An 84,282-nucleotide genomic window follows, 5' to 3' on the forward strand; every position below is an offset into this window, starting at 1 on the left:
ACTCCGGCCGGTACTCCACCCCGATCGCCGCCAGCCGCTGCAGGTGGCCCGCCAGCCGCGCGCGGAAGTCCTCCAGGTCGCGTCCGGGCGGCCCCCAGACGGTCTCGGCGAAGGCCGCCAGCCGGGGGAAGACCATGTAGTCGACCCGCCGGTTGGAGTCGATCAGCTCCGTCCAGACCCCGCACTGCGCGCCGAGCACCCGTTCCGCCGCCGGGTCGTCGCGCAGCTGCGCGGGCACGGGCTCGAAGGCGTAGACGTCCTCCAGCGCCAGCACGGTCCCGAACGGCACCGGCTCGTCCTCCCCCGGCCCCTGGCGGTAGTCGAAGTAGACCTGGGTGTTGGAGCAGTTGATGACGTCGTGCCCGCGCCGGGCGGCGGCCACCGCCCCGAGGTCGCCGCGCCAGGACGCCACCACCGCCCCGGGCGCCAGCCCGCCCTCCAGGATCTCGTCCCAGCCGACCAGGCGGCGTCCCCGGGCGGCCAGGAAGTCGTCGAACTGGTGGATGAACCAGCTCTGCAGCTCCTCCTCGTCCCGCAGGCCCAGCTCCCTGATCCGGCGCTGGGCCGACGGGCTCTCCCGCCACTGCTCCTTGCGGCACTCGTCGCCGCCCACGCACACGTACGGGCTGGGGAACAGCTCCAGCACCTCGTCGAGCACGTTCTTGAAGAAGGCGACGGTGGCGTCCTCGGCGTTGAGCACGTTCCGGCCGATGCCCCAGGTCGTGCGGACCTCCAGCGGCGTGCCGAGGTTGCCCAGCTCGGGGTAGGCGGCGATGGCGGCCTGGGTGTGGCCGGGCAGGTCGATCTCGGGCACGACGGTGATGTGCCGGGCGGCGGCGTAGGCGACGATCTCCCTGAGGTCGTCCTGGGTGTAGTAGCCGCCGTGGGGACGGCCGTCCATGGCGCCGTTCCAGCCGGTCTGGCTCTCCCGCCGCCACGCGCCGACCTCGGTCAGGCGGGGGTAACGCCGGATCTCGACGCGCCAGCCCTGGTCGTCGGTCAGGTGCAGGTGCAGGACGTTCAGCTTGTGCAGGGCCATCAGGTCGATGAACCGCAGCAGGTCGTGCTTGGTCATGAAATGCCGGGCGACGTCGAGGAGGCAGCCGCGCCAGCCGAAGCGCGGCTCGTCCTCGATGTGCACGCCCGGCGCGACCAGGGGTTCGGCGGCCGGCGACCGGCGGTAGGCGGCGGCGGGCAGGAGCTGGCGGAAGGTCTGCGCGCCGTAGAAGGCCCCGGCGGGCCCGCCCGCGTCGATGGCGACGCCGTCGTCGCCCACGCTCAGCCGGTACGCCTCCGGGCCGAGGTCGTCGCCCAGCCCCAGGGTGATCGTCCCCGGGCCCGGCGTGCCGGGCAGCAGCTCACCTCCGGTGACCTGGCCGAGCTCGGCGCGCAGCCAGGCGGCCACCCCGGTGAGCGCCGGGTCGGCGGTGAGCGCCGTGCGCCCGTCGAGGACGAACCTCCCGCGCCTGGTCCCGTGGCTGACGGGCCTGGGAACGATCTTCAAGTGCATCTCCTCACTGACAGGTGACGGTGGCGTCGGCGAAGTCGGCGTGGTCGGAGGTGGCGTTGTCCCCGCCGTTGGTCGCGACCAGCCGGACGAACCGGGCGCCCGCGACGGACGCCGTGACCTTCCTGGCGGGCATGGCGCCGGTCAGCACGCCGGAGTGCGCGACCCGGCCGCCGTCGGCCCACACCTCGAAGTCGGCCGAGCCGGCCTGGCCGACCTCGTCGTCGATGCCGGCCTGGAACTCGACCGTCGTGCACCGGCCGGCGGTGTGGAACTCGATGTCGGCGGGGGCGTGCGTGCCCAGGCCCTTGGCGTACCGGACGCCCTCGACGGTGATCGGACGGCCGTCGCCGGCGGCCCGCTCGCCGTTGCTGGCGTCCTTCTCGACCGGGCCGAAGTAGTTCGTGGCCCTGGTCCAGGCCAGGTCGCTCAGGTAGGTGCGGCCCGTGCCCGGCGCCTTGGCCACGATGACGACGGCGACGGCGCGCCGGTCGCCCTGGGTGAAGGCGACCTCGTAGGTGCCGGGCGCGGCGTCCGCGGGCGGGGTGACCGTCCAGGTCACGGTGAACGTCTCGGCGGCGCCGAGCCGGGCGGTCGTGGCCGGCGTGCGGGCCTCGGCGCGCCAGCCGTCCGGCGCGGACGCCTTGACCTCGACGTCCCGCAGCGGGGCGGTGGCCCCGGTGTTCGTGACGCGGGTGACCAGCTCGCCGGGCACGCCGGGCTCCAGCACCGAGGGCCGGTCCTCGCCGAGGAAGCGCGGCGGGTCGGCCTCGAAGGTCACCAGCGGCGGCGCCTGCTTCCGGCTCTCCGAGACCCGGTAGAGCACCGCCGCGTGCGCCGGGACCTGCGCCGACAGCACGTCCTTCGTCGAGCTGACCGCGCCGGACCACAGCTCCTCGACCCGGTGGCGGGAGCCCGCGCCGAGCCGGGTGGAGATGACAGCCGCCCGGTCGCTCTCGTTGAACAGCGCGATCGCCCGGTCGCCGCCGTCCAGGGGCTTGGCCAGGACGTGGTACCAGCCGTCGGAGGCGACGAGCCGGCCGTGCGCGCCCAGCCGGTCCTGGTCCACCGCGATCACCTTGGGGTTGGCGACGACGGCCGCCGGCGCCTTGGCCGGGTCGGCCTGCAGGACGAGCGGCGCGGCCCCCATGGCCCACAGCGTGAACTGGGCGCGGTACTCGGTCTCGGTCATCCCGCCGCGCCCGGCCTGGATCAGGTCGGGGTCGGCCCAGCTGCCCGGCCCGGCGTACTCGGCTCTGAGCTGGTTGGTCTCCCAGATGTCGACCATGCTGGGGTAGCTGTCGGGGATGGGCTTGTTGTAGACGTTCGTCCGCCAGGTGGTGGCGCCGGCGTCCTTGCCCCACAACCAGGGCACGGTGCTGCCGTCCTCGTTGTTCATGGCGAACACCACGCCGTCGCCGAGGGCCTGGCGCATGCGCGGGTAGAGGGTCTGGGCGATCTGCTGCACGTTCTGGCCGGGGAAGTCGGCCGTGGGGACGTTGCACCAGTCGTACTTGACGTAGTCGGCGCCCCAGGCCCTGAGCTGGGCGGCGTCGGCGGCCTCCTGCTTGTAGGAGCCGGGGCCGCCGCCGGAGCACGCCTTGGTGCCGGCCGACAGGCTCAGGCCGAGTTTGAGGCCCTTGGCGTGCAGCTCGTCGGCCAGCGCCTTGACGCCGCCCGGGAAGCGGGCCGGGTCGGGGGCCAGGGCGCCGCCGCTGCGCTGGGCGGCCAGCCAGCAGTCGTCGAGCACGACGTACCGGTAGCCGAGCGGCGCGAGCGGGGCGAGGGCGCCGGCGGCCTGGCGGACGGCCGCCTCGGAGACCGAGCAGCCCAGGGAGCGGCTGCTCCAGCCCATCGGGGGCGCCGCGACGGCCGCCGCGGTCGCCACGGAACCGGGTAAGGGCGCGAAGGGCAGGGTGAGGAGGGCCGCCGCGACGGCGGCCGTGATCGTGCGCATGGGGATCCCGTCAGGCTGGGTGGAGGCTCGGGTCGCCCGGCTCGACGACGAACGAGCCGGAGGTGTAGGCGGGCGCGTACGGCTCGGTCACCCGGGACAGCGAGCGGAAGTCGACCTTCATCTCCTGCTGGGTGAGCTTGGCGCGGACGTAGCCGCGGCGGCCGTTGAAGAACTTCACGTGCGGGTTCTCGGCGAGCAGCGTCTGGGTGTTGGGGTACTCGTCGAGGCCGTTGCCGGCGCTGGTGACCGACGTGGTGACCAGCTCGACCGCGACGGACTTCGACTCGGGGTCCTGGAAGTCGCGCTTGACCTCCCCGGCCCAGTGGGAGTGCACGTCGCCGGTGAGGACGACCGCGTTGCGCCGGTAGTCGTCGATGGCGGCGGTCAGCCGGTTGCGGGAGGCGACGTAGCCGTCCCAGCCCTCGTTGGAGTAGCCCTTGCCCTCGCCGTTGGTCCAGTCCATCTCCATGAGGAAGACCTGCTGGCCGAGCAGGTCCCAGGTGGCCTGGGAGCCCTTGAGCTGCCCGTCGAGCCAGGACTCCTGCTCGCCGCCGAGCATCGTGCGGTTGGGGGCCAGCCGCTCGGCGCAGTCGGCGCCGACCGTGCCGCTCCTGCCGGTGCAGGCGTACAGGTCGCGGTACTGGCGGGTGTCGAGCATGTGCAGGTTGGCGACCGCGCCCCAGCGGATCGTGCGGTAGAGCCGCAGGGCGGGGCCGTCGGGGCGCTGGGCGCGGCGCAGCGGCATGTTCTCGTAGTACGCCTGGAAGGCCGCGGCCCGGCGGGCGAGGAAGGGCGGGTCGGGCTGTTCGGGCACGTCGCCGGCCCAGGCGTTCTCGATGTCGTGGTCGTCCCACACGACCACCCAGGGGGCGATCGCGTGGGCCAGCCGCGACTCGGGGTCGGCCTTGTGCTGGGCGTGCCGCAGCCGGTATCCGGCCAGGTCGAGGCATTCGCCGCCGGCCTGGTCGCGGACGGGGTACTTGTAGTCGCCGTACTCGTAGATGTAGTCGCCGAGGAAGGCGATGAGGTCGGGGTGGTCCTCGGCCATCCGGCGGTAGGGGGTGAACCAGCCGGTCTGGTAGTCGGCGCAGGAGGTGAACGACAGGTTCAGGGGGCGGGAGCGGGCGCCGGGGGCGGGGGCGGTCAGGGTGCGGCCGACCTCGCTGATCTCGCCCTCGGCGCGGAAGCGGTAGAAGTACTCCGCGCCCGGGCGCAGGCCGTCCAGCTCGACGTGCACGCTGTGGGCCGACTCGTGGCGGGCCTGCTCGACGCCCTGGCGCACGACGTGGCGGAAGTTCTCGTCGGAGGCGAGCTGCCACTGCACCGGCACGACGCGGTCCGGCATGCCGCCGAGCCCGTCGAGCGCGACCGGGTCCATGGCGAGCCGGGTCCAGAGGACGACGCCGTCCGGCGTGGGCTCGCCGGAGGCGACGCCGAGCTGGAACGGGTCGGACAGGGGGGCACGCCGGGCCGCCGCGCGCACGGGTGAGGCACCCAGTGCGGCGGCGAGGCCCAGGCTCGCGCCCCCGGCGAACAACGATCGCCGGGTGATCAATGGAGCTCCTACTTGATGGAGGCGTTGCCGGCGGCCACGGCCTGGTCGGCGGCCTGCTGGGGGGTGAGCTTGCCGAGGTACATCTCGTTGAGGATCTGGTTGAGCTTGTTCTCGAAGCCGGTGAAGCCGGTGGTGACCGGCAGCGGGAAGGTCTGGCCCTCCGACTCCTCCTGGAACGGCGAGACGTCGAGCTTCTTGGACTTCCAGTAGTCGACGTAGCCCTGCGACAGCCCGTTGAGCGCGGGGAAGACGTAGCCGCCGTCGGCCATCATCTTCTGCGGCTCCTCGGTGCCGAGCCAGGTGGCCAGCTTCATCGCCTCGGCCGGGTGGGCGCTCTTGGCGGAGACGGCCTCGGACAGGCCGTTGAGGTTCACCGAACGGCCCTGCGGGCCCTCGGGCATGGCGGCGACGCCGATCTCGAAGTTGGCCTCCGGCGCGACGAACGGCAGCAGCGCGTTGTTCGCCGGGAACATGGCGACCTTCCCGGCCTTGAACATGTCGGTGACCTTGCCGGTGGGCGGGTTGGTCTGGGTGGCCGGCGGCGAGACGTGGTGCTTGTTGACCAGGTCCACGCCGAACTGCAGCCCCTGGACGGAGGCGGCGTCGTTGAAGGTGTAGTTGCCGAAGGGCTTGTCCAGCAGCTTGCCGCCGTTGGAGCTGACCCAGTTCATCCACTGCGTCTGGTAGTGGTTCCAGGAGGCGAAGCCGTACGTGGTGACCTTGGCGGGGTCGAAGCCGGGCTCGCCGGGGTGCTTGCCGGCCTCGTCCACGGTGAGCTTGCGGGCGGTGTCGAGCAGGGTGCCGGAGCCGTCGGCCGCCCAGGTGAGCTTGTCCGGCATGGTCACGCCGGCCTTGGCGAACAGGTCCTTGTTGTAGAGCAGGCCGACGATCCCCCAGTCCTTCGGCACGCCGTACAGCTTGCCCTGGTAGGTGAACGAGCCGACCACGGTCTGGTGGTACTTGGAGCCGTCCACCTGGACGGGCGCCAGCACGCCCTTGGTGACGAACTCGGGGAACTGGGTGGGGCTCATCCAGAAGACGTCCGGCGCGGTCCCGGCGACGGCGTCGGCCGTGAGCTTGGTCCAGTACTGGTCGTAGGGCAGCAGCTCTATCTTGACGTCGATGCCCGGGTTGGCCTTCTCGAAGGCGGCCATCACCTTCTCGTAGCCGACCTTCTGCTGGTCGTCCCAGAGCCGGTAGGTGAGCGTGACCTTGACGGAGTCTCCGGAGCCCGACCCGCAGCCGGACAGGATGAGCGTGGCGGCGCAGAGCAGCGCCCCGGCCCAGCGAATCGGGGGGGATTGCAACATTCGCTGACCTCTTGTTCGTGTGCTACTTGAGGCCGGTGAGGACCACCGACCGGACGATGTGTCTTTGGAAGAAGACGAAGACGGCCACCATCGGCACGAGCGCGATCAGCCCGCCGGCCATCATCAGGTTGTAGTCGACGCCGATGCCGACCTTGAGGGTGGCGAGCGCCACCGTCATCACCCTGGTCTCGTCGCCGCTGGTGATGATCAGCGGCCAGATGAAGCTGTTCCACGACGAGATCACGGTGATGATCGTCAGGGTGCCGAGCGCCGGGCGGCACAGCGGCAGCAGGATGCGCAGCAGGACGGTCATCGCCCCGGCCCCGTCGATCCGGGCGGCCTCCTCCAGCCCGGCGGGCAGGGACTTGAAGAACTGGCGCATCAGGAAGATGCCGTACGGGGTGCCCAGCACGTACGGGATGAGCAGGCCGTACCAGGTGTTGACCAGGCCGAGCTCGCGCATGATGAGGAACAGGGGGATCATCGTGACCGCGCCCGGCACCATCATGGTGGCGACGTACAGCCAGAACAGGGCCTCCCTGCCCCGGAAGCGCAGCCGCGCGAAGGCGTAGGCGGCGAAGGTGGTGAAGACGAGCTGCCCGAGGGTGAGCACGACCGTCATCAGCAGGGTGTTGAGCACGTACCGGGGGAAGTCGCCGCTCAGCAGCCGGGTCAGGTTGGCGGTGGTCGGCGGCAGGCCGGGCAGCCACGGCTCGGTGGAGCTGAGCTGCGACTGCGTCTTGAACGCGGTCAGCACGACCAGCAGGTACGGGAAGACGGAGACGAACGCGCCGGCCGCGAGCACGACGTGGAGCAGGGTGCGCTTGATCATGGGGGGCCTCAGCTCAGGTCGTAGGTGGTGCGCTTGCCGAAGAACCTGACCTGCGCCAGCGTCACCAGCAGGATGACCCCGAACAGCAACATCGACAGGGTCGAGGCGTAGCCGAAGTCGAACTGCTTGAACGCCGTCTCGTAGATGCGGAAGTTGAGCACTTCGGTGCTCTGGCTGGGGCCGCCGTTGGTCATGACGTAGACGGTGTCGAACACCTGGAAGGCGCCGATCAGGTTGGTCACCATGACGAAGAACATCGTGGGGTTGAGCAGCGGCAGCGTGATGCGCCAGAACCGCTGGGCGGGGGTGGCGCCGTCGGTGGCGGCGGCGTCGTACAGCTCCTTGGGGATGCCCTGGAGGCCGGCCAGGAAGAACAGCATGGTGTAGCCGGTGTGCTGCCAGACGTTGACCAGCGCGATCGCGGGCAGCGCCCAGGCGGGGTCGGACAGCCAGTCGGGGCCGGTGACGCCGGCCAGGCCGAGCAGGCTGTTGAGCGCGCCGTCGCGCGGGTCGAAGATCCAGTTCCAGACCAGGCCGAGGACGATCGGGGTGGCCATCCACGGGATCAGGTACAACGAGCGGTACAGCCGCAGGCCCTTGACCTTGCGGTCCAGCAGCAGCGCCAGCACCAGGGCCAGCACGGTCTGCAGCGGGATGCACAGGACGACGTACAGGAGGGTGACGCCCAGCGCGTGCCAGCTCTCGCCGTCGGCGGCCAGCCGGCGGTAGTTGTCCAGCCCGGCGAACGTGGGCTCCGACAGCAGCTCCCAGTCGAAGAAGCTGAGCACCAGGACGATGACGACCGGCAGCAGCAGGAACGCCACCACCCCGAACAGGCTGGGCCCGACGAACAGGTAGGCGTGCCAGTCACGGGTGCGCCTGCGCGGCGGCCGCCGCGGAGCCTCCTTGGTGGCGGCCCGGACCGTCTCGGTGATCACGACGGGTCCGTGGCGGTGGGGACCAGCAGGCGGCGGGTGGTCTCCAGCCCCCACTCGTCGAGGGCGGCGATCGGGTCGCTGGAGCCGCGCAGGCCGCCGGTGCCCTCGATGTGCGCCGCCCACTCCTGCCGGGCCTCCACCTCGGGCCGCACGATGAGGCAGTCGGGGTCGTTGACCCACCAGCGGGCGTGCAGGAACTCGCGGGCCGCGCCGGTCAGCCGGGCGCCGAGCTGGGAGGGCTGGCTGATGTCGCCCGACCGGGGGTGCAGGGTGGGCGCGATGTCGGGGCTGACCCGCATGATGTCGACCAGCCCGATGCTGGGCAGCATGGGCGCGCCGCAGCCGTGCAGGGTGGCCTCGGGGCCCGCGCCGCGCCGCACGAGCTCCAGCCCGCGCCGGTAGGCCGCGATCGGGTCGAGGTCCTCGTGGCGGCGGCCGGCCAGGGCGCCGGCGTAGAGGTAGTCGAGCTTGAAGTGGGTGACGCCCATGGCGGCGAAGGCGGCGAAGACGTGGACCAGGTGCTCGGCCGCGCCGGGGTGGGTGACGTCGAGGACGGCGAGGTCCTGGTTCCACATGCGGCCCGCGTACGCGCCGTCCACCAGCCAGTCGGGGTGCTCGTGGAACAGGCGGCTGTCGTGGCCGACCAGGAAGGGGGCGGTCCAGATGCCGGCGCGGCGGCCGGAGCCGGTGACGGCGTCCAGGGCGCGGGCGAGGGAGCCGAAGCCGGGCCTGGGGTCCAGCCAGTCGCCGATGCCGGCCTCGTAGCCGTCGTCGACGAGGAACATGTCGGCGGTCAGGCCGTGCCGGTCGGCCAGCGCCAGGTTCTCCAGGACGTCGGCGTCGGTGACCTTGTCCCAGTAGCCGTACCAGGTGCACCACATGGGGGGGACGGCGGGGAACGTCCTGGGTTCAGCCATGCCGTCCGCCCAGTCGCGCAGGGCCCGGCCGAGGTCGCCCTCGACGCGGTGGTGGCGTACCGGGCCGTCGGCGGAGACGATCAGGCGGTCGCCCTCCCGGCGGGCCCGGACGGAGGGCACCTGGAGCGGTCCGGGCGCGCTCCACAGCTCGACCGCGCCGTCGCCGGTCTCGACGGCCAGCAGCCCCTCGCCCTGGAAGACGCCGTCGGGGACGGGCGTCTCGGGGCGGTAGCAGAGGATCTGGATCGTCTCGTCGGCGGGTCTGGGCGGAAGGTCCCCGAGGCCGTAGGCGCCGGTGGGGCTCCACGACTGCCAGCCGTGCTCGAACACCCGGGTCCGGGCCTGGTCGCACCTGATCTCGCCGACGTCAACGAATGACATCAGACCTCATCTCTCTCAACTTACGAAGGAGCGCTTCATTAGTAGCACCGTCGGTTTCGGAGGGTCAACGCCCAATTTGAAGGGGTTCGTGGGTGGTGCGCCGTCGAGCTGGCCCCTGGCATAATCTCTGCTTACAGAGGAGACCTACGTTAAGGACGGCGATGGCGGATCTACGCGGCGGCGACCTGTCACGGCTGCGACAGCTCAACTCGCTGACCGCCATCCGGGCGTTGCGCCGGGCCGGCCCGCTCACCCTGTCGGCGCTGGCCGAGCGCACGGGGTTGTCGCGGCCGTCCATGAAGGAGGTCGCCGGCGAGCTGATGGACCTGGGCTGGGTGGAGGAGGTGCCGCCGAGCCCAGGCTCGATGGGCCGCCCGGCCCGCCGCTACCGCTTCCGCGCCGACAGCGGCTACCTGGTCGGCGTCGACGTGGGCGGCCACAACATCCGCGCCGCCCTGTCCGACCTCGACGGCGAGATCCTGGCCGAGACCCGCCAGCCGGTGCTGCCGGACGCGCCGCTGGAGGAGCGCCTGGCCGCGATCGAGCGGGCCGTCTCCGGCTGCCTGTCGCTCGGCCGCGTCGCGGTGTCCGACCTGTGGACGATCGCCGTCGGCACCATCGGCATCATCGACATCGAGGGGCGGGTCATCTACTCGGCCGCCGTCCCGTCCTGGCGCGACCTCGACCTGGCGGGCCGGATGCGGGAGATGTTCCCCTGCCAGGTGCTGATCGAGAACGACAGCCGCCTGGCCGCCATGGCCGAGACCCGGCGCGGCGTCGCCCAAGGCGCCAAGGACGTGGTGTTCCTGCACGTCGGCAGGCGCATGGGCGCCGGGCTGATCATCGGCGGCCGGGTCCACCGGGGGTTCGGGGCGGCGGCCGGGGAGATCTCCATGCTGCCCGAGGCCCGCTGGTTCGACGCGCCCGAGCACCTCAACTCGTGCGCGGCCGTCCCCGAGGGCACGCCGCCGGAGGACGCGGCGGGCTACACGCTGGCCGCCGCCAGGAACGGCGACCCGGTGGCGCTGGAGGCGGTCGGGCGCTATCTCGACGACCTGGCCGTGGGCGCGGCCGCCATGGTGCTCGTCCTCGATCCGCAGGTCGTGGTGCTGGGCGGCGGGTTCTCCAGGTCGGCGGACGTGCTGCTCGGGCCGCTGCGCGAACGGCTGGAGCGGCGGTGCATGCGCATGCCGGAGGTGCGGGCGTCCACGCTGGGCGACGAGTGCGTGGTGGCGGGCGCGATCGACTACGCCGTCGACCACCTCGACGAGCAGCTCTTCACCCCCGAGAGCGGCCCGCTGCCCCTCACCCGCTGACCGTTGTCTGCAGAATTACTGCAATCGGTTGTTGCAGAAATAACCACGCCACCAGGCACAACACTCGAAGCGTTTGCAGTTTTACCTGGACGTCTTGACCTTTCCTCGGCACGAAGCCACTGTTACTGCAACCGGTTGGCAAGGCTCGCGCGGCACCCCCCTTCCACTCCTCCATCGAAACGGAGCTGGACGTGCGTAAGAACCAACCCTTGGCGACGAGACTGGCGGTCGTGCTGACCACCGGCCTGCTCACCGCCGGCGGCCTGGTCGCCGTGCTGAACACGCCCGCCTCGGCGGCCCCGGCCGGCGGGAGCTACACGCTGGTCAACGGCGGCAGCGGCCTATGCGCCACCGTGCCGGGGCAGAGCACCGGCGACGGCGTGCAACTCGCGCAGAACGCCTGCGCCGAGGCCGCCGGGCAGGTCTTCACCCTCACCGCCGCCGGGAGCGGCTTCCAGGTCAAGGCGGCGCACAGCGGGAAGTGCGCCGGCGTCCGCGACGCCTCCACCAGCGCGGGCAAGCCCGTGCAGCAGGAGACCTGTACGGGCGCCGCCTCCCAGACCTGGCAGCTCACCGCCGCCGGCGACGCGTACCGGATCGTCAACGCGGGCGGCGGCAAGTGCCTCAACGTCAAGGACGACTCCACCGCGCCGGGCGCGCTGCTGCAGCAGAACTCCTGCGACTCGGCCGCCACCAAGCAGTGGACCCTGAAGCCGGCCGGCGGCGGACCGACCACCAGCCCCACCCCGACGCCCACTGTCACGCCCACTGTCACGCCGACCGTCCCGCCGCCCACCGGCGCGCTGTACGTCTCCCCGACCGGCAGGGACGGCGCGACCGGCACCCGGTCCGACCCGACGACGCTCACCTCCGCCATCACCCGCGTCGCCGCGGGCGGCACGATCTACCTGCGCGGCGGCACGTACGCCTTCAGCCAGACGGTCACCATCGCCCCTGGCAACGACGGCACCGCCGCGGCCCGCAAGAAGTTGTCGGCCTACCCCGGCGAGACGCCCGTGCTGAACTTCGCGGCCCAGAGCGAGGACCCGGCCAACCGCGGGCTCGCCGTCAACGGCTCGTACTGGCACCTGTACGGCATCACCGTCGAGCGCGCCGGCGACAACGGCATCTTCGTGGGCGGCAGCGGCAACATCATCGAACGGTCGGTGACCCGGTACAACCGCGACACCGGGCTGCAGCTCTCCCGGATCGCCTCCGACACGCCGCAGAGCCGGTGGCCGTCCGGCAACCTCGTCCTGAGCACGGTCTCGCACGACAACGCCGACTCCGACGGCGAGGACGCCGACGGCTTCGCCGCCAAGCTGACCGTCGGCACCGGCAACGTCTTCCGGTACGCGGTGTCCCGCAACAACATCGACGACGGCTGGGACCTGTACACCAAGACCGAGACCGGCCCGATCGGCCCGGTCACCGTCGAGGACTCCCTGGCCTACGGCAACGGCACGCTCAGCGACGGCAGCCAGGCCGGCAACGGCGACCGCAACGGCTACAAGCTGGGCGGCGAGGACATCAAGGTCGACCACGTCGTGCGGCGCAACATCGCCTACCGCAACGGCAAGCACGGCTTCACCTACAACCGCAACCTCGGCACGATGTCGATCACCGGGAACGTCGCCGTCGACAACACCGAGCGCAACTTCTCCTTCGACGGCGGCACCTCGGTGTTCCGCGACAACACCTCGTGCCGCTCCGGCAGCGGCGCCAACGACAAGATCGTCGGCTCGGCCGACGCGTCCAACCAGTTCTGGTCCGGCTCGAACGGCTCCCGCTGCTCGGCCTACGGCGGCGCCCTGAACTGGTCCTTCGCCGCGGACGGCCGCCTGGTGGTGACCTTCGGCGGCGTCCCGGTCGTCCCGGCGGGCTGACCGGCGGCCCCCGAGGCCCGGGACCCGCGTCAGGGTCCCGGGCCTTCGCCGTGCCGGTGGGGTAAACGAGGCGGAAGTGGAAAAGGTGGCCTTGTGAGGGCCTCCCGGTGAGGCCGCCGCGTCCCGTACGAAGAAAGAGCAGACGCCATGCCGTCTTCTGCCCTGCACCGTTCCATCCAGGTCGCCGAGCCCGGCGGCGCCCTGGCCCAGGCCCCGGCGCATACCCGCGAACCGGGCCCCGGCCAGGTGCGGATCACCGTCGAGGCGTGCGGGGTGTGCCACTCCGACGCGCTGATCATCGCCGGCGCGCTCCCGGGCACCGCCTTCCCCGTCACGCCGGGGCACGAGATCGCCGGACGCGTCGACGCGATCGGCGACGGCGTCGCGGGCTGGTCCGTGGGCGACCGGGTGGCGGTCGGCTGGTACGGCGGGAGCTGCGCCCACTGCGACGCCTGCCGGGAGGGCGACGGGGTGCTCTGTCCCGAGCTCCAGGTGCCGGGCGCCGCCTACCCGGGCGGGTTCGCCGACTCGGTCGTGGCGCCGGCCGTCGCGCTGGCCGCGATCCCCGACGAGCTGACCGCGGTGCAGGCGGCGCCCCTGGCCTGCGCGGGCGTGACCGTGTTCAACGCGCTGCGGCGCAGCTCGGCGCGGCCTGGCGACACCGTCGCGATCCTCGGGCTGGGCGGCCTCGGCCACCTGGGCGTGCAGTTCGCCGCGCGGATGGGCTTCGACACGATCGCCATCGCGCGCGGGAGCGACAAGGAGCCGCTGGCCCGCGAGCTCGGCGCCGCCCACTACATCGACGGCGCCGCCGAGCAGGCCGCCGACGCGCTGCTGGCGCTGGGCGGGGCCAAGGTGGTGCTGGCGACGGTGACCAGCTCGGCGGCGATGTCCGGCACGATCGACGGGCTGGGCCGGCGCGGCGAGCTCATCACCGTCGGCATCGACACCGACCCGCTCGCCGTCACTCCGCTGCAGCTCGTCGGCGGCGCCCGCCGGGTCTACGGGCACGCCTCCGGCATCGCCGTGGACACCCAGGACACCATGAGGTTCGCCGCGCGGAGCGGCGTGCGGGCCTGGACGGAGGAAGTGCCGCTGGAGGAGGCCGCGACGGCGTACCAGCGGATGATGTCCGGGCAGGCCCGCTTCCGCATGGTCCTGACCACCGGCAACTGAGGAGGGCGGCCATGACCGAGTCCTACGACCCGCGCCGCACCGCGGTGCTGCTGGTCGATCCGTACAACGACTTCATCTCCGAGGGCGGCAAGGTGTGGCCGCGGCTCGGGCCGGTGGCGCAGGCGATCGGCCTGCTGGACAACCTGCGGGCGGTGATCGCCGCGGCGCGCGCGGCCGGCGTGCGGGTGGTGTTCGTCCCGCACCGCCGCTGGCAGCCGGGCGACTACGAGAGCTGGGCCCATCCGAACCCGACGCAGCACGGCATCCAGGAGCGGCACACCTTCGCCCGCGGCTCGTGGGGCGGGGAGTTCCATCCCGACCTCCAGCCGGAGGAGGGCGACGTCGTCGCCGCCGAGCACTGGGCGCAGAGCGGGTTCGCCAACACCGACCTGGACCTCCAGCTGCGGCAGCGCGGCGTCACGCACGTGGTGGCCGTGGGCGTGCTGGCCAACACGTGCGTCGAGTCCACCGGGCGGTTCGCCATGGAGCTGGGCTACCACGTGACGCTGGTGCGCGACGCGACCGCCGCGTACCTGCCGGAGATGTTGCACGCCGCGCACGAGCTCAACGGCCCCACCTTCGCCCACGCCATCCTGACCACGGAGAACCTGGTCGCGGCCTTCTCACGGGGCTGACCGGGCCGAGCCGGGGCTCGGGCGGGCGGGGCGGGTGGCCGTCCAGTAGGACCGGGCCGTCCCGGCGGCCAGGCCGGCCACGACGAGCCCGATGATCCCGTGGTACCAGCGCCAGCCGACGCCGAGGCCGACGAACCCGTCGAGGATCATGATGCCCGCGCCTCCGCCGAGCGCCGCCAGCATCACCGCCAGCACGGCGAGCATCGCGGCCCGCGGCAGCCGGCGGCCCGCGGCGGTGACGGTGGCCACGGCGACACAGGCCCCCAGCACCCCGGAGGCCGCCGCGACCCCCTGCGCGAGTGACGGGTCCAGGAAGTAGCGCGCGGCCTCGGCCGCCGGGACGGGCGGCCCGCCGGGGAAACCGAGCCTGCCCTGGACGGCGAAGACGGCCTTGCCCGCCGCGTACCCGAGCATCAGCGCCGCAAGCCCGTACGCGGGCCAGCGCCGCGGGTGATGAGAGTCGACCATGCCCGCAACGCTAGGGACCGCCCGGCGCCCGCCCCTCCCCACTGCGCGCGAACCTCCTCCCCCGTCAGAGGGATCCCCCCCGCCTTCCGTGCCGGCGAGGGGCCCGAGATTCGGTGGCCGGAATTCATGCCATTCTTCTTCCGGAAATTCGGGGCTATCGTTTCGCCATCTCATGGATTCAATGTCCGGACATATCCGTTTCCGGCGTTAATTCATTCCTATGGAGGTGGCTTCATGCCCTCACGGCTATGGAGAATCGCGGGCGCGCTCGCGCTCGCCGTCCCGTTCACAGTGGCCGCACCGGCCGTGGCGAGCGCGGCGGACCCGCCGTCGGTGGTGATCGACTCCGCCGAGCCGGCCCCCGGCCTGATCCGGCTGACCGGCCGCTTCACCACCGCCTACGACGTGTCCGTCGTGGTGGACGGCGAGCGCGTGGACCGGGCCGAGGTCACCGACCCGGACGCCGACGACAGCGGAACCTGGTCCTACGACCTCGACACCGCCGCCCTGGACGGCGAGATCGAGGTCTACGCCAAGGCCACGGCCGCCGACACCCGCTACGGCGCCTGGTCGCCGCCGCTGACCCTGCGCGTGGACAATCCGCAGGTCAGGGCCCCGCGCGTGGCGATCGCCGAGCCCGCCGACGGGGCCCGGCTCACTCGTCCCACGCCGGTCCGGGTGGACGTGGCCGGCGCGGACGTGCGCTCGGTCCGGGTCCGCGTCAACGGCGGCCCCTGGCAGCCCGCCGCCGGCGCGCGAGGACGCTACGTCACGCTGCTGAACCCGGCCAGGTACGGCGACGTGATGGCGAGCCTGGAGGCCGAGGCGGTGGACGCGCGCGGCCACGTGTCCAGGTCGTCCACCACGTACGTGGCGCTCGGCGCGGCGCGCGGGCAGGCCCCGGTGCCGCACCGGCAGGACCGGGCGATGTGGATCTGGGAGAAGGCGTCCTACAACCTGGTGCTCAACCCGGGGTCGCGCCGCCTGCTGGAGACCGTCCTGCCCGCCGGATCGACGCTCTACCTGGGCGTGGACACCTACGCCGGACGCGACATGATCGAGGACGCGCGTCCAGAGCTGCGTGACCTGGTGGCCTGGGCGCACGGCCGGGGCATGAAGGTGCACGCCACCGTCGCCGGCGGGACGCGGCCGCCGTACCTGGGGGCGCTGTCCCGCTACCGCGAGCGGGCCGTCGGGGAGATGGAACGGGTGCTCGACTACAACCTGTCCTCCAGGCCGGCGGAGCGGTTCGACGGGATCAACGTGGACATCGAGCCGTACAGCCTGCCCTGGTTCACCAGCGGCAAGCCCGACGTGCAGATCCAGTGGCTGGACACGCTGCGCGCGATGATCGCCCGCCGGGACGCCTCCGGGCAGCCGCTGCTGTTCGGCCCGGCCGTGCCGCGCTGGCTGGACACCTCCGCCTGCTGCACCGGCATCACCTACGGCGGGACCACCCGCACCCTGGCCGAGCACGTCCAGGACCTCAGCGACTACATCGCGATCATGGACTACCGCGACCAGGCGGACGGCGGCGCCGGCATCATCGCGCAGGCGGCCGGCGAGCTGGCCTACGCCGAGCGGATCGGCAAGCCGCTGTCGGTGGTGGTCGGCGTGGAGACGCTGGACATCGCGACCAGCGGCGACCCCTCCACCATCACCTTCCGCGAGGAGGGCAGGGACGTGCTGGAGGCCGAGCTGGCCAAGGTCTCCCAGGCGTTCGCGGGCAGCCCGGCCTTCGCCGGGATCGCGCTGCACCACTACGACTCCTACCGGGAGCTGCCCACGGTCTGGGGGCCCTCGGCCAGGTGGCCCGAGCCGCCCGCCGACTCCGGGCCGCCCACGGGCGTGGCCTCGCCGCCGCGGGCCGTGGCGTTCGACCACGCCACGGTGGACCTGACGTACGGGCGGGCGCGCGACGACACCGAGGTCGCCCACTACGAGGTGCACCGCTCGACCGAGGCGGGCTTCACCCCCGGTCCCGGCACGCTCGCCGGGAAGGCCCGCGGCCTCACCCACACCGACACCGGCCTGCTGCCCGCCACCACCTACCACTACCGGGTCGTGCCGGTGGACGTGGCCGGTCACCGCGGCCCGCCCTCGGCCCCGGTCACCGTGACGACCGGCGCGAGCGGCCTGCGGCCCATGGTCGTGCAGTCGGCGGCGGTGACGGTGGAGGGCGGCGCGGCCCGCGTGCGGCTGCGCGTGGTGGACCTGGAGAGCGGGCAGCCGGTGGCCGCCACGGTCCGCGGGCGGTTCACCTTCTCCGCCGGCCGCTACGTGACGGTGACCGCGGGCGCCGACGGCTGGGCCACCGCGACGTCGGAGGCGCTGAAGCAGCCGACCGGCGAGGTGGGCTTCGCCGGTCACCGCCTGACCGCCGCGGGCCACTACTGGGCCGCCGCCTACGACCGCGACAAGGACGTCACGGCCCGATGGTGACCCCCAGTGGGAGGGAATTCATTCCTAATATGCCGCGAATAACGGAGTGAATTTAGGGTTGACATTGCTTTGGAATGGCGAGAAGAATCCCGTTATGGAGCCACCTGAAGGAATGAATTCCCTCCCCAGGGGAAGGCGATTCCGCACCCTCGCGGCGCGCCTGCGGCAGGAGATCGTGCAGGGCCGCTGGCCGGTCGGCGGCCGGCTGCCGACCGAGTCCGAGCTGGCGCAGACCTACTCGGTCGGGGTCAACACCGTGCGCCGCGCGGTCGACCTCCTGGTCGAGGAGGGGCTCGTCCGGCGGCGGCAGGGGTCGGGCACCTTCGTGACCAGCTCCGTCACCCCGGGGGCCAGGCCGCGTCTCATCGGCGCGCTCGTCCCGTCGAACACCTACTACTTCCCGCAGGTCGTGCAGGGCATCGAGCGGGCGGCCACCGCCGCCGGCGTGCAGCTCGTGCTGGCCTGCTCCAACTACGACCCCGACGTCGAGGCCGGGCAGATCCAGCAGCTCGTCGACGTCGGCGTGGCCGGTCTGCTGCTGGTGCCCAACCTGCACCTCGCCGCCGACCCCGACGCCCACCTGGCCCGCCTGCGCGGGCTGCCCGTGCCGTACGTGCTGGTGGAACGCCGCCCGGCCGACCCCCGCCCGGCCGACCCGACCTCCTACGTCTGCACCGACGTGCACGGCGGCGGCTACGCGGCGGTGCAGCACCTCAGCGGGCTCGGCCGCAGCCGGATCGGCTACCTCGGCCGCATCGGCACCGCCAGCTCCGAGCAGGTCTTCGCGGGATACCGCCAGGCCGTCGCCGACCTCGGGCTTCCGGAGATCCCGGAGGCCGTGGCCAGGCAGCCCGTCTGGACCGGCCCCGACATGCTGGCCTACGCCAACACGCTGGTCGCCGAGAAGGTGCGCGCGGTGGTGTGCCTCGGCGACCGCGAGGCCACCGCGCTGCTGCCCTACCTGCGCCGGGTCGGCCTGACCGTGCCCGACGACATCGCCGTCGTCGCCTACGACGACGAGGTCGCCGACCTGTCGGAGGTGCCGCTGACCGCGGTCTCGCCGCCCAAGGCCGAGGTCGGCCGGATGGCGACCGAGCTGCTGCTGCGCCGGATCGAGCTCGGCCCCGCCGCCCCCGTCTGCCGGGTCGTGCTCCAGCCCCGCCTGGCCGTCCGCGCCTCCTGCGGAGCCGCCTCCGGCAGCCTGGTCGAGGTCCGCGTCCCGACGTGACGGCGGCGTCCCCCTCACCCCCCTTCCCCCCTCTTCGTTCCTGTTGGAGGACCCAATGAGAGTGCGCGTGCTCGCCGCTGCCGCGGCGGCCGTCCTCACCGTGGCCGGCACGGCGTCGTGCGGCGGCCCGGCCGACGACTCCGGGACGGTCACCCTGAAGCTCGGCTTCTACGCCGCCGCGGGCGACCCGGCCGACACGACCATGCGGGAGCTCGTCAAGGAGTTCACGGCCGCCAATCCGTCGATCAAGGTGCAGCTGGAGGTCGCGCCGTACGTCAAGTTCTTCGAGCGGCTCAGGACGCAGATCGCCGGCGGCCAGGCGCCCCAGGTGTGGCTGTCGGACGGCGTGCTCGTGCAGGAGTTCGCCGCCCGCGGCGCGCTCGCCGACCTGAGCGACCGGGTCAAGACGGTCAACGCCGCCGACTTCTCCGGCATCGAGCTGAACCGCGACGCCCAGGGCCGGGTCTTCGGCTTCCCCCAGGGCGCCCAGACCCCGGTGCTCTTCTACAACAAGAAGCTGTTCGCCGAGGCCAAGGTGGCCGAGCCGACGGCCGAGTGGACCTACGACGACCTGGCCGCCGCGGCCAAGAAGCTCACCAAGGACGCCAACGGCGACGGCAAGCCCGACACCTACGGCTTCCGCGCGTACTCCCCGGGGTTCACCGAGAGCTGGTGGCCCATCGTCAAGGCGTTCGGCGGCGACGTCGTCAGCGACGGGGGCCGCAAGGTCGTCGTCGACAGCCCGCAGTCCACGGCCGCGCTCGACTGGATGCTGCGCGCCATGGGCAAGGACGGCTTCGCCCCCGACTACGTGACCACCGAGGCCATGGGCAAGGGCGTCGTGCACACGCTGTTCGCGACCGGCCGGGTCGCCATGTCGTACGGCATCTACGCCCGGACGCTGCCCGCCGTGAGCGCGGGCGTCGACTTCGGCGTGGCGCCGCTGCCGAAGGGCCCGGCCGGGCGCGGCAACGTCGCCATCGTCAACTCCTGGGTGGTCGGCAAGGGCGCCTCCCCCGCGCAGGCCGACGCGGCGTGGAAGTGGATCACCTTCTTCTCCGGCGAGGGCCCGCAGCGCAAGTGGGCCGAGCTGGGCGAGGCGATCCCGATCAACAAGAAGGTCGCCGCCACGGCCCTGCCCGCCGACCGCGGCCCGGTCTTCCTGGAGTCGCTGGACGCGGCCACCGACCTCGGCACCAACGCCGTGTGGTCGGAGTACACCGAGGCGCTGGCCAAGCGCATGAACGAGGCCCTGTCGGGCGCCACGCCGGTCGCCACCGCGCTGCAGACCGGGCAGAAGGAGGCCCAGGAGGTCATCGACCGCTTCTACGCCGGGAAGACGCAGTGACGGTGCTCACCAGGCGCTCCGGGCAGGTGGCCGCCGAGCCGCGGCCGCCCGCCCGGCGGCGGCGGACGGGCGAGCGGGCCTGGGCCTTCGCGTTCGCCTCGCCCTACCTCCTGCACCTGGTCGCGCTGGCCGCCTGGCCGCTGCTGGCCTCGCTGTTCTTCAGCATGACCGAGTACGACCTGATGTCGGCGCCGAGGTTCGTCGGGTTCGGCAACTTCACCCGGCTGTTCGGCGACCCGGTCTTCTGGCGCACGCTGGGCAACACCGCCTACTTCGCAGTGCTGTTCGTGCCGGCGCAGACGGCCCTGGCGCTGGCCCTGGCGGTCGCGCTCAACCAGCGGCTGCGCGGCATGGCGCTGTTCCGCGCGGCCTACTTCGTGCCGGTCGTCTCCTCGTGGGTGGTCGTCGCCTACGTGGCCGACGCCGTCTTCAACCCGCAGACCGGCATCGCCAACCAGGTGCTCGGCTTCCTCGGGCTGCCGGCCGAGAACTGGTTGCAGGATCCGGCGCTGGTGATCCCCACGCTGGCAGCGGTCGCGGTCTGGAAGGGCGTCGGCTACATGACGGTGCTCTTCCTGGCCGGCCTGCAGGCCATCCCCGAGGAGCGCTACGAGGCCGCCAAGATCGACGGCGCGTCGGCCTGGAACCGGTTCCGCTACATCACCCTGCCGGGCATCTCCGGCACCACGTTCCTGGTGCTGGTGCTCACCTCCATCGAGACGCTGCAGTCGTTCGAGCAGGTCTTCGTGATGACCGACGGCGGGCCGCACGGCGCGAGCGAGCTGACCGTGCTCTACCTCTACCGGCAGGGTTTCCAGTTCTTCCAGATGGGCTACGCCTCGGCCGTGGCGTGGGTGCTGTTCGTGCTGGTGCTCGCGCTGACCCTGGTGCAGTTCCGGCTCCAGCGCAGGTGGGTGCACTATGCGTAAGACCGTCTCGTACGTGCTGGTGCTGGCGGGGGCGGCGGTCATGCTGCTGCCGTTCGCCGCGGCGCTGGGCAACTCGCTCAAGAGCTTCGCCCAGTACATCCAGGTGCCGCCCGCGTGGATCCCCGACCCGGTCCAGTGGGACAACTACGCCGAGGTGTGGCGGCGCACGCCGTTCGGGCTCTACCTGGCCAACAGCCTGGTGATCGCGGTGCTCGCGGTGGCCGGGAACGTGCTGACCAGCGCCATGGTCGGGCACTCCCTGGCCAGGATGCGGCTGCCGGGCAAGCAGGCGCTGCTGACGATGGCCCTGGGCACGATGATGTTGCCGACCGTCATCACGATCGTCCCGAACTTCCTGCTGTTCCGCTCGCTGGGCTGGCTGGACTCGATGTTGCCGCTCATCGTGCCGTACTGGCTGGCCACGCCGATCGGCATCTTCCTGATGCGGCAGACGTTCCTCGGCATCCCCAAGGACTTCGAGGAGGCGGCCGGCCTCGACGGCGCCAACCCCTGGCAGGTGTTCTGGCGCATCCACCTGCCGCTGGCCAAGCCCGCCCTGGCCACGCTCGCGGTCTTCACCTTCACCACGTCGTGGAAGGCCGTGCTGGAGCCCACGATCTACCTCACCTCGCCGGAGAACTACACGCTGCCGGTCGGCGTGCTGAGCCTGAAGGGGCAGTTCGTCGGCAACGACCAGCTGGTGACGGCCGCGGCGATGATGAGCCTGCTGCCGATGCTGGTGGTGTTCGTGCTGGCCCAGCGTTACTTCGTCCGCGGAACCATGTCCGCGGGTCTCAAGGGCTGACCAGAGCCCATGTCCGATCCGGAAAGGAAATCGTGACCACAACATCCGGGCTGCGCCTGGGCGTCATCGGCGCGGGCACCATCGCGGAGTTCCACGTGGCCGCCGCCCGCCAGAGCGCCGGGCAGGTGAAGGTCGCCGCGGTGTGCGACGTCCGGGCCGAGGCGGCCGAGAAGCTGGCCGCCGAGGCCGGCGCCCGCGTCTTCACCGACCACCGGACGATGCTCGACGCCGGCGGCCTCGACGCGGTCGTGATCACCGTGCCGCACGCGCTGCACGCCCCGATCACCCTCGACGCCGCCGCGGCCGGGCTGCACGTGCTCGTGGAGAAGCCGATCGCCACCACCCGCGAGGACGCCGTCCGCATGATCGAGGCGTGCCGGGCGGCCGGCGTGGTGTTCGCCGTCGGGCACGTGCTGCGCTTCGTCCCGATGCTGCGCGCGGCGGCCGGGTTCCTAGCCTCGGGCGAGCTCGGCCGGGTCGTGGTGGCCGCCGAGCGGCGCACCGCCGACTACGCCGATCCCACGCGCCCCCGCTGGTTCCTCGACGCCGACATGGCCGGCGGCGGCATCGTGCTCAACGTCGGCACGCACAGCATCGACAAGCTCCAGATGCTGGTCGGCTCGCCGATCGCGGAGGTCACCGCGCACGTCGCCGGGCCCGCCGGCGGGTCGGTGGAGACCGAGGCGGTCGCCCTGGCCCGGCACGCCGACGGCACCCGGTCGACGATCTCGGTCACCGGCACCGGCCTGCCGTTCACCGACGAGGCGGAGATCGTGTGCGGCGAGGGCGCGCTGCGCATCAGCCGCGGCGAGGGCGTCTGGTCCTTCCGGCGCGGCGTCGCCACGCAGGTCGCCGCGCCCGGCATCGGCGAGATGGCCACCGCGTTCGCCGCGCAGCTCGCCGACTTCGCGCGGGCCTGCGCCGGCCGCACCGCCCCCGAGGTCACCGCCGAGTACGCCCTGTCGGTCCTCGACGTCGCCCTGGCCGTCTACGAGTCCGCCCGCCGGGGCTCCACCGTCACAGTGAAGGGACAGTCATGAACCCGCTCGCGTTCAGCACGCTCGGCATGCCGGGCGCACCGGCCGAGGAGGTCGTCGCCACCGCCGCCCGGTACGGCTGCGCCGCCGTCGAGCTGCGCTGCGCCGAAGGTGAGATCGTCGCGCCGGACACCCCCGACGCCGAGCTGCGCTCGATCGCCCGGACGTTCGCCGCTGCCGGGATCGGGATCGTCGCCGTGTGCTCCTACACCCGCGTGGCCCGGCCGGACGGCGACCCGGTGGCCGAGGTGCTGCGCCACGTCGAGATCGCCGAAGCGCTCGGCTCGCCGTACGTGCGGGTCTTCGGCGGGGTCGAAGGGCAGGACGACCCGGCCGCCGCCGCGACTCGGAGGCTCGCGGACGTGGCCGGTCGGCTGCCGGACAACGGCGTGGACGTGCTGCTGGAGACGCACGACGTGTTCCTGACGGGCCAGGCGGTCGCCGATGTGCTGGCCGGGGTCGGCTCGCCGCGCGTCGGCGCGCTGTGGGACGTGGTCAACCCGTGGCGGGCCGGCGAGAGCGCCGCGGCCACCGCGGACGCGCTGGGCCCGTACCTGCGGCACGTGCAGATCAAGGACGCGGCCTCGCCCGCCGACCTCGCGCCGGTGCTGCCGGGCAAGGGCGCGGTGGGCGTGCCGGGCGTGCTGGCCGAGCTGGACCGGATCGGCTACGCGGGCTTCCTGGCGCTGGAGTGGGAGCGCGCCTGGTACCCCGACGCGGCGCCCGTCGGCGAGGCACTGGCCGCCTTCCGAACGGTGCTGGGACGGTGATCCCCCTGGCCGCCTCGGTACACCGGGGCGAGGGAACGTTCCAGCCCGGCGTGCGCGCGCCGGTCCGCGGGCCGCACGCCGCCCTGGCCAGGGAGCTGCTCGGACCGGCCACCGGCGGCGACGCCCCCGGCGAGATCGAGCTGCGGCTGGCGCCGGACCCGTCGCTCGGCGCGGAGGGCTACACCCTCGACGTCACCCCGGAGCGGGCGATGATCGCCGCGGCGGACGTCGCCGGCCTGCGCTGGGGCGTGCAGACGTTGCGCCAGCTCGACGGCCCCGGCGGCGTGCCCTGCGGGACGGTGCGCGACGTGCCCAGGTACGCCTGGCGCGGCGTGATGATCGACGTGGCCCGCTGGTGGCGTCCGATGTCCTTCCTGCGCTCGTACGTCGACCTGCTGGCGTTGCACAAGTTCAACGTGCTCCACCTGCACCTGACCGACGACCAGGGCTGGCGGTTCGAGGTGCGCGCGCACCCGCGGCTGACCGAGGCCGGGGCCCGCCGCGCCGAGTCGCCGGCCGGGCACGCCCGCGAGGGCCGGTTCGACGGCGTCCCGCACGGCGGCTTCTACACCCAGCGGGAGCTGCGCGACCTGGTGGCCTACGCGGCGGCGCGCGGCGTGAGCGTGGTGCCCGAGATCGAGTTCCCCGGCCACTCGCAGGCCGCCATCGCCGCCTGCCCGTGGCTGGGCCACCCCTCCGGGACGCCCGTCCAGGTGCGGACGTCGTGGGGCATCTCCTCCCACGTGCTCAACGTGGGCGAGCGGGCCGCCGGGTTCGCCCGCGACGTGCTCGACGAGCTGTGCGAGGTGTTCCCGTCCCGGTACGTGCACATCGGCGGGGACGAGGTGCGCGCCGGCGAGTGGGCCGCCGACCCCGAGGCGGCCCGGCGGGTCGCCGAGGCCGGGCTCGACGGGCCGCGGGCCCTGCTCGGCTGGTGGGGCCGGCTGCTGGCCGGGCACCTGCGCGGGCTCGGCCGCCGCGCGGTGGCCTGGGACGACATGCTCGACCACGACCCGCCCGAGGACATGGTGATCATGGCCTGGCGGGGCGTGGACCGGATCGAGGCGGCCCTGCGCGCCGGGCACGACGTGGTCGCCGCGCCGCACACGCACACCTACCTCGACTACGCCGAGTCCGACGCCCCGGGCGAGCCGGTCAGCATCTCCGGGCCGCTCCCCCTGGAGACGGTCTACGGGTACGACGCCGGCGACTCCGTGCTCGGCCTGCAGGCCCAGCTGTGGGGTGAGTACCTGCCCACCAGGGAACGCTTCGACCACAACGCCTTCCCGCGCCTGTGCGCCGTGGCCGAGGCCGCCTGGTCGGCGGGCCGCGACCTGGGCGGCTTCACCCGGCGGCTGGCCGATCACCTTCCCCTGCTGGACCGGATGGGCGTGGCCTACCGGCGACCCGAAGGAGCCCCGCGTGTTCACCTCTGAGCAGGAGCTGGAGGACCGGCTGGCCACCCCGTCGGCCGCGCTGGCCGCCGACGTCGCCGGGCTCGACGGCGACCTCGTCGTGCTCGGCGCGGGCGGCAAGATGGGGCCGAGCCTGGTCCGGCTGGCCAGGCGGGCCCTGGAGGCGGCGGGCCGCGGCTCGGCTCGCGTGTACGCCGTGTCCCGCTGGTCGGACGGCCGGGCGGCGCGGGCGCTGGCCGACGAGGGCGTCGAGGTGGTCGCCGCCGACCTGATGTCCGGCGGCGACCTGGCCGGGCTGCCGGACGCGGCCAACGTCGTGTTCATGGCGGGCGCCAAGTTCGGCACGTCGGCGGCGCCGTACCAGGCGTGGGCGGTCAACGCGGCGCTGCCGGCCGCCGTGGCCAGGCGCTACCGCGACTCGGCGATCGCGGTGTTCTCCACCGGCAACGTGTACCCGCTGGTGGACGTGGCCGGCGGCGGCAGCGCCGAGGAGGACCGTCCGGACCCGGTGGGCGAGTACGCGATGAGCTGCCTGGGCCGGGAGCGCGTCTTCGAGCACGCCGCCGCGGCCTACGGCACCAGGGTCGCGATCCTGCGCCTGAACTACGCGGTGGACCTGCGCTACGGCGTGCTGGCCGACCTCGCGGCCACCGTGGCGGCGGGCGAGCCGGTGGACCTCACCACCGGGCACGTCAACGTCGTCTGGCAGGGGTACGCGAACGAGGTCGCGCTGCGGTCGTTGCGCCACGCGCGCGCCCCGGAGGCGTTCACCCTGAACCTGACCGGCCCGGAGACCGCCTCGGTGCGGCGCACGGCGGCCCGGCTGGCCGCCGCGATGGGGACGAGGGCGTCCTTCACCGGCGGCGAGAGCGGCACCGCGCTGCTCAGCGACGCCTCGCGCTGCCACGGCCTGTTCGGCTACCCGGACGTGCCGCTGGACACCCTGATCGGGTGGCAGGCCGGCTGGCTGTCGCGCGGGCTGCCCCTGTCGGGCAAGCCGACCAAGTTCGCGGTACGCGACGGGAGGTTCTGAGATGTCGATCGGCCTGCTGCGGGAGGGGACGGTCATCCCCGCCCACCCGCTGGCGCTGACCGCCGGGCGCACCCTGGACGAGCGCCGCCAGCGCGCGCTCACCCGCTACTACCTGGCCTCGGGGGCGGGCGGGGCGGCCGTGGCGGTGCACACGACGCAGTTCGAGATCCGCCGGGCGGGGCTGCTGCGGCCGGTGCTGGAGCTGGCCGCCGAGGTCGTGGCGAAGGAGGCGGGGCGGCCGTTCGTCATGGTCGCGGGCGCGTGCGGCGACACCGCCCAGGCCGTGGCGGAGGCCGAGCTCGCCGCCTCGCTGGGCTACCACGCCGTGCTGCTGTCACCCCAGGTGCCCGGGGCGGGCGAGCCGGAGCTGCTGGCGCGGGCCAGGGCGGTGGGCGAGGTGCTGCCGGTGATCGGCTTCTACCTCCAGGAGGCGGTGGGCGGACGCCGGCTCGGCCCGTCGTTCTGGCGGTCGCTGAGCGAGCAGGAGTCGGTGGTGGCGATCAAGATGGCGCCCTTCGACCGGTATCGCACGCTCGACGTGGTCAGGGCGGTGGCGGCGTCCGGGCGCGGCGACGACATCGCGCTCTACACCGGCAACGACGACAACATCCTGGCCGACCTGCTCTCCCCCGTCGCGGGCCGCCGGATCGTCGGCGGGCTGCTCGGCCAGTGGGCGGTGTGGACGCGGGCGGCGGTGCTCATGTTCGGCGAGGTGCGCCGGGCGTGGGCGGGGGACGACGAGGTGCTGCGTTCCCTGCTGGCCCGCGCCGGCGACCTCACCGACGCCAACGGCGCGGTGTTCGACGTGGCGGGCGGCTTCCGCGGCTGCATCGCCGGGGTGCACGAGGTGCTGCGCCGCCAGGGCCTGCTGGCCGGGACGTGGTGCCTGGACCCGGACGAGGACCTGTCACCGGGGCAGGCCGAGGAGATCGCGCGGGTGCGCGCGGCCTATCCCTGGCTGGTGGACGACGACTTCGTCGCCGCACACCTGGACGACTGGCTGCGCTGAGCCGGGAACCGGGAGCCGGGGCCGGGGCGCGCGTCCCGGCCCCGGTTTTCGTTGGTCAGACGGTCCAGTGGGCCGTGGACAGGGCGCGGACGGCGTTCTCGTCCACCTCGACGCCGAGGCCGGGGCCGGTGGGCACCAGGGCCGTCCCGTCCGAGACCTCCACCGTCGGGCCGCCGACGTACGCCGAGTGCACGAACTGGCGGCCGTTGAGGTCGACCGGGGTGTCCACGCCGAACGCCGCGAACAGGTGCAGCGAGGCGGCGAACCCCAGGTCGGTGTCCGTCAGCCCCGAGCCCATGATGCGCAGCCCGGCGTCCTCGGCCAGCTGGCACAGCCGGCGCGACAACGTCAGCCCGCCCGACCGCTGCACCTTGGCGATGGCGATGTCGACGGCGTCGAGCTTGACGAACGTGGCCAGGTCGGAGGGGTGGCGCAGGCTCTCGTCGAGCGCGACCGGGAGCGGGCTGTGGTCGCGCAGGCGGCGCAGCCCGGTGACGTCGTTGGCGGGCAGCGGCTGCTCGAACGCCGTGACGTCCAGGTCGGCCAGCCGGCGGGCCATGCGCAGCGCGCCGTCCACGGTGTAGGCCTGGTTGGCGTCCACCCACAGCGGGGCGTCGGGGGCCGCCTCCCTGACGGCGGCGACGACGGACAGGTCCGTCGCCTCGTCGTGCAGGCCCACCTTGACCTTGAACGCGTGGTAGCCCTCCGCCCGCCCCTCCTCGACCGCCTGCCGCACCTCGCCGGGCGTCTGACCGGCCACGATCCAGCCGAGCGTGATCCGGTCGCGGCGGCGCTGGCCCCACAGCACGCCGACGGGCACCCCGAGGGCCCGGCCGAGCAGGTCGTGCAGGGCGATGTCGAGCGCGGACTTGGCGATGGGCGACCCGATCGTCAGCCCGCGGTTGATCACCTTCTCGTAGGCCGCGCAGGCGCCGTCCAGGTCCCAGGCGGGGCGGCCGAGGAGGGCGGGGGCCAGGTAGCCGGCGATCGTCGTCGAGATCGACTCCACGGTCTCGTACGTCCAGGCGGGCGTCGGCGTGGCCTCGCCCCAGCCGGTCACCCCGCCGGCCGTCACCTTGACGAGAACCCGCTCGGCGGGCTTCCCCTCGGTGGTGACGTTTCCCCCTGAAATGCTGAACGAACGGATGGACGGCAATTCCACGACGAATATCTCAATACGCTCGACGACCAGCGATTTCATCATTCTCCAATGAGCAGGAATTCATGCTTACCCGAGCATTTAAGCCTCCCGAATCTAGCACGCCGGATTTGATTCCAGAATCAACGGCAGGAATTCATTCGGCCCTTTCGCCGGGGTCTCCTGGCCGCATCCGGACGTTGACCGGCGGCCCGCCCGGGCGCAGGCTTCGGTGGTCCCCACTTCTCCCGTTCACGACGAGGTGATCGTGATGGCCGGAACCCGTCCCGCTCTTCCGGACGCGACCAGCGACAGCTTCCTGGCCGAAGCACTGAACGAGGCCAACGCCTACCGCGCCAAGCACCACGCGCCCCCCATGGAGATGGACGCCAAGCTCGTCGAGTACGCCAAGGAGCGCGCGTCCTCGCGCTCGGAGTACGCGAAGCTGTCGGCCGGCCACGACGGCCTGCGCGACACCACCGGCGAGAACATCTTCTGGGGCATGTCCTCCGGCTCCACGCCGAAGACCGCCGGCGACGCCGTGACCGCCTGGTACAACGAGATCGCCGACTACAACTGGGCGAACCCGCCGGGCGACCCGGCCAAGACCGGCCACTTCAGCCAGCTCGTCTGGAAGGACAGCAGGAGGGTCGGCGCGGCCCGCGTCGCCGGCCAGGGCCCCGACGGGTTCGAGACCTACATCGTGTTCGTCTTCGAGAACCCGGGCAACTACGAGGGCGAGTACCCCCAGAACGTCCTGCCCGCCTGACGACGGGCCGGTCAGGGGGCGGCGAGGGCCCCCTGACCACCGGCCGCCTGACCACCGGCCGCCTGACCACCGGCCGCCGGCCGGCGCAGGACGGTCACGGGTCGGACGGCCCGGGCCGGGCGGTCACGGGTCGGTGCCCTGGGAGGCGACGTGGTCCTCGTCGAAGATGTCCCCCGCCGAGATCACGATCCGCGGGTCGGGCACGCCGACGACCTCGTCGTCCTTGTCGTCGTAGTCGAAGAGGCTGAGCACGTGGCGCATGGCCTCCAGCCGGGCGCGTTTCTTGTCGTTGCTCTTGATGACGGTCCAGGGCGCCGACTCGGTGTCGGTGTGCAGGAACATGTCCTCCTTGGCCTGGGTGTAGTCGTCCCATCTGCGGAGGGAGGCCAGGTCCATCGGCGACAGCTTCCACTGCCGCACCGGGTCCACCTGGCGGATGATGAACCGGGTGCGCTGCTCGGCCCGCGAGACCGAGAACCAGAGTTTGACCAGGTGCAGCCCCGAGTCCACCAGCAGGTCCTCCAGGCGGGGCACCTGCTCCATGAACTCCAGGTACTCGTGCACGTCGCAGAAGCCCATGACCCGCTCGACGCCCGCCCGGTTGTACCAGGAGCGGTCGAACAGCACGATCTCCCCGTTGGCCGGCAGGTGGGCGATGTAGCGCTGGAAGTACCACTGGCCGCGCTCGCGCTCGCTCGGCTTCTCCAGCGCGACCACCGTGGCGCCGCGCGGGTTGAGGTGCTCCATGAAGCGCTTGATCGTGCCGCCCTTGCCGGCCGCGTCGCGCCCCTCGAACAGCACCACCAGCCGGCGGCCGGTGGCCTTGATCCAGTACTGCAGCTTGAGCAGCTCGATCTGCAGCAGCCGCTTGTCCCGCTCGTAGATCTCCCTGGACAGGCGCTCGTCGTAGGGGTAGTGCTGCCGCCAAGTGTCCACCGGCCGCCCGTCGGCGCGCATCAGCACCGGATCGTCGTCGTCGCCGTCGTCCACCCACAACCCGGGAGTGGTGTCGAGCAGTTCGCTGTGCTCCGCGGCCGCCAGGGGGGCGAGGACCACGGGCTGCTCGTCGCCTGGACCGGTCATGCGGCCCGCGACCGGATGTTCGCGTTCATGGCGTCCTCTCTTCACCGGATGCGGCCGGCTAATCGTGCCGGCGGGCCCTATTCAGGGAAATCCCGCGGGCCGTTCAGCTCGTTGCTCCCAGGCGGGCGCGTACCTGGACGAGCAGGTCGTGCGGCAGGGGGGCGTAGCCGTACAGGGCCAGGTAGGACTGGCCGGCGTCGCCGGCGGCGTAGCCGAGGAAGGCGCGCGCCAGCGGGTCCGCCCGGCCCGCGCAGATGATCTCGTACGTGACCTGCACGATCGGGTAGGCGCCGGGGACCGGCCGCCTGTGGTCGAACGTCAGCACCAGCCCGCGCTCGCCGCTCTCGACCGTGGCGCCCTGCAGGGCCTTGCTGGCGCTCTCCGGCGACAGCGCGACGAACTCCCCGGCGGCGTTGCGCACGTCCGCGGTGCTCAGGCGGGCGCTGCCGGCGAAGCCGTACTCGACGTAGCCGATGGAGTCCCTGGTGTGCTGGAGCACCTGGGTCATGCCGCTGGAGCTGGTGACGCCCTGGCCGGCGCCGGTCCACGTCCTGGACGGCTGGTGCGGCCAGCCGCCGGTCGCCCGCAGGAACTCGGTGAGGTTCTGGGTGGTGCCGGACTGGCCGGAGCGGTGGAAGACGTGGATGCGGGTGCCCGGAAGGGGTTGGCCGGGGTTGTCGGCGGCGATCTCCCGGGCGTTCCACCTGGTGAGGCGCCCGGTGAAGATGCCGGTCAGGGTCGCCGGGGACAGCCGCAGGCCGGGCACGGAGGTCAAGTTGTAGGCCACCGCGACCGGGGCGACGACCATCGGCAGGTGCTCGGCCCGGCCGCCGCAGCGCCGGTCGGCCCGCGCCTGCTCCTCCGGGATCATCGGCACGTCCGAGCCGGCGAACGCGCTGCGGGCCGCGATGAAGTCCTCGATGCCGCGGTCGGAGCCGTTGGCCTCGTAGACGACGCGCAGTTCGGGGTGGACGCGCTGGAACTCGCCGCTCCAGGCGTCCATGGCGCCCTTCTGCGCGGTCGAGCCCGAGCCGTGCAGCCACGCGACCACCGGCTCGGGAGCGGCGCCGTCCTCGCTGCTCATGCTCAGGAACACGGCCCCGGCCGCGGCGGCGGCCCCGCCGGCCAGAACGAGCACGGCGACCAGGACCGACTTGGCCGTCCATGTCAGCCTTGCCATTGCACAAGGCTATGAACCGGACGCGTCCGGACCCGTCATCCCTTGGTCAAGCCCTCGGACACGAAGGGTTACCTTGTCGCCAAGCCGTCCGGTGTCCCGTCGGCCGCGGCGGCCAGGAGGCGGGCCAGCTCGACCGGCTGGGTGAACATGGGCCAGTGCCCGGAGTCGAGGTCGACGAGGTCGAGGTGCTTGACCCGGGCCAGCTCCGCGTCGTCGCCGTCGTCGATCCACTCCCGTGCCTGCGCGGGGCTGAACTCGGGGCACACGACGACGGCCGGCACCCCGAACCGCCGCTCGTCCGTCAGCCGCACCACGCCCTTGGCCACCCCCTCGGGGACGGGGACCGCGGCGGCGGCGAACCTCCGCCTGGCCTCCTCGTCGAGGTCGGCCGCGTCCGGCCCCTCGAAAGGCGCCCATCCCGGGAACGGCACGACGCCGTCCACGGCCTCGAAGAAGTCGGCGTAGGCAGCGCCGTCGGCGGCGGGGAAACCGCCGATGAAGGCGACCTTGCCCACCTTGTCCGGCCGTGCGTCGGCGGCCAGCCAGGCCAGCGTGCAGGCGGCGGAATGGCCGGCCACCAGAGGTGTTCCGTCCGCCGCGGCCACGGCGGCGAGCACGGCGGCCACCTGGTCGGCGAGCGTGGCGGCGGCGTTCCCGTCCCCCTGGCCGGGGAGGACGACCGGCACGGGACGGTGGCCGAGCGCCTCGATCGCGGGCGTCACCTCGTCCCAGGCGGACGCGTCGAGCCAGAGGCCGCCGATGAGCAGGATGTCCATGTCAGTCTTCTTTCTCCAGTGCGTTCAGGTCGCGTTCCGCGTAGAGCCGGTGTTCCCATTCCTCGTGCAGGACGATGTGCAGGCACTCCTTGAGGGGGAATCGGGCCAGCCGCGGCCAGCCGGGCTCGTCGCGGGTGACGTGTGAGGCGAGCAGCTCGGGCGTGAGCGAGGCGACGACCCGGCCGGCCATCGCCCGGCGGTCCCGGCGGACGGCGAGCACCTCCGCCAGCGGCGGCCGGGCCGCCCGGTCCCACGGGACGCCGTCCCAGCCGGGCGCCTCGTCCCACGGCAGGTCGAGCGGGTGCCACGGCGAGGGGTCGCCCAGGATCATCCGGCCGATCCAGGCGGCCGAGGCGAAGTTGAGGTGCCGCAGCGTCTGGACGAAGGACCATTCGCCGTCGACGCTCCGGTGCAGCGCCGCCTCGGGGAACGTCGCCGCGCGGGCGAGGGTGCCCGCCCACAGACGGTCCAGGATCGCCCACGCCTCGCCGAACCCCTCGGGTTCGTCGGGGCGCATCCGGGCGCGTTCGGGCATGCGGCGGTTCAGCTCGGCCTCGACGAGAGGGGCGATGTCCACGCCGTTCACCACGACGTTCCGCAGCTCGCCGCTGATCTCGACGTCGACGAGCTCGGCGCCGCGCACCCGCACGCCGGACAGGTCGGCCGCGCGCACGCGGACGTCGCGCACGCGCAGCCGGGTGAACGTGGCCCGCCGCACGCTCACGTCTTCGACGTGCGGGTCTTCCCGGGAGTCGGTCATGACGCCACACGGTAGGCGGTATTCCGGACGTTCTACTTCCGGTACCTGCCGGAACCGCTCTAATCTGCTCGGGTGCCGACCGAACTCAGCCCCACCGCGCGGGCCCTGCGCGCCATGGAGGTCCTCCGGCAGCGTCCCGGCGTGACGGCCGGGGAGCTGGCCGCGGCCCTGGGCGTGACCGAGCGCGCCGCCCGCCGGTACGTCGGGATCCTGCGGGAGGCGGGCATCCCCGTCGAGTCGGCCAGAGGCCCCTACGGCGGCTACCGGCTCGGCCGCGGCACCAGGCTGCCGCCGGTCGCCTTCACCGAGCCCGAGGCGCTGGCCCTGGTCATGGCGGTGTTCGACGGCCAGCCGGCCGCCACCGACCCCGACGACCTGGTGGGCGCCGCCCTGTCCAAGGTCATCCGGGCCCTGCCGGAAGGCGTCGGACGGCAGGCCGCCGCGCTGCGCGAGCACGCCTCCGCCGCGCCCGACCGGTACGCGGCCCGTCCCGGCGTCGCCGTGACCAGCGCGCTGGTCGCCGCGTCCGCGGCCCGGCGGCGCGTCCGCATCGCCTACCGGAGCGGATCGGGCACGGAGTGGGAGGCCGAGGTCGATCCCTGGGCGGTCGTCGTCCGGTACGGGCGCTGGTACCTGCTGTGCCACTCCCACCGCGCCGGCGCGATCCGCACCTACCGGGTCGACCGCGTCCGGGCCGTCCACGAGACCGTCCACGGCTTCCGGCCGCCCGACGGGCTGGACCCGGTGGCGGCGCTGGAGGAGAACCTGGGCGCCGGATGGGCGTACGCGGCCCGCGTGGTCTTCGGCGCGCCCCTGGCCGAGGTGGCGCCCTGGGTGCACCCGCCCATGGGACGGCTCGAACCGCATGACGAGGGCTGCGTGCTGGTCGGCAGCACGGGCAACCCGGCCATGTACGCCCAGGAGTGGCTGCCGGCCGTGCCGTTCGCCTTCCGCGTCGAGGGCGGGCCGGAACTGCGCGCGGCGGTCGCCCGCCTGGCCGCCCGCCTGGCCGCCGCGCTGCCCGGCTAGGCCGCCGCCCGCCCGGCCGTACGGTGCCGGCGGACGCGCGCGCCGAGGATCAGGGCGGCCAGCACGGACGCCGCCGCCGAAGCCAGCAGGATCGCGCCCTTGGCCTGCGTCAGGTGGGCCGGCCCGGTGTAGGAGAGCTCGGCGATCAGCAGCGAGACGGTGAAGCCGATGCCGCCCAGCACGCCCACCCCCGCGATGTCGCTCCAGCCCAGCCGCGGATTGAGATGGGCGCTGGTGAGGCGCGCGGTGAGCCAGGCGGCGCCGACGATGCCGAGCGGCTTGCCGGCCAGCAGCCCGGCCAGCACGCCCCACGTCACGGTCCCCGTCCAGAAGCCGCCCGCCCCCGACAGGGAGATCCCGGCCGACAGCAGCGCGAACACCGGCAGCACCACCCCGGCGCAGAACGGCCGCAACGCGTGCTCGGCGCGCTGCGAGGGCGGCTCCTGCTCGCCGGGGCGCGGGCTGGTGCGCATCAGCAGGCCCATCGCGACGCCGGCGATGGTGGCGTGCACCCCGCAGGCGTGCACCAGCGCCCAGATCAGCACGGCGAGCGGCCCGTACAGCAGCCACGCGGGCAGTGCGCGGCGCACGGCGGTGACCGCCCGGCCCCGCCCGTGCTGCAGGTACGCCCACACGCCCAGCGCGGCGGCGGCCCCGGCCAGGGCGGCGAGGTTCAGCCCCGAGGTGTGGCCGACGGCGATCACGACGACCGCGCACACGTCGTCCACGGTCGCCAGCGTCAGCAGGAACGTGCGCAGCGGGGCGGGCAGGCCGCGGCCCACGACGGCCAGGACGGCGAGCGCGAAGGCGATGTCGGTGGCCATCGGCACGCCCCAGCCGCGGGCCGCCTCGCCCGGCGCGGCGGCGTTCACCGCCAGGAACAGCAGCGCCGGGACCACCACGCCGCCGAGCGCGGCCACCACGGGCAGCGCGGCGCGGCGCGGGTCGCGCAGCTCGCCGTGCACGAGCTCCTGCTTGAGCTCGTTGCCGACGATGAAGAAGAACACCGCCAGCAGCCCGTCGGCGGCCCACGCCTGCGCGCTCAGGCGCAGGCCCAGCCACTCCGGGCCGAAGGACCACGTGCGCAGGGCCTCGTAGGAGCCGGCGAGGGACGAGTTGGCCCAGGCCAGCGCGGTCAGGGCGGCGACGATGAGCAGGACGCCGCCGACCGCGTCGGAGCGCAGGGCAATGATGATCCGCGAGGAGGCAGACATGAAGGGAGAACTCCAGGACGGTACGGGTAACGATCGGGCCGCCCGATGCGCGGCCCGGGCCTCATGGCGACCCGCGCACCCGGATCACGTACGGGGGCGGGCGCTCAGCGGCCCTGCGGCGGGCGGATGCCCGCGATCACGCCCCACGTGCTGACGTAGCCGTTCGTGCCGACCGGACGGAACTCCAGCGGGCGCAGCGGGCGGCCGTGCCGCTCGCGCGCGAGGTGGAGGCAGGAGCGGAAATGGAAGCAGGAGCGGAATTCGCGCACCTTGCCTCCCCTTTGTCCAATCGTGTCCCCCTCCTACCCTACAAGTTCCCGCCGCCCCTTGAATCCGGTACCCGGGTACGGGGTTACCGTCGGGACATGACCGCAGACCTGCCCCTCTCCCCCGGCTGGACGCCGTCGGCCTGCACGCTGCCCACCGCCGGACGGCCGCTGCGGGTGGCCGAGTTCGACGAGCTGTTCGCGCGCTCGGTGCGCTCGGTGCGCCGCCCCGCGCCCGACCGGCTGGAACTCGACCTCGCCCCCGACGGCCCCGGCGCCGACGCTTCCGGCGTGGCCGCCCGTGCCGCCGGGCTGGCCGTCCGGGAGAACGCCTGCTGCTCGTTCTTCACCTTCACCCTCACCATCGGGGGCGGCGGCCTGACGCTGGCGGCGACCGTGCCCCCGTGGCACACCGGCGTCCTGGACGCCCTCCAGGCCAGGGCCGGGGGACGGCCCGCGTGAGCCCCGAGGAGCCGTACCTGCGCAGCGGGCAGGTGGCCGCGCGGGCCGGGGTCAACCTCCAGACCCTGCGGTACTACGAGCGCCGCGGCCTGATCGCCGAGCCGCGGCGCAGCCCGGGCGGGCACCGCGCGTACCCGCCGGGGACCGTCGCGCTGCTCACCGTGATCAAGGCCGCCCAGCGGCTCGGCTTCACCCTCGACGAGATCGCCGCGCTGATCGGCGCCGGCCGCCGCGGCCACCCCACGGCCGGCCTGCGCGCCCACGCCCAGGCCAAGATCGACGAGATCGACGCGAGGATCGCCGACCTGGCCACCGTACGGGAGTCGCTGACGCGGGTGGTCGCCGCCGGCTGCGACAGCCTGACCGGCTGCACCGGCCCCGGCTGCCCCCTGCCCGCCGCCGCCCTCGCGGATGCGGTGTACTGACCGTCATGACGATGATCCGCTCACTGCTGCTGTTCGCCCTGGCCGCGCTCGCCGAGATCGGCGGCGCCTGGCTGATCTGGCAGGGCGTGCGCGAGCAGCGCGGGCTGCTGTGGATCGGCGGCGGCGTCGTCGCCCTCGGCCTGTACGGCTTCGTCGCCACCCTCCAGCCGGACGCCAACTTCGGCCGCATCCTGGCCGCCTACGGCGGCGTCTTCGTCGCCGGGTCCCTGGTGTGGGGCATGGTCGCCGACGGGTTCCGCCCCGACCGCTGGGACGTCATCGGCGCCCTGATCTGCCTCGTCGGCGTCCTGGTCATCATGTACGCCCCCCGCGCCTGAGCCCGGCCCCGGGGCGCGCGTCCCCCATGACGCGGCGCATGTCGGCGACGGCCCGCAGCGTCCCGCGCAGGGTGCCGGTCACCTTCGAGCGGCCCGCGCGGGGCAGGTAGTCCACGTCCGTCTCGCCGATCCGCCAACCGGCCGCCGCGGCGCGCAGCACCGTCTCCAGCGGGTAGCCGAAGCGGCGGTCGGCCGTCCCGAGCGACAGCAGCGGCACGCGGGCGGCCGCCCGCATCGGCCCGAGGTCGCGCAGCGCCACGCCGGTGCGCCGGCGCAGGCTCCTGGCCAGGACGGCGTTGCCCAGCCGGGCGTGCCCGGGCCAGACGCCGGCGCCGCGCGGCCGCCGGCGTCCGAGCACGAGGTCGAGCTCCCCGCCGAGGACGGGCCCGGCCACCCGGGGCAACTGGGCGGGATCGAGCGAGGCGTCGGCGTCCATGAAGCAGACCAGGTCGGCGGAGGAGGCCAGCAGCCCGGCGTGGCAGGCGGCCCCGAACCCGCGCACGGGCTCGGCGACCACCCGCGCCCCGAGCTCGCGGGCGACCCGCGCCGAGCCGTCGGTGGACCCGTTGTCGACGACGATCGGGCGGTAGCCGGCGGGCATGCGGCCGAGCACCCAGGCGAGCGCGGCCTCCTCGTTCAGGCAGGGCAGGATCACGTCGATCGTCATGACCGGGCGAACTCCGCCATCCCGGACTCGAACCCGATCGCGGCGCGGAAGCCGAGCTCGGCCTCCGCCCGCCGGGGCGAGGCGACGACGTGCCGGACGTCGCCCAGCCGGTAGCCGCCGGTCACCCGCGGGCCGGGGCCGCCGCACCCGGCGGCGAGCACGCGGGCCATCTCCCCCACGGTACGCGGCGCGCCGGAGGCGATGTTCCAGGCCCTCAGCCCGCCGGGCGGCAAGGACGCGGTCAGGGCCGCGAGGTTCGCCGTGGCCACGTCCCGCACGTGGACGAAGTCGCGGAGCTGGCGGCCGTCCTCGAACACCGCCGGTGCCCGGCCGGCCCGCAGCGCCGAGCGGAAGATCGCGGCGACCCCGGCGTACGGGGTGTCGCGCGGCATGCGGGGCCCGTAGACGTTGTGGTACCGCAGGGCCGCGACGGTCCCGCCGGTCTCCCTGGCCCAGTTGGCGGCCAGGTGCTCCTGGGCGAGTTTGCTGGAGGCGTAGGCGTTGCGCGGATCGGGCGGGGCGTCCTCCTCGATGGGCGCCCAGCGCAGGGGCTCGCCGCAGCGCGGGCAGGGCGGCTCGAACCGGCCGCCGTCCAGATCGTCCGCGGTCCGCGGGCCGGGCCGGACGTCGCCGTGCGCGGCGCAGGCGTAACGTCCCTCGCCGTAGACGACCATCGAGGAGGCCAGCACCAGCCGGGTGATCCCGTGCCTGGCCATGGCGGCCAGCAGCACGGCGGTGCCGAAGACGTTGACGCAGGCGTAGGCGGGCAGGTCGGAGACGTCCACGCCCAGGCCCACCTTGGCCGCCTGGTGCACGACGGCCTCGACGCCGGGCAGCAGCGCGTCCAGGGCCTCGGCGTCGCGCACGTCCGCGCCGGTCCGCATGTCGAGGCCGACGACGTCGTGACCCGCCGCCTCCAGTGCCTCGGCGACGTGGCCGCCGATGAAACCGGCCGAGCCGGTGACCATCACTCTCACGCCGCCGACGGTAACCGCCGGGCCGGGCGGACCGAAGCCGCGTTCGCGGTTCGTAAGGGTTCTTACGAACGACGAACGTGAACCGCCGCGGCGGCCCCGGACCGGCCTGCGGATGCGAGGCTGCCGCCGTGAACCGGAACACGACGGCGGCCGCCGGGACGCTCGCCGCCCTGGCGGCCGTGGTGCTGCGGCTGGTGACGGGCCCGCCCCACCTGGGCTGGTACCTGGCGGCCTGGGCGCTGTTCGCGGCCGCGCTGTGGCAGACCGCCCGGCTGCCGGAGCGGCGGACGGCCGTCCTGGTCCTGGCCGGCGGGATCACGCTCGCCGCGACCGGCCTGGCCGCCCCGCCGAGCAGCAGCACCGACTCCTTCCGGTACGCCTGGGACGGCCGGGTGCAGGCCGCCGGCATCTCGCCCTACGACCACCCGCCGGCCGACCCGGCGCTCGTCCGGCTGCGCGACGACTGGCTCTTCCCGGCCGCCTGCGACGCCCCGTCCCTGTGGCCCCTGCCCGGCGGCGGTTGCACCCGGATCAACCGCCCCACCGAGCCGACGATCTATCCGCCGGTCGCGCAGGGCTACTTCCTGCTGGTCCACTGGTTGTCGCCGGACGGGGTGCGGCACAAGGCGCTCCAGCTCGGCGGCTTCGCGGCGGCCGTGGCCGTGCTGGCCATCCTGTGCCGGGCGGCGGGGGCCCGGCGGGCGGCGTACTGGGCGTGGTGCCCGGCCGTGCCGGTGGAGGCGGTGAACAACGCGCACGTGGACATGCTGGGCGTGCTGCTGGTGGTGCTGGCCTTCACCGCCGTGCGGGGGCGCGGCGCGCTGCTCGGCGCGGCCGTGGCGGCCAAGCTGCTGCCCGTGACCGCGCTGCCCGGCGCGCTGTCCGGGGTGCTGTCCGGGGGTCCGGGCGGAGGTGTGGCCTGGCGGCGGGTGCTCGGCGTCGTCGGGCCCGCCGGGCTCGTGATCGCGCTGTCCTATCTGCCGTACGTGCTGGTCTCGGGCGCCTCGGTGGCGGGCTACCTGCCGGGGTACCTCAAGGAGGAGCGCTACGACGGGCCCGGCGGCGGGAACCGTTATGCCGTCCTGCGGCTGTTCGTGCCGGACGGGTGGGCGCCCTGGGCCGCGGTCGCGCTGCTCGGCCTGGTCGTCCTGGCCGTCCTGCGGTACGGCGACGCCGACCGGCCCTGGCGCGGCGCGCTGCTGGTCAGCGGCTCCCTCCTGCTGCTGTTCACCCCCGGCTACTCCTGGTACGCGCTGCTCGTCGTCGCCCTGGCCGCGCTGGACGGCCGGTGGGAGTGGCTGGGCGTCGCCCTGGCCGGCGCGGTCGCCTACACCGCCGGCCCGGCGGCCCCGGGCACCCCCGGCACCCCCGCGTACGCCGTGGCCGCCCTCGTCGTGCTGGCCGGCTGGGCCGTACGGCGGTCCCGCGGCGATCACCTGCTGTCATCGGCACGGAAGGACTGAGGAAGCTGAGTCGTCCCACGTTCGAGCATCTGCCGCAGATCGTGCTCATCGCCAAGGAGCCCGTGGCCGGGCGCGTCAAGACCCGGCTGACGCCCCCGTACAGTCCGGCCGAGGCCGCCGCGCTGGCCGAGGCCGCGCTCCGCGACAGCCTGCGCGCCGTCGCCGCGACCCCGGCCGCCCAGCGGGTCCTCGCTCTGGACGGCCTGCCGGGCCGCTGGCTGCCCCCCGGTTTCGTGGTGATCCCGCAACGCGGCGCCGGCCTGGACGAGCGCCTCGCGGCGGCCTTCGCCGACGCCCACCGGCTGCGGCCCGGGCCCGTCGTGCTCATCGGCATGGACACCCCGCAGGTCACGCCCGAGCTGCTGCGCGAGGCCGGGGAGGCGCTGGCCGACCACGACGCGGTGTACGGCCCGGCGGCCGACGGCGGCTTCTGGCTGCTGGGGCTCCGGCGGCCGGACCCGGCGCTGCTGCTCGGGGTGCCCATGTCGCACCCGGAGACCGGCAAGGTCCAGCTCGACCGGCTGGTCCGCGCCGGGCTGGCCGTCCACCACCTGCCCGAGCTGATCGACGTCGACACCGCCACAGCGGCGACCGAGGTGGCCTGCCAGACCCCCACCTCCTGCTTCGCCACCACCCTCAGAACGCTGCACCGATGATCGGGGAGATCTACGCGGCCGCGCTCGCGGGTGAGCGCGCCGAGATCGAGTACCTGGACGGCACCCGCGCCGACCTGGCGGCGGCGCGCTGGTTCACGCCGATCGACGGCGACGAGGAGATCCTGAGCCGCTGCCGCAGCCCCACGCTGGACATCGGCTCCGGCCCCGGCCGGCTCACGGCGGCGCTGACCCGGCGCGGCGTCGCCTCGCTCGGCATCGACGTCACGCCGCACGCCGTCGCCCTGACCCGCCGGGCGGGCGGGTTCGCCCTCCTGCGGGACGTCTTCGACGACGTTCCGGGCACCGGCCAGTGGGCGACGGCGTTGCTCGCCGACGGCAACATCGGCATCGGCGGCGACCCCGCGGCGCTGCTACGGCGGGTCCGGCAGCTCGTACGGCCGGGCGGCACCGTCCTGGCCGAGCTCGCACCGCCGTGGACGCGCAGCCGGGTCGACCGGGTACGGCTGCGCGTGGGCGTGCGCGCCGGGGACTGGTTCGGCTGGGCGACCGTCTCGGCGGCCGACATCGCGCGCCTGGCCGCGAACGCCGGGTTCACGGCCGCCCACTGCCGGCCGACGCACGGCCGCTGGCTGGCCCACCTGCACTGACCTCCAGCCCTCACCGCCCACGTCCCACCGACACCGGCGTCCAACCAGCCGCCGCCCACGACTCACGGGGTCTGGCATCGGGCCAGGCCCCACCGCCCACCGTCTGCGGCCCGGCCGGCACCGGCGTCCGGCCGAGCCGCGGCCGCCCAGGACGTGCCTGGATCAGCGTCCGCTCGGGACGGCCGGTCGGCGTCGCTCAGTCGTCGTCGCCGCCGGTCTTGCCGTGGTCGTCGGCGTCGTTGTCGCCGCCGGTCTTGCCGTGGTCGTCGGCGTCGTCGTCGCTCTTGGCGGTCTGGTCGTTGGTCTGGTCGGTCTTCTGGGCGTCCGTGCTGTCGTCCGAGCGGTCGTCAGCGTGGTCGTCAGCGTGGTCGTCGGTCTCGTCGTCGGTCTCGTCGGCGAGGACGGTGCCCTTGGCGGCGTCCACGGTGATCTCGCGCTCGGTGCCGTCGGCGGCGTCGATGTCGATCTCCCAGACCTGGCCGGCGTCCTCGTTCTCCAGCTCGGCCGAGGTGACCTTGCCGCCCGGCACCTTCTCCAGCGCCGTCTTCTCGGCCTGCTCCCGGGAGACCGCCGGAGCGGGCGCGGACGTGCCGGCAGGGGTGGGGGTGGAGGCGGTGGCGAAGGCGGTGCCGACGCCGGCGGCGAGCACGCCGGCCGTGGCCAGTCCAGCGATGATCATGGGCTTACGCATGCGGAATCACTCCGTCGTTCGGTCGTCGTCCTGACGCCTCCCAGAGTGGCCGCCGGGACGATAGCGACGAACTGCGGGAACCCTAACGTCCGGTTAAGACGCCGAACGCCCTCCGCAACCCCGACGGACCTACTCGTAACGGGCGCGGCGGGCGATCTTCTCGAACCCGAGACCGCCGAAGAGCGCGGCCGAGGCCGGGTTGTTGACGTTGACGTCCAGGAAGACCTGACCGGCGCCGCCCTCGCGCATCCGTCCGAGCGCCGCGACGGCGAGCGCCCGTGCCAGCCCGCGCCGCCGCCACCCGGGCACGGCCCCGACCTGGATCAGGAACTCCTCCGCGCACGCCACGAAGCCGACGGCGACGTCGCCCTCGAACGCCACCAGCGAGCACCCCGGCAGGAACTCGTCATCGACCAGCCAGTCCACCCACTGCTCCCGCGTCCACCCGGGAAAGCCCGGACGGTCCGCGAAGGACGCGGAGTACGCCTGGTGGAAGGCCCCTTCGGTGAGTGGGGACCACTCCTCGACCGTCACCCGCGCCGGCATCGGGACGTCCGGCAGCGGCCGGGTCAGGTCGCACCGGAAGACGTCCTCGGCGAACGCCTGGCGGAAGCCGCGCGCCAGGAAGAGCTCGTGCGCCTGCGGGGTCAGCGACTCGGTCTCCAGCCGCACCTTCCCGGGCTCGGCGGCCAGCCGGTCGAGCAGGCCGGACCCCAGCCCCCGTCCGCGATGGTCGGGGTCGACCAGGCCGGTCGCCGCCGACGTCTCGCCCACCGGCCGCACGGCCCCGCAGGCGACCAGCCGCCCCTCCATGAACGCGCCCACCGCGGTGTCGGTGACGTACCGGCCTTCCAGGAAGGAGGGCGACGCGGTGGCCGGGAGCCCGCCGTCGCGCGCCGCGCACCTGCCGGCCAGCTCGGCGATCGCCGGCAGGTCCGTGGCGGACAGCGCGGCCCATTCGATGGTCACCGTGGTCTCCTTCGCGTGCGGATGATCAAGTATGTCACCACGCGGGCCGCGCCGGACGAGAGCCGGTCAGCCGCTTCGGGGGACGCAGTCGAGGACGACGTTGCCGAGCGGCGTGTGACGCACCCCGGCCACGTCGAGCCCGGCCGCGTCGGCGAGCGTGGTGTAGTCGGCGACGGTGCGCTCCCGGCCGCCGCTGATCACGAGCATGCGCAGGTTCATCTCGGCGAACATGGCCGGGTCGTCGCCGGCGCCGCCCCGGGACTCGATCACGACGACCCGTCCGTGCGGCCCGGCCGCGTCGGCGCAGCGCCGCAGGACGCGCTCGGCGTCGGCGTCGTCCCAGTCGTGGATCACGCGCCTGAGCACGTAGACGTCGCCGCCCGGGGGCAGCGGCTCGAAGAAGCTCTGGCCGGCGAACGCGCACCGCCCGTCCAGCCCGAGCCCGGTCAGGTACCGCCGGCCCCGCTCCAGCGTGTCCGGCAGGTCGACGAGCGTGGCCCGCAGCCCCGGGTGGGCGCTCAGCATCTCGGCGATCAGCGCGCCGGTGCCGCCGCCGACGTCGACCACGTGCCGTACGCCGGACCAGTCGTACCCCTCGGCCGCGTCGGTGAGGTCGTCGGCGCCGGCGGCCATCAGGGCGTCGAACGACTCGCCGACCTGCTGATGGGCGGCGAGATGGTGCCAGATCGGGGCGCCGTGCACGCTCTCCCACGCGGGCCGTCCGGTGCGGACGGTGTGCAGCAGGCCGGTGAACGCGACGTCCATCTGCCCGCCGAAGCCGTCGAGGTCGAGCCGGTCGCGCATCATGGAGGGGTGGCCGGCGGCCAGCAGCGCGGCGGGCTCGTTGACCGCGAACACGCCGGGCTCCCGTTCGGCGTAGACGCCGTGGCAGGACAGGTGGCGCAGCAGCCGGCCCAGGGCGTCGGCGTCGGCGCCCGACCGGCGGGCCAGCTCCTCGACGGGCAGCTCGTCGCCGCCCATCAGATCGGTCAGGCGCAGGGTGGCCGCGACGCGCACGGCCATCGGGGTGACCATGTCCGTGACGGGGGCCAGCACCTCCCACGCCGCCTGCCACGCCGTCGGGTGGACGGTCTCGTCGCCGGTGCCTGTCACGGCCGCAGCCCCCTTCTCCCAAAGGATCAAGGCTCGCCCGCAACCTACCACGCGATCCCGGCCCCGTCCGGTCCCGCGCGAGAAGCCCAGTAGGTCCCGCGCGCAAACCCCAGCCGGCGCGCAAACCCCAGCCGGTCCCATGCGGAAACCCCGGCCCGTCCCGCGCGTACCCCCGGCGCGGGGCGGCCTCCGGGGGTGCGTCAGCCCAGGAGCCTGGAGAACAGGGCCCCGAGACCGAGGCCGCCCAGGAGCGACCTCGGCCGGTCCTGCTCGGTGGTCGCCGCCGACAGGGGCACGTCGGCAGCGGGGCAGGCCGCCGAGGGCCGGCCGGTCAGGACGTCCAGCGTCCTTCTGACGCCGAGCGCGTCGAGCAGCGACACCCGGGACGACGAGCTCGTGACCGACATGCCGTCGTCGCCGGCGCGGATGGTCGCGGTGCCGTCGGTGACGCACGTCTCGGGCCGGTTGACCAGCGCTTCGAGCACCGCCGTGGCTCCCGCGGCGTCCAGCAGGGACGCCGGCTCCGCCTCGGCCGACGACCCGGCGTCCGGCAGCCCGCTCTCCGCCCAGCCGGTCCCCGACGCCCCGATGTCCGACGTGCCGGTGTCCGACGTGCCGGTGACAGACGTGCCGGTGTCCGGCGTGCCGGTGTCCGGCGTGTCGGCGGCCGGGGAGGTGGTGGCCGGGGTGCAGTCCAGGGCGGCGGCGACGAGCGGTTCCAGGATCCGCCGGGCCAGGGTGTCGCCGTCCGCCGCGGCCGGCCCGGCCTCCTCCGTGCCGCTGTCCGGCCTGCTCACCCCGATCTCCCGCTCGACGTCGAGCAGGAAGGCGTCGAGCACGCCGGGGAACTCGGCGGCCTCGGCGAACGACGCGTCCGCCGACCGCGGGAGCGCCCCGGGCCGGTCCGCCGGGCGGACGAGCCCCTGCAGGAACGTCCGCACGGCCGAGGTGTCGAGCAGCGCGCCCGCCGCGACCGAGGGCCCGCCGGTGACCTCCAGCCGGGCGGCGACGCACGGAGCGGCGGCCCTGCTGCCGTCCTCGGCCGCCGCCGGGCCCGCCGCCGTCAGCAGCCCCGTTGCGGCCAGGCCGAGGACGGCGATCGTTCTCTTGCACATGGGTGTCTCCCTGCGACGTTACGTGATCATCCGCAGCGATCATTACCCATTGCAGTGGATCAACTACTCTATGAATGTTTCCAGCCCTCTTTACCCGCCGAACCGCCGAAACCGGGTCACCGCGCATGCTCTACCGTCTGCTGAGCGAGCGACGTCGAGCGGAAGGACCCCCATGAGCCCCCTGAACGGCACCGGCCCGAGCGCCGAGGAGCTGACCGAGCGGGTGCACGCCCTGCTCGCCTCCCCCAGGCCCTGGTCGGTCACCCAGATCGGCGACCCCGTGCTGCGCCGGACCGCCGAGCCGTACGACGGCCAGCTCTCCGACGCCCTCCTGCGCGACCTGCTCGACGCGATGTTCCGGCACCTGCCGGGCGTGGGGGTGGGCCTGGCCGCGCCGCAGGTCGGCATCCCGCTGGCGCTGGCGGTCATCGAGGACCCGGCCGAGCTGCCGCCCGACCTGGCCGCCGAGCGCGAACGCGTTCCGCAGCCGCCCCTGGAGCTGGTCAACCCCGTCGTGACGCCCCTCGGCCCCGGCTTCCGGGCGTTCTACGAGGGGTGTCTCAGCGTGGAGGGGCTGACCGCCGTCGTGCCCAGGCACGCGCGGGTACGGCTGTCGGCCCTCGACGGGGACGGCCGCCCGTACGAGAAGGAGCTGTCCGGCTGGCCGGCCCGCATCGCGCAGCACGAGACCGACCACCTGAACGGCGCGATCTACCTGGACCGCGCCGACCTCCGCTCGTTGTCGACCACCGCCAACCACGAACGGCTCCTGGCCCCCCGCCCCTGACGCCGCCGGGTCACACGCTCCCGGTCACACGCTGCGGATCACCGAGACCACGATCCCCAGCACCACGGCGCGGTCGCCGTCGATGACGTCGTAGCGGGGGTTGCGCGGTTCGAGCAGGACGTGCCCGTCGCGCCGCCGGTAGACCTTCACGGTGGCCTCGCCGTCGATCATGGCGGCGACGATCTGCCCCGAGTGCGCCTCGGGCTGCTGCCGCACCACCACGATGTCGCCGTCGCAGATGGCCGCCTCGACCATCGAGTCGCCGCGCACCCGCAGGCCGAACACGGTGCCGCGGCCGGTGAGGTCGCGGGGCAGGGTCAGGGTGTCGTCGAGGTGCTCGTCGGCGAGGATGGGCGCGCCCGCGGCGATGTCGCCGACCACGGGGACGCTCACCAGCTCGGCGGGCGGCTCGGCCGACGGCGGCCGCAGGAACAGGCGCACGTCGATCGGGCGGGTCATCGTCGCGCCGCGGCTGAGGAAGCCCTGCTCCTCCAGGCTCCTCAGGTGTTTCGAGACCGACGAGGGCGAGCGCAGCCCGACCGCCTGGGCCAGCTCGCGGGTGCTCGGCGGGTATCCGTGTCTGACCACCCAGTCGCGGATCGTGGCCAGGATCCGCTGCTGTCGTTGCGGCAGGGCCGAGACGTTCAGGTGCTCGAACGTGTCATGGTCGTCGTAGGTGGTCACAGGGGAATGCTAGAGGCCGGCCGGCCGGTGCGGTGGCGGCCTCCGGCGGAACGGGCGATCCCGGCCGCGAGGGCGCAGGCCGCCGTGCCCGCCAGGACGAACAGCCCGGTGTCGCCGGCCAGGTACTCGGCCACCACCACGGGCCGGTCGGTGATGACGGCGTGCTCCAGCAGCAGGGCGAACGTCGCGTTGTGCGCGAAGTGGGCCAGCACGGCCGGCCACACGCTGCCGGACATGACCCGCAGGTACCCGAAGAGGAACGAGAACGCGATCACCGACCCGCCGAACAGCGGCAGCACGACGGCCCGCGCGCCCTCGGCGTGGTAGTACGGCGTGAACAGGATGTACGGCAGATGCCAGGCGATCCACACCACCCCGGCGACGAGCATGGACGTGCGCTCCCCCAGCCAGGCGAGCCGGGGCTGCAGGTAGCCCCGCCAGCCGATCTCCTCGGCGAAGGCCAGGATCGGCCCGGTGACGAGCACGGCCGCCACCGACTGCGCCCAGTCGCCCCGCGGCGCGGTGAACCGTCCGAACCCCAGGACGACCGCGCCCGCCGTGGCCAGCAGGCACACCCCGGCGGTGGCGGCGACGGCGGCCGGCCAGGCGCGCAGCCCGGCCCGGCCGAGGCCGAGGCGGCGCAGCCCGTCCCTGGAGAACCCCTCCCGGGTGACGACGAACAGCAGCACCAGCACGGTGAGCAGCGGCGACAGGGCCAGGACGAGCCCCTCCGCGACGCGCGCGGTGCCGGCCGAGACGGCGAGCACGAGGACGATGTAGACGATCGACGTGACGCGGTCGTCGAGCTGTCGGAACACGGGCGGACCTTCCTCCGGGAGCGGGCCCCGCCAAGTGTTCAGGAGCCTGCTCCCGCCGCCCATCGGCCGAAGATCCGAATCGCCGCCCCGCCTCTGCCACCCGGGGACTACGACCACCGGCTGAGAGCCGGTAATCGCGTTGCGCCCGTGCCGGGGCGCGTGTCAGGGTCGTGGCTTCCTGGCAGGCAGTGATGACGGCGCTGGTGGTGCGGTATGAGGTATGCGGGGCTCGCGCTCGCGTTCGGGTCCTCGTCGTGTTTCGCGTTCTCGGGGCCGATGGCCAAGTACCTCGTCGCGGCCGGGCTGACGCCGATCGAGGCCGTGTGGGCGCGGATGGCGGCGGCCGGGCTCCTGCTGCTGGGCGTGCTGGCCGTGGTCCGGCCCGCGGCGTTGCGCATCCCACGGGCCAGGTGGCCGTTCTTCGCGTTGTACGCGGTCGTGGCGGTGGCCGGGGTGCAGTCGCTGTACTTCGCGGCGATCACCCGTCTGCCCGTGGGGGTCGCCCTGCTGCTGGTCTACATGGCCCCGGTCATGGTGGCGGCCTGGGTGCGGCTGGTCCGGAAGGTCCGGCTGCCCCGGGCGGCCTACGCGGGGGCGCTCGTCGCCCTGGCCGGCCTCGGGATCGTCGCCGAGGTCTGGCACGACCTGCGGCTGGACGCGCTGGGCCTGGCCCTCGGCCTGCTGGCCGCGGCCTGCTCCGCCGGATACTTCCTGATGAACGACAGCTTCGGGGACGACGTCGACCCGCTCGGGCTGGTCGCCTGGGGCATGGCGGGCGCGGCCGTGGCGCTGGTCCCGGTCGCCCGCCCGTGGGCGCTGCGGTGGGAGGCGTTCACGACGTCCGCCACTCCCGCGCCCGGCGCCCTGACGCTGCCCGTGCCGGTGGCCTTCGCGTGGATGGTGGCGGTCGCCAGCGTGGTGGCCTACATCCTCGGGGTGAACGCGGTGCGACGGCTGTCGGCCGCCGTGGGCGCCACGGTGGCGTCGCTGGAGGTCATCGGCGGCGCGCTGGCGGCCTGGGGGGTGCTCGGCGAGGGCCTGGGCGGGCTGCAGATCGCGGGCGGCGTGATCGTGCTGTCCGGCGCGCTCCTCGCCCAGACCGCGACCCGCCGCACACGACCATCCCGGGCGACGGGGCTGGACGGCGACAAAGAGGTGACCTCGGGAGCAATGAAGTGCTGACACTACTGTAAGTAGTTAATTCACTACAGCGGGTATTTACAAGGGGAAGCAACGACTGTCCCATCCCCGTCCCGAGGAAGGAGGTGGAGCTTTGCGTGTCCTGATCCAGCTCCGCCCCGCCCGTGAAACCGTCGAAGCCGTCCTCGACCCCGGCGTGACCGCCACGGTCGCCGACGTGGCAGGAGAGCTGCCGGGAATCGTCCTGGACCAGGCGTTCGCGCCGGTGGCCCTGCCGCGCGCGCTGCCCGCCCCGCACTCGGGCGGCCTGCTGTCGTCGCTCAACCGGCCGCTGGGCTTCTCCCTGTCGGCCGAGCACGCCAGCGTGCTCGTGCGCGGCGAGCTCTCCGACGACGACGTGCCGTCCAGGCTGGCGTTGTTGTCGTCGTCCGTACGCGAGGTCGTCGGCGTGTTCGCCGACCCGTCCATCCATCCGAACCTGACCTGCGCCGACACCGGCCCGGTCGGCGACTGGCACGACGTCGAACGGCTGCTGCACGCCTCCGACCTGCGCGCGGCCGGCTACGACGGCCACGGCGTCAACCTGGCGGTGGTGGACGGCGGCGTCAACGCCGACCACGTGAGCACCAAGCTCGGCCGCCAGGTCACCCTGGACGCCGGGCACAGCTGGGCCCCGCCCGGCGTCACGCCCACGCCGGGGCGCTACCCGGTGGAGCACGGCAGCCTGTGCGCCTTCAACACCCAGCTCGCCGCCCCGCGCTCGACGCTGCTCGACATCGCCGTCCTGCAGAGCAGGAAGGGCGCGGTCGAGGGCATGCTGTCCGACGCCGTGGCCGCCTACACCCACCTGCGCGGGCTCCTGGAGGCCATGCCGGCCGAGTCCCGCTCGCTGGTCGTCAGCAACAGCTGGGGCCTGTACAACCCGGAGCAGGACTTCCCGCCCGGCCACCCCGGCAACTACTCCGACAACCCGATGCACCCGTTCAACGTCATGATCTCCAGCCTGGAGCACGCCGGGGCCGACATCGTGTTCGCGGCGGGCAACTGCGGACGCGACTGCCCGGCGGCGAGCTGCGGGTTCACCGACATCGTGGGCGGCAACGGCCATCCGAAGGTGGTCACGGTGGCCGGGGTCGACACCCACGGCGAGCGCGTCGGCTACTCCTCGCAGGGGCCGGCCCGGCTGGGCGACCACAAGCCCGACCTGGCCGCCTACACCCACTACGCCGGCTCCGAGGCCAGCGGTTCCGGCACGCCCGACACCGGCACCTCCACCTCCTGCCCCGTGGTGGCCGGCGTCATCGCCGCCCTGCGCACCCGCCACCCGTCCACCAAATTGTCGCCCGCGCAGCTTCGCACGCTGCTCAACCGCACCGCCGAGGACCGCAGCACGGTCGGCTTCGACCACGACTACGGGTACGGCATCGTCAACCCCGCCGGCGTCCTGGCCGCGCTCCGCTCGCACCGCACCAGGGCCGCCTGAACCGCGACGGCGCCGCGCACCCGTGGGTACGCGGCGCCGCCGTCCGCCGGGGAGGGCCGGTGGACGAAGGGTCAGCCGTGGTTCCAGACCGAGGAGATCCGGTCGTTCCACCCGCTGGGGACGAGGTTCGGGATGTCGGAGAAGGGCGGCACGATCAGCGAGCTGCCGCCGAAGTTGATGTGCTCGTAGTAGCGGACCGTGCAGTTCGTCCCGCCCATGGAGCTGATGACGTCGTTCCAGTCGTGCAGGTGCAGCGGGCCGTGGTGGACGTCGGTCAGGTCGTTGTACGCCTGGCGGGCCGGGCACCAGAACCAGTCGCCGGCGTACTCGACGTGCTCGAACATCTGCACCTCGCCCCGCGTGGCCGGACGCGGGTCGCGCAGCAGCGCCGCGGCCCACAGCGCGCCGTTGACCGCGGTGTCGTCGGTGACCGCCGTCAGGCGCTCGGGGTGGTAGAGGTAGGTCAGCGGGCGGCCGTCGAACCGGGTCAGGTCCGCCGGGTCGTGCTCGACGCCGTCCACGACCACCGCCATGGCGGGCGCGGGGTGGGTGATGGGCGCGTTGGCGAGCGCCGCCGCGGCCCGGGGCCGGGCCAGCGCCCTGGCGGGGTCCGCCGGCACGGGCTTGGCCGAGCGCGGCGCCCTGACCGCCTTGGCGACGAGCTGCTCCAGCGTGGTGATGTCGTGGTCGCGCAGGAGGGCCAGCACGTCGGCCTCCTCCAGGCCCCCGACGTGGTCGGAGAAGTCCAGGAAGCGCTCGACCTGGCGGCGGGCGGGGGTTGAGATCTGGGTCACGGGTGCCTCCCCTTGGTAGTGCTGCGTACTCCCTCATGGTCGGGCGGGGCGGCGGCGCGGGCAGCCCCCCAGTGTTGGGGATGGCGGTCAGGCGGTGAAGGCGGCCATGAGCTCGTCCCGGCCGCTCGCGCCGGTCTTGCGGAAGATCGCTTTGAGGTGGTCGTGCACGGTGTGCCCGGACAGGTCGAGCAGCCGGGCGATCTGCTTCGGCGCGGCTCCGGCGCACAGCAGGTCGAGGACGCCGCGTTCGCGCGGGGTGAGGGCGTACCAGTCGCAGAACGAGGGCAGCAGCAGGCCGCCGGTCGCCGCCTGGATCACCACGGCCACCTCGCCCGTGCCGTCCTCGTCCAGGGTCTGGCCCTCGACGGCGAGCCAGCGGCCGTACCGGGCCGCGGGGGCGCAGATGATCGGCCGTCCGGCGTCCGTGCCGCGCGCGTGCTCGGCGGCGTCGGCGGCCAGGGCGGTGACGAACGTGTCGGCCAGCCAGGCGTGCGGGCCGTGCCGGTCGGGGCGGCGCAGCCGGTCGAGCCACGCGTGGGCCTGCGGCGTCACGGCGCGGACGCCGCGGTCGGGGCCGACGACGATCACCCCGGCGGGCAGGGCGGGCACGGTGGGGGCGAGCGGGGCGGCGGTGACGTACCTGCGCAGCGCGGTCATCAGGGCCGGGGCGAGCAGCGTCGCCCTGCGCCGGTCGTCCTCGGTGAACGGCACGGCGTCGCAGGCGCGGACCAGCCCGAGCAGGCCCCACACGCCGCCGCGCCCGTCACGCAGCAGCAGCCGCAGCTCGCAGGAGGCGCCGCAGGCCGCGAACGCCCGCCGCGCCCCCTCCGCGGCGCCGGCCACCGCGACCGGCACCCGCAGCCGGGCCAGCGACGCGGGCCGGCACGGGTCGCCGTGGGCGCGGCGGTGGGCGAGCAGGGAGACGGCCAGCTCGCGTTCGTAGCGGTGCCAGAAGCTGAACGAGCCCTGCCCGAGCCCGGTCGCCGGGCTGGTGCCGACCAGCCTCAGCGCGTCGTGCGGCAGCAGCGGGGCGATGGCGGCGGACACGGCGGCGCCGACGTGCTCGGCCGCGACGCCCCGGTCCATCAGGGTGCGCACCTCGTGGAGCACGCGGTCCTGGCATGAGCTCACGCGGCCAGGTCAGCACGCCGCACCCCTGCCCGGCAAGCACAGGGTAGTCATTCGGCTACGTCAGGTCACATTCAGCCGCCGCAGCTCGTCCTCGGTCAGTTTCAGGGCCGTCGCCTCCGCCGACGCCCGCACCGACTCCGGCCGGGTGGCGCCCGGGATGGGGACGACGTGCTCGGAGTGGGCCAGGTGCCAGGCCAGGCAGACCTGCTGCGGGGTGCGGCCGCGTTCCTCGGCCACCTCGTGGAAGGGGGTGCGGGGCGGGGCGGCGCCGGGGCCGTCCAGGGCGCTGCGGGCGATGCCGCCGAGAGGGCTCCACGGCAGGAAGGCGATGCCGAGGCGGTCGCACAGCCGCAGCTCGGGCAGGCTGTCGCGGTGTTGAGGGCTGTAGCGGTTCTGCACGGAGACCAGGGAGTCACCGAGGACGGCCCTGGCCTCGTGGATCTGCTCGCAGGTCACGTTGGAGACGCCGGCCGCGCGGATGAGGCCCACGTCGAGGAGGTCGCGCAGCGCGCCCACCGACTCCGCCCACGGGACGTCCGGGTCGGGCTTGTGCAGCTGGTAGAGGCCGATCGCCTCGACGCGCAGGCGGCGCAGGGAGCCCTCGCAGGCGGCCCTGAGGCGGTCGGGACGGCCGTCGACCGTCCAGGAGCCGTCGCCGGGACGGCCGCGCCCGCCCTTCGTGGCGACCAGCACGCCGGAGGCGTCGCCGGACCAGGTGGCCAGCGCCTCGGCGACGAGCTCCTCGTTGTGGCCGCGCTCGCCGGCGTGCCAGTGGTAGGAGTCGGCCGTGTCGATGAGGGTGAGGCCGGCGTCGAGGGCGGCGTGCACGGTGGCGATCGCGCGGACGCGGTCCGGACGGCCCTCGATGGACAGCGGCATGGCGCCCAGGCCGACGGCGCCGACCTCGGCGGTTCCGATGCGGCGGGTGATCATGGTCGGTCAGCCTTCCGGGAGGAGGTCGGCGACGGCTCGCGGCAGCCAGGCCGCGACGTCGGTGAACGTGAAGCCGAGCGCGGCGGCCCGGCCGGCGTCGATGGCGTAGGAGCGGTCGAAGGAGAACGGCGAGGCGGGCTCGCCGCCGGTCACCACGCGGTGGACGGGCGCCGGCGAGCCGGTCGCGGCGGCGACGGCCGCGCACAGGCCGGTGACGGTCAGCGTGTCGGGCGAGGCGGCGTTGAGCGCGCCGGTGACGTCGGTGCCCGTCGCCGCCCAGTGCAGGAACGCGGCGATCTCCGCGTGGTGGACGAACGACGTGGGGGCCGGGTCGCGGTGCACGGCGACCGGCAGCCCGGCGCGTACGCGGTCCACGTAGTGGCGCAGCCGTCCGGTGAAGTCGGCGTCCCCGCCGCCGAGCACGTGGGCGCTGCGCACGGCGAGGAACGGGAAGGCCGGGTCCCGGGCGAACACGGCCTCGGCCTGGCGTTTGCCCTCCGCGTACGCGGCCGCCTCGCCGAGCACCCGGGACAGGGCGTCCGGCGATCCCCACGGCAGGCCGCGGTCCACCGGCCAGGACGCGGCCTCGACCGTCTCCTCGCGGACCGGGGCCGCGGCCGGGGGCAGCAGGGACGGCGAGGTGGCCGGGTCGTAGACCTCCATGGTGGAGGTCATCACGTAGCGGGCGGTGCGGCCGGCGAAGACCCGGCGGGCGACGTCGGCGTGCGAGGGCGTGTAGCAGACCTGGTCCACGACGGCGTCGAAGGTCCGGCCGTCCAGGGCGCGGGCGAGGGCCGCCGCGTCCGCCCGGTCGGCGACGACGTGCTCGGCCCCGGTCGGCGGCGCGGCCGAGCCCCGGTTGACCACGGTCACGCGGTCCCCGCCGGTCAGCAGCAGGCGGATCAGGCGGCGGCCAAAGTAGCGGTTGCCGCCGATGACGCAGATGTGTCGCATGCGGCCAAGACTGGCCCGGGCGGCGTCAGCAGTGGTAGTGGTGACTTGCTGGCCTCGTGTTAAGGAGAACTGTTGATCGACGCCCATCGGCTCAGGGTGCTGCGGGAGGTGGCCGCGCACGGCAGCTTCAACCGGGCGGCGGCCGCGATGCTGCTCACGCCGTCCGCCGTCTCGCAGCAGATCGCCGCGCTGGAACGGCAGCTCGGCACCCCGGTCGTCACCCGCAGCACCCGCGGCGTGGCCCTCACCGAGCCGGGCCGGCTGCTGGTGGAGACGGCCGAGACGATCGCGGCCGAGCTGCGGCACGCCCGGGAGCGGATCGACGAGCTGGCCTCGGGGCGCCGGCGGCTGACCGTGGCCACCTTCACCAGCGGCGGCCGCGCGTTGCTGCCCGGCGTGCTGGCGCGGTTCGTCGCCGCCCATCCCGACGTCGCGACGAACGTGGTCGAGCGGGAACCGGAGGACAGCCTGCCGCTGGTCCGGCGCGGCGAGGCGGACCTGGCCATCGCCTACCACTTCGACGGGCCGCTGCCGGTGCTGCCCGGCGACCGCACGGGGCTGGCCTGGACGCCGCTGGCCGAGGACCCGCTGTCGGTGGCGCTGCCGGCCGCCCATCCGCTGGCCGGCCGGGCGTCGCTGGACCTGACCGAGCTGGCCGAGCAGCCGTGGGTGATCGGCTGCTCCAAGACCGAGGCGTTCCTGCGGGGGTACGCCGCCGCGGCCGGGTTCGAGCTGCGGGTCAGCGGCTCCACCACCGACTACCACCTGGCGCAGGCGCTCACGGCGGCCGGGCTGGGCGTCAGCCTGGTGCCGTCCATCTGCCTGGCGCGCGACACGCCCGGCCTGGCCGTCGTGCCGCTGAACCCGCCGCGCCCGGCCCGCTACCTCGGGATCGCCACCGCCCCGCGGCGCGACCACCCGCTGGTGCCGACGCTGGTCGAGTGGCTGCGCGAGGAGGCCGCGGCACTGGGACGGCAGCGGACCGATCCTGTCCGCCGGTGATGTCACAGTGTCCCGGGGAACCTTTCCCGCACCGAACGGAGTGATTCATATGAGCCGCCATGTCCAGATCACCTTCGACGCCCACGACCCGAAGGCGCTGTCGACGTTCTGGCGTGACGCGCTGGGCTACGTCCACCCCGGCCCGCCCGGGGTCGAGCTGCCGCAGGGCGCCGACCCGCTGGCCGCCTGGGACGACTTCCTGGCCGGGATGGGCGTCCCCGAGGAGGAGCGCGACACGCGGTCGGCCATCGAGGACCCCGAGGGCCGGGGCCCCCGGGTGTTCTTCCAGCGGGTGCCGGAGGGCAGGACCGCCAAGAACCGCGTGCACCTCGACGTCCGGGCGGCTCCCGGGCTGCGCGGCGAGGAGCGGATGGCGGCGCTGGAGGCCGAGTGCGAGCGGCTGGTCGGGCTGGGCGCGACGCGGGTGCGGCGACACGAGCCCGAGCCCCCGTTCGCCGCCGGCCACATCGTGATGACCGACCCCGAGGGCAACGAGTTCTGCCTCGACTGACCATCCAGGGCATCTACCGGCGTAAACAGCTACCCGGACCTCTTCGAGGGCACGACCAGGGCACTCGGCCCATCATCCGTGCCCTCATAGAAGATGTCATGGATTAGTCGGAAGCGGGCGGATCGGGTGAGGGAGCCTACCCGGCGGTCAGGCCGAAAGCTGGGCAACATCGTCTTGACGAGGCCGGGCGCCTCGACGGCATGAAGCTGCGCGAACACGTCGACCGTGCGGCAGACGCGTGGGACGCCACCCTTGCTGCCGCTCCCCCATCCGCGGCTCCTTTCATGGCGCATACAGAGAGCACGCTCGGTCATCCCGGAGATCGAATGGCAAGGTCCACCCAGCCTCCAGCAGTGACGTGGCACACGCCGGGTACCTGGACGAAGGTCAGGACTTGGTGAACGTCCATCGGCCGTCCGCTTGAATCGTCACCAGGAGCGTGCCGTCGGGCAGTAGCACTTCGCCCCGGTAGGAGCCGATCTCGTTGATCAGCCCTTCCCCTGACCCTTCACTGTAGGAGTGCACGATGAAGTTGCTGCTCCCTGAGTGATTGACCTTCACCGTGGTCAGGCCCGAACTGGCCGGCGACAACAGCAGCACGTCGTCACCGCGCCCTGACACGCGTGCGTTCGTCCACTGGCGGGCCATGACGAGCGGCTTGAGCGTCAGCGTCCATGCCCCATCGGCCTTGATCTTGAAGCCGCGCAGCACCTTCCCGTTTTCCTCGTTCACGAGGATCGTGCCTCGGTAGTTGCCGATCTCGTTCACGATCGTCGCCTGCTCGGCGCCGCCCGGGTCGAGCGGGTTGACGATGAAGTTCGACGTCCCCTGATGTGTGAGCGTCGCCAACAGGATGTCCTCGGTTTCCCTCACCTTGATCACTTTGTCGCCGACACCGCGATATGTGCGCGGCTTCACCGCCGTCGGTGTCGGCGATGGCGTCGGAGTTGCGTCCGCCGGCGTCTCCGAGTCAGCGGCCGGTTCCTGGCTCTCTGCGGTGGCCGGCGTATGCTCCGCGACCGTCAGCCGTTCCCGGCCCCTTTCGGATGCTCCTCCGAGTGCGGCGCCGATGACTCCGATCACGATCAGGAAGACGACTATCCCGCCCACGATGCCGGCGGCCACCTTGAGGCCTGTGTAGTTGTTCTTTCTGCGGTGCGGCGGTGGTTGAGGCGGAGGGAAGCCGTAGCCGCCGGGTCCGTACGGCGGTCCTGGTGGGCCCTGGGGCGGGTAGCCGCCGCGGGGAGAACCTTGCGGCGGACCGTACTGGTACGACATCGCGACTCCTACGGAAGGTGACCAGAGGGAGACGCATGAGTAGCTGCCGTGGTTGGCGTGGCAAGGTCACACGTCTGTTGCGTTGGATATGAATTCACCTCTGAGGGACGGACCCCTCACGGCACCCGTCAGCGCACAGCCCGCAATACATTTCTCAGCGCCAACAACTACAGTCCTCTACGATCGGCGCTCAGCCGGCCGTCGATCCCAGGAGTCCTCATGCCATCCGGTGCCAATGAGCCGATGTGGACGGATGTTCTTGCAGCCGTGGGGGGCTTGATAACAGGCGTGATCTCGCTGATTGCTCTAGGAGTGGCGATTTACGCAGCATCCAAGGCTCGAAGCCAGGCTGTTGGCACGATGCAGCAAGCCGCATCAGCACATGAGCAGCTCGAGCTTGCGGAGAAGGTGCGCCGTGAGCAGCTGGAGCCGCATATCGTGGTGGACATTCTCCCGTCACCCCATGTCAGCAGCGTCCTCATTCTCGTCATTGAGAACATCGGCTCGACCGTCGCCAGAAACGTCCGCATTGCCTTCGACAAGCCGATTGAACGTGCGGTGGAGGACAACCCCAACCAGCACAAGCTGAGCGAGCACCGCATCTTCACCGAGGGAATCCCGCATATGCCGCCGCGCCGCCGCATCGAGCTGCTATTCGACTACGGCCCTGACCGCTTCGAGCACGCCTTGCCGATGGCCTACACCGTCTCAGTGGACGCGGAGTGGGCTGGCGGGCGTATAGACACTCTGACATATCTGATCGACCTCTCGGTCTACTACAACGTCAATTACCTCAGGGTGAAGAACCTGCATGATGGTGTGGAGATGCTCGGGGAGGTCAAAAAGCAACTCGAACTCATGAATAGGCACGCCGCCCAGCACGCCAGTTCGCTCACGCTTGCCGACCCCACCCTTCGTCTCGGCGAGTTGTGCCGCGCCATCCCGTCCTGCTTGGCCGCTGCTTTCAAGCGACGCGCATCGGCCGGGCGCAACGCCATCAACCGCATGTGAGCTCGGTGGTAGTTTGCTGCGGCTGCCACCATGCCTTCAGCCTGCACCACGCCTTGCTCGAACACCTCAGCCATCCAGTAGTCGATCGACATCGGCGATGCCCGGCCGGTTGGGCGCAGTCCGCTCCGATTTGTTGAGGGTGCGCGCCCAGGAGATGTCGGCAGCGATCTGATGCAGCGCCGAGCAGCGTTCCCCGGCGGTCACAGGCCACCTCTCCGAATCCGCCCGCGCTTGAGGCTGCCTCGCATGTTCTGTCCTACTCCTGCCTCTCCCGCCTTCTCTGGGGTCGGGCCTTCCCACTCGAGCGTGCGACGCCGAATCTCCACCGAGTGCGCCTTCACGGCCGCGGCGGGCATGCCTTCCTCGCGCAGGCGTGCCTTCCAGTAGTCGAGAGGTCGAAAGCTGCCTAGGTGACGGGTGGGCCGCCGTAGGGCGGTTGAGGGCTCAGTCGTCGGCGCACCTGCATGGCACGATGACCAGCGTGCCCGCTTCGATGTGGGTCACCTTCTTCGAGCCGAGGCAGAAGCGGCACTTCAGCGTCTCGGCGATCCACGGGTCGGACCATACGTTGTGCTGGCAGGCCGGCGGCGGCCCGTCCGGGGGCGGTTCCGCGCCGCGCCCGGCGGGCTCGTTCTCGCCGCCCACCTGGCCGAGGCCGCCGCAGTGCGCAGGCTGTCTGTCGCCTGACGGATCTGGTTGCGCTCACCTCAGTCGCGGGGGGAAAGCAGAAGGCGAGTGCTGCGAGAATGGCCGCATGGCCAAGCTGACCGGAGCTCAGATCGCACAGGAGGGGCCGGCGGGGTGGGCGTACCTGCTCGGCAGCCTGCACACCCGACTCCACACCGGCACGTTCGCCGCCGGGCTCGCGCTCGTCGACGCCATCGGGGCGGTGGCCGAGGAGATGGACCACCATCCCGACCTCGACCTGCGCTACACCCATGTCGACGTCCGGCTGTCCAGTCACGACGCGGGCGGCGTCACCGAGCGCGACCTGCGGCTGGCGCGCGCGGTCACGACGCTCGCCGCCGACGCCGGGGTGCGCCTCGACCCGGCGTCCGTCTCGGTGCTCGAACTCGGCCTCGACACCCCCGCGCGGGACACGGTCCGGCCGTTCTGGGCGGCGGTGCTGGCGGTGCCCGCCGACGACCGGGGCGAGCTGCAGGACCCGGCCGGCGCGCTGCCGGGCGTGTGGTTCCAGCCGTCCGGCGACGAGGAGCCCCGCCAGCGCTGGCACTTCGACGTGTGGGTGGAGCCCGCGCAGGTCCAGCCCCGGATCGACGCGGCGCTGGCGGCGGGCGGGCGGCTGGTGCGCGCCGACGGGGCGCCGCGGTTCTGGGTGCTGGCCGACCCCGAGGGCAACCACGTCTGCCTGTGCACCTGGCAGGAGCGCGACTGAGCCGCGGCGGCGGCCAGTGGGGCCCGTCGGGCAGCCCGGCGCGTGGTCAGCAGGACCCGTCGGGCAGCCCGGCGCGTGGTCAGCGAGGCCCGTCGGGCAGCCCGGCGCGTGCCTGGGCGAGCAGTTCGCGGGTGCGCGGCAGGCCGGCCAGGCGGGTGGCCAGCGCGTCCAGCGTGACGGCCAGCACCCCGGCCGGCACGCCGCGCGCCGTCAGCACGTGCGCCATCCAGCTGACGAAGGACGTGAACAGGCCGGGGTCGTCGACGTAGGCGGCGGCCTTGAGATAGTCGACGACGTAGGCGACGTCCTCGGCGGTGTGGCCGGTGGGCTCCTCGCCCGCGGTGACGGGCACGTGCTCGTCCAGCTCCTGCATGACGCCCCTGACCAGCTCGGGGGCCCGGTCGGTGAGCGCCGTGTACTCGGGGCCGGCCAGGTGCGGCGGCCGTCCGGGGCTCAGCCCGGTCGCGGCCCGGCGCGGCGGCGGCCCGGCGTCGAGCAGGTCGGCGGCGGCCCGCGCGTCGGGCGCCCAGGCGTCGGCCCCGAGCAGACGGGCGTAGCGGCCGTCGGGCCCGAAGGCGGCGCCGCCGACGAGCACGGGCGCGCCCGCCGCCTGGCAGGCGCTGATGGCCGCGTGCGCGGCGGGCAGCCGGGTGGCGATCGACCCGGACAGCGCGACCGCGGCCGGGGCGGTCCTGTGCACGTGCACGACCAGGTGCGCGGTCGGTACGTGCGCGCCCAGGTAGTCCACCTGCCAGCCGCGCAGCCGGAGCACCTCGGCCAGCAGCCGGGCCGGGAAGGTGTGCCACTCGCCGTCCACGCACGCCACGCTCACCCGCCCCCTGGCCGGGCCGGTGCGGTGGCCGCGCGCGCCCGGCTCGTGGGCCAGCACGGCCAGCACCCGCTCGTGGACGGCGGTCGCCGTGTGCTCCTGGGCGACGGTGAGCCGGTTGGCCGCCCAGTCCAGGCCCACGCGGGCCTGCGCGACGGCGACGACGTCCAGGAGCATGGTCTCCAGGGGCACGCCGGCGTCGAGACCGGCCCGCGCGGCGTCGATCGCGCCGTACTCGTCGCCGGACGTCGCCGCCGTCCGCAGCGCCTCGACGCAGCGCTCGATCTCCTCCCGCGGGCCGGGGGCGCTCACGCCGGAAGACCTCCGTCCGGGCCGTCGGGGGCGCCGGGGGCGTCGGGGGCTTCGCGCGGCGCGCCGATGGCGACGATGGCGATGTCGTCGCGCTCCCGCTCGCCCGCCCACTGGGAGGCGAGCATCTGGACGCGTTCGGCCAGCGCGGCGGCCGGCATGCCGGCGCACTGCCGCAGCTCCTCGCGCAGCCGGTCGTCGCCGAACATCTCGTCGCCCAGCGGGCCTCCCCTGGCCTCGATGACGCCGTCGCTGTAGAGCAGGCACGTCTCGCCGGGGGCCAGGAGCACCGTCTCGGTGACGCTGGTGATCTGGTCGAGCAGGCCGATCAGGGTGCCGCGGGTGCGGGCGTCCTCCACCCGGCCGTCATTGCGGACGATCATCGGCGGCGGATGGCCGGCGCTGGTCAGCCGCAGCTCCAGCCGGTGGCCGCGGCGCTCGACCCCGGCCAGCACCAGCGTGACGTAACGCGGGCTGGGGCCGGCGAGCAGCACCTCGTTGAGCCGTTCCAGCACGCGCTGGTGGTCGTCGGCCAGCGGCAGCAGGGCGCGCAGCGTGTTGCGGATCTTGCCGGTCAGCACGGCGGCCTCCAGCCCCTTGCCGGAGACGTCGCCGAGCACCACCAGCGCCGCCCCGCCCGATCCGGCGACCGGGTGCACGTCGTAGAAGTCCCCGCCGACCAGCGCGCCGTGGCCCGCCGCCCGGTAGCGGGCCGCCACGTCGGCGACGTCGAGGTACGGCGTCATCGGCGGCAGCAGGTCGGCCATCAGCGTCTCGGCGATGGCCCCCTGCTCGGCGTACACGCGGGCGATGGAGATCGCGGTGCCGGCCCGGGCCACGAACAGCCGGGCGAACGCCTCCTCGGCGGCGGAGAAGCCGGCCGAGGAGCGCAGCAGGATCAGCGCGCCCGCGGGCAGGCCGTAGCCGGGCAGCGAGATCACCACCACGGAACGCGTGTCGTCCCGCCCCTCGCCCAGCACCCAGCCGGGCGCCTGCCCGGGGTCCACCCAGCGGGCGGGCACCGGCGGGAAGGCCCGCAGCGCCTCGGCCAGCCCCGGCATGGAGCGCGGGTCGATGTCCAGGTTCCGGCGCACGGCCGCGCCGCCGGCCTCGTGGTAGGCGACCTCGTAGCGGCGCGGGCCCAGCGGCACGACGGCCCGGGCGGCGTGGGCGAGGTGCCGCACGGCCAGGCGGGCGACCGCCTCCAGGCAGCGGTCGAGGTTGAGCGAGGACAGCAGCTCGGTGGCCGCCGCCACCATGGACGCGGCCGAGTCCCGCTCGCCTCGCAGCACCTCCATGGCCCGTTCCGACGCGGTGACGTCGACCAGCCACCAGGTGACGCGGTCGCGCCCGGCGCGCACGGGATGGGCCTCGAACACCCGCTCCCCGACCGGCCCTCGGACGGGCTCCGGCATGCTCCCGGCGTCGGGTGACGCGGCCAGGCGGGCGCACAGGTCGTGGTGGGCGCGGGCCAGCCAGTCCGGCGCGATCCGCGCCGCGTCGCCCAGCAGCGACCGGGCGGCGGCGTTCGCCCGCTCGACGGCGCCCGACGCGTCGGCGACCAGCATCGGGTACGGCGTGTCCTCCCCCAGCATGCCGATCGCGCCCCGTTCGTGAACACCTACGAGATTTTCACTCTACTGACGTGACCTGCACGGCTTTCCCGACGCCGAATCGTCTTTGTCGCATTTTTAGCCGCGTTACCTTCGGCGCACGCTCCCGGCCCCCGTCTGCGGACGCGTGTGCCGGAGCGGTGGCCGGGTGGTCTACCGTCTGATCGTGCTCGCCTCACACCATGTCCCCCGCCCGGCCGCGCACGGCGGGGGCGCGCCATGAGAAACCTGCGGCTGACGGGCGCCTTCCTGTCCCGGTTCCACCATCCGGCGCAGGTCATCGCGACCGGGTTCGCGGCCCTCATCCTGACCGGCACGGCCCTGCTGACCTCGCCCATGGCCACGGCCACGGGCGAGTCGGCCGGCTGGCTGACCGCGCTGTTCACCGCGACGTCCGCGGCCTGCGTGACCGGCCTGGTCGTGGTGGACACCGCCACCCACTGGTCGGTGGCCGGGGAGGTGGTGATCGCCATGCTGGCCCAGGTAGGCGGGCTGGGCATCATGACGATGGCGACGCTGTTCACCGTCCTGGTCGCGGGCCGGCTGGGGCTGCGCGCCCGCATGTTCGCCCAGGCCGAGACCAAGACGCTGAGCATGTCCGACGTCCGGCGCGTGGTGCGCAACGTGGTCATCTTCAGCCTCGTCTCCGAGCTGATCGTCGGCGCCGTGCTCACCGCGCGCTTCGTCACGGGTTACGGCGAGCCGCTGGGCCGGGCGATGTACCTGGGCTGGTTCCACGCGGTGTCGGCGTTCAACAACGCCGGGTTCGCGCTGTGGCCGGACAATCTGATGCGCTTCGTCACCGACGCGTGGATCTGCCTGCCGATCGCGTTCGCGGTGATCGTGGGCGGGCTGGGCTTCCCGGTGGTGTTCGAGCTGGCCCGCGCCTGGCGCCGGCCCAGCCGGTGGTCGGTGCTCACCCGGGTCACCGTCGGGGTGACGCTCGTCCTGCTCGCGGTGGGGACGCTGGTCTTCCTGGTGACCGAGTGGCGCAACCCCAGGACGCTCGGCGGGCTCGACGACTCCGGCAAGCTGCTGGCCGCGTTCTTCACCGGGGTCATGCCGCGGTCGGGCGGGTTCAACAGCCTCGACATCGGCCAGCTCTACCCGAGCAGCCTGCTCGCCACCGACCTGTTGATGTTCATCGGCGGCGGCAGCGCCGGCACGGCGGGCGGCATCAAGGTCACCACGTTCGGGCTGCTGGCGTTCATCATCTGGGCCGAGCTGCGGGGCGAGCCCCGGGTGAACATCGGCCACCGGCGCCTGGCCGAGTCCGCGCAGCGCCAGGTCATCTCGATCACCATGATCGGCGTCGTGCTGGTCGCCGTCTCCACCTACCTGCTGCTCGCCCTCACGCCCCACAGCCTGGACCAGGTGCTGTTCGAGGTGGTCTCGGCGTTCGGCACGAACGGGCTGTCCACCGGCATCACCGCCGACGCCACGCCCGCCGGGCACCTGCTGCTGGCGGCGCTGATGTTCATCGGGCGCATCGGCCCGCTCACGCTGGGTTCCGCGCTCGCCCTGAAGGAGCGCACCCGTCGCTACGAACTACCCGAGGAACGTGTCATCGTTGGCTGACAAGAAGACAGACCCCGTCGTGGTCATCGGCCTGGGCCGGTTCGGCACCTCGCTCGCCCTGGAGCTCACCCGGCGCGGCACCGAGGTCCTGGCCATCGACAACCGGCCGAAGGTCGCCCAGAGCCTGGCCGGGCAGATCACGCACATCGCCACCGCCGACTCCACCGACCTGGAGACGCTGCGGCAGCTCGGCGTGCCCGACTTCTACCGGGCGGTGGTGGCCATCGGCGGCGACCTGGAGGCCAGCATCCTGACCACGTCGCTGCTGATCGAGCTGGAGATCGACGACATCTGGGCCAAGGCCGTCAGCCGCCAGCACGGCCGGATCCTCGGACGCATCGGCGCCCATCACGTCGTCTTCCCCGAGCACGACATGGGCGAACGGGTGGCCCACATGGTGACCGGCCGGATGCTGGACTTCATGCAGGTGGACGAGAACTTCGCGATGGCCAAGACCCGGCCGCCCAAGGAGTACATCGGGGTGCCGCTCGGCCGGTCCAACCTGCGCCGCAAGCACGGCGTCACCGTGGTGGCGGTCAAGAGCGCGGAGGAGGAGTTCACCTACGCCGGTTCCGACACCGAGCTGGGGTACGGCGACGTGATCATCGTCTCCGGCCGCACCGAGGACGTCGAACGCTTCGCCGACCTCACCTAGCCGGAGGGTCGTCGGCGGGGCCCAACGCGGCGGGCCGATGTTGGCCGGGGCGACAGGCCCGTCCGGGTCGTGCTTGACGATGATGGGCGGTCCGTCCGACCGGAGGCAGCCACCATGACACCACGTCGTACCCCGTCCGACCGGGCCCGCGAGGCCGCGATGATCGCCGACATCGAGCGGCTCGTACGCTGCGAGTCGCCGTCCGGCGACCTGGCCGCGATCGCCCGCAGCGCCACGGCCGTCGCCGAGCTGGGCGCCGCCCACCTGGGGGCCGAGGCGGAGCGCGTCGTCATCGACGGGTGCACCCACCTGCGGTGGCGGTTCGGCGGCGAGCCCAGGGTGCTGCTGCTCGGCCACCACGACACGGTGTGGCCGGTCGGCTCGCTGGAGCGGCACCCGTTCGAGGTGCGCGACGGGGTGCTGCGCGGGCCGGGCTGCTTCGACATGAAGGCCGGGCTGGTGATGGCCTTCCACGCGCTGGCGGCGCTGGACGACCTGGACGGCGTGACCGTGCTGGTCACCGGCGACGAGGAGCCCGGGTCGCCCACCTCGCGGCGGCTGGTCGAGGACGAGGCCCGCGGCTGCGCGGCGGCGCTGGTCCTGGAGGCCGCCGGTCCCGGCGGGGCGCTCAAGACCGAGCGCAAGGGCGTCTCCCGGTACGAGGTGCTGGTGCGGGGCCGGGCCGCGCACGCCGGGCTGGAGCCCGAACGCGGCGTGAACGCGACGGTCGAGGTGACCCACCAGGTCGCGGCCGTGGCGGCGCTGGCCGATCCCGCGCTGGGCACGACCGTCACCCCGACCCGCCTGGAGTCGGGCACCACGGTCAACACGGTGCCCGCGCGGGCCCGCTTCGACGTGGACGTACGGGTGAGGGACGCCCGCGAGCAGGACCGGGTGGACGCGGCGATGCGCGGGCTGCGTCCGGTGCTGCCCGGCGCGGACGTCACGGTCGGCGGCGGGCCCAACCGGCCGCCGCTCCCCGCGTCGGCGTCGAAGGACCTGTTCGAGCGGGCGTGCCGGCTCGCCGGCGCCCTCGGGATCGGCCCGCTGACCTCGGTCGCCGTGGGCGGGGCCTCCGACGGCAACTTCACCGCCGGGACGGGCACCCCCACCCTGGACGGCCTGGGCGCGGTCGGCGGCGGCGCGCACGCCGACGACGAGCACGTGCTGGTCGCGGAGCTGCCGGGCCGCACCCGGCTGCTGACGGCCCTGGTGGCCGACCTGCTGGCCGCAGCGCGGTGACCGCCCCTCACAAGGGGGCCCTGGACGCTGTTGTCCGGGCGGACGAACCGGACGCCGCCGCCCGGTGCTCGCCGACCAGCTACGGGACGAAGGCGGCTGCGACCATGACCGGCGTGACTGATCTCATCCGTGACCGTCGCGACTCCCGGCCCGTCGAGGCCGCGTGCGCCGCGGCGCAGGCCGCCGCCGACGGCGCGGGCATCGACATCCGCCCCCTGGACAGCGTCGGCGAGCTGGAAGCCGTCCGCCGCCTGTACGAGCACATCTGGCGCACCGGCGAGAACAACCCCCCGGTGACGGCCGACATGCTGCGCGCGTTGTCGAAGGCGGGCAGCTACGTGAGCGGCGCCTTCGACGGCGACCGGATGGTGGGCGCGTGCTTCGGCTTCTTCTCGCCTCCGGCGCGCGCCGCCCTGCACAGTCACATCGCCGGCGTGCTGGCGGGCATGCAGGGCCGCAACGTCGGGTTCGCCATGAAGCTGCACCAGCGGGCCTGGGCGATGCTGCGCGGCGTCGGCGAGATCTGCTGGACCTACGACCCGCTGGTGCGCCGCAACGCCTACTTCAACCTGGCCAAGCTGGGCGCCGACCCGGCCGAGTACCTGCCGGACTTCTACGGCCCCATGGACGACGACATCAACCGCGCCGACGCCACCGACCGCGTCCTGGTCCGCTGGCGGCTGGAGACGCCCGTCGTCGAGGCGGCCTGCGCGGGCCGTCCGGCCGTGGCGGACGCGGCGGCGGCCAGGGCGGCGGGCGCGGCCATGGCGCTGGAGGCGTCGGCGGCGGGCGGGCCGCTGGTCCGGTACGCCCGCGCGGCCACCGTCCTGGTCGGCGTGCCGGGCGACGTCGAGGCGATGCGCGAGAGCGACCCGGCCCGCGCCGCCGACTGGCGCAGGGCGCTGCGGGACGTGCTGGGCGAGCTGCTCGAACAGGGCGGCCGGGTACGCGGCTTCGACCGAACAGGCTGGTACATCGTGGACAGACAGGAGACGGAGTGAAGATCACCGGTGTGGAGGTCCGCACGGTCGAGATGCCGCTCGTGACACCGTTCCGCACGTCGTTCGGCACCGAGACGGTACGGCGGGCGGTGCTGGTGCGGGTCGTCACCGGCGAGGCCGAGGGCTGGGGCGAGTGCGGCGCGGGCACGGCGCCCCTGTACTCCTCGGAGTACACCGACGCCGCCGCCGACGTGCTGACCCGGTTCCTGGTCCCGGCGCTGGCCGGCGTGGCGGACCTGGACGCGCACAAGGTCGCCCCGGCGCTGGCGGCGTTCAAGGGGCATCGGATGGCCAAGGCCGCGCTGGAGACGGCGGTCCTGGACGCGGACCTGCGCGCCCGCGGCGTCCCGCTGGCCCACGCGCTCGGGGCGGTGCGCGACAGCGTGCCGTGCGGGGTGTCGGTGGGCATCACCGGGTCGATCCCGGCGCTGCTGGACGCCGTCGCCGAGTACCTGGACGCGGGCTACCTGCGGATCAAGCTGAAGATCGAGCCCGGCTGGGACGTCGAGCCGGTCCGGGCCGTGCGCGAGCGGTTCGGCGACGTCCCGCTCCAGGTGGACGCCAACACCGCCTACGGGCGCGGCGACGCCCGGCACCTGGCCGGGTTGGACCCGTTCGGCCTGCTGCTGATCGAGCAGCCGTTCGCGCAGGACGACCTGCTCGGGCACGCCCGGCTGGCCGCGCGGATCACGACGCCGATCTGCCTGGACGAGTCGATCGTCTCGGCCCGCGCCGCCGCCGACGCGATCGCGCTCGGGGCCTGCCAGGTGGTCAACATCAAGCCGGGCCGGGTCGGCGGCCATCTGGAGGCCCGGCGCATCCACGACGTGTGCGCCGCGCACGACGTCCCGGTGTGGTGCGGCGGCATGCTGGAGACCGGCGTGGGCCGGGCCGCCAACGTGGCGCTCGCCGCGCTGCCCGGGTTCCTGCTGCCCGGCGACACCTCGGCCTCCGACCGCTACTACCGGACCGACCTGACGCCGCCGTTCCGCCTGGAGGACGGCCACCTCGCCGTGCCGACCGGCCCGGGGATCGGCGTCGCCCCGATCCCGGAGGTGCTGGAGGAGGTCACCGTCGCGACGACGTGGGTGCCGATGCCGTCCTGATCTGTTGGTCGGTTCCGACAGGTCTGCCGGTGGCATTTCGTCGTCCCGGACGAACGATGTGCCACCGGGGCGGCGCTAGCGTCGGGAGCGTGCTCGTCCCCGTGACCGGCCTCCCGCGTGCCAGCCTGGGCCGCGTCCTGGAGGAACTCGGTACCACCCTGCTCCAGGCCGTCTGCGGCGACGCCGGGCTCGCCCGCGACATCGGCGGCGTCGTCATCCACGACCCGCTCGACGAGCCCGAGCTGCCCGCCGACGCGCTCGTCCTCGGTGTCGGCCTGCACGACCCGGCCGAGATCGCGCAGGTCGTGACCCGGCTCGGGCGGCACGGCGCCGCCGCGCTGGTCGTCCGCGCGCCCGTCGTCGCCGACGAACGGCTGGTCGCGGCGGCGGGCCGGGCGGGGGTGGCGGTGCTGGCCTTCGCCCGCGGCGCGTCCTGGACGCACCTGGCCGGCATGCTGCGCGAGCTGACCTCCGACGGCGGCCGGCTCGGCCCCGACGCCCACGCCTCGGGCCGGATCGGGTCCGGCGACCTGTTCGCCGTGGCCAACGCCATCGCCGCGCTGCTCGACGCGCCCGTCACCATCGAGGACCGCCACTCACGGCTGCTGGCCTTCTCCAGCCGCCAGGAGGACACCGACACCTCCCGCGTGCGGACGATCCTGGGCCGCCAGGTCCCCGAGCAGTACACCCGCATTCTGGAGGAACGCGGCGTCTTCCAGGCGATCTACCGCAGCGACCGGCCCGTCTTCGTGGCGCCCCTGCCCGACCCCGAGGGCCGGCAGCCGCCCGCGCTGCCCCGGGTGGCGATCGCGGTGCGCGCCGGCGACGAGATCCTCGGCACGATCTGGGTCGTCGTCCCCGAGGCGCTGGGCGAGGAGCGCAGCCAGGCGCTCTACGAGGCGTCCAAGCTGGTCGCGATGCACATGGTGTGGCAGCGCGCCGACGCCGACATGGAACGGCGGCTGCGGGCCGAGCTGCTGGGCACCGCGCTGGAGAGCGGGCCCGGCTCCCTGGAGGCGGCCCGCCGCCTGGGGCTGAAGGACGAGCCCGCGGTCGTCCTGGCGCTCACCGTCGTCGGCCCGGCGGGCGAGAGCCCGCTGCCCGCCCAGCTCGCCGCCGAGCGCAAGCGGCTCGCCGACGCCTTCGCCATGCACCTGTCGGCCGTGCACCCGCGGGCCGCCGCCGCGCTGGTCGGCGACGTCGCCTACGGCATCCTGCCGCTGCCGCAGAACCGGCAGGACGCCGACGAGCGCGCGGTCCTGGTGGCCACCGAGTTCCTGGCCCGGGTCGGCTCCCGGCTGCGCCCGCTGGTCGGGGTGGGCCGGCCGGCCGGGGACAACTCGGCCCTGGCCCGCTCGCGTTCTGGCGCCGACCGGGCGCTGCGCGTGCTGCGCTCGGGCGGCGCCGGACGGCAGGTGGCCCGCCTGGACGACGTGCACGTGGACGCGCTGCTGCTGGAGCTGGCCGACCTCGTGCCGCGCGGCGACGTCCCCAGCGGGCCGATCGCCCGGGTCGTCGCCTACGACAAGGAGCACCAGACGAGCCTGGTCGAGACGCTGGACGCCTGGCTCGACGCCTTCGGCGACGTCTCGGTGGCCGCCGCCGCGATGTTCGTGCATCCCAACACGTTCCGCTACCGGCTGCGGCGCGCGGCCGAGGTGGGCCGGATCGACCTCGGCTCCCCGGACGCGCGCCTGTCGGCCATGCTGCAGCTGCGCCTGATGTCGATCAGGTCCGCGCCGGACGACTGACCGGGCCGCGCAGGCCGAGCGTGCCGATGAGGAAGGCCAGCCATTCGGCGTCCTGGGCGACCGCCACGTCGTGGGGGGTGGCCGCGCCGTGCCCGGCGTCGTCGAAGACGTGCAGCAGGACGGGCTCGTCCCCCTGCTGGGCCGCCTGGAGGCGGGCGGCGAACTTGCGCGCGTGCCAGGGACGGCAGCGCGGGTCCGTCGCCCCGGCCTGGAGGTAGACCGCGGGGAAGACGCCGGGGCGCACCCGCTCGTACGGCGACATCCGCAGCAGCCGCCGGACCTCCTCGGGGTCGTCCGGGTCGGCCCACGCCTTGCGGATGACGAAGTCGAGGTACGGGTCGCGGGTGCCGCCGATCAGGTCCAGCAGCGGCGCCCGCGGCAGGACGGCCCGCCACAGCTCGGGCCGGCTGGTGACGGCGATCCCGCACATGAGCCCGCCGTCGGAGCCGCCGGTCAGCGCCAGCCGGTCGGCGGCCGTCACGCCGTCGGCGATCAGGTGCTCGGCGACGGCCACCAGGTCGGAGTCGCGGACGTGCCGCCGCTCCCGGTGCGCGGCCCGGTACCAGTCCCCGCCGAACTCGCCGCCACCGCGCAGGTACGCCTGCACCAGCACGCCCCCGGCGGCGACGAAGGCGGCCAGGTCCGGCTGGTACTGGGGAAGCAGGGGCACGTTGGCCGCCCCGTACGCCGAGACGAGCACCGGCGCGGGCCGCGCCGGGTCGAGACCGGCCGGGCGCACCACGTGGTACGGCACCGCGACCCCGTCGGCCGCCACCGCCTGCCCCTCTTCCACCTCGGCGTCGAGCGTGACCGCCGGAGCCGACAGGATGTGCGGCGCGCCCTGGCCGGGCCGGTGCCGGTAGACGCCCCAGGAGCTGGTCAGCGTGGAGAAGGCGAAGACGAAGTCGGCCGCGGGCACGCCGGTGGCCAGGGCGGTCAGGGCGAAGAAGGGGGCGGCGAGCGCGCCCCGGCCGGGCAGCGGCACCTCCCCGGCGACGGCGCCCGCGCGGTCGAGGATCCGCACCCGGGCGAACGTCCGGTCGAACTCGCTGAGGTACAGGTGCTCGCCGACGGGCGTGAGCGAGCGCAGCACGGTCTCGCCCTCGGGGACCAGCTCCGTCCATCCCGACGGGTCGTCCGGGTCGGCGGCGTCGAGCGGGATGGCGACCACCCGGCCGCGCGGCGCGCCGACGTCGGTCACCGCCACGTAGCGGTCGCCGACGACGTGACCGGCGACCGTGCCGGCGCAGCTGGTGACGAAGGGCCGCCACGCGGACCCGGGCACGGACAGGTCGCGGACGGCGCACGGGATCGGGCTGCCCACCCGGTGCGCGGCCACGGCCCAGCGGCCGTCCGGGGAGAACTGGACGAGCGTGTACTCTCGCGAGCCCGCCGGGACCGGGATCGGCTCCACGACGGTCTCGCCCGGCGTCCCGAGGCGGTGGCTGAACACGGCCTGCCGGAACTCCTCCGGGGGGCCGGTGAGCGCGAGGAAGGAGAAGCCGCCGCTGTCGGGCGTCCAGGAGACGCCGCCGGCCCACGCGCTGTGCAGCACCTGGCCGGGCGCGTCGAGCGTGCGGCCGGTGTCCACCTCGACGAGCCGGATGGTGTTGTGCTCGCTGCCGTCGGTGCACACGCCGAGGGCCAGGACGCGGCCGTCCGGGGAGGGCGCCAGCCAGGACAGCACCGCGTCCTGCGCGCCGCCGAACCGCGCCAGGTCGGCCACCGTCCGGCCGGGGCCGTAGGGCTCGTCCGCGACGACCACGGTGGTCGCCGTCCCGCCGGGCGGGGTGACCGGGCGGAACCAGCGGCCGGCCGCGTGCCTGGGCAGGGCCGGGCGGGATCCGGCGTCGAAGGCCAGGATCAGGTCCCGGACGGCCGCCGGATCCTGCCCGTCGTAGGCGACGGCGGCGGCCAGCTCGGCCTGCCGCCGCTGCCACCGCCGCACCTCGGGCGTCTCCTCCTCCAGCCACCGGTACGGATCGGGCACGCGGACGCCCGCGACGTCCTGGACGACCTCGACGGTGCGCGCGGGCGGATAGGAAAGGGTCACGATGACTCCGGCGATTCAGGACGGGCAGGACGGGCGGCGGCGAACTCGGCCTGGAGCCGTTCGAACGCGCCGGGGACCCGGCTGACCCGGCGGACGTGGATCAGGGCGTCGTAGGCGGCCGGGAAGTCGTCCACCGGGTCGAGGCCGCCGCTGGCGAGCGTGCCGTCGATCCCGTCGAACAGCTCGCCCGGCGCGCGGCGCAGGTCGACGACGGTCACGGGCGGGCCGAGCCGGTCCAGCGGCGCCTCGACGCAGTTCGGGGGCAGGGTGCGCGCCTCCAGCGAGACGTCGCAGTCGAACGGGCGCGGGGAGCGCTGCGTGAAGCGCACCTCCGGGCCGGAGCCGTAGGTCGCGCCGACGACGACCATGTCGTCTCCCAGGGACGCGGCGAGCAGGCCGCCCAGCGTCGGCCGGCCGTGGAAGGGCGAGCGCCGGACGTGCGAGTTGTGGGCGCTGACGACGATCCGCTGCTCCCGTTCGAGCACCCATTCCACGGTCTCGGCCATGAACCGGTCCCGGGGATAGGGCGCGCCCGCCGGCCCGGCCTCCCCCGCCTCGGCCTCGTCGGCGAAGGCCTGGAGGGAGGCCGCGCACCGGCGCAGCACCGGGTCCGCCGACCCGAGCGCGCGCCCGGCCAGCTCGCGCAGCCCCGCGAGCAGGCGGGCCCGGCCCGCGGCGGGCATGGCCGCGTACCGGACCGCCGCCTCGGTACGGCCGCCGAGGTCGCTCAGGATCAGCAGCTCCTCGTCGCCCGGCCCGGCCGGCATGCGGTCCAGGCACGCGCGCACGGCCGGGCCGGGCGAGGTGGACGAGCCGGGCAGGTCCATGCCGTAGAAGGAGACCCGCCCCGGGCCCGCCGAGTTGCGGCGGCGCATCCAGCGCAGCTGCCGCCGCATCGGCTCGCACTCGCCGAACCGGTAGGTGATGCCGTCGCGGGCGACCGTCGCGGCCGCGCCGGGCCCGCCGTGGACCCAGGCGTCCACGGCCAGCCCCTCGGCGAAGCCGGACTCCATCACGAACGCCGAGAACCCCAGCTCGCGGACGAGGATGCGGAACAGCCGGTCCTTGAGCCGGTAGAACTCGGTGACGTTGTGCGCCCCCTCGCCGACGGCCACCACGCGGGCGTCGCCGACCAGCTCGCGCAGCGTGCGGGCGTCCGCGACGGCGGCGGCGGCCGGGTCGAGGTGGCGCAGCGGCCGGGCGAAGGCGTCGCGCGTCATGCGTGGAAGTACCAGAGCTCGGGCGTGTACAGGTAGCTGAGCAGGGCCCGGAACGACGACTGCGGGCCGGACAGCGTGTCCTTCCACACGACCAGGGTGTGCGGGGTCGGGAAGAACAGCACGGGCAGCTCCTGGGCGATCTTGGTCACCTCGGCCGACAGGGCGCCGGCGTCGGCGCCGAAGGTCGAGGCGTCGATGAGCCGGTCCACCTCGTCGTCGCGGTAGCCGCCCAGGTTGAAGCTGCCCTTGGCGTTGAACACCGTGTTGCTGCTGGGGTAACCGGCCGCCAGGTAGAGCGGCCCGTAGTCCTGCATCGCCCACTCGTTCTTGTTCGCGGGCGCGAAGGTGTTGCCGTAGTTGGCGTACATGTAGGTGAGGGACTTGGTGACGATCTTGACCTCGACGCCGAGCTTCTTGGCCGCCGAGGCGAAGGCGACGTCCCGGGCGCCGACGTAGGCGGGGGTGTTCGCGGAGGCCAGGGTGAAGCTGATCTTCTGGCCGCGCGGGATGCCCGCGCCGCACTCGCCCGGCCCGGTGCCGGGCCGCACGCAGGTGGTGGCGCCGTTCGGGACCACCTGCCAGCCGTTGTCGGTGAGCAGCTTGGCCGCCGCCGCCGGGTCGTGCGGGTACGGCGGCGCGTCGCCGAACGCCGGCGGGTACGGCGAGCCGCTGCCCGCGGTGCTGTAGTTGGGCGAGCCGGCGCCGTTGTAGATGCCCCGGCCGGCGATGTAGCCCGGCTGGTCGATCAGGCGCTGGAGGGCCTGCCGGACGTACGGCTGCGCGATGATCTTGTCGAAGCCGTTGACGGTGTTGCCGAAGTTGATGGTCAGCGAGTCGAAGCGGGCGGGCGCGGGCGCGCCGTAGACGTTGAACCCCTTGGCCTTCAGCGCGCCGATCTGCGTGATGAAGCCGGAGTCGAGCGTGCCGACGGTCAGGTTCCCCGCCTTGAACTGGTTGAGCACCGCGGCGGCCGAGGTGAACGCCTTGAAGTCGACCTGGTCGAGCCGCGAGTCACCGGGCCCGCTGTAGGACTCGTTGGGCGCCAGCGAGAACGAGCCGGTCGTCGGGTCGAAGCTCTTGAGCCGGAACGGGCCGTTCACCACCTGCCACAGCGGGTTCGTGGCGAACGTGGACTGCGACTCCGACTCCTTGGTGAGGTACTTGTAGATCGCCGTGGCGTTCTTCGGCTTGGTGTAGTCGAGGTGCGGGCCGCCCGCGCGGTCGATGTCCCACGCCTTGGACGGCATCACGTACAGCAGCGTCAGCATCGACATCAGGTACGACGGGTTGTACGCCGTCTCCAGTTCGAGGGTCAGCGTGTCGGGCGCGGCGGCCTTGGCGGTGACCCCGTCGGGGAACTGGCCCGGCGTGTAGAAGCTCCAGTTGGCCGGGCTCTCCGCGAGCGCCGCCTTGAGCAGCGTCAGGGAGAAGACGACGTCACCGGCGGTGACCGGGTTGCCGTCGGACCACTTGTAGTCCTTCATCTTGATGGTCACGGTCTTGCGGTCGGCGCTGTAGACGGGCGGCTCGGCCAGGCTCAGCTCGGCGTCGGCCACCTGGTCGCCCTCGCCGCTGGGCCGGTAGAGGGAGCGCCACATCAGGCCGCGGGCGATGACGGTCCCGTTGGCGGCGGCCGGCGGGTAGGGATAGATGTAGTTCGGGCTGAGGCCGGGGGTCAGCGCGACGGTGACCGTGCCGCCGTCCTTGGGCTTGCCCGACTGCGCCGGCTGGCTGGCGTACCCCGCGGCGGGGTCCTTCGCGGCGCCCCCGCCGCCGGTGCACGCTGTGGCGAGCACCGCCACCGCGGCGGCGAGCGCCACCGCCAGGCGTGCTCGCTGCTTTCCGGACACGTGCGTCATTACAGGCTCCCTACATGTGGGGGTGGAGATGTCAGTCGGCGTTCATCGGTCGGCGGACGTCAGTCGGCCCGGCGCCCGACGGCGTCGCGCAGGGCGTCGGCGAGCAGGTTGAGCGCCAGCACCGTCAGGACGATGCAGCCCCCGACCGGGTAGATCAGCCACCAGTAGTCGGCCGAGATGTAGGCGACGCCGCCGGCGAGCTGGCTGCCCCAGTCCTCGGTCGGGTACGTCAGCCCGAACCCGAGGAAGCCCAGCGCCGCCACGACCAGGATCGCGTCGGCGACCTGGAACGTGATGTTGACGATGATCACGCCGAGCGCGTTCGGGATCAGGTGGGTGAGGATGAGCCGCCGGCGGGAGGCGCCCATCACCCGCGCGGCCAGCACGAACTCCCGCACCCGCAGCGTCAGCACCTCGCCGCGGACCAGCCGGGCGGAGACCAGCCAGGAGAACCCGCCGATGACCAGGCTCAACGACAGCGCGTCGGCGTGGAAGCGGGCCGACAGGATCAGGACGAAGAACAGGAACGGCACCGAGAGCATGACGTCGACCAGGCGCATGAGGAAGCCGTCCACGACGCCGCCGGCCAGGCCGGCGACCGCGCCGTACAGGGTGCCGATCGCGGTGGCGAACAGGGCGGCGAGCAGGCCGATCTGCAGCGACAGGCGGCCGCCGGCCATCAGCCGGCCGAGCACGTCGAAGCCGTTGGCGTCCGTGCCGAGCGGATGGCCGGGGCCGGGCGGCAGGGCCGCGTTGACCAGGTCCACGTCGATCTGGTTGGTGCGGTAGAGCAGCGGCCCGAGGAAGCAGAACCCGGCGATCAGCAGCAGGAGCAGGCCGCCGGTCAGGCCGAGCGGGCTGCGCCGCAGCCCGCGCAGCACCGAGCGCCGGCTCCGCGCCGGGACGGCCTCGGCCTCAGGCCGGGCCTCCACGTTCTGTGTGGTCATTTCGTCAGCTCGATTCGGCGGTCGGCGGCGGCGACCACGAGGTCGGCGACGAAGTTGCCGGCCACGGTCAGGACGCCTCCGACGAGGGTGTAGGCGAGCAGCACCGGATAGTCCTCGCGTTGCAGGCTGTTGAGGAACAACAGGCCGAGGCCGGGATAGTTGAACAGCGACTCGACGATCAGGTTGCCCGCCAGGAGGGTGGGGATGAGCGTGCCGACCAGGGTGACCAGCGGCAGGCAGGCGTTGCGCAGCAGGTGGCGCAGCAGGATCAGCCGCTCGGGCAGACCCTTGGCCCGCGCCACCCGGATGTAGTCCTGGCCGAGCTGGTCCAGGGCCGAGGAGCGCTGGTACTGCGCGAAGACCGCGACGCTCGCCGCGGCCAGCGTGATGACCGGCAGCGCCATCGCCCGCGGATCGGTGAGCACGACCCAGGGCGAGTGCGACTGGGACGCCTCCGCCGGGAAGATCGGCAGCGCCTGGCTGAAGACGGCGATGAGGATCAGCCCGAGCAGGAACGACGGCGTCGCGTAGAGCACGTACGAGACCGCCGTGAGCAGCCGGTCGGCGACGCTGTTGCGCCGGACCGCCTGCAGCACGCCGAGCGGCACGGCGATCACCAGCGCCACCGCCAGGCCGGCCGCCGAGAGCATCGCGCTGCGGCCGGCGTTCTGCCCGAGCAGGGTGGCCACGTTCTCGTTCAGCTTGTACGACCTGCCCAGGTCTCCCCGGGCGAGCTGGCCCAGGTAGCCGACGTACTGGGCGAGGACCGGGCGGTCGTACCCGTGCTGCCGGTTGAAGTCGGCGACCGCCTCGGGCGAGGCGCGCTGCCCCAGGACCACCCGCCCGGGGCTGTCCGAGACGAGGTGCAGCAGCAGGAACACCACCGCGGAGATGCCGAGCAGGACGACGACCGAGATCGCCAGGCGCCGGACGACGTACCAGGTCATGACCGGGAGGCTCCCTTCAGCGGGGTGGCCGCGGGTTCGAGCGGCTGGAGCGGGTGGTGGCAGGCGACCTGGTGGCTGCCGGTGACCGGCCGCGGAAGGGGCTCGGCCTGGGCGCACAGGTCGTCGGCCAGGGCGCAGCGGGTGCGGAAGCGGCAGCCGCTGGGCGGGTCGATCGGGCTCGGCAGCTCGCCGCGCACGCGTTCGCCGCGCGGCTGCCGGGCCTGCGGGTCCGCGTCGGGGACGGCGGCCAGCAGGCCGGCGGTGTAGGGGTGGGCGGGGGCGCCGTACACCTCTTCGGTGGTGCCGGTCTCGACCAGCTTGCCCAGGTACATGACGCCGACCCGGTCGGCCAGGTACCGCACGACGGCGAGGTCGTGCGAGATCACCACGCTGCTGAGGCCGCGTTCGAGCTGGATGGCGCGCATGAGGTTGAGCACCTGGGAGCGGATGGACACGTCCAGGGCGCTGACCGGCTCGTCGGCGACCAGCACCGCCGGGTCCAGGGCCAGGGCGCGGGCCAGGTTCACCCGCTGCCGCTGCCCGCCGGACAGCTCGTGGGGGTAGCGCTCCATGACGCCCGCGGGAAGGCCGACGTCCCGCAGCAGCTCGCGGGCGCGGGCCGTGCGGTGGGCGCGGTCGCCCGCGCCCTGGATCGCCAGCGGCTCGCGCAGGATCGTGCCGATGCGCATGCGGGGGTCGAGGGCGGCGCCGGAGTCCTGGAACATCATCTGCAGCCGGCTCCGGCGCGGTCCGAGCGCCCGCGCGCCCATCCGGCTGACCGGCTCGCCGTCGAAGATCACCTCGCCGGAGGTGGGCCGGTCGAGGGCGACGAGCATCCTGCCCAGGGTGGACTTCCCGCACCCCGACTCGCCGACCAGCCCGAAGGTCTCCCCCGCCGCCACCTCGAAGCTCACGCCGGAGACCGCCTTGAGGGTGCGGCGCGCGCCGAACAGGCCCCTGCCGCCGACCGGGTACTCGCGCCTGAGGTCGACGACGCGCAACCGCGGCGCGCGCTCCGCAGCCGCCGCGGGCTCCACCGGGCGGGTGCGGAAGCGGCTCTGCACCCGGTCGGCCGGTCCGGTGGCCGGGTGGTGGCAGGCGTGGACGTGCCCGTCGTCCTCGACGGCGGGGGCCGGACGCTCCTCGCGGCACCGGTCGGTGGCGGCGTCGCAGCGCGGCGCGAACGGGCAGCCGGGCCCGGCCGCGGTCAGGTCGGGCGGCGCGCCGGGGATGCTGAACAGCCGCTCGTCCCGGTCGTGGGTGAGCGAGGGGATCGAGGCCAGCAGCGCGTGCGTGTAGCGGTGCCGGGTCCGGGCGAAGAGCACGGGGGTGGGGGCGGTCTCGGCCAGGCGGCCGGCGTACATGACGCCGACGCGGTCGGCGTGCCGGGCGATGACGCCCATGTCGTGGGTGATGAGGATCATCGACATGCCGAGCCGGGAGCGCAGGCCGTCCAGGAGGTCGAGGATCTCGGCCTGGATGGTGACGTCGAGCGCCGTGGTGGGCTCGTCGGCGATGACGACCCGCGGCTCGCAGGCCAGCGCCATCGCGATCATCACGCGCTGCCGCATGCCGCCGGAGAGCTGGTGCGGGTAGTCGTCCATGCGCTCGGCCGGGCGGGGCAGGCCGACCAGGGCGAGCACCTCGGCGGCGCGGTCGCGGGCGGCCCGCCTGGAGGCGCCGTGGTGCAGCCGGACCGGCTCGGCGACCTGCTCGCCGATGCGCCTGGTCGGGTTCAGCGCCGTCAGCGAGTCCTGGAACACCATCGCGATCTCGTTGCCGCGCAGGGCCCGGTAGCGGGCGGCGGGCAGGCCGACCAGCTCCTCGCCGCCGAAGTCGATCGAGCCGCCGGTCACCCGGCCGCCGGCCGGCAGCATGCCCATGATCGCGAGACCGGTCATGGACTTGCCGGACCCGGTCTCGCCGACGATCCCCAGGGTCTCGCCGCGGTTCAGCACCAGACTGACGTCCGAGACCGGGCGGACGACCCTGTCGCCGCGCCGGATCTCGACCGACAGATCCCGGATCGCCAGCACGCGATCGCTCTCCAAATCCATCCGACGATAGTGGGACCCGCGTCCCCGGCGGTGTTCGTCGCGGACATCGAACGTTGGGGCGGGGGTTCGTCCGGGCGTACCAACTGATCAGCGCGGTGCGGAGACGGGGGCGGGCATGAGGACGGCCCGCCGGCGCTGTGCGCGGGCGGGCCGTCCTCGGTGCGGTGGGTCAGCCGGACGTGCGGCGGTCGGCGCGGCCGTCGTGCAGGTAGAGGGCGCGGCCGGTCCCGTCGTCGCCGAGGAAGGCGATCGGGGCGTGCGCGCCGCGCTCGGGTTCGAGGGGGATCAGCACGTCGTCGCGCCAGGCGGCCAGCTCGGTGCGGTACGGCACCTCGTCCAGGTCGGCGGTGATGCCCACGGGCGTCCGGCGCAGCCACAGCCGCCCGGCGCCGTCCAGGGTCACCTCCGTCTCGCAGGTGCTCGACGTGTACGTGCCGGCGTACCGGGCGGCGTTCGCGGGCGGGACGGGGGCCGGGCCGGGCGCCGGGGGCGCGGGCACCTCGACCCCGCCCAGCTCGCCCAGCACGCGGCCGGTGATCTCGGCGAACACGGGCCGCGTCCGGCCGCCGTTGGCGACGACGACCACGGCCACGTCGCGCTCCGGCGCCACGCGCAGGCACGCCGCCTGGCCGACGGTGCTGCCGTCGTGGCCGAAGACGGCGCCGCCGGGCCGGTCGAAGAGCTCCCAGCCCAGGCCCCAGGCCGTGCCCTGGGCGAAGTCGGGCAGCCTGACCTGCGGCCGCCGCATCTCCGCGACGCTCTCCGCGCTCAGCACACGGGCTCCGTCCGGGCCGGTGCCGCCGGCGAGGTGCATGCGGGCGAAGGCCAGCAGGTCACGCGGCGGCATCGCCAGCATCGAGCCGGCGGGCGCGTTCGAGCGGGCCAGCGCCCACACCGGGGTCGGCCGGTACGGGCCGTCCGGCGTGCGCTGGACGTGGCCGACCGCCGTGCGGTGCACGATCGCCTCGTACGGGTCGCAGGCGGCGTGGGTCATGCCGAGCGGCGTGAGCAGGTGGTCGCGCAGGCACGCGTCGAACGGCTTGCCCCGCACGACCTCGATGATCCGGCCCAGCACGCAGTAGCCGGCGTTGTTGTAGGAGAACATCTCGCCGGGCTCGAACAGCTGCGGCACGTCGTGCAGGACGTCCAGGAACCGTTCGACGCAGTCGTCGCCCTTGCCGGTGTCGGTGAAGACGTCCCCCTCGAAGCCCGCGACGTGGCACATGAGCTGGCGCGGGGTGATCCGCCGGGCGGCCCGCTCGTCACCGATCCGGAACGCCGGGAGGCGGTCGCGCACGGGCGCGTCCAGGTCGAGCAGGCCCTCGTCGGCCAGTTGCATGGCCAGCGTCGCGGTCAGCACCTTGGTGATCGAGCCGATCTGGAACAGGGAGCCGGGGGTCGCCTCGACGCCCGTCGCCGTGCTCAGCGTCCCGGCCGCGACCTCGACCGTCCGGCCGCCCGCGTGGACCGCCACGGCGGCCCCGGGCACCTGGTTCTCGGCGAGCAGTCCCGCCAGCCGGTGACGCAGCCACGCATCGATCTCCTCCAGCTCCGGCACCGGTGTCCCCCCCTGGTCGACTCCGCCCGACCCTAGAGCCGGCGGGGACCACCCGGTTCGTCCACCCCCACTATGACGGCCCCGGTTCTTCGTCGGAACGACCCAGACCGATGTGATCTATGACAGATATTTCAGTATTGCCTGACTCGCTGTCATATGCGATGTTCCGCTCACAAGCCGCATGAGCACAGCTCATGTCACCCCCGGAGAAAGGCGTTTCCATGCGTCGAATCTCAACCCTGTTAGCCCTGGCCTCCGGCGTCTGCCTGGCACTGTCCGGCTGGGCCACCGCCGCCGAGGCCGACTCCCCGGCCGCCGCCGACCAGCAGCGCTACATCGTCCAGCTCTCTGGCGTGTCGCGGGCGCAGGTGGCGAACGAGGCGCAGCAGCAGGTCACGGCGCACAAGGGCGTGCTGGTGGGAACCTACCGGTACGCCTTCAACGGCTACTCGGCCCTCTTCACCCCGAGGAGGCCGCCAAGCTGAAGGGCGACCCCGGTGTGCTCACCGTCGAGCCCGACCACGAGGTGCACGCCTTCGCGCAGACCGTGCCGAGCGGCATCAAGCGCATCTTCGCCGACCAGAACATCAACCTCGACATCGACGGCACCGACGACGTCCGCGTCGACGTGGACGCGGCGGTCGTGGACACCGGCGTCGACCTCGACCACCCCGACCTGAACGTGGTGGCCAGCACCAACTGCACCAGCGGCGTCTGCTCGGGCACCGGCGACGACGACAACGGGCACGGCAGCCACGTGGCCGGCACGATCGGCGCCATCGACAACTCCGTCGGCGCGGTCGGCGTCGCCCCCGGCGCCCGCATCCACGCCGTCAAGGTGCTCAACTCGGCGGGCTCCGGCACGCTGGCCGGCATCGCCGCCGGTCTCGACTGGGTCGTGGCCAGGGCGAGCACGATCGAGGTCATCAACCTGAGCCTCGGCTGCCAGGGCTGCAGCAGCTCCGCGATCAGCAACGCGATCACGAACGCCACCAACGCGGGCATCGTCGTCGTCGTGGCCGCCGGCAACAGCTCGGCCGACGCCTCCGGCTTCTTCCCCGCCAACCACCCCGACGTCGTCACCGTCTCGGCCGTGACCGACTTCGACGGCCAGCCCGGCGGCCTGGCCGGCACGATCACCGTGCCGTGCCGCACCGACGGCGCGACCGACACCGACGACACCCTCGCCTGGTTCTCCAACTACGGCACCACGGTCGAGGTCGCCGCCCCCGGCACCTGCATCTACTCCACGTGGATGAACGGCGGCTACAACACCATCAGCGGCACCTCCATGGCCAGCCCGCACGTCGCGGGCGCCGCGGCCGTGCTGACCAGCGGCTCGAACAAGCCCACCACCCGGGCGGGGGCGCTGGCCGTACGGGACAAGCTCAAGGCCACGGGCAACCTCAACTGGACCGACGACGCCGGCGACGGGGTCAAGGAGCCGCTGCTCGACGTGCACGACGCCACGCAGTACCCGCCGACGACCGGTGGCAACCAGCCGCCGGTGGCCGGCTTCACCCAGTCGTGCGACAACACCACGCGGGCGTGCTCGTTCAACGGCTCCGGCTCCAGCGACCCGGACGGCAGCATCGCCTCCTACGCGTGGACCTTCGGCGACGGCTCCACCGGCAGCGGCGCGACCGTGTCGCACACCTACGCCGCCGCGGGCACGTACACCGTGACCCTCACCGTGACCGACAACGGCGGGGCCACGAACTCCACCAGCAAGAGCATCACGGTCGGGAACACCCCCGGGAACTGCACCGGCTACCAGACGCCGTTCTCCGGCAACCTGACCAGCGGGCAGAACGTGTACTACCCGAACAGCTCCGGCTACACGGCCGCCGCCGGGACGCACCGGGCGTGCCTCGACGGGCCCTCCGGCGTGGACTTCGACCTGTACCTGCAGAAGCAGGGCATCCTCGGCTGGACCACGGTGGCCAGCAGCGCGGGCAGCGGGCCTGACGAGTCGCTGACCTACAACGGCACGGCGGGCACCTACCGCATCCGCGTGTACGCGTACAGCGGAAGCGGCGCCTACACGGGCGGCTACACCAAGCCGTAACCCCACACCTTCGCGACCCCGTGCCCCACACGGGGTCGCTCCCCTTTCCGGCCCCCCGTGCCCCACACGGGGTCGCTCCCCTTTCCGGCCCCCGCGTTCCCCTGCACGGGGGTGGCCCCCGTTCTCCGGCCTCCCGCGTTCTCCCACACGGGATCGCGCTTCCCCATCCGCGTTTCGACCCGATCGCGGGCACGCCGCGTCCGGGGCCGCTACGGTCGCACACGAGCCGGGCTCGTCAAGGTCGCCGAACTGTGCCCACTCCCGCCGTGAGCCGGGGTTCGAGCTCGGGGAAGGAGCCGTCGCCGAACAGGATCCGCGCGGCCAGCGCCCGGCCGGGACGGGTGCGCAGGACGGTCACCGCGGCCTCCGCCGCGACCGGTGACCGGATCCCCGCAGACAGCCGCCGCAGCAACAACCGGCCCCGGAACCGGGCCCGCAGCGCGGCCCCGTCGTACCGCTTCAGCACCTCTCGGTCACCGGTACGCAGATAGTCGGCGATCACCGACGCGGCCAGCTCGGACATCCGCAGGCAAGGGTCCAGCCCACCGGCCGTCAGGGGCGACACCGCGCCCGCCGCGTCCCCGACCAGCAGCCCGTCCGGGCACGCCAGCCGCCGCAGCACGCCCCCGACCGGGATCGGGCCTCCCCGGCGCTCGACCGGCCCGGCGGGCGTCGCGCGACCGGGCGCGTCGGCGGCGAAGGCGTCCAGCAGACGGCGGACGCCGGCCCGCATCGCCCCCGGCTCCCCCGCGACCCCCACGTGGGCGTGCCGCCCGTCGTCCACCACCCACCCGAGGTACCCCGGAGCCACCCGGGGATCCAGCACGCAGTGGAACGCCGGAACGCCCGAACCCGGCGCGACGGCATGAACGATCTCGGCGCCGACGAGAAAGCGTCGGTTGACGTCGAGACCGAGATCACGCGCCACCCGCGACCGCGCCCCATCCGCCCCCACGACAAACCTGACCCCCACCACCTCCACCCCCACAACACCGTCCACGCCGACCGCGCCCTCCGCGCCCTCCGCGGCCACGGCGCCGCTTGTGCGCTCCAGGCGTACGAGGCCCGATGAGCTGCCCGCGTACCGGACGCCCAGCAGGACCCGGGCGCCGGCCGACTCCGCCGCGCGGCGGGCGTGCTCGTAGACGGCGGCCATGTCGGCCACCCGGAACTCGTCCCGGTCGCTGGTGAGCCGGATCGGCGAGCGCCGCGACGGCGGATACAGCAGGACGTCCCGGACACCGGGCCCGAGCAGGTGGCCGGGCAGGTCGAAGTCGTCGAGCGTGCGGCGTACGAAGATCCCGGTGGTCCGGACGCCGGCCGCCAACGACCTGCGGCGATCGACGACCATGACGTCCAGCCCCCGCCGGGCCAGCAGGCGGGCGGTGCTCAACCCGGCCAGCCCCGCCCCCACCACCAGAACGTCCACTGTCTGCATATTCCGGGACGTTAGGCCCGAACCCCCATCCAAGGGGCAGTCTGCACGGTACCCGCCCCCAACCTGCACACCCCCACCACACCACCGGCGGCACGTTCACACAGAGGCCCGAGGCCGGCAGTCAGGACCGCGCACCGCGCCCACGGGCGAGGGACGTCAGCGCACCGCCCCCACGGGCGAGGGACGTCAGCGCACCGCCCCCACGGGCGAGGGACGTCAGCGCACCGCGCCCACGGGCGAGGGACGTCAGCGCACCGCGCCCACGGGCGAGGGACGTCAGCGCACCGCGCCCACGACCGCCTTGCCCTCGTGGGCCGCCGCCGTGTAGAACGGCGCCAGCGCCTCCAGCCCTTCGTACGTCCCGCCCGCGTGACCGGCGCCGAACCTCCACCCCTCCTCGGCCAGGCCCCGCGCGACCGCCGCCACCTGACCGGGATCCAGCACGAACGGCGGCCCGTAGCCGACCTCGCACCCGGCCACGTCGTTCGCGCCGTCCTCGCCGGTGGCCGCCGCCAGCCAGGGGAAGCAGTGCCTCCATCGCGCGGTGCCGTGCTCGGCCTCGGCGCGTCCCTCGGCGATGGCGGTGAGCGAGCGGTGGTCGTCCGCGAACACGTCCGTCTCTGGAGGGAGACCGCGCGACCGGCCCTCAAGGACGGCCCCGATGAGGGCGGGGTCGGCCCGTACGGACTCCAGCAGCGCGGCCTCGATCTTCGCGAGGCTCAACCTCATCGACACGATCAGGAATCGTACGCGGCGCCCGGCACGTCCGGATGCTCCTGGAGTGCGGCGAACGGCCCCCGATCGACCACGATCACCTTGTCGCCGGCGTACCCGTCCAGGTCAGCGGCGTTCCAGCTCTCGCCCGGCCTGATCTGGTGGAACCGGAACGTCGCGCTGGTCTCGTTCGCGGTCACGACGCAGCGCACCGGGCCGCGCGGGTGCAGGGCGCGGGCGAGCCGGACGACCTCCAGGGCGAGCGCCACGCCGTGCAGCAGCATCACGCGCTGGCCGTCGTCGCCGATCACCGGCGCGTGGTCGACGGTGACGACCTCGACCGGGACGAAGTCCTCCAGATGCACGGAACTCCGGTCGCACTCCCAGCCGGTGAGGTCGTGGAAGGGCGCGGGGGCACGTTCGGCGCCGTCCGTCGAGACGGCCCAGCCGAGCACCTCACCCCGCCGGACCAGCCCCTGGGCCACGCGTTCCCGCAGGCCGGAAGCGAGGCCGCCCGGCGGTGCCGGCAGAGCCGGGCCGCCCGGCACACCGAGCAGACCGGCCGCGGAGTCGTTCATCGTCACGCGCAGCACACCGTCCATGATCCCGGCCACGGCGCCCCCGAGAGCAACCGGCCGACCATGCGGCCCGAAGGCCCGAAGGCCCGAAGGCCCGAAGGCCCGGGAGCCCGGAAGCCAGGGACCGGGGGCCCGAGGTGCCCGAGGTGCCAAGGGATCAGGGGCCCGGGGCCGGGGCCGGGAACCGGGAACCGGGGCCGGGAACCGGGGCCGGGAACCGGGGCCGGGAACCGGGGCCGGGAAC

At 73.7% G+C, this 84,282-nt stretch carries 79 protein-coding genes (1 of these 79 running past the window's edge); 37 read left to right on the forward strand and 42 right to left on the reverse strand.

The window, feature by feature from the left end; translation table 11 throughout:
• The 7 genes in view from ACWEJ6_RS30845 to ACWEJ6_RS30875 are tightly spaced (at most 22 nt apart) and all read right to left on the reverse strand, a layout consistent with a single transcriptional unit that may run on beyond the window.
• A protein-coding gene (locus ACWEJ6_RS30845) for a beta-N-acetylhexosaminidase (RefSeq protein WP_452428265.1) crosses the window boundary here: on the reverse strand, window positions 1-1,510 show its 5' portion. Its footprint begins 113 nt before the window's first position; the window shows 1,510 of its 1,623 coding nt (coding positions 1-1,510); the start codon lies at window positions 1,508-1,510; the stop codon falls past the left edge of the window.
• A 4-nt stretch (window positions 1,511-1,514) separates the two neighbouring features.
• The gene (locus ACWEJ6_RS30850; RefSeq protein WP_452428267.1) at window positions 1,515-3,464 is read right to left on the reverse strand and encodes an NPCBM/NEW2 domain-containing protein; all 1,950 of its coding nucleotides are present in this window, start codon (window positions 3,462-3,464) and stop codon (window positions 1,515-1,517) included.
• 10 nt (window positions 3,465-3,474) lie between these two features.
• Complete coding sequence (locus tag ACWEJ6_RS30855; RefSeq protein WP_452428269.1) at window positions 3,475-5,019, reverse strand: alkaline phosphatase D family protein; 1,545 nt, start codon at window positions 5,017-5,019, stop codon at window positions 3,475-3,477.
• An 8-nt stretch (window positions 5,020-5,027) separates the two neighbouring features.
• Window positions 5,028-6,329: an ABC transporter substrate-binding protein gene (locus ACWEJ6_RS30860; RefSeq protein ID WP_452428271.1), complete on the reverse strand. Its 1,302-nt coding sequence runs from the start codon at window positions 6,327-6,329 to the stop codon at window positions 5,028-5,030.
• A gap of 22 nt (window positions 6,330-6,351) precedes the next feature.
• Window positions 6,352-7,161, reverse strand: coding sequence for a carbohydrate ABC transporter permease (locus tag ACWEJ6_RS30865; protein ID WP_352353992.1), 810 nt, complete (start codon window positions 7,159-7,161; stop codon window positions 6,352-6,354).
• An 8-nt stretch (window positions 7,162-7,169) separates the two neighbouring features.
• Window positions 7,170-8,099 (reverse strand): carbohydrate ABC transporter permease, encoded by a 930-nt coding sequence (locus tag ACWEJ6_RS30870; RefSeq protein WP_452428273.1) that lies wholly within the window; start codon window positions 8,097-8,099, stop codon window positions 7,170-7,172.
• Window positions 8,096-9,397 (reverse strand): glycoside hydrolase family 36 protein, encoded by a 1,302-nt coding sequence (locus ACWEJ6_RS30875; RefSeq protein ID WP_452428275.1) that lies wholly within the window; start codon window positions 9,395-9,397, stop codon window positions 8,096-8,098. The genes ACWEJ6_RS30870 and ACWEJ6_RS30875 overlap by 4 nt, the downstream gene beginning before the upstream one ends.
• A gap of 161 nt (window positions 9,398-9,558) precedes the next feature.
• Between ACWEJ6_RS30875 and ACWEJ6_RS30880 the strand changes: the two genes are divergently transcribed.
• The 4 genes from ACWEJ6_RS30880 to ACWEJ6_RS30895 all read left to right on the forward strand — a co-directional run bounded on the left by ACWEJ6_RS30880 (window position 9,559) and on the right by ACWEJ6_RS30895 (window position 14,410).
• Window positions 9,559-10,713 (forward strand): ROK family transcriptional regulator, encoded by a 1,155-nt coding sequence (locus ACWEJ6_RS30880; protein WP_387670058.1) that lies wholly within the window; start codon window positions 9,559-9,561, stop codon window positions 10,711-10,713.
• 209 nt (window positions 10,714-10,922) lie between these two features.
• Entirely contained in the window at window positions 10,923-12,599 is a 1,677-nt protein-coding gene (locus ACWEJ6_RS30885; protein WP_452428278.1) for an RICIN domain-containing protein, read from the forward strand.
• Between the two features lie 147 nt (window positions 12,600-12,746).
• Window positions 12,747-13,775 (forward strand): alcohol dehydrogenase catalytic domain-containing protein, encoded by a 1,029-nt coding sequence (locus ACWEJ6_RS30890; RefSeq protein ID WP_452428280.1) that lies wholly within the window; start codon window positions 12,747-12,749, stop codon window positions 13,773-13,775.
• Window positions 13,776-13,786: 11 nt separating this feature from the next.
• Window positions 13,787-14,410: a cysteine hydrolase gene (locus ACWEJ6_RS30895; RefSeq protein ID WP_452428282.1), complete on the forward strand. Its 624-nt coding sequence runs from the start codon at window positions 13,787-13,789 to the stop codon at window positions 14,408-14,410.
• On the opposite strand, the gene ACWEJ6_RS30900 is transcribed toward ACWEJ6_RS30895, so the two are convergent.
• Window positions 14,399-14,878 (reverse strand): hypothetical protein, encoded by a 480-nt coding sequence (locus ACWEJ6_RS30900; RefSeq protein WP_452428284.1) that lies wholly within the window; start codon window positions 14,876-14,878, stop codon window positions 14,399-14,401. The two genes, ACWEJ6_RS30895 and ACWEJ6_RS30900, sit on opposite strands and share 12 nt — an antisense overlap.
• Window positions 14,879-15,112: 234 nt before the next feature.
• Between ACWEJ6_RS30900 and ACWEJ6_RS30905 the strand changes: the two genes are divergently transcribed.
• From ACWEJ6_RS30905 to ACWEJ6_RS30950, 10 genes are all read left to right on the forward strand, one after another.
• Window positions 15,113-17,320: a hypothetical protein gene (locus tag ACWEJ6_RS30905; RefSeq protein ID WP_452428286.1), complete on the forward strand. Its 2,208-nt coding sequence runs from the start codon at window positions 15,113-15,115 to the stop codon at window positions 17,318-17,320.
• A gap of 112 nt (window positions 17,321-17,432) precedes the next feature.
• Complete coding sequence (locus ACWEJ6_RS30910; RefSeq protein ID WP_358293382.1) at window positions 17,433-18,548, forward strand: GntR family transcriptional regulator; 1,116 nt, start codon at window positions 17,433-17,435, stop codon at window positions 18,546-18,548.
• A gap of 55 nt (window positions 18,549-18,603) precedes the next feature.
• Window positions 18,604-19,896 (forward strand): extracellular solute-binding protein, encoded by a 1,293-nt coding sequence (locus ACWEJ6_RS30915; RefSeq protein WP_452428288.1) that lies wholly within the window; start codon window positions 18,604-18,606, stop codon window positions 19,894-19,896.
• The gene (locus ACWEJ6_RS30920) at window positions 19,893-20,825 is read left to right on the forward strand and encodes a carbohydrate ABC transporter permease (RefSeq protein ID WP_358293385.1); all 933 of its coding nucleotides are present in this window, start codon (window positions 19,893-19,895) and stop codon (window positions 20,823-20,825) included. The genes ACWEJ6_RS30915 and ACWEJ6_RS30920 overlap by 4 nt, the downstream gene beginning before the upstream one ends.
• A complete protein-coding gene (locus ACWEJ6_RS30925) occupies window positions 20,818-21,630 on the forward strand; it encodes a carbohydrate ABC transporter permease (RefSeq protein ID WP_352328343.1) in 813 nt (270 codons plus the stop codon). Before ACWEJ6_RS30920 ends, ACWEJ6_RS30925 begins: the two co-directional genes overlap by 8 nt.
• A gap of 32 nt (window positions 21,631-21,662) precedes the next feature.
• Entirely contained in the window at window positions 21,663-22,670 is a 1,008-nt protein-coding gene (locus ACWEJ6_RS30930) for a Gfo/Idh/MocA family protein (protein WP_452428291.1), read from the forward strand.
• Window positions 22,667-23,437 (forward strand): sugar phosphate isomerase/epimerase family protein, encoded by a 771-nt coding sequence (locus tag ACWEJ6_RS30935; RefSeq protein ID WP_352353965.1) that lies wholly within the window; start codon window positions 22,667-22,669, stop codon window positions 23,435-23,437. Before ACWEJ6_RS30930 ends, ACWEJ6_RS30935 begins: the two co-directional genes overlap by 4 nt.
• Window positions 23,434-24,873, forward strand: a complete 1,440-nt coding sequence (locus ACWEJ6_RS30940; RefSeq protein WP_452428293.1) for a beta-N-acetylhexosaminidase — start codon at window positions 23,434-23,436, stop codon at window positions 24,871-24,873. The genes ACWEJ6_RS30935 and ACWEJ6_RS30940 overlap by 4 nt, the downstream gene beginning before the upstream one ends.
• Window positions 24,860-25,885, forward strand: a complete 1,026-nt coding sequence (locus ACWEJ6_RS30945) for an NAD-dependent epimerase/dehydratase family protein (protein ID WP_397164075.1) — start codon at window positions 24,860-24,862, stop codon at window positions 25,883-25,885. Before ACWEJ6_RS30940 ends, ACWEJ6_RS30945 begins: the two co-directional genes overlap by 14 nt.
• A 1-nt stretch (window position 25,886) precedes the next feature.
• Window positions 25,887-26,894: a dihydrodipicolinate synthase family protein gene (locus ACWEJ6_RS30950; RefSeq protein WP_452428296.1), complete on the forward strand. Its 1,008-nt coding sequence runs from the start codon at window positions 25,887-25,889 to the stop codon at window positions 26,892-26,894.
• A gap of 55 nt (window positions 26,895-26,949) precedes the next feature.
• Here ACWEJ6_RS30950 and ACWEJ6_RS30955 read toward each other — a convergent pair whose 3' ends face one another.
• Window positions 26,950-28,056: a mandelate racemase/muconate lactonizing enzyme family protein gene (locus ACWEJ6_RS30955; protein WP_364334226.1), complete on the reverse strand. Its 1,107-nt coding sequence runs from the start codon at window positions 28,054-28,056 to the stop codon at window positions 26,950-26,952.
• A 247-nt stretch (window positions 28,057-28,303) separates the two neighbouring features.
• On the opposite strand from ACWEJ6_RS30955, the gene ACWEJ6_RS30960 reads away from it, so the two are divergent.
• Window positions 28,304-28,801, forward strand: a complete 498-nt coding sequence (locus ACWEJ6_RS30960) for a CAP family protein (protein WP_387670088.1) — start codon at window positions 28,304-28,306, stop codon at window positions 28,799-28,801.
• Window positions 28,802-28,924: 123 nt separating this feature from the next.
• Here ACWEJ6_RS30960 and ppk2 read toward each other — a convergent pair whose 3' ends face one another.
• From ppk2 to ACWEJ6_RS30980, 4 genes are all read right to left on the reverse strand, one after another.
• The gene (gene ppk2, locus ACWEJ6_RS30965) at window positions 28,925-29,884 is read right to left on the reverse strand and encodes a polyphosphate kinase 2 (protein ID WP_358293419.1); all 960 of its coding nucleotides are present in this window, start codon (window positions 29,882-29,884) and stop codon (window positions 28,925-28,927) included.
• A gap of 103 nt (window positions 29,885-29,987) precedes the next feature.
• A complete protein-coding gene (gene pstS / locus ACWEJ6_RS30970) occupies window positions 29,988-31,064 on the reverse strand; it encodes a phosphate ABC transporter substrate-binding protein PstS (protein WP_452428298.1) in 1,077 nt (358 codons plus the stop codon).
• Window positions 31,065-31,132: 68 nt separating this feature from the next.
• On the reverse strand, window positions 31,133-31,840 hold the full coding sequence (locus tag ACWEJ6_RS30975; RefSeq protein WP_452428300.1) for an alpha/beta fold hydrolase: 708 nt from the start codon (window positions 31,838-31,840) through the stop codon (window positions 31,133-31,135).
• Between the two features lies 1 nt (window position 31,841).
• Window positions 31,842-32,600, reverse strand: a complete 759-nt coding sequence (locus tag ACWEJ6_RS30980; protein WP_452428302.1) for a DinB family protein — start codon at window positions 32,598-32,600, stop codon at window positions 31,842-31,844.
• A 72-nt stretch (window positions 32,601-32,672) separates the two neighbouring features.
• Between ACWEJ6_RS30980 and ACWEJ6_RS30985 the strand changes: the two genes are divergently transcribed.
• Window positions 32,673-33,629: a helix-turn-helix transcriptional regulator gene (locus ACWEJ6_RS30985; RefSeq protein WP_452428304.1), complete on the forward strand. Its 957-nt coding sequence runs from the start codon at window positions 32,673-32,675 to the stop codon at window positions 33,627-33,629.
• Here ACWEJ6_RS30985 and nhaA read toward each other — a convergent pair.
• Together nhaA and ACWEJ6_RS30995 are read right to left on the reverse strand one after the other, a co-directional pair.
• Window positions 33,626-34,843 carry a Na+/H+ antiporter NhaA gene (gene nhaA / locus ACWEJ6_RS30990; protein WP_452428306.1) on the reverse strand — a complete coding sequence of 406 codons (1,218 nt, stop codon included), beginning with the start codon at window positions 34,841-34,843 and terminating at the stop codon, window positions 33,626-33,628. The two genes, ACWEJ6_RS30985 and nhaA, sit on opposite strands and share 4 nt — an antisense overlap.
• 104 nt (window positions 34,844-34,947) lie before the next feature.
• Window positions 34,948-35,112: a hypothetical protein gene (locus ACWEJ6_RS30995; protein ID WP_452428308.1), complete on the reverse strand. Its 165-nt coding sequence runs from the start codon at window positions 35,110-35,112 to the stop codon at window positions 34,948-34,950.
• A 96-nt stretch (window positions 35,113-35,208) separates the two neighbouring features.
• Here ACWEJ6_RS30995 and ACWEJ6_RS31000 point away from each other — a divergent pair, with 96 nt between their 5' ends.
• The 3 genes from ACWEJ6_RS31000 to ACWEJ6_RS31010 are packed head-to-tail and all read left to right on the forward strand — an operon-like array spanning window position 35,209 to window position 36,334.
• On the forward strand, window positions 35,209-35,571 hold the full coding sequence (locus tag ACWEJ6_RS31000) for a hypothetical protein (protein WP_452428310.1): 363 nt from the start codon (window positions 35,209-35,211) through the stop codon (window positions 35,569-35,571).
• Window positions 35,568-35,996: a MerR family transcriptional regulator gene (locus ACWEJ6_RS31005; protein WP_387670114.1), complete on the forward strand. Its 429-nt coding sequence runs from the start codon at window positions 35,568-35,570 to the stop codon at window positions 35,994-35,996. Before ACWEJ6_RS31000 ends, ACWEJ6_RS31005 begins: the two co-directional genes overlap by 4 nt.
• Before the next feature lie 5 nt (window positions 35,997-36,001).
• Entirely contained in the window at window positions 36,002-36,334 is a 333-nt protein-coding gene (locus tag ACWEJ6_RS31010) for a YnfA family protein (RefSeq protein ID WP_352353939.1), read from the forward strand.
• On the opposite strand, the gene ACWEJ6_RS31015 is transcribed toward ACWEJ6_RS31010, so the two are convergent.
• Window positions 36,312-37,001, reverse strand: coding sequence for a glycosyltransferase family 2 protein (locus ACWEJ6_RS31015; protein ID WP_452428313.1), 690 nt, complete (start codon window positions 36,999-37,001; stop codon window positions 36,312-36,314). The two genes, ACWEJ6_RS31010 and ACWEJ6_RS31015, sit on opposite strands and share 23 nt — an antisense overlap.
• Complete coding sequence (locus ACWEJ6_RS31020; protein ID WP_452428384.1) at window positions 36,998-37,969, reverse strand: NAD-dependent epimerase/dehydratase family protein; 972 nt, start codon at window positions 37,967-37,969, stop codon at window positions 36,998-37,000. Before ACWEJ6_RS31020 ends, ACWEJ6_RS31015 begins: the two co-directional genes overlap by 4 nt.
• Before the next feature lie 137 nt (window positions 37,970-38,106).
• Here ACWEJ6_RS31020 and ACWEJ6_RS31025 point away from each other — a divergent pair, with 137 nt between their 5' ends.
• Genes ACWEJ6_RS31025 through ACWEJ6_RS31035 form a run of 3 tightly spaced genes read left to right on the forward strand, consistent with a single transcriptional unit; the run spans window position 38,107 to window position 40,705 of the window.
• On the forward strand, window positions 38,107-39,441 hold the full coding sequence (locus tag ACWEJ6_RS31025; protein ID WP_452428315.1) for a glycosyltransferase 87 family protein: 1,335 nt from the start codon (window positions 38,107-38,109) through the stop codon (window positions 39,439-39,441).
• 41 nt (window positions 39,442-39,482) lie between these two features.
• Window positions 39,483-40,097 (forward strand): TIGR04282 family arsenosugar biosynthesis glycosyltransferase, encoded by a 615-nt coding sequence (locus ACWEJ6_RS31030; RefSeq protein ID WP_452428317.1) that lies wholly within the window; start codon window positions 39,483-39,485, stop codon window positions 40,095-40,097.
• Window positions 40,094-40,705 (forward strand): class I SAM-dependent methyltransferase, encoded by a 612-nt coding sequence (locus ACWEJ6_RS31035; protein ID WP_397164050.1) that lies wholly within the window; start codon window positions 40,094-40,096, stop codon window positions 40,703-40,705. The genes ACWEJ6_RS31030 and ACWEJ6_RS31035 overlap by 4 nt, the downstream gene beginning before the upstream one ends.
• A 196-nt stretch (window positions 40,706-40,901) precedes the next feature.
• Here ACWEJ6_RS31035 and ACWEJ6_RS31040 read toward each other — a convergent pair whose 3' ends face one another.
• The 4 genes from ACWEJ6_RS31040 to ACWEJ6_RS31055 form a co-directional block, all read right to left on the reverse strand.
• Window positions 40,902-41,396: a PepSY domain-containing protein gene (locus tag ACWEJ6_RS31040; RefSeq protein WP_452428319.1), complete on the reverse strand. Its 495-nt coding sequence runs from the start codon at window positions 41,394-41,396 to the stop codon at window positions 40,902-40,904.
• Window positions 41,397-41,525: 129 nt separating this feature from the next.
• Window positions 41,526-42,365: a GNAT family N-acetyltransferase gene (locus ACWEJ6_RS31045; protein ID WP_452428321.1), complete on the reverse strand. Its 840-nt coding sequence runs from the start codon at window positions 42,363-42,365 to the stop codon at window positions 41,526-41,528.
• A 66-nt stretch (window positions 42,366-42,431) separates the two neighbouring features.
• Entirely contained in the window at window positions 42,432-43,478 is a 1,047-nt protein-coding gene (locus ACWEJ6_RS31050; protein ID WP_452428323.1) for a methyltransferase, read from the reverse strand.
• 200 nt (window positions 43,479-43,678) lie between these two features.
• On the reverse strand, window positions 43,679-44,593 hold the full coding sequence (locus ACWEJ6_RS31055) for a hypothetical protein (protein ID WP_452428325.1): 915 nt from the start codon (window positions 44,591-44,593) through the stop codon (window positions 43,679-43,681).
• 172 nt (window positions 44,594-44,765) lie between these two features.
• Here ACWEJ6_RS31055 and ACWEJ6_RS31060 point away from each other — a divergent pair, with 172 nt between their 5' ends.
• Window positions 44,766-45,380 carry a peptide deformylase gene (locus ACWEJ6_RS31060; RefSeq protein ID WP_387670134.1) on the forward strand — a complete coding sequence of 205 codons (615 nt, stop codon included), beginning with the start codon at window positions 44,766-44,768 and terminating at the stop codon, window positions 45,378-45,380.
• A 24-nt stretch (window positions 45,381-45,404) separates the two neighbouring features.
• Here ACWEJ6_RS31060 and lexA read toward each other — a convergent pair whose 3' ends face one another.
• Together lexA and ACWEJ6_RS31070 are read right to left on the reverse strand one after the other, a co-directional pair.
• Window positions 45,405-46,064, reverse strand: coding sequence for a transcriptional repressor LexA (gene lexA, locus ACWEJ6_RS31065; protein WP_397164039.1), 660 nt, complete (start codon window positions 46,062-46,064; stop codon window positions 45,405-45,407).
• Window positions 46,061-46,882, reverse strand: a complete 822-nt coding sequence (locus ACWEJ6_RS31070) for a CPBP family intramembrane glutamic endopeptidase (protein WP_452428328.1) — start codon at window positions 46,880-46,882, stop codon at window positions 46,061-46,063. Before ACWEJ6_RS31070 ends, lexA begins: the two co-directional genes overlap by 4 nt.
• 213 nt (window positions 46,883-47,095) lie before the next feature.
• On the opposite strand from ACWEJ6_RS31070, the gene ACWEJ6_RS31075 reads away from it, so the two are divergent.
• Both ACWEJ6_RS31075 and ACWEJ6_RS31080 read left to right on the forward strand, forming a co-directional pair.
• Window positions 47,096-48,064 carry an EamA family transporter gene (locus tag ACWEJ6_RS31075; RefSeq protein WP_452428330.1) on the forward strand — a complete coding sequence of 323 codons (969 nt, stop codon included), beginning with the start codon at window positions 47,096-47,098 and terminating at the stop codon, window positions 48,062-48,064.
• 91 nt (window positions 48,065-48,155) lie between these two features.
• A complete protein-coding gene (locus ACWEJ6_RS31080) occupies window positions 48,156-49,505 on the forward strand; it encodes a S8 family peptidase (protein WP_452428332.1) in 1,350 nt (449 codons plus the stop codon).
• A 71-nt stretch (window positions 49,506-49,576) separates the two neighbouring features.
• On the opposite strand, the gene ACWEJ6_RS31085 is transcribed toward ACWEJ6_RS31080, so the two are convergent.
• The 4 genes from ACWEJ6_RS31085 to ACWEJ6_RS31100 all read right to left on the reverse strand — a co-directional run bounded on the left by ACWEJ6_RS31085 (window position 49,577) and on the right by ACWEJ6_RS31100 (window position 53,317).
• Window positions 49,577-50,299, reverse strand: coding sequence for a hypothetical protein (locus ACWEJ6_RS31085; RefSeq protein WP_387670144.1), 723 nt, complete (start codon window positions 50,297-50,299; stop codon window positions 49,577-49,579).
• A gap of 87 nt (window positions 50,300-50,386) precedes the next feature.
• Window positions 50,387-51,430 carry a response regulator transcription factor gene (locus ACWEJ6_RS31090; RefSeq protein ID WP_452428334.1) on the reverse strand — a complete coding sequence of 348 codons (1,044 nt, stop codon included), beginning with the start codon at window positions 51,428-51,430 and terminating at the stop codon, window positions 50,387-50,389.
• Between the two features lie 60 nt (window positions 51,431-51,490).
• A complete protein-coding gene (locus ACWEJ6_RS31095) occupies window positions 51,491-52,363 on the reverse strand; it encodes an aldo/keto reductase (RefSeq protein ID WP_452428336.1) in 873 nt (290 codons plus the stop codon).
• 6 nt (window positions 52,364-52,369) lie between these two features.
• Complete coding sequence (locus ACWEJ6_RS31100) at window positions 52,370-53,317, reverse strand: NAD-dependent epimerase/dehydratase family protein (protein WP_452428338.1); 948 nt, start codon at window positions 53,315-53,317, stop codon at window positions 52,370-52,372.
• Between the two features lie 72 nt (window positions 53,318-53,389).
• Here ACWEJ6_RS31100 and ACWEJ6_RS31105 point away from each other — a divergent pair, with 72 nt between their 5' ends.
• Both ACWEJ6_RS31105 and ACWEJ6_RS31110 read left to right on the forward strand, forming a co-directional pair.
• Entirely contained in the window at window positions 53,390-54,319 is a 930-nt protein-coding gene (locus ACWEJ6_RS31105) for a LysR family transcriptional regulator (RefSeq protein WP_387670152.1), read from the forward strand.
• 49 nt (window positions 54,320-54,368) lie between these two features.
• Window positions 54,369-54,830, forward strand: a complete 462-nt coding sequence (locus ACWEJ6_RS31110) for a VOC family protein (RefSeq protein ID WP_452428340.1) — start codon at window positions 54,369-54,371, stop codon at window positions 54,828-54,830.
• 387 nt (window positions 54,831-55,217) lie between these two features.
• On the opposite strand, the gene ACWEJ6_RS31115 is transcribed toward ACWEJ6_RS31110, so the two are convergent.
• Window positions 55,218-56,108 (reverse strand): hypothetical protein, encoded by an 891-nt coding sequence (locus ACWEJ6_RS31115; RefSeq protein WP_452428342.1) that lies wholly within the window; start codon window positions 56,106-56,108, stop codon window positions 55,218-55,220.
• Between the two features lie 219 nt (window positions 56,109-56,327).
• Here ACWEJ6_RS31115 and ACWEJ6_RS31120 point away from each other — a divergent pair, with 219 nt between their 5' ends.
• Window positions 56,328-57,119 (forward strand): hypothetical protein, encoded by a 792-nt coding sequence (locus tag ACWEJ6_RS31120; protein ID WP_452428344.1) that lies wholly within the window; start codon window positions 56,328-56,330, stop codon window positions 57,117-57,119.
• Window positions 57,120-57,185: 66 nt separating this feature from the next.
• Here the strand turns inward: ACWEJ6_RS31120 and ACWEJ6_RS31125 are convergent, their stop codons facing one another.
• Entirely contained in the window at window positions 57,186-57,323 is a 138-nt protein-coding gene (locus ACWEJ6_RS31125; RefSeq protein WP_452428346.1) for a hypothetical protein, read from the reverse strand.
• Between the two features lie 240 nt (window positions 57,324-57,563).
• Entirely contained in the window at window positions 57,564-57,764 is a 201-nt protein-coding gene (locus ACWEJ6_RS31130) for a hypothetical protein (protein WP_452428348.1), read from the reverse strand.
• 109 nt (window positions 57,765-57,873) lie between these two features.
• Here ACWEJ6_RS31130 and ACWEJ6_RS31135 point away from each other — a divergent pair, with 109 nt between their 5' ends.
• The gene (locus ACWEJ6_RS31135; protein WP_452428350.1) at window positions 57,874-58,515 is read left to right on the forward strand and encodes a 4a-hydroxytetrahydrobiopterin dehydratase; all 642 of its coding nucleotides are present in this window, start codon (window positions 57,874-57,876) and stop codon (window positions 58,513-58,515) included.
• Window positions 58,516-58,594: 79 nt separating this feature from the next.
• Here ACWEJ6_RS31135 and ACWEJ6_RS31140 read toward each other — a convergent pair whose 3' ends face one another.
• Both ACWEJ6_RS31140 and ACWEJ6_RS31145 read right to left on the reverse strand, forming a co-directional pair.
• Window positions 58,595-59,656 carry a cobalamin B12-binding domain-containing protein gene (locus ACWEJ6_RS31140; RefSeq protein ID WP_452428352.1) on the reverse strand — a complete coding sequence of 354 codons (1,062 nt, stop codon included), beginning with the start codon at window positions 59,654-59,656 and terminating at the stop codon, window positions 58,595-58,597.
• Window positions 59,653-61,248 (reverse strand): PP2C family protein-serine/threonine phosphatase, encoded by a 1,596-nt coding sequence (locus ACWEJ6_RS31145; RefSeq protein ID WP_452428354.1) that lies wholly within the window; start codon window positions 61,246-61,248, stop codon window positions 59,653-59,655. Before ACWEJ6_RS31145 ends, ACWEJ6_RS31140 begins: the two co-directional genes overlap by 4 nt.
• A gap of 237 nt (window positions 61,249-61,485) precedes the next feature.
• Between ACWEJ6_RS31145 and ACWEJ6_RS31150 the strand changes: the two genes are divergently transcribed.
• The 6 genes from ACWEJ6_RS31150 to ACWEJ6_RS31175 all read left to right on the forward strand — a co-directional run bounded on the left by ACWEJ6_RS31150 (window position 61,486) and on the right by ACWEJ6_RS31175 (window position 68,599).
• Window positions 61,486-62,844, forward strand: coding sequence for a TrkH family potassium uptake protein (locus ACWEJ6_RS31150; protein ID WP_449923071.1), 1,359 nt, complete (start codon window positions 61,486-61,488; stop codon window positions 62,842-62,844).
• Entirely contained in the window at window positions 62,837-63,499 is a 663-nt protein-coding gene (locus ACWEJ6_RS31155; RefSeq protein WP_352326306.1) for a potassium channel family protein, read from the forward strand. Before ACWEJ6_RS31150 ends, ACWEJ6_RS31155 begins: the two co-directional genes overlap by 8 nt.
• 114 nt (window positions 63,500-63,613) lie before the next feature.
• Entirely contained in the window at window positions 63,614-64,741 is a 1,128-nt protein-coding gene (locus ACWEJ6_RS31160) for a M20 family metallopeptidase (protein WP_452428357.1), read from the forward strand.
• A 113-nt stretch (window positions 64,742-64,854) separates the two neighbouring features.
• Entirely contained in the window at window positions 64,855-65,742 is an 888-nt protein-coding gene (locus tag ACWEJ6_RS31165) for a GNAT family N-acetyltransferase (protein ID WP_452428359.1), read from the forward strand.
• Window positions 65,739-66,848: an o-succinylbenzoate synthase gene (gene menC / locus ACWEJ6_RS31170; protein WP_452428361.1), complete on the forward strand. Its 1,110-nt coding sequence runs from the start codon at window positions 65,739-65,741 to the stop codon at window positions 66,846-66,848. Before ACWEJ6_RS31165 ends, menC begins: the two co-directional genes overlap by 4 nt.
• An 89-nt stretch (window positions 66,849-66,937) precedes the next feature.
• On the forward strand, window positions 66,938-68,599 hold the full coding sequence (locus ACWEJ6_RS31175) for a PucR family transcriptional regulator (RefSeq protein WP_387670171.1): 1,662 nt from the start codon (window positions 66,938-66,940) through the stop codon (window positions 68,597-68,599).
• Here the strand turns inward: ACWEJ6_RS31175 and ACWEJ6_RS31180 are convergent.
• The 7 genes from ACWEJ6_RS31180 to ACWEJ6_RS31210 all read right to left on the reverse strand — a co-directional run bounded on the left by ACWEJ6_RS31180 (window position 68,577) and on the right by ACWEJ6_RS31210 (window position 79,240).
• Window positions 68,577-70,652 carry a prolyl oligopeptidase family serine peptidase gene (locus ACWEJ6_RS31180; RefSeq protein WP_452428363.1) on the reverse strand — a complete coding sequence of 692 codons (2,076 nt, stop codon included), beginning with the start codon at window positions 70,650-70,652 and terminating at the stop codon, window positions 68,577-68,579. The genes ACWEJ6_RS31175 and ACWEJ6_RS31180 overlap by 23 nt on opposite strands.
• Complete coding sequence (locus tag ACWEJ6_RS31185; protein ID WP_452428365.1) at window positions 70,649-71,872, reverse strand: erythromycin esterase family protein; 1,224 nt, start codon at window positions 71,870-71,872, stop codon at window positions 70,649-70,651. The genes ACWEJ6_RS31180 and ACWEJ6_RS31185 overlap by 4 nt, the downstream gene beginning before the upstream one ends.
• Window positions 71,869-73,731: an ABC transporter substrate-binding protein gene (locus tag ACWEJ6_RS31190; protein ID WP_452428367.1), complete on the reverse strand. Its 1,863-nt coding sequence runs from the start codon at window positions 73,729-73,731 to the stop codon at window positions 71,869-71,871. Before ACWEJ6_RS31190 ends, ACWEJ6_RS31185 begins: the two co-directional genes overlap by 4 nt.
• Before the next feature lie 59 nt (window positions 73,732-73,790).
• Window positions 73,791-74,678 (reverse strand): ABC transporter permease, encoded by an 888-nt coding sequence (locus tag ACWEJ6_RS31195; RefSeq protein ID WP_352353874.1) that lies wholly within the window; start codon window positions 74,676-74,678, stop codon window positions 73,791-73,793.
• Window positions 74,675-75,625 (reverse strand): ABC transporter permease, encoded by a 951-nt coding sequence (locus tag ACWEJ6_RS31200; protein WP_358293491.1) that lies wholly within the window; start codon window positions 75,623-75,625, stop codon window positions 74,675-74,677. The genes ACWEJ6_RS31195 and ACWEJ6_RS31200 overlap by 4 nt, the downstream gene beginning before the upstream one ends.
• Entirely contained in the window at window positions 75,622-77,682 is a 2,061-nt protein-coding gene (locus tag ACWEJ6_RS31205) for a dipeptide ABC transporter ATP-binding protein (RefSeq protein WP_452428370.1), read from the reverse strand. The genes ACWEJ6_RS31200 and ACWEJ6_RS31205 overlap by 4 nt, the downstream gene beginning before the upstream one ends.
• A 169-nt stretch (window positions 77,683-77,851) precedes the next feature.
• Window positions 77,852-79,240, reverse strand: coding sequence for a serine hydrolase domain-containing protein (locus ACWEJ6_RS31210; protein ID WP_452428372.1), 1,389 nt, complete (start codon window positions 79,238-79,240; stop codon window positions 77,852-77,854).
• A gap of 221 nt (window positions 79,241-79,461) precedes the next feature.
• Here ACWEJ6_RS31210 and ACWEJ6_RS31215 point away from each other — a divergent pair, with 221 nt between their 5' ends.
• Complete coding sequence (locus tag ACWEJ6_RS31215; protein WP_452428374.1) at window positions 79,462-79,725, forward strand: hypothetical protein; 264 nt, start codon at window positions 79,462-79,464, stop codon at window positions 79,723-79,725.
• A gap of 14 nt (window positions 79,726-79,739) precedes the next feature.
• On the forward strand, window positions 79,740-81,308 hold the full coding sequence (locus ACWEJ6_RS31220) for a S8 family serine peptidase (protein ID WP_452428376.1): 1,569 nt from the start codon (window positions 79,740-79,742) through the stop codon (window positions 81,306-81,308).
• Between the two features lie 235 nt (window positions 81,309-81,543).
• Here the strand turns inward: ACWEJ6_RS31220 and ACWEJ6_RS31225 are convergent, their stop codons facing one another.
• From ACWEJ6_RS31225 to ACWEJ6_RS31235, 3 genes are all read right to left on the reverse strand, one after another.
• Window positions 81,544-82,746 carry an FAD-dependent oxidoreductase gene (locus tag ACWEJ6_RS31225; RefSeq protein ID WP_452428378.1) on the reverse strand — a complete coding sequence of 401 codons (1,203 nt, stop codon included), beginning with the start codon at window positions 82,744-82,746 and terminating at the stop codon, window positions 81,544-81,546.
• A 276-nt stretch (window positions 82,747-83,022) separates the two neighbouring features.
• Window positions 83,023-83,481 (reverse strand): hypothetical protein, encoded by a 459-nt coding sequence (locus ACWEJ6_RS31230; RefSeq protein ID WP_452428380.1) that lies wholly within the window; start codon window positions 83,479-83,481, stop codon window positions 83,023-83,025.
• Between the two features lie 2 nt (window positions 83,482-83,483).
• Window positions 83,484-84,053 (reverse strand): hypothetical protein, encoded by a 570-nt coding sequence (locus ACWEJ6_RS31235; RefSeq protein WP_452428382.1) that lies wholly within the window; start codon window positions 84,051-84,053, stop codon window positions 83,484-83,486.
• Between the last annotated feature and the right edge of the window lie 229 nt (window positions 84,054-84,282).

This window comes from Nonomuraea sp. NPDC004702 (assembly GCF_053601695.1).

Excerpts from the sequence above, each read along its gene's own strand:
- ACWEJ6_RS30850 (WP_452428267.1), bottom strand. The coding sequence starts at position 3,464 with ATGCGCACGATCACGGCCGCCGTCGCGGCGGCCCTCCTCACCCTGCCC.
- ACWEJ6_RS30860 (WP_452428271.1), bottom strand. The coding sequence starts at position 6,329 with ATGTTGCAATCCCCCCCGATTCGCTGGGCCGGGGCGCTGCTCTGCGCC.
- ACWEJ6_RS30865 (WP_352353992.1), bottom strand. The coding sequence starts at position 7,161 with ATGATCAAGCGCACCCTGCTCCACGTCGTGCTCGCGGCCGGCGCGTTC.
- ACWEJ6_RS30875 (WP_452428275.1), bottom strand. The coding sequence starts at position 9,397 with ATGTCATTCGTTGACGTCGGCGAGATCAGGTGCGACCAGGCCCGGACC.
- ACWEJ6_RS30880 (WP_387670058.1), top strand. The coding sequence starts at position 9,559 with ATGGCGGATCTACGCGGCGGCGACCTGTCACGGCTGCGACAGCTCAAC.
- ACWEJ6_RS30890 (WP_452428280.1), top strand. The coding sequence starts at position 12,747 with ATGCCGTCTTCTGCCCTGCACCGTTCCATCCAGGTCGCCGAGCCCGGC.
- ACWEJ6_RS30895 (WP_452428282.1), top strand. The coding sequence starts at position 13,787 with ATGACCGAGTCCTACGACCCGCGCCGCACCGCGGTGCTGCTGGTCGAT.
- ACWEJ6_RS30900 (WP_452428284.1), bottom strand. The coding sequence starts at position 14,878 with ATGGTCGACTCTCATCACCCGCGGCGCTGGCCCGCGTACGGGCTTGCG.
- ACWEJ6_RS30905 (WP_452428286.1), top strand. The coding sequence starts at position 15,113 with ATGCCCTCACGGCTATGGAGAATCGCGGGCGCGCTCGCGCTCGCCGTC.
- ACWEJ6_RS30910 (WP_358293382.1), top strand. The coding sequence starts at position 17,433 with ATGAATTCCCTCCCCAGGGGAAGGCGATTCCGCACCCTCGCGGCGCGC.
- ACWEJ6_RS30915 (WP_452428288.1), top strand. The coding sequence starts at position 18,604 with ATGAGAGTGCGCGTGCTCGCCGCTGCCGCGGCGGCCGTCCTCACCGTG.
- ACWEJ6_RS30925 (WP_352328343.1), top strand. The coding sequence starts at position 20,818 with ATGCGTAAGACCGTCTCGTACGTGCTGGTGCTGGCGGGGGCGGCGGTC.
- ACWEJ6_RS30935 (WP_352353965.1), top strand. The coding sequence starts at position 22,667 with ATGAACCCGCTCGCGTTCAGCACGCTCGGCATGCCGGGCGCACCGGCC.
- ACWEJ6_RS30950 (WP_452428296.1), top strand. The coding sequence starts at position 25,887 with ATGTCGATCGGCCTGCTGCGGGAGGGGACGGTCATCCCCGCCCACCCG.
- ACWEJ6_RS30960 (WP_387670088.1), top strand. The coding sequence starts at position 28,304 with ATGGCCGGAACCCGTCCCGCTCTTCCGGACGCGACCAGCGACAGCTTC.
- ppk2 (WP_358293419.1), bottom strand. The coding sequence starts at position 29,884 with ATGACCGGTCCAGGCGACGAGCAGCCCGTGGTCCTCGCCCCCCTGGCG.
- pstS (WP_452428298.1), bottom strand. The coding sequence starts at position 31,064 with ATGGCAAGGCTGACATGGACGGCCAAGTCGGTCCTGGTCGCCGTGCTC.
- ACWEJ6_RS30975 (WP_452428300.1), bottom strand. The coding sequence starts at position 31,840 with ATGGACATCCTGCTCATCGGCGGCCTCTGGCTCGACGCGTCCGCCTGG.
- ACWEJ6_RS30980 (WP_452428302.1), bottom strand. The coding sequence starts at position 32,600 with ATGACCGACTCCCGGGAAGACCCGCACGTCGAAGACGTGAGCGTGCGG.
- nhaA (WP_452428306.1), bottom strand. The coding sequence starts at position 34,843 with ATGTCTGCCTCCTCGCGGATCATCATTGCCCTGCGCTCCGACGCGGTC.
- ACWEJ6_RS31000 (WP_452428310.1), top strand. The coding sequence starts at position 35,209 with ATGACCGCAGACCTGCCCCTCTCCCCCGGCTGGACGCCGTCGGCCTGC.
- ACWEJ6_RS31010 (WP_352353939.1), top strand. The coding sequence starts at position 36,002 with ATGACGATGATCCGCTCACTGCTGCTGTTCGCCCTGGCCGCGCTCGCC.
- ACWEJ6_RS31015 (WP_452428313.1), bottom strand. The coding sequence starts at position 37,001 with ATGACGATCGACGTGATCCTGCCCTGCCTGAACGAGGAGGCCGCGCTC.
- ACWEJ6_RS31020 (WP_452428384.1), bottom strand. The coding sequence starts at position 37,969 with ATGGTCACCGGCTCGGCCGGTTTCATCGGCGGCCACGTCGCCGAGGCA.
- ACWEJ6_RS31035 (WP_397164050.1), top strand. The coding sequence starts at position 40,094 with ATGATCGGGGAGATCTACGCGGCCGCGCTCGCGGGTGAGCGCGCCGAG.
- ACWEJ6_RS31040 (WP_452428319.1), bottom strand. The coding sequence starts at position 41,396 with ATGCGTAAGCCCATGATCATCGCTGGACTGGCCACGGCCGGCGTGCTC.
- ACWEJ6_RS31055 (WP_452428325.1), bottom strand. The coding sequence starts at position 44,593 with ATGTGCAAGAGAACGATCGCCGTCCTCGGCCTGGCCGCAACGGGGCTG.
- ACWEJ6_RS31060 (WP_387670134.1), top strand. The coding sequence starts at position 44,766 with ATGAGCCCCCTGAACGGCACCGGCCCGAGCGCCGAGGAGCTGACCGAG.
- ACWEJ6_RS31075 (WP_452428330.1), top strand. The coding sequence starts at position 47,096 with ATGAGGTATGCGGGGCTCGCGCTCGCGTTCGGGTCCTCGTCGTGTTTC.
- ACWEJ6_RS31095 (WP_452428336.1), bottom strand. The coding sequence starts at position 52,363 with ATGATCACCCGCCGCATCGGAACCGCCGAGGTCGGCGCCGTCGGCCTG.
- ACWEJ6_RS31100 (WP_452428338.1), bottom strand. The coding sequence starts at position 53,317 with ATGCGACACATCTGCGTCATCGGCGGCAACCGCTACTTTGGCCGCCGC.
- ACWEJ6_RS31110 (WP_452428340.1), top strand. The coding sequence starts at position 54,369 with ATGAGCCGCCATGTCCAGATCACCTTCGACGCCCACGACCCGAAGGCG.
- ACWEJ6_RS31115 (WP_452428342.1), bottom strand. The coding sequence starts at position 56,108 with ATGTCGTACCAGTACGGTCCGCCGCAAGGTTCTCCCCGCGGCGGCTAC.
- ACWEJ6_RS31120 (WP_452428344.1), top strand. The coding sequence starts at position 56,328 with ATGCCATCCGGTGCCAATGAGCCGATGTGGACGGATGTTCTTGCAGCC.
- ACWEJ6_RS31135 (WP_452428350.1), top strand. The coding sequence starts at position 57,874 with ATGGCCAAGCTGACCGGAGCTCAGATCGCACAGGAGGGGCCGGCGGGG.
- ACWEJ6_RS31145 (WP_452428354.1), bottom strand. The coding sequence starts at position 61,248 with ATGCTGGGGGAGGACACGCCGTACCCGATGCTGGTCGCCGACGCGTCG.
- ACWEJ6_RS31150 (WP_449923071.1), top strand. The coding sequence starts at position 61,486 with ATGAGAAACCTGCGGCTGACGGGCGCCTTCCTGTCCCGGTTCCACCAT.
- ACWEJ6_RS31160 (WP_452428357.1), top strand. The coding sequence starts at position 63,614 with ATGACACCACGTCGTACCCCGTCCGACCGGGCCCGCGAGGCCGCGATG.
- ACWEJ6_RS31185 (WP_452428365.1), bottom strand. The coding sequence starts at position 71,872 with ATGACGCGCGACGCCTTCGCCCGGCCGCTGCGCCACCTCGACCCGGCC.
- ACWEJ6_RS31190 (WP_452428367.1), bottom strand. The coding sequence starts at position 73,731 with ATGACGCACGTGTCCGGAAAGCAGCGAGCACGCCTGGCGGTGGCGCTC.
- ACWEJ6_RS31195 (WP_352353874.1), bottom strand. The coding sequence starts at position 74,678 with ATGACCACACAGAACGTGGAGGCCCGGCCTGAGGCCGAGGCCGTCCCG.
- ACWEJ6_RS31200 (WP_358293491.1), bottom strand. The coding sequence starts at position 75,625 with ATGACCTGGTACGTCGTCCGGCGCCTGGCGATCTCGGTCGTCGTCCTG.
- ACWEJ6_RS31205 (WP_452428370.1), bottom strand. The coding sequence starts at position 77,682 with ATGGATTTGGAGAGCGATCGCGTGCTGGCGATCCGGGATCTGTCGGTC.
- ACWEJ6_RS31215 (WP_452428374.1), top strand. The coding sequence starts at position 79,462 with ATGCGTCGAATCTCAACCCTGTTAGCCCTGGCCTCCGGCGTCTGCCTG.
- ACWEJ6_RS31225 (WP_452428378.1), bottom strand. The coding sequence starts at position 82,746 with ATGCAGACAGTGGACGTTCTGGTGGTGGGGGCGGGGCTGGCCGGGTTG.